The following is a 115,343-nucleotide window of genomic DNA, read 5'->3' on the forward strand; positions in this document are numbered from 1 at the left end:
GCCCCGGCGGCGACAAGCCGGTCGAAGAGGCGGAGCCCACCTCCCGAGTCCCGGGCACGATCAAGGTCGGCTCCATCGCCGGCAGCGACGTCCTGGTGACGCCGTCCTGGTTCCTGATCGCCGCGGTGATCGCCTGGGTGATGGCGCCCCAGATCGATGCCGTGGAGCCGGGCCTGGGCTGGTTGACGTACGTCGCCGGCTTCGCGTTCGCGATCGTCCTCTACGGCGCGGTGCTGCTGCACGAGGCGGCCCACGCGATCGTCGCCAAGCGGCTCGGCTACCCCGTGGGCGTGATCATGCTCCACTTCCTCGGCGGCGCGACCGCCGTGGAGAAAGAGGCGAAACGCCCCCGCGACGAGTTCTGGATCGCTGTCGTGGGCCCGCTGGCCTCGCTGGCCGTCGCCGCCGCTGCCTTCGGTGTCTCCTTCCTCACCTCCGGCGGCCTGGTCGGGCTGTTCGTCACCGGCCTGTGGTTCACCAACCTGTTCGTCGGCGTGCTCAACCTCGTCCCCGGCCTGCCCCTCGACGGCGGCAGGTTGCTCAAGGCGGGCGTGTGGGCCGCGACCGGCAGCATCAACCGCGGCAGCATCGTCGCCGGCTGGGCCGGCCGGGTCCTCGCGGTGATCGTGCTGCTGTGGCCCTTCATCCAGGGGCAGATCCTCGGCAACGAGCCGCAGCTCAGGCACTACGTCTTCGCTGTCATCATCGGCGTCTTCCTCTGGAGCGGTGCCTCCGCGGCGATCATGTCGGGGCGGGCGCGCATGCGGCTCCCGCTGCTCGTCGCCCGTGACCTCGCCCGCCGCACCCTGGCCGTACCCGCCGATCTCCCGCTCGCCGAGGCCGTACGCCGCGCGCAGGAGGCCGAGGCCGGCAGCATCGTCACCGTGAGCAGCGGCGGCGAGCCGATCGGTCTCGTCCACGAGGGCGCGCTGCTGGCGACCCCGGAGGACCGTCGTCCCTGGATGGCCACCTCGACGGTCACCCGTCAGCTCGAGGACGGCCTCACCCTCCCGGCCGACATCGACGGGGAGTCCCTGATCCAGGCGATCTCGAAGACTCCGGCACCCGAATACCTCCTGGTCGAGCCCGACGGCTCGATCTACGGCGTACTGGTCACCTCCGACGTCGACGCGGCCTTCCGCGCGGGAGCGTGAGCCGCGGTTTGCCGGGTTGGCCAGGGAAACGGGTAGCCTCGGCGGGTGTCAAGCGCTGATATTCCAGACATCCCGGCCGAGGCCCGAGCGGGCGTGCACCGCGGGCCGCTTCGCGAGGGCGAATGGGTGCGGCTGACCGACACCAAGGGTCGCCGCCACAACTTCGAGCTCGTCGCCGGCAAGCGCTTCTTCTCCAACAAGGGCCACATCGACCACGACGAGCTGATCGGCCGCGAGGAGGGCTTCACCGTCACCGCCTCCACGGGCGGTGAGTACCTGGTCTTCCGCCCGCTCCTGTCGGAGTTCGTCGTCTCGATGCCGCGCGGCGCCGCCGTGGTCTACCCCAAGGACGCCGCCCAGATCGTCGCCATGGCCGACATCTTCCCGGGTGCCTCGGTCGTGGAGGCCGGGGTCGGCTCCGGTGCCCTGACCTGCTCGCTCCTGCGCGCGGTGGGCCCGTTCGGCAAGGTCACCTCCTTCGAGCGCCGCGAGGAGTTCGCCGAGGTCGCGCGCAAGAACGTCGACCAGTTCTTCGGCACCCCGGCGGGGGAGTCCCACCCGAGCTGGTCGCTCAACCTGGGCGACCTCCAGGAAGAGCTGCCGCGCCAGCAGATCCGCTGCGACCGGCTGATCCTCGACATGCTCGCGCCGTGGGAGTGCGTCGACGCGGCGGCCGAGGCGCTCTACCCCGGCGGCATGGTCTGCGCCTACGTCGCGACCACCACGCAGCTGTCCCGCTTCGTCGAGACGGTCCGCGCCCACGGCGGGTTCACCGAGCCGCAGGCGTGGGAGTCGCTCGTTCGCGACTGGCACGTCGAGGGTCTCGCGGTCCGGCCGGGTCACAAGATGATCGGCCACACCGCGTTCCTGGTGACGGCGCGAAGGCTGGCGCCGGGCGAACGCGCGCCGCGCAAGACGCGCCGACCTGCCCCCGGGGCGTACGGATCTGATTACACCGGCCCGCGCCCGGCCGACATGCCGGCTCCCGAGCCCGTCGTGGAGGTCCTGCCCGAGACTCTGCCTGATGCTGGCTTCGAAGTGGACTGAGTCCGCTCTGCAGAACGTGTGCCACGGGTTGACACGAACTTGGCCGTTGTCGACGAATAGTGTCCAACACCGGTAAATCCTTCTCCGCTCCTGCCCCTCACCCTTGTAGGGTCGAGGGAGTAGAGGAGGTGTGCTGATGTCGACATCCGATGGATTCCATTCCGAGGGGCGCAGCCCCGAGGAGCTTGAGAGTCATGTCCGTTTCCTCGAAGCTGAGGTGACCGACCTGCGGCACAGACTGACCGAGATGCCCGGATCTTCGCGTGGCCTGGAGGCGCGGCTCGCTGACGCGCAGCGCTCCCTGGCCGCCGTGACGTCGCAGAACGAGCGACTCAGCGTGACGCTTCGGGATGCCCGTGACCAGATCATCAAGCTCAAGGAGGAGGTCGACCGGCTGGCACAGCCGCCAGCAGGCTTCGGCACCTTCATCGAGCGCAACGAGGACGACTCGATCGATGTCTTCACCGGTGGGCGCAAGCTCCGGGTGACCGCATCGCCCAACGTCGACCTCGACGAGCTGCGCTATGGCCAGGAGGTCATGCTCAACGAGGCGCTGAACGTCGTGGCCGCGATGGAGTTCGAGAAGGTCGGCGAGGTGGTGATGTTCAAGGAGCTGCTCGCCGACGGTGAGCGCGCCCTGGTGATCGCCAATGCCGACGAGGAACGGGTCGTACGTCTCGCTGAGCCGCTCCTGCAGGACGCGATCCGCGCGGGTGACTCGTTGCTGCTCGAACCACGATCGGGCTATGTCTACGAGAAGGTGCCGAAGTCCGAGGTCGAGGAGCTCGTCCTGGAGGAGGTGCCCGACATCTCCTACGAGTCGATCGGTGGCCTCGCCGGCCAGATCGAGCAGATCCAGGACGCGGTCGAGCTGCCGTACCTCTACCCCGACCTCTTCATCGAGCACCAGCTCAAGCCGCCCAAGGGTGTGCTGCTCTACGGTCCTCCGGGCTGTGGCAAGACCCTGATCGCGAAGGCTGTCGCCAACAGCCTCGCGAAGAAGGTCGCCGCGAAGACGGGAGCGGACGGCAAGTCCTACTTCCTCAACATCAAGGGCCCCGAGCTCCTCAACAAGTACGTCGGTGAGACCGAGCGCCACATCCGCCTGGTCTTCCAGCGGGCTCGTGAGAAGGCCGCGGCCGGCACCCCGGTGATCGTCTTCTTCGACGAGATGGACTCGCTGTTCCGTACGCGTGGCACCGGTGTCTCCTCCGACGTGGAGAACACCATCGTCCCGCAGCTCCTCTCCGAGATCGACGGTGTCGAGGCTCTGGAGAACGTGCTGGTCATCGGTGCCTCCAACCGTGAGGACATGATCGACCCGGCGATCCTGCGCCCGGGCCGTCTGGACGTGAAGATCAAGATCGAGCGTCCCGATGCCGAAGGTGCTCGTGACATCTTCTCGAAGTACCTGGTCCCCGACCTGCCGCTGCACCCGACCGACGTGGGCGAGTTCAGCGGCGACAAGCAGGCCACCGTCGACGAGCTGATCCGCACGGTCGTCGAGCGGATGTACACGGAGTCCGAGGAGAACCGCTTCCTGGAGGTCACCTATGCCAACGGTGACAAGGAGATCCTCTACTTCAAGGACTTCAACTCCGGCGCGATGATCCAGAACATCGTCGACCGGGCCAAGAAGATGGCCATCAAGTCGTTCCTGGACTCCGGCGAGGACTCCGGCCAGAAGGGCCTGCGGGTGCAGCACCTGCTCCAGGCCTGCGTGGACGAGTTCAAGGAGAACGAGGACCTCCCCAACACCACCAACCCCGACGACTGGGCCCGCATCTCCGGCAAGAAGGGCGAGCGGATCGTCTTCATCCGCACGCTCATCACCGGCAAGCAGGGCACCGAGCCCGGCCGTTCGATCGAGCAGGTCTCCAACACGGGTCAGTATCTGTAATCTGTGTCGACCGCACAATCGGCCCGCCACCTGCGAAAAGGGTGGCGGGCCGATTGCTGTCTGCAGGTGATTTCGGTTGGGCTCGACAAGTTCTCGTCGTCCGTGCCGCACCTCCTTGACCGTGAGGCCCTGACTTCCCGTGCCAGCACCGTGTCAACACAGCCTCTTGCGGGCCCGGACCGTGCCCGCAAGAGGCTGGAAGATTGTGTTGACGGAGGAGGGGCGCCGACGCAATCTCACGGGTGATGAACTTTTCGCCACGTGGCTCGAGGCGATGGACCTGGGACGCATCACCGTCGAACTCACCCAGCAGACAGTTCGGCATTACCAGTTGAACTACGAGAACGACATCTGCGGCTTCCTCGGCCCCCGCGACTGTGGGCTGGTCGATCGCGACGACATCGAATCGACTACACAATCGATATTGTCAGACTAATGCCTGGATGCCAAGGTAATCATCGAGTCGTCTGGCCCGACCCTCAGGCAGGGCCGCTTCCGGCAGCGTACGCTGGCAGCTCGGCGCCCCAGGAAGCGAGCAGCTTGAGGCGGTCGGCCGAGGGTGAGCCGGGCTCGGCGGTGTAGACCATCAGGACCTGCCCGTGCTCGGCAGTAACGGCCAGCTCCTCATAAGCCAGGGTGACCTCGCCGACCTCGGGGTGGTGGAAGCGCTTGGTGCCGGCACCGTGCTGGCGTACGTCGTGGGCACCCCACAGGCGGCGGAAGGTGTCGCTGCAGGTGGAGAGCTCGCCGACGAGGTCCTGGAAGACGCGGTCGTGGGGGTCGCGGGCGGCCTCGGTCCGCATGATCGCGACGCACATCTCGGCGAACAGATCCCAGTCGGGGTAGAAGTCGCGCGATGCGGGGTCAAGGAACTGGAACCTGGCCAGGTTGGGGGTGCGACCGCCGTCGCCGATCATCGGTGTGTAGAAGGCTCGTCCGAGGGGGTTGGTGGCGAGCAGGTTCTGGTGGCTGTCGCGGACGAACGCGACGCCTTCGGTGATCGAGTCGAGTGCCCACTGGAGCGAGGGTCGCGGGGGCGCGGGCTTCGACGGTCGGCGCCGGGCTCGTGCTGAGGTGGGGATGCCGTCGGCGGCGCGGGCGAGGTCGAGCAGGTGGGCTCGTTCGGTGTCGTTGAGCTGGAGTGCGTTGGAGATGGCGTCGAGCACGGATGCGGAGGCGCCGCCGATCGCGCCGCGCTCGAGGCGGGCGTAGTACTCCACGCTGACGCCGGCGAGCAGTGCCACCTCGGAGCGGCGCAGTCCGGGCACCCGTCGGTTGGGGCCGGGTGGGAGCCCGGCGTCCTGCGGAGTCACCTTGGCCCGACGGGTGATGAGGAACTCGCGTACCTCTGCTCGGTTATCCATTCTCCCAGGATAAACGGCACTTTGCCGGCGAGGGGTGCCCTCCTGGTGCACCCCATGACAGTGCCTCTCGTGTTTGGCTGAAGTGACGTTGACTGATGGTCGTGGGGGAGACCCCACGACGAACTTTGACGGAGGAGCAGCATGCGTGGAGTAGTGATGCACGGGCCCGGCGACGTACGCGTCGAGGACCGCGAAGACCCGAAGATCGAGGCACCGACCGACGCGGTCATCCGGGTGACCGCGGCGTGTGTCTGCGGTTCGGACCTGTGGCCCTACCGCGGCCAGGAGCCCGCCGAGGGACTGCTGATGGGGCACGAGTACGTCGGTGTGGTCGAGGAGGTCGGCGCCGAGGTCACCACGTTGAAGCCGGGCGACTTCGTCGTCGGGTCGTTCGTGATCTCGGACAACACCTGCGAGATCTGCCAGGCCGGCTACCAGTCGCGTTGCGTGCACGCCGAGTTCGTTCACGGCGGCATCGGCACCCAGGCCGAGAAGGCGCGCATCCCGCTGGCCGACGGAACCCTCGTGGTCGTTCCCGGCGAGCCGACCGAAGAGCAGGCGAAGAGTTTGCTGGCCGCCTCGGACGTGCTGGGCACCGGCTGGTTCGCCGCCGTCGCCGCCGAGGCGGGCCCGGGCAAGACCGTCGCCGTGGTGGGCGAAGGCGCCGTGGGTCTCCTCGGTGTGCTGGCCGCCAGGCGGCTCGGTGCCGAGCGGGTCATCGCGATGAGCCGGCACGCCGACCGCCAGGCCCTTGCCCGGAAGTTCGGTGCGACCGACATCGTCGAGGAGCGCGGCGACGCCGGCGTGGAGAGGATCAAGGAGCTCACCGGTGGGCTCGGGGCACACTCGGTGATCGAGGCCGTCGGCACCCAGGAGTCGATGAACCAGGCGATCCGTGCCACCCGTCCCGGTGGCCACGTCGGCTATGTCGGTGTCTCCCACGACGTCTCGCTCGACGGTCTGGAGCTGTTCTTCTCCGGCATCCACCTGCACGGCGGCCCGGCGCCGGTACGCCGTTTCCTGCCCGATCTGGTCGAGCTGATCATGAGCGATCAGATCAATCCGGGCGAGGTCTTCGACCTGACCCTCCCGCTCGAGTCGGCGGCCGAGGCGTACGCCGCCATGGACAAGCGCCAGGCCACCAAGGTCCTGCTCACCACCGGCGCCTGAGAACGGGAGGAGTCAACCATGCAGATCACCCGAAGCTCGATCGACACCTTCAAAGGTCCCACCGACTGGTTCACCGGCGACGTCTACGTCGACCAGGTCGCCGCCGCGCCGGCACCTTCACGGCTCACTGCCAACCTGGTGCACTTCATGCCGGGCGCGCGGACCCACTGGCACCGGCACCCGTTGAGCCAGACCGTCTTCGTCACCGAGGGTGTGGGCCTGTGCCAGCGCCGCGGCGGTCCGATCGAGGTCATCCGGCCCGGTGACCGGGTGCTGTTCGAGGCCGATGAGGAGCACTGGCACGGCGCGTCTCCCAACCGGCTGATGGTGCACGTCGCTATCAACGAGGGCGACGAAGACCACCCGGTCGTGCACTGGATGACGCCGGTGACCGACGAGGAGTACGCCGCCGCACCAACCGTCTGATCCCGTCCGTTTCGGCTGGCTTTCGCGGCCCGCCGCCACAGTGATCACCCCTTGCCCGAAACTCGTGAAGGAGCATGCATGTCGACAGAACCCACCGCCGAAGAGCAAGCAGGTCAAGGAGGTCTGTCGCGGCGTACGTTCATCGCGGCCTCGGGCGCCACGACCGCGGGTGCGGTAGCGGTCTCCGCGGGGGTGTCCGTCGCGGCGGGCCCGGCGGCGGCCGACGGACCGAGCAGCACCGTGACGCTGCGGGTCAACGGCCGGCGGCATGTCGTCGACGTCGACAACCGCACCTCCTTGCTGGATCTGCTGCGTGAACACCTGGACCAGCCCGGTACGAAGAAGGGCTGCGACGCAGGCGCGTGCGGCGCGTGCACCGTCTTGGTGGGCGGGCGACGGGTCAACGCCTGCCTGACGCTCGCGGTGCGCATGGACGGTGCCGAGGTCACCACGATCGAGGGGCTGGCCGACGGCGACCAGCTGCACCCGCTCCAGCAGGCGTTCATCGACAACGACGCCCTGCAGTGCGGCTTCTGCACGCCGGGCCAGATCATGTCGGGCGTCGGGTGCATCCGGGAGGGCCACACCGGCTCCGAGAACGAGATCCGGGAGTGGATGAGCGGCAACATCTGCCGCTGCGGCTGCTACGTGAAGATCGTCGACGCGGTGCAGCAGGCCGCAGCCAAGGGGGCGTGAACCGATGTATCCGTTCGAGTATCTGCGGGCCGGAAGCCCTCGTGCGGCCATCGCGGCCGCCCAGAACGGTGGCCGGTTCATCGCCGGCGGCACCACCTTGGTCGACCTGATGCGCGAGGAGGTCGAGCGGCCCAGGGCACTGGTCGACATCTCCGACCTGCCTCTGCGGCGGATCAGGCAGACGCCTGGCGGCGGTCTGATGATCGGCGCGCTGGTGACCATGTCGGAGGCCGCGGCCGACCGCCGTGTCCGCAACGAGATCCCGGTCGTCTCCGAGGCCCTGGAGCTGAGCGCCTCGGCGCAGCTGCGCAACATGGCCACCATCGGTGGCAACATCATGCAGCGAACCCGCTGCACCTACTTCCGCGATGTCTCCGCGGCCTGTAACAAGCGTGATCCGGGTTCGGGATGTGCGGCGCTCGAGGGTTACAACCGCACTCACGCCATCTTGGGAGGGTCGTCCTCGTGCGTGGCCACGCATCCTTCGGATCTCGCGGTCGCCCTGGTTGCGCTGGATGCCGTCGTGCACCTGCAGGGTTCACGCGGGCGTCGGATCGTGACGCTGGAGGACTTCCTGCTCCGCCCTGGTCGCCACCCCGAGCGGGAGCACGATCTCGGCGAGGACGAGCTCATCACCGGCGTCGAGATCCCGGCCCAGCCGAAGCCGCTGCGCTCGGGCTATCTGAAGGTCCGCGACCGGCAGAGCTATGAGTTCGCGCTGACCTCGGCGGCGGTCGCCCTGAGCGTACGCGGCGGGGTGATCGAGTCTGCGAAGGTCGCCGCCGGGGGAGTAGGGACGGTGCCCTGGCGGCTCCGCGGTGTCGAGAAGGCGCTCGTCGGACGCCGTCCGAGCGATGAGCTGTGGCGTACGGCGGCGGCACATGCCGCCGAGGGCGCAGAGCCGCTCTCTGACAACGAGTTCAAGGTCGACCTGCTCCAGCGCACGGTCGAGCGTCAGTTGCGAGTGGTAGGAGGACGCCGATGAGCAGCCAGCCCGAGGTAGTCGTCGGCGAGCCGAAGGTCCGCATCGACGGGCGCCTGAAGGTCACCGGCAAGGCACCATACGCAGCCGACCACGGCCACGAGCACGGCATCGAGAACATGGCGTACGCCGCGATCGTGGACGCCACCATCGGTCGCGGCCGCATCACCGGGATCGACACCTCAACTGCCGAAGCACATGAGGGCGTTCTGGGAGTGGTCAGCCACGAGAACGCGCCGAAGCTGCCCTACCGGGAGAACGCGGGCTCCAACAACCTTCCCGGTGAGCGGATCCGCGTCTTCCAGAACGACCGGGTGCTCTTCTTCGGCCACCCGATCGCCGTCGTCGTCGCCGAGACCCTCGAGGCCGCACAGCACGGTGCCCGCCTCGTGGAGGTGACCTACGACGAGGAGTCGCCGACCACCGAGCTGGAGGACGGCACCCCCGACGAGCCGACCAACTACTCGCGTGGTGACGTGGAGGCCGCGCTGGCCGACGCTCCGGTCCGGCTCGACCTGACCTACAACCTCTCGCGCAACCACCACAACCCGATGGAGCCGCATGCCACCATCGCCCGCTGGGAGGACGACAAGCTCACCGTGTGGGACAAGACCCAGTGGGTCGGCGACGGCACCCAGGTCGAGCTGGCCGCGGTCTTCGGCCTGGCTCAGGACGACGTCCGCGTGCTGTCGCCCTATGTCGGTGGGGCCTTCGGGAGCGGGCTGCGCACCTGGCCGAACACGGTCATCGCCGCGGTGGCGGCCCGCGAGGTGGGTCGCCCGGTCAAGCTGGTGCTGGCCCGGCGACAGATGTATTTCAACACCGGCTTCCGGCCCGCCTACCGCTACCAACTGACGGTGGGCGCGGATCGCGACGGTCGCCTGCTCGCGACCGACCACGTCGTGCGCGCGGAGACGTCGAGCTATGAGACCTTCTCCGAGGCGGTGCTCTCGGCAGGGCAGATGAAGTACAGCACGCCGAACGTGCGGCAGGACTACCGCACCGTGCCGCTGGACGTGAACACTCCGATCTGGATGCGTGGCCCCGGGGCGGCGACCGGTGACCATGTGATCGAGACCGCGATGGACGAGCTCGCCTACGAGGTGGGCATCGATCCGATCGAGCTGCGCCGCCGCAACGAGCCGACCGAGGACGAGTCGTCTGGTCTGCCGTTCTCGACCCGTCGGCTGCTGGAGTGCTACGACGTCGGTGCGCGTGAGTTCGGCTGGTCGCGACGCAACCCCGAGCCGGCCTCGACCCGTGACGGCGACTGGCAGGTCGGCATCGGCATGGCCAGTGCCCTCTACCACACCGCGGCCGCACCGGCCCGCGCGCGCGTCAGGCTGCGGATCGACGGCACCGCACTCGTCGAGTCGGCGACCAGCGACATGGGGCCGGGGACGTACACCTCGATGACCCAGGTTGCGGCCGACGCCCTCGGCCTGACGCTCGACGACGTCGACTTCCGGCTCGGTGACTCCGCCATGCCCGCCACCCCGCCACACGGCGGTTCGATGACCATGGCCAGTGTCGGCTCGGCTGTCCAGAACGGCGCCGACAAGGTACGCCGCGAGGCCATCAACCTCGCGGTCAACGACGCGGCCTCACCGCTGCACGGCGCAGACGCGGACGACATCGTCGTACGTCGGGGGCGGCTGCACGTGCGTAACGATGCCAGCCGTGGCGAGACCTACCGTGCGCTCATGGCGCGTAACGGCCGGACCCGGATCCAGGCCACCGGCCTCTTCTCCCCGCGCGAGGAGGCGACGAAGTCGGCCTGGGCCTACGGTGCCGTCTTCGCCGAGGTCGGCGTCGATGCCCAGCTCGGCCTGGTGCGGGTGCGCCGCATGCTCGGTGTCTACGACGCCGCGCGCATCATCAACCCGCGGCTGGCCGAGAGCCAGGCGCTCGGTGGCATGGTCGGGGGCATCGGCAAGGCGCTGCTCGAGCACACGGTCACCGACCACCGCGACGGCCGCATCGTCAACGCGAACATGGCCGACTACCTGGTGCCCGTCAACGCGGACGTGCCGGACCTGAAGGCGATCTATCTCGGTGGCCGCGACGACTACCCCGACCCGATCGGCGTCAAGGGACTCGGTGAGGTCGTCATCTGCGGAGTTGCGCCGGCCATCGCCAACGCTGTCTTCCATGCCACCGGGCGCCGGGTGCGGGATCTGCCGATCACCATCGACAGCCTCCTGTGAGCCACACATAAGGCGGGCGGGGCCAGCGGCCCTGCCCGCCGGGGAGCGAGGTCGGTGATCGGGCCATGCGTGCTCGTCGACATCCAGGTGAAACATCTCCGGCGTACGGTCCCCGTGTGTCGACAAGCAACAACCCGTCGAGGTCGTCCACATCAGGGCGGCCGCGCCCTTCGTTGCGGTTCCGGGACAGTTCGGTGTTCGACGGGGTGGCCCGCCGTCAGGTCAGTGGTCTTGACCTGACGGCCCACTCTGTCGCAGTCCTTGTGCCGTCGCTGACTGCTCTGGGTTCGGGATTGGCCTTCCCCTCGATGATCGGGCCAGGGTTCTGGGTCAGCACGCTGCTGGGGTTCGCCATCGTGGGACTGTTCGTCCTGGTCTTCAATCAGTTCGCAACACGGTTCAGGTCTGCCGGAGGGCTGTACACGTTCGTTGCCAAGGGACTGGGACCGTTGCCGGCCCTGGTCGTCGCTGGTGGTCTCGTGATCGGGTACTCGGGGATGATCGGGTTCGGTCTTTCGGATGCTGCGGGCCGGACCGATGCCGCGTTGAGCTCTGCCGGGATCGGCGTGCTCGGCGGTCCGGGACGTGAGCTGATTCTGCTGGGAATCGGTGCCGTCATGTGCCTGTACGCGATCGGTCGCGGAATCCATTGGTCGACGCGCGCCGCGCTGCTCGCGGAGATCGTGAGCTTCGTGATGCTGGGTGTCGTGCTGTGTACCTGGACCGCGCGCTACGGGTTCCCGTCGTCGGCGGAGTTCTCGCTCGAGGGGGCCTCAGTCACCCGAATTCTGATGGGAGCAGGCTTCATCGTGGTGCTCACCTTGGCGTTCGAGAGCTCGGCTTCGCTCGGGTTGGAGTCGAAGCGCCCGTTCATCGAGGTGCCCTTTGCGTTGCGCTCGGGTCTGGGACTCGCTGCGGTGCTGTTCGGATTGGCCAATGTGGTGGCATCGGCCCGACCTGCCGACGCGCCATCGGTGTGGACCTGGCGCTGGTTCGCGCCTGGTGAGGATCGCTCTGTGATCGATGCGCTGGTTCTGCTCGTGCTCGCCTGGTCTCTGGTCGCACTGGCGTTGTGTATGTGGTGCGCCCTTGCCCGACTTCTGTTCTCTCTCGCCCGCGAAGGTGTCCTTCCCGCAGTGCTCGGACGGGTCAATGCTCGCGGGATTCCGATGGTGGCGGCTCTGACGGTGACACCGCTCGCGGTCCTTCCGTCGATCGCCGCAGTGCTCGTCGGCGATGGAGTCGGAGCGTTCTCCTGGGATCTGAAGGAAGCCACCGGCGTGGTCATCTGCACCGCGTACGCACTGACCGCAGTGTCCTTGGTTGCCTTTCTCAAGGCGATCGACGAGGTCTCCGCGCTCCCTGTCATCGCCGCTGTCGTGGCTGGTACAGCCGCTGCTGCCGTCGCTGTCAACGAGTTGCTGACGGAGATGCGTCAGGGTGCCTACCTCGGGGTGGGGATGCTGGTCGTCGCCTCCGTCGTCGGTTTGATGCTGAAGTGGGGCAGCAGCCGGGGTGCAGGTCGCGGTGACGATGGCCGTTACGTCGGAATGCACGACGAAGCGCTCGCGTCCACCGTGCGACTGCCACCCGACGCGCGGGGCTGCGAGCATGCCGAGGTCTGATTCCCACGGCTTCCTGGCGCGTCAACCCGGCGCGGTCGACAGCGCGTTCACGGTGCTCGAGGCGGTGGATCGGATCGGGCCGGGGGTGACGGCTCGTCAGCTGGTCGAAGCGCTGCCGATGTCCCAGGCGAGTGTCTATCGGATCATCAAGCACCTGGTCGCCAACGAGTATCTGGTGCGTACCCCAGACCTTCGCGGGTTCGTGATCGGAGAGCGGGTGCGCGTGCTGGGGACATCGCGGCCCCGCCCGGGTCAGGCTTCAGGTGTGAACCTTCCTGCCGAGGCGTAGGCACTGGCCTCGGCGGTGCCGGCCCGATGGTCCTGTTCTCATTTGGAACCACGTGGACTCAACCTCCGTGCAACGGCTTGGTGACTCGCGCTCGATCTACTGATCGCGGCAACCCGACCGGGTTGCCGCGAACACGTGGACGGTCGGACGTGGGCTCAACGTTCATGAGCGCACTCGGAGCGCTGCCGACGCCCGCACACGGAAGGGCAGTGACACTCCATGAAGAAAAGTCGAAGGGGTCGGTTCCACAGGCGACTCGTGGCCCCAACACTGGCGGCGGTCGTCGTCGCCGGCACGCTGTTGACCACCCCTGCTGCGCAGAGCCTCACCTCTGTCCCGACCACGAGCGGCGACAGCTGGAACGTCCACGACTCCGCCATTCCGGGGCTCGACACCGGCAGCGTACGGAACACGGCCGCCAATGCCCTTCAGGGTTTCGGCGGTCTGCGGGTGCGAGTCCGCGGAGGGAAGAGCCCGCTGAACGGCATCCTCCTGCGCGGGTTCGGGATCACAGGCGATGGACGTGACACCTTTACCACCACCCGCGGCGTCGAGGTCGACGGCGTGGTCGTGCAGCGTGAGCTGGCGCTCAACGGCTCGGAGAGCTACGGCCGTTTCTTCGACTCGTTCACCAACACCAGGCGTACGCCGGTCAAGATCGAAGTCGCCTTCGGCGGTCAGCTCGGATACGGCACCGGTGTCAACAGGGCCGTCCTCGCCGGTACGTCGTCGGGAGATGACGCCATCACCGACGCCGACTCCTGGGCGTCATGGTATTCCCCGTCAGCCGGTGCCGGCTCCGCCAGCCAGAACGGTCCCTCGGCCACAGTGGTAGGCACGCCCGGCCGGACCGAAGCATTCAAGACGCTCGGCAACTTCCTACGCGACCCGTTCCGCAACGCGCTGCCGACGACCGGCGACGAGGCCAACCACCCAGGGCTCGTGAGCCAGCTGGTGATCAAGCCGGGTGAGACCGCCTCGCTGGCTCACTTCGTGGTCATCGGACGCTCTGAGGTGCGTGCCCTCGCAGGTAACCCCATCCCTGCGGCCGGCACGGAGGTCGCCGCGGTGCAGGCCACAGCGGCCGACCTGGCAGCCGACCCGGATCTCGCCGGTCTCAGCACTGGTGAAGTCTGCTCGGTGGTCAACTTCGACGCCCGAGCTCTCGGCGTACGTCCGAAGACCTGCGCTCGGACGACGCACAACGCGATCCGCATCCCTGTCGCCGGAGCGACGCCGGCCAAGGCATTGGTGACGACGTCGCCGTACGACGTCGTCGGCAAGAGCATCGCGCAGCTCACCGCTGACATGGAGGCGGGCGCCACCGACGCCCAGCAGATCACCCGCGCCTACCTCGACCGCATCGCCGCCTACGACCGCGGCCCGTTCGGTCTCCATGCCGTCCTGGCGGTCGCCCCCGACGCGATGAGGCAGGCAAAGGCTGCTGACGCCGCTCGAAAGCGTGGCGACGAACGTCCACTTCTCGGCATCCCGATCCTGGTCAAGGACATCATCGACACCAAGGACATGCCGACCACCGGCGGCTCGTTGCTGTTCGACGGTTGGACCCCACAGAACGACGCGTGGCAGGTCCAGAAGCTGCGCGATTCAGGCGCGATCATCCTGGGCAAGGCCAACCTGTCGAAGTTCGCGAACAGTGGTCACTTCAGCGAGAGTGACTACGGCCAGGTCTGGAACGCCTTCGACAACTCCCGCAGCTCTATCGGCTCCAGCGGTGGCTCAGCAGTCGCGCTGGCCTCGAGCTTCGCAGCCGCCGTCATGGGCACCCAGTCCGGTGACTCGTTGTGGGGTCCGGCCGGTGCGGCGAGCCTGTACTCGCTGCGCGGCACCGACGGCATGCAGTCCAGCGCCGGCACCATGCCACTGGCGCTCATCCAGGACTACGTCGGTTTCATGGGTCAGTCCGTCGGCGACCTGGCCTCCCTGCTCGACGTCGCTGCGGTCGACAACCCCGAGGACGTGCTGGACGACGTGGCCAACGGCCACCGCCCGGCTGACTGGTCAGCGGAGCTGTCCGATGACGCGCTGCGCGGCAAGGTCATCGGCGTCCCCGCGCACGCGTTCGACGACCCGTTCGGCTCCCACGAGACCAGTGACGCGCTACGTGCGAAGTTCGCCGTGTTCGAGAAGGCCGGTGCCACGATCAAGGACATTCCCGCTGCCCCCGCCGCGCCCTCGATGGGTGATCTCGGGAGCGTCTGGTCGGAGGGGAACTATGAAGGCTGGAAGCAATGGCTCGAGGCCCATCCTGACTCTCCGGTCGGCCTCGACCAGCTGACCAGTGCCAGCTCTGGTTGGACCGAAGAGGAGCAGCGGGCGGTCGAGGCTGTGCGGGTCGACTACCGCAACCGACTCGCCGCCTGGATGGACGACAACGGCGTCGATGTGGTGCTCTACCCGACCGAGCTGAGCGACGTGCACCTCAACGACAGCTCCGGGAACAGCTTCGGACGTCGAGACCCGCAGTCCTCTGATGCGGGCGTTCCGACGATGATCTTCCCCGCGGGGGTGAACTCTCACGACCAGGTCGTCGGGTTCCAGCTGCAGGGCAAGGCATTCCAGGACGCCGAGCTGCTCGGGTTCGCCTACGCCTACGAGGCGGTGGACAACGGTCGGGTGCTCCCGTCCATCGCCCCGGCCCTGAAGTACGACAGGCACGCCAATCCCCGCGCGATCACCCCGATGGATCCGTTGGCGGACCGCCGTACCGCCGTCCGCGATCGAACTCTCGAAGGGCGAGTGTCGTGACCCATACCAGCGACCGTGCCGTCAGCCCATCGATCAACAGCAACAGCAACAGCCAAGGAGAAGACATGTCACGCCTACAGAAGCGGCGACCGTTCGTCACCGCCCTTGCCGCCACCACGGCGCTCGTCGCACTCATGGCGCCGCTCTCGGCGGCAGCCAAGACCGCGCCGTCGGCCACCGGACCCTCGGCGGCCAGCATCGTTGCCCGGTACCAGGTGCCCGACTTCCCGGAGACGCCGATCGGGCCGAAGCGCGACCCGAAGAAGCCGGACATCGTCGTGATCGACGCCGGCGGGACCTTGACGTCTCGAGCGCGCGACCGGATCAGCTACCTGCACTACCAGGGGTCGGTCGATGGTGGTGTGCAGACGATCCTGGAAGACATGTATCCGGAGCTGGCCCAGGTCGCCAACCTCACCGTGGTGCGCACGTCGTCCCTGGGGTCCTCGGGTGCCGTCAGCAACAAGACCCTGTACGACGTCTCGCGCACCGTGGACGAGCAGCTCCGCAAGAGCCGGGTCGATGGTGTGGTGGTGACAGCGGGGACCAACGTGTTGGAGGAGGACGCCTACTTCTTCGACCTGACGGTCCAGTCGAGCAAGCCTGTCGTGGTCACCGGGTCGATGCATCAGTACGGGACGTTCACCTACGACGCGTACACCAACCTGTTCAGCTCGATCCGCCTGGCGGCGAGTGGCAAGACGACATGTTTCGGCACGGTCGCCCTGCTGAACGACCAGTTCTTCGCGGCCCGCGACGTCACCAAGACCGACGGGTACCGGATGGACACCTTCGAGTCACGTGCCTACGGCGCTCTGGGTGTGGTGAACGAAGACAACATCCGCACGATGCGGGCCCCAGCCCGAGTCATGGACTGCGGGACCAAGGCATGGCGGACGCCGTTCGACCTGCGTGAGACCACGCCCGACGACTTGGCCCGCGTAGACATCGTGGGTGGGTACGTCGAGGCCTCGGCCGCGACGATCGCCGGTCCTGTGGCAGACGGTGCGCAGGGCATCGTCACCGCTGGGCACGGCCCGGGGAACATCTCCTACGCCCAGTCGCCCGCCCAACGGGCCGCCATCGCCGACGGTGTCCTCTTCGTCTCCGCGACCCGCACCGGCGGCGAGGGAACCTATGACACCGGCACTGCCGGAGTCATCGGCGCCGGCGACCTCCTGCCGCAGAAGGCACGGATGCTGCTGCAGCTCGGCCTCACCTTCGGCGACGACCAGGAGCAGGTTCGGGACTGGTTCACCACGATCGGCAACCCGGAGTTCGATTTGAGCACCTACCGGGACTGAGGCTGGTTCTGGGCCAACGGACCGAGCCGTCCAGTTCTGCCGCCGAGCTCTCGCTCGGCGGCAGAACGGTCAGCCGATCATTGGGAGCTGTAGAGGCGTATCGAATCGGCGGAGCTTGGCGCTAAGAATTCGCACAACGAGAGTCAATCTTGGCGCCACTGGTGGAATAGCGATGGGCTGGTCATCGAGGCGACCGACCACATCGGGGTCACTGCGGTACAAGTAGGAACTGGTGCCGGGCCCTAACCGGGAGGCGTCGACGAGGTCCGGCCGCCAGGACGAGCGCCACCCCTGCCCGCACCAGCCAGTACGACCACTGCGGCGATGATCGCGAGGCCGGCGTACCCGAGCGCGATCGTCTCTAACGTCAGTCCCTCCGCGGCGAGGCGTCCGGAGATCAGGCTCGGCACTGCGGCACCGCAATAGGAGAACAGGTAGACGGTCGCCATGAGCCCGGCGCGCTCGGCGGGGCCGATGCGCTGTAGGAGGCTCCGCATGGATCCGGTGAACGCCGCGCCTTGAGCGGCGCCTGCGACGATGCCGCACAGGATGACGGTGACGATCTCGCCGTTGCGCAGACCGATGACGACGCCCACCACCGAGAAGGCGAACACGACCATGCCGGCGCGCTGCGCTCGGACCGGTGAGAGGGCGCCGGCGAGCGGACCACCGACGACGTAGGGCGCCATGAAGGACGCGAAGACGACGCCGGCGATCAACGTGTTCGTGGTTCCGAGGCTCTGGGCGGAGATCGTCGGGCTGAAGGCCTGATAGAAGCCGCCGAAGGCCCAGGTTCCGCAGAATACGGCAATCGCGGCGGGCAGCAGGGGGCGGATCCTGTGTGGCAGATGTACGTGCGGGCGTAGCGACGACAACGCGCCTGGACGGCGCGCAACTGCTTCGGGAGAGACCATCAAGAGCACGGCGCAGGCGGCGAGCAGGGCTGTCACCGTCAGGTACGGCGTCTGCTCCGGCGAGGGGGCGTACTCGGCCAGCGCACCTGAGCCGATCGCCCCGACGGTCAGCCCGATCAGCGGGGCGCCTGAAACCAGAGTCGCGGCCAGCCATCGGGGTTTGGCCGGGGCGAGGTCGACGATGTAAGCGGCGACGGCCGATGAGCCCAGCCCGCAGGCCAGTCCATGGAGGGCCCGCCCGGCCATCAGCACCGGCAGTCCGGTGACGTCCAGCAGCGCGAGCGACCCCGCGGCGGCCAGGCTCACCGCGGTGACAGCGAGGGCCTTGCGCCCGACGTGGTCGGAGAGGCGACCGAGCACGACGAGGGCAATCATCACCGCGACGAAGTAGGTCACGGCGGCGATCGAGAGATCACCAGTGTCCAGACCGTCGGCGACCCGGTAGCGCTCGTAGAGCGGGATCGGGGCGCCTGAGGCAACGAACACAGCCACCAAGGACGCGGTCGCGCCAACGAAGCCTAGCCGGCGTCCCATGGGCTTGGCGGGCTGCTGGATGGTGCTTTCGATGCTGGACGTGGCCGTCTCCTCAACGCACTGTGCTTCTGGTTCGCTCCCATGTAACCGCTGATGTCTCCCGGGAGGGTTACCCACTTAGTGCAGGTATTGCGAGAACCCCTTTGCGATCGGCCTGGACGGAGTCGCACGATTCGCTCCCATACATGATGCGGTGTTCTTTGTCGGCGGGCAGCCCCCGCTGATGGACGTACTCACAGGGTCTCCCTCAGGCGCCACCCGAACGCCTAGCGTTGACGGCGTGAAGATCACCGGGACCCGGGATCTCATGACGAAAGGAACACGATGACCACAGTCGCCATCATCGGCGCCGGCGCCGGGCTCGGGCAGGCTGCTGCGCGCCGCTTCGGTCGCGAGGGGTTCTCCATCGCGCTGATCTCCCGGACACAGTCCAATGTCGACCAGTTGGCCGCCGAGCTGACCTACGACGGCGTCACCGCGCGCGGATACGCGGCGAACGTCCGCGATGCGCAGGGGCTGCGCGAAGCCCTCGACGCCGCGGCTACGGACCTCGGCCCGATCGAGGTCCTGCAGTACAGCCCTGTCCCTGCGCGCGAGTTCATGAAGCCGGTGCTCGAGACGACGGCGGAGGATCTTGTCGGACCCGTCGAACAGTCGGTGTACGGACCGGTCACCGCGGTGCAGCACGTGCTGCCGGGACTGCGGGAGCTTGGCCGCGGGACGATCCTGTTCATCAACGGCGGCAGTGCTGTCCGTCCGAGCGGGGGCGTGGCCGGCACCTCGGTCGCCTTCGCCGGAGAGAGCGCCTACGGCCAGATGCTGCACGAGGCCCTCGCGCCCGAGGGAATCCATGTCGCGCAGCTGATCATCCCCCACGGCATCGGCGGCGGCGAGCCCGACCACGAACCCGACGCTCTAGCCGACCGCATCTGGTCCCTCCACCGTGACCGCGGCGCGTTCCGATCCTTCGTCGGCGAATGGACGGCATGAGGATCCCGCCCGTCGTCGCATGTGGCCTGCCCGCGCTGCTGGTACCGGTCCTCGCCGCAGCGGTGCTGGCCGGCTGCGCGGCCTCGACGGATCAGGCGCCTTCGACGGATCCGAGTCAGACGCCTACAACGGCGCTGCCGGGTGGTACGGCGTCATCCAGCGGGAATGTCGACACCGTTGCGTCGGGCCTCGACGTTCCGTGGTCTATCGCCTTCCACGGCAACGCCCCGTTGCTCAGCGAGCGCGACTCCGGCAGGATCCTCGAGTTGGCCAGCGACGGAACGTCCCGTGAGGTCGGCGTGATCGACGGTGCGACGCCAATGGGGGAGGGAGGCCTGCTCGGCATCGCGGTGCACGAGCAGCACCTGTATGCCTACTTCACCTCGGGCGACGAGAACCGCCTCGAACGGTACGAGCTGCGCGGTGCGCCCGGGTCGCTCGGCCTTGGCGAGCCCGAAGTGCTCCTCGACGGGTTGGACGCGGCGTCCTACCACAACGGCGGGCGGATCGCCTTTGGCCCCGATGGGATGCTTTACGTCACCGTCGGGGACGCCGGGAACGCCCAGGCCGCGCAGGACCGCGACTCGCTGTCGGGCAAGATCCTGCGCCTGACGCCCGAGGGGGATGTGCCGCGCGACAACCCCTTCGACGACTCTCTGGTCTACAGCTACGGGCACCGCAACCCGCAAGGCCTGGCCTGGAGCGAGGACGGGACGATGTACGCCAGCGAGTTCGGCCAGGACACCTGGGACGAGCTCAACGTCATCGAGGCCGGCGGCAATTACGGCTGGCCCGAGGTCGAGGGCATCGCTGAGGACAGCCGGTTCATCGACCCGGTGCAACAGTGGGCTCCGGCGGACGCGAGTCCCAGCGGAATCGCGATCGCGGATGGGTCGATCTGGATCGCGAACCTGCGCGGAGAGCGGCTCCGAGAGGTCCCGCTGGATGACTTGGCGTCGTCGACGGAGCATCTCGTCGGCGAGTACGGACGCCTCCGCGACGTCGCTCTCGCCCCCGACGGGTCGGTTCGGATGCTCACCAGCAATACCGACGGTCGCGGCGACCCCGGGTCCGACGACGACCGCGTCCTGCGGTTCGACCCCGCCGCGTAGACGGTAAGTGAGACCCCCCGTCGCGCATCCTGATCACCGGCGCGGAGGCGCCGAGCGCACCGGCTCGATCTGCCGCGCGACTCACCTCTGGTCCTGATAGTTCACAACAAGGAAAGGCCGGTTCGATGACACCATCCCCGCGCTCGGGCACGGTCATCCGCTTTGCCACCGCCTCCGGCGGCTCGATCGACGTGCACGTCGATGAGGACAACCCCGCCGTCCGTGACCTGCTGACGATGCTGCCGCTGACGCTCTCGTTCGAGGACTTCAAGGGAGTGGAGAAGATCGCCTATCCGCCGCGGGAGATCCGAACCGCCGGGTCTCCGCCTTCGAGCGCCGGGGCCGGCGACTTGGCCATCTACGTCCCCTGGGGCGACATCGCGTTCTTCTACAGGGGCGAGCGTGGTGCGCCATCTGCCAACATCGTCCGTTTGGGCGTCTATGACGCGTCTCGCAAGCAGCTCGAGGCACTCGAGGACGGCGAGGTCACCGTCACGATCCTGGACCGAGGTCTCACAGCACGCAACGACTCTTGAGGACTGATGATCACTATCACCGCACGCCGAATTCTGGCGGCGTCCGCCATTACGCTCATGGCGACTCTCGCCGTGGGATGCACCGGCGCCGACGAGTCGGTTCCGTACGTTGACCGGGGTTATCCAGCCGCACCCGCCCAGGACTTGGCCGACGCCGCTCGCGCGGGCACCGGTCTCAGCGGGAGACCGATAGCCAGCCTCCCGGATCCCGCCTGGGTGTCTCGTACGGCTCAACGCACCGGGATCCCCGAACGCGTGCTCGCAGCATATGGCGGGGCTTCGCTGAGGCTCTCGGTGGACCGCCCCGGCTGCGGCATCGGGTGGAACACGCTCGCCGGGATCGGCACCGTCGAGTCGCTCCATGGCAGCTACAACGGCGCCACCGTCGGCTCGGCTGGCACGGTGACGCCACCGATCACCGGGGTGCCGCTCAACGGCAGCGATGGTGTGATGGCGATCCCAGACACCGATGAGGGAGCACTCGACGGCGATGCGGAGTGGGACCGCGCGGTCGGCCCCATGCAGTTCATTCCGACGACCTGGCTGCGATACGCCCAGGACGGCAACGCTGACGGCGAGACCGACCCGCACCAGATCGACGACGCCGTCCTCACCGCGGCGACCTACCTCTGCGTTCGAGGTGAGGACCTCGCCACCGATGACGGTTGGAACGCAGCGATCGCCGCGTACAACCGTTCCCTTCCCTACGCACGCGACGTCGCTGACCACGCGGCCGCGTTGACGCAGCCATCGACTACCGGCGCCTGACAAGTTCCGACCGACCGAGAAGACCCACAACCAGCAGATTGCAGGAGAACCATGAAGACCGTCCCATTCGGAGCCAACGGCACCACGGTGCCCAACGTCGTCACGGGCATGATGCGCATCGCCGGCAACACCGACGAGGAGATCCGTGCGCTGTACACCGCCTCGCGCCACGTGGGCATCGATTTCTTCGACCACGCTGACCTGTACGGGTTCAATCATCCCGGCGGTGGCCCCCACCTGTGCGAGCGCCGGTTCGCCGAGGCGCTGCAGCTCAGCAGTTCCGAGCGCGAGCAGATCAGGCTGCAGACGAAGACGAGCATCATCGATGACCCGTGGGGCTACGACCAGTCCTACGAGCACATCGTCACCTCCGCAGAGCGATCGCTGAAAGCGCTGGGCACCGATTACCTCGACGTCCTGCTGCTGCACCGCCCGGATGCGTTGGTGGAGCCCGAGGAGGTCGCCCGAGCGTTCGACCACCTCGAGTCCAGCGGCAAGGTTCGCGCGTTCGGCGTCTCGAACCACACGCCGCGCCAGATCGACCTGCTCAAGACCGCTGTGACCCAGCCGATCCTCGCCAACCAGGTGCAACTGTCCATCACGCACTCGACGATCGTCGCCCAGGGACTGTCGTCGAACATGGCGGGTCAGGAGGACTCGATCACCCGCGACGGCGGCGGCATCGTCGACTATGCCCGGATCAACGGGATTACATTGCAGGCGTGGAGCCCGTTCCAGAAGGGCTTCCAAGACGGTGTCTTCCTGGGTTCGCCCGACTACCCGGAGCTGAATGCCGAGCTCGAGCGTCTGGCGACGAAGTACGACGTCACGCCCACCGGGATCGCGGTCGCGTGGATCACGCGGCACCCCGCGGGCATCCAGGTCGTGCTCGGCACCACGAGGCCGGGCCGCGTCGCTGACGCCGCTGCCGGCTCGGACATCCCTCTCACTCGCAGCGAGTGGTACGGCCTCATCCGTGCCGCCGGCCACAACGTTCCCTGACCCCCGCCCGGGGTGCTCCCTGGCGATGCCGCGCGTGAGGGACACCCTGCGAGTACACCCATCAGGCGGGACTCTCGCGGGCGCCGGAATGGTGGTGTCGTAGTGGCGTACGAGAAGACGACGTCAATCCCAGGAAGGCTCCTGTGCAATCCACACCCTCCGACCGTCCCGCCACCCGCAGGGTCGGTCTTGTGCTCGCCACGCTGCTCATGCTGCTCACCGTGTTCGGGCCGATCTCAATGGACCTCTACCTCCCGGTCCTTCCGGCGCTCACCGACGACCTCGGTGCTGCCACATCCGCCGCCCAATTCACCCTGACCGCCTGCCTGGTCGGCCTCGCCGTCGGACAGCTGATCGCGGGGCCGCTCTCCGACCGGTTCGGACGTCGACTTCCGCTGCTGGCCGGGATCACCGCGTACGTGGTCGCCTCGGCCCTGTGCGCGTTCAGCCCCACCATCGAGACCCTCGTCCTTGCTCGCCTGGTGCAGGGCCTTGCCGGAGCCGTGGGCATCGTCATCGCCCAAGCCGCGGGACGCGATGTGTACGAGGGTGGCGCGCTGATTCGCTTCTACGGACGGCTCACTGTCATCGGCGGTTTCGCGGCCATCGTCGGGCCCGTTGTCGGTGGTCAGCTGGCCAACTTCACCGACTGGCGTGGGCTCTTCCTCTTCCTCGCCGCGATCGGCGTCGTTCTCCTCGTCGCTGCCGCCGCGTTGTTCGGCGAGACTCTTCCTGTCGCGCAGCGCACCACCGGTGGGCTGCGTCAGACCGGTCGTGACTTTCGTACGCTGCTCTCGGACCGGTTGTTCGTCGGATCCGTGCTGATCTGCGGCCTGACCTACGCCGCTCTGTTCGCCTACCTCAGTGGTGCGACGTACATCCTTCAGGGCACCTACGGTCTCTCCCCGCAGGGTTACTCGATCGCGTTCGGCGCCAACTCCCTGGGCTTCATGGTCTTCGGCTGGCTCGGCGGCCGTGCGGCCGAGCGCTGGTCCGAGCGTGGAACGCTTGTCGTCGGCATCGTCATGTCTGCCGGCGGCTCTCTCGGTCTTCTCGCCACCGGCCTGTTCGACCTTGCCCTGCCTGTTGTCCTCGTCTCTCTGTTCGTCCTGGCTTCCGGCACTGCCGTCGCGGCGCCGCCGACGACTTCACTGGCCCTTGCTGACTATCCCGAGCTCGCCGGAACCGCATCCTCCGTGCTCGGCATGGCGCGCTTCGGTTTCGGCGGCATCTCCGCGCCACTGGTTGGTCTCGGGGGCGCGGAGGCTGTCCTGCCGCTGGGCATCGTGACTGTGGCATCGGTCGCGCTCGCCGCGGTCGCCCACGTAGCGCTGGTCCGGCGCACCACCACAGCCAGTGAGAACAATGCGGGCCACGTCGATCCGACCGGTGCCCTGGCCCCGGCGGCGGAGCGTGAGCCGGCCGGCCTTCCTGTCTGCTAGTGACCCAGGAGTCGTAGTTTCGGCGGTGGACTCCGCAGTCTCGCTGTACGACAGAAGTCCCGACGGCAGTAGCCGTCGGGACTTCTCACCTGGGCGAGATCAGGACTCGGTCGTCGGGCGGTCACGACTCCACTGTCGAACGTAGGCAAGGTGGTCACGCATGGCTTCGGCTGACGCCAACTCGTCGCCGGCCTCCACGGCCTTGATGATGTGGGCGTGCTGGAGGATGGTCTCGTGCCCCACCTCGGGAGTGAGGTTGAGGTAGGTCACGGGCGCCGTGCAGGCGTGGAGGGCGCCGACGAAGGCGACCAGCAGCCGGTTGCCCGACGCCTCGGCGATGATCCGGTGGAACTGCTGGTCCAGCTCAGAGACCTGCGGTGAACTCAGATCGATCCGCTTCTGTTGCGACACGATGTCGCGGGCGGCGTCGATCTGCGCCTGATCGGCATGACGCGCCGCCAGCCGTGCGCAGGGGACTTCGAGGACCTCGCGGGCCTGGCTGACCTCATCGATCTCGACCGACCCCAGCTGGAGGACGTGGCTCAGCGAGTCCTTCAGCATCCGCCCGAGCGCGTTCGTGTCGACCTCACGTACAAACGAGCCGCCGCTGGCGCCTGGGATCTTGCGTACGAGGCCGGCGGTGGCCAGCGCGCCTAGCGCCTCGCGGACGGTCGGCCGGCTGACACCGAACATGTCTGCGAGAGCATTCTCGGACGGCAGCTTCTCGCCCTGGGCGAATGTGCCGTCGTAGATGGCGGCCTTGATCTGCGCCTGGACCTGCTCACGTGGACGCATCACCTGCTGAACCACAAAGCCTTGGGAAGCTGACGCTGCCATGTCTTGCTCCAGATCGTTGGGAAAGGAAATTCTAACAGGCACTCCATTGCCAGACTGTTTCCTGCGCATCTCGTACTCGGCGGGAGAGGCGCGGAATGTCGACTCGTGATTAAATGTCGGACACTTGTCGCGATGTCAGGTCTGTGGTCTTCTGTGGTGAGGCCCACGCGGGCACGAGGCCACGCTGGCCCGGCCCGCCTCGCCTCCCACCGCATCACCGATTCCCGGGTTCTCTGAGAAAGAAGGGCGCCATGTCCCACTCCAGCACCACCACCGCTGACGTCAGGAGGGTCGGACTCGCAAGCTTGATGGGCACGACCATCGAGTACTACGACTTCTTCATCTACGGGACGGCAGCCGCGCTCGTCTTCGGCGAAGTGTTCTTTCCCAACTCCGATCCGTTGACCGGGTCCCTGTTGTCCTTCGCCACCTTCGGCGTGGCATTCGTCGCCCGGCCCCTCGGGGGCGTCGTCTTCGGACACTTCGGCGACCGCGTGGGCAGGAAGGTCGCTCTGGTGACGACGCTGTTGACCATGGGCACGGCAACGGTGGGGATCGGCCTCGTGCCTTCGTACGACGCCATCGGAGTCGCGGCCCCGACTCTGTTGGTGGTCCTGCGGTTCGCGCAAGGCATCGCGCTCGGTGGCGAGTACGGCGGCGCTGTGCTCATGACGGTCGAGCACAGTCCTGCGGGCAAGAGGGGGTTCTACGGCTCGTGGGTCCAGACGGGCGCCCAGTTCGGCCTCATCGTCGCCAATGTCGTGTACCTGATCGTCGGCTCCAGCATGGGAGACGAAGCATTCAGATCGTGGGGTTGGCGCGTGCCGTTCTGGATCAGCGTCGTGCTCGTCGTACTCGGGCTGGCGATCCGGCTACGCCTCGAGGAGAGCCCTGAGTTCACCGCTCTGAAGAAGTCGAACGACATCCAGCCCGCGCCCGTGATCGAGGTGCTGCGCCGCCACAAGACCGAAGTGCTTCTCATCGCGGGTGCGGCCGTCGGCAACTCGGTGACCTTCTATGTCGCGGCCGTGTTCGGTCTCTCCTACGGTGCGGGGCAGGGCTTCAGTCGCAACCAGATGCTGGTCGTCATCATCGCTGCCGCGATCTGGGTAATCGTCGCGAGCATCGCCGTCGGTGCGATCAGCGACCGAGGCGGGCGCAAGGCGATCTTCATCGCTGGAAACCTCGCGATCGCGGCCACCATCTACCCGTGGGCTGCGGCGATCGAATCCGGGAGTCTTGGCCTGGTCATGGTCGCCTACATCGTGATGCTGACCGGCTACTCCATGACCTGGGGAACGATCGGCGTGTTCTTCGCCGAGGCGTTCACCGGGGCCGTGCGCTACACCGGTCTGTCGGTCGGCTTCACGATCGGCGTGATCGTGGGCGGGGCCGTGACCCCGCTCGCCCTCACGAAGCTGGTGGACAGCTACTCCTCGGCCATCCCGGTCGTCCTGTGGGTCGCCGGGGCGACCGTGGTCTCAGCGTTGTGCGGGATCCCGCTGCGACGCGCGGACCGGGCTGACAAGGTCGGCCCGGCCATAGATTCGCTCGCGGTCTGACGAGCCTGGTGCCGCGGCCGTCCGGCCGCGGCATCGGGGGCTTAGAGAATTCCTTTGGTCTGCGCCGGCTCAGAGGCCTGCGCGATGCCAGGGAGCGCGATGGCGGCTACCTCGTCGGGAGTGAGGTCCGGGAGCCGGCTCACGAGCGACAGGAAACGCTGCTGGACATCGTCGGCGATCGCACCATCAGCCAGCCCGGCGAACTTGGCCACGTACTCATCACGACCGAAGGGACGCGCCCCAGCCGGGTGAGCATCTGCCACAGCGATCTCCTCGACGAGCACCGACCCGTCGGCCATGGTGATCTCGGCACGACCACCGAACTGGCGTTTGGCCGGATCTGGTTCGTGGTAGAGCCGGGTCAGCTCGGGGTCTTCGACCGTGCTGATCTTCTGCCACAGCTCGACGGTATCCGGCCGTGTCGCCCGACTCCGCTCGTAGGAACGGACGTGATGCAAGCCCTGGTCCTGGAGAGCCACGGCAAAGATGTAGGCGAGCGAGTGGTCCAGGGTCTCCCGGCTGGCGTTGGGATCCCACTTGTGCGGGTCTCCGGAGCCAGAGCCGACGAAGTTGTGCGCGTCGCTGTTGACGTGGAGCACGACCCTCTCGATCCTCCCACTATCGCTGACTCGCTGTCCTGCATGCCTGGCCAGGTCGATGAGTGGCTGAATGAGGAACTCCGCCGAGTACTCCTTGGGATAGGTCTCCATGATCGCGCGCTTCGGCTCTCCCGGTCCGGGGAGCGACACCGAGTACGTCGCGTCAGGCCCGTCGAGCATCCAGGCGATCACCGCGTTCTGGCCCTCGTAGATGGGGGTGGGAGAGGTCATACCACGCATGGCGCAGTCGATGGCTTCGATGGCGACCTTCCCGGCGAATCCGGGGGCGAAGGCCTTCCAGGTCGAGATCTGTCCTGTCCGTGCCTGCCAAGTCGTCGTCGTGCAGTGGAGCGCCTGCCCGATCGCGTGGTAGACGGTCTCGTTGTCCAGGTCGAGCATGGCCCCGATCCCGGCCGCCGCGGAGGGTCCGAGGTGGGCGATCTGGTCGATCTTGTGCTGGTGCAGGCCGATGCTCTTGCAGAGGTCCACCTCGACCTCGTAGGCCGCGGCGATCCCGCGCACCAGGTCTGCGCCGGAGAGACGACAGTGCTGCGCTACCGCCAGGAGTGCGGGGATGTTGTCTGCCGGGTGACCGTTGTCCACGGCGTGAACGGTGTCGTGGAGGTCGAGCTCACGCACGGCAACGGCGTTCGCCCACGCAGCCCACTCGGCTGAGACTCGGGTCTGTTCCGAGGCGCCGAAGACCATCGCTCCCGGAGCGGCCGGATGCCTAAGCGCCTGCTCTCGTGCCGCGACCACGGGGCGGCGCGCCAGTGCTCCCGCCGCGCACGCGGCGTTGTCGATCAGCCGGTCGACGGCCATGTCCACGACGTCCGCCGGGACGGCGACCGGGTCGATCGCCATGGCTGCGAGCTTCCAGGCGAGCTGCTCTTCGCGAGGCAGTTTCTCCGACGACGGGCGGGTTCGTACCGTATGGCTGATCATCTGACCTCACTATTTCGTTGGGCTCCGGCCATGGGGACGCCAGGGGCTGGTGCCGACGGAAGGATCTAGGACTTGTAGTCCTTGAGCAGCGAACGGCCGATGATCATCTTCTGGATGTCGCTGGTGCCCTCACCGATCAGCATGAACTTGACCTCGCGCATGATCCGCTCGATCTCGTACTCCTTGGAGTAGCCATAGCCGCCGTGGATGCGGAAGGAGTCCTCCACGACCTCGTTGGCGTACTCCGAGGCGACCATCTTGGCCATCCCGGCCTCCACGTCCATCCGCTTGCCGGTGTCCTTCAACCGCGCGGCGCGGACCATCATGTTGTGGGAGACCTCGACCTTGGTGCCCATCTCGGCAAGACGGAACAAGATGGCCTGGTGCTCGGCGATCTTCTTGCCGAAGGTCTGACGCTGCTGGGAGTAGGCGATACCGAGCTCGAAACCACGGATCGCCAGGCCGCAGGCGCGGGCGGCGACGTTGACCCGGCCGACCTCGACACCGTCCATCATCTGGAAGAAGCCCTTGCCCGGGGTACCACCCAGGATCTGGTCGGCCGAGATCTTGTGACCCTCGAAGATCATCTCGGTCGTGTCGATGCCCTTGTAGCCCATCTTGTCGATCTTGCCCGGCACCGTGATGCCCTGCGCGGTCTCGCCGAAGCCGGGGGTCTTCTCCACCAGGAAGGTGGTCATGTTCTTGTAGACGCTCTCGGCGCCCTCATCGGTCTTGGTCAGCACCGCGACCAGCGTCGAGGAGCCACCGTTGGTCAGCCACATCTTCTGGCCGGTGATCTCATACGAGCCATCAGCCTGCTTGGTCGCCTTGGTCGACACCGCCGACACATCCGAGCCCAGACCGGGCTCGGACATCGAGAACGCGCCACGGACCTCACCGGTGGCCATCTTCGGCAGGTACTTCTGCTTCTGCTCCTCGGTGCCGTGCTGCATCAGCATGTAGGCCACGATGAAGTGAGTATTGATAACACCGCTCACACTCATCCAGCCGCGGGCGATCTCCTCCACGCACAGCGCGTAGGTCAGCAGCGACTCACCCAGCCCGCCGTACTCCTCCGGGATCATCAGACCGAAGATGCCCAGCTCCTTGAGACCCTCCACGATCTCGGTCGGATACTCATCGGCATGCTCCAGCTCCTGGGCCACCGGAATGACCTTCTCGTCCACGAACTGACGGACGGTCTTCAGGATCTCTTCCTGAATATCGGTGAGACCTTCGGTCTCGGCAAGGCGGGCCATCTACGCTCCTCGGTGGGTCAACACTTGACTGCCGTGCATGATGTCAGACATTATTCAGACATGTCCACAGTAGCTGTCGTAACTGGAGCCGGGCGGGGTCTAGGCGAGGCAATCGCCCGCGAACTTGCTGCTGCCGGCACCGCCGTCGCACTTGCCGGCCGGTCCGTCGAGCAGTTGGAGCAGGTGCAGAAGGCGATCGAAGCGGAGGGCGGGAAGGCGTTCGTGCATCCGACCGACGTGACAGACGCAGACGCGGTCGCGGGGTTGTTCCGGGCCGCGGAGGGCGAGCTGGGTGCGGTCGACGTTCTCGTCAACAACGCGGGGATCGCTGCGCTGTCCAACCTGGTCGACCTCGACGAGGGGGAGTGGGACCGCATCTTCGACACCAATGTTCGCGGCATGTTCCTGTGCAGCCGAGAGGCCGGCCGTCGATTCGCCGAACAGGGGCAGGGGCGTGCCGTCAACATCGCCTCGGTGTTCGGTCTGGTGGGGCGTCCCGGATATTCGGCCTACGGCGCATCCAAGGGCGCCGTCATCAACTTCACCCGTGCCGTCGCTGCCGAGTGGGCTAGGTTCGGCGCGCAGATGAACGCGGTCGCGCCGGGCTACTTCGCCACCGACATCAACGCCGAGCTGCGCGCGGACGAGGCAGCTATGGCGAAGGTCCTGCGCCGGATCCCGGCTCATCGCATGGGCGATCCGGATGAGTTGGCCAACGTCGTGCGCTACCTCGCGCTCGAGGCGCCGGACTTTCTGACCGGCCAGACCATCGCGGTCGACGGTGGAGAGTCGAGCGTCTGAGATGGGAGCGAACAACATGACCGAGGCGGTCATCTGCGAGCCGATCCGCACACCCGTCGGTCGGTACGGGGGCATGTTCAAGGACGTGTCAGTCGCGAGCCTGGCCTCTACCGTGGTCAAAGGCCTGGTCGATCGCACCGGCATCACAGCCGACGACATCGATGACGTCATCTTCGGCCAGGGGTACGCCAACGGCGAGGCCGCCGCGATCGGTCGCATCGCGGTGCTCGACGCCGGGCTCGACGTGACGGTGCCGGGGCTCCAACTCGACCGCCGGTGCGGTTCGGGTCTCCAGGCAGTGCTCTACGCCTGCATGCAGGTGGCCACAGGAGGCTCGGACCTGGTCCTGGCCGGCGGTGCGGAGAGCATGAGCCAGGCTGAGTACTACGTGCCGAACATGCGATGGAACGCCGGTGGGGCGCCGCGCATGCTGGACCGGCTGGCCCAGCCGCGCACGAACTCCGGTGGCTGGCGCTTCCCGGTCGAGGGCGGAATGATCGAGACGGCGGAGAACGTCGGCCGCGAGTTCGGTGTCACCCGTCTCGAGCAGGACGAGTGGGCGGTCCGGTCGCACGCTCGCGCGGTGGCGGCCATGGAGGCCGGTCTGTTCGAGGACGAGACCGTTCCGGTGACAGTGCCTCAGCGCAAGGCTGACCCACTCGTCATCACCCGTGACGAGCACCCTCGCCCGGGCACGACGGTCGAGTCCCTCGCCCGGCTGAAGCCGATGCTCGCGGCAGGGCGTCCGGATGCCACGGTCACGGCGGGAAACTCGAGTGGCCAGAACGACGCTGCTGCGGTCGCCATCGTGACCACCCCCGAGAAGGCGGCGTCGCTCGGACTGCGCCCGCTCGCTCGGCTGGTCAGCTGGTCCTTGGCCGGAGTCGAGCCGCGGATGATGGGCATCGGCCCGGTGCCGGCAGCCCAGCGCGCACTCAAGCGGGCCGGCTTGTCGTGGGCCGACATCGATCTGATCGAGCTCAACGAGGCATTTGCCGCCCAAGTCCTGGGCTGCTTCCGTGGATGGGGCCTGACCGACGCCGACCTCGAGCGGGTGAACGTCAACGGGTCTGGTATCTCGCTGGGCCACCCGATCGGTGCGACTGGCGGGCGCATCCTGGCCAATCTCTTGCGGGAGATGGACCGGCGGGAGTCTCGTTATGGCATGGAGACCATGTGCATCGGCGGCGGCCAGGGCATCGCGGCGATCTTCGAGAGGATGCCCTGATGCCGAAGATCCTCTATCTGAGCATGTCGCGCGAGGAGTACTCGCCGAACTACTTCCCGTTCCTGCGGGACTACGTGGACCAGGTGAAGTCACCCGGCACCGAGGTGGACCTGAGGGGCACCCGCGTCGGCCGTATCGACAGCTTCCGCTTCTTCGAGACGCTCGATTGGATCTCGATCCTGGACTCGGTGATCGGCGCGGAGCAGGACGGCTACGACGCGGTCGCGATCGGAAACATCCTCGATCCCGGGCTGCGTGAGGCGCGCTCCATGGTCGACATCCCTGTCCTCGGCCTCGGCGAGACGTCGATGTTGACCTCCTGCATGATGGGCAGCACGTTCTCGCTCGTAGGAGTCAACCCCTACTTCGGCGGACGGTTCGAGGAGAACGTGGCGAAGTACGGCCTCCGTGGCCGGCTGGCGAGCATCGAGTGCATGGGCCTGACCCCGCACGAGCTCGACGCCTGTTTCTCCGACGAGTCCGGTCGCGAGAAGGCGATCGAATCGTTCACCGCAGCGGCGCGCGCGTCGCTCGAGAAGGGCGCCGAGGTCGTCATTCCCGCCGGGGGCCGACTCACAGCCTTCTTGAACGCGGTCGGTCTGCGCGAGATCGACGGAGCACCGTTGCTCGACGGCACGGTGTCGCTCGTCGCAGCGGCCGAGAGCGCGATCCGCATCCGCCAGAAGTCGGGCTCGTTCGTCAGCCGTCGCCGCCTCTACGCGAAGGCGCCCGCGGACTCGATCCGGAAGGCGGCGGGGGAGTACGCCGAGGGCTACAACCTGCCCGCACTCGGACGTCTCGCATCGGATTCCACCGACATCACGAAGGACTGAGCCAGTTGAGCTATGACTACCCGTTGAGCAAACAGGACACGTTCGTATCGAACCTCGACCGGCTGCGGGAGACCGCACCGGACGTGGCTACCGCCTTCCGTGGGCTCCGCGTCGCCGCGGACGCCTTCGGTCCGCTCGATGCCAAGCAGCGGGAGCTGACGCTGCTCACGGGCTTCGCGGCCACGAAGAACGAGGGCGGGTTCCGGGTGCACTGCACCCGCGCCGTCGATGCCGGAGCGACGCTGGCGGAGATCGAGCAGGTGGTCATCCTGCTGTTGGGGACGACCCTCGGACTGGCACCAGCCGTCGAGGCGCTCGGTTGGGCACACGACGAGCTGACCTAGACCAGCGACGCCGGCCCGACCTACACGCACGCATTCGAAGACTCTGGAGGCACGAAGTGAAGCAGTTTCACCATCTCTACATCGACGGCAAGTGGGTTGAGCCATCGGGCGAGGAGACGCGGACGCTGATCGACCCGACGTCCGAGGAACCGTGGGCAACGGTGACCTCCGGGGCCGGTGGAGACGATGTCGATCGCGCGGTCGCGGCGGCGAAGCACGCGTTCCCAAGCTTCTCGACGACCTCGATCGACGAGCGGGTCGCGCTGATCGACCGGATCATCGCGGCGTACGAACGTCGCGAGGCGGAGCTGTCGCAGTTGATCGCGCAAGAGGTCGGTGTGCCTGTCTCGTTCAAGGCGCAGGTGACCGGCCCGGCAGGGCACATGAAGGTCGCCCGCGATCTGATCGCGACCTACGCCTTCGAACAGCAATTGGCAGACACGATCGTCAGGCGCGAGCCCATTGGTGTCTGTGCGCTGATCTCGCCGTGGAACTGGCCCATCCAGACATCGGTGATCAAAGTGATCTACGGCATCGCGGCCGGCTGCACGATGGTGCTCAAGCCTTCGGACGCCTCGCCTGCGTCGGGTGTGGCGCTGGCCGAGGTGATGGACGAAGCGGGCGTCCCGCCCGGAGTCTTCAACTTGGTCATCGGTCGTGGCAGCGTCGTAGGCGAGGCGCTGTCGAGCCATCCGGACGTCGACATGGTGTCGTTCACCGGGTCGACCGTCGCCGGATCCCGGGTGGGACAGTCAGCGGCACAGACCGTCAAGCGGGTCTGTCTGGAGCTCGGTGGCAAGTCGGCCAACATCGTGCTGACCGATGGCGACCTGGAGAAGGCCGCCCGCTGGAACATCCAGCGCGGCTTCTCCAACACCGGCCAGTCGTGCCATTCGCCCAGCCGGCTCCTGGTCCACGAGAGCCAGGTCGAGGACATCCTGCCGTTCCTCGAGGACGAGATCGCGCGGATGCGCGTGGGCGATCCACGCAACCCGGCCACCACACATGGCCCGCTCGTGCATGCCCAGCAGTTCAAGAGCGTGCAGAACCACATCGACGTCGGCCTCGAGGAGGGCGGCCGCCTCGTCGTCGGGGGACCGGGCCGGGTGGACGGGTTCGACCGGGGCTTCTTCTGCCGACCGACGGTACTGGCGGACGTGACCCCCGAGATGACGTTGGCCAAGGAGGAGATCTTCGGTCCTGTCTTGGTGGTCATGCCTTACCAGAGCGAGGCGGAGGCGCTGGACATCGCCAACGACTCGATCTTCGGGTTGGGCGGCTATGTCTTCAGCGAGGACCGCAGACGCGGCTATGAGTTCGCCTGCGGCCTGCGGGCCGGTCGCATCTCCTTCAACGGCGCCAACACGAACTCGCTGACCCCGATGGGCGGCTACAAGCAGTCCGGCATCGGTCGGTCGATGGGCGTGTTCGGCCTCGAGGAGTACCTGGAGGTGAAGTCGATCTACGGCTTCGAGGAGGAAGCACACGCCCTTCCCTCGCTCTAGCGAGGCAGCGGCATCACCAAACGTCGTCAAGGACCCGTTCAACCCGCGCTCCGCGAGCGTCGCAACACAGGAGGACCCTCATGTCAGACAGCAGCGAGACCCATACAGCCCTGGTAGTCGGTGCCGGCTCCGGCATCGGACGCGCAACGGCGCTGAGGCTCGCCGCGTCCGGCATGCAAGTAGTCGCAGCCGACCTCAATGACGAGGCGGTCGCCAAGCTGGCCGCCGAGCACGAGGGCATCGTGGATCTTGGAGAGGCATGGGATGCGACCAGCGCCGAGGAGTGCCGCCGGCTCGTAGCCGCCGTGGTCGCCGAGACCGGCAGGATCGACCATGTCGTCTCGACGGTCGGCTGGACGGCGATCACGCGGTTCCTCGAAGAGACTCCCGACTACTGGCGTCGCATCATCGACGTCAACCTGATGTCTGCGATCCATATCAGCGCCGCGGCCGGAGAGGCCATGCGAGAGATCGGCGGCACCATCGTTCTCACCAGCTCCGAGGCGGGCATGGTCGGCCAGTCGGGGGAGGCGGTCTACTCGGCTGCGAAGGGCGGCGTCGTGGCATTGGCCAAGGCACTGGCCCGGGAGTGGGCACGGTTCGGGATCCGGGTCAATGTGGTCGCTCCGGGTGTCACCGAGACGCCGTTGCTCGAGAGCCAGGGCGGGGAGACCCTCTTGTCCAGCGTCGTACGCGCCATCCCGCTGCGCCGCGCCGGAAAGCCGGAGGAGATCGCGGATGCGATCGCCTACCTGACCTCGGCTGAATCGAGCTACGTCACCGGACAGACCCTCTGCGTGGGCGGCGGGCTCACGATGAGCTCCTAGCGGGCCGTCGCAGCAGGTGCGGGTGGAGATCCATGTCCCGTGCCGCCGTGCACCAGCAAGTACAAGAATCCACCGCATAACAGGACGAGGCGACGAACATGCAGAACAAGACGGTCATCATCACCGGGGGCTCGCGCGGAATGGGCCAACGCCTCGCGCTCAAGCTCGCCGCCGAGGGCGCCAACATCGTGATCAACTACCGTCGCGACGACGAGGCCGCGCAGCAGACGGTCAAGGACGTCGAGGCAGCAGGGGGTGCGGCGCTCGCTGTCCGGGCCGACGTGTCCGACACCGAGGCCGTAGCGGCGATGGTCGAACAGGTCGTCGAGCGGTTCGGCAGCATCGACGTCGTGGTGGCCAACGCCGCGGCGAGCGCGTTCAAGCCGCTGATGCAGATCCACGGGCACCACATCGACAAGACCATGGGCATCACCGTCCAGGGCTTCCTCGACCTGGTGCGCCTGAGCCTTCCGCACATGCCGGCGGGCGGGCGGGTGCTCGCCGTCAGTGGCTGGGACAGCTTCCGGGCGTTGCCGGGTCACGGCCTGCTCGGTGCCGCCAAGGCAGCGATGGAGGCGATCGTGAAGTACCTCGCGATCGAGCTGGCAGGCCAGGGCGTCACCGCTGTGGGCGTATGCCCCGGCCCGATCGACACAGACTCGTTCCGCTACTACGCCGGCGAGGCGTGGGAGGACTACGCCAAGCAGTGGCTGGCCCAGACTCCCTCCGGGGCGTACCCGACGCCGGACGAGGTCGCCGACGTCATGGCCTTCCTGTGCGAGCCGCGCAGCAGCGCGATCAATGGCCAGACGATCGTGGTCGACGGCGGTCTTTCGCTGGCGACCATGCCGATCGGCTTCGGTCAGGACTGAGCGATGGCCGTGAACTCCGCCTCGGTCGCCCAGACCGTCGTCCAGCTGATGAGCCAGGTGGAGCGCAGACCGGCGCAGCACTTGGCCGTGGAAGACGCCGCCGGCGAGCGTCGCTACACGATCGCTCAGCTGAGTGATGCGTCCAACCGCCTCGCCAATGCCTTCATCGGGCTGGGCCTTCGCCCCGGGGACCGGGTGGCGTACGCCGCCCAGAACCACGTCGAGTACGTCGTGCTGGAGTTCGCTCTCCTGAAGGCCGGCCTCGTCAAGGTCCCGCTGAACCACCGCTTCGCACCGCACGAGCTCGCTCGATGCATCGAGCTGGCGGAGGTCCGGCTCGTCGTCGCCGACGATGCCTCGGCTACGGCGCTCGACGAGGTGCTCGTCGACGGCGAGGTGCTCAAGTCGATCATCGGCTCCCGCGACGGCTGGCTCTCGTTCGCCGACTTGGTGGCGGGCGGCTCCGGTGCGCGGGTGCAGGTGGCGACCGGCCCGGACGACCTGTACCACATCCGGTTCAGCTCCGGATCGACCGGCCGCCCCAAGGGCATCCCGATCTCCCACCGTGGCGCGCGGGCGGCCATGCTCGGCAACACCTGGGTGATGTGCTCCAGCGGCCCGGTCGCCGCTCCCCGCACGCTGCAGGTCGCCCCGTTGGTCTATGCGGGAGGCTGGAGCGTACTTCCGACGCTCGTGTGCGGTGGCACCAACGTGATCATGGAGCGCTTCGACGCAGACGAGATGCTCCGCGTCATCGCGGAGCGCGGCATCACCTGGATTTTCGCGGTTCCCACGATGCTCCGCCGGCTGAGCACCTCGCCAGAGCTGCCGAGGCTGCGGGGCTCGGCACTCTCGTGCCTGATGCTCGCCGGTGAGCCGGCTGCCCTCCCCGCACTCGAGGTCGTCAGCGAGCACACCGATGCCATGGTGCAGTGCTGGGGACAGACCGAGGCACCGGCTTCGACCACCCTGCTCTCGAAGCCGGAGATGCGCAGCCGCGAGCTCTGGTCCTCGATCGGCCGGCCCGTGCCGGGCGTGGAGTTCTCCGTCCTCAAGGACGGGGTGGTGCTGGAGCGGCCCGAGCCGGGGGAGGACGGCGAGCTCGTCATCCGTACCCCGAGCGTGGCGCCGACCCTGCTCGGCGGTGAAGCGGAGCATCGCGAGCGCCTTCTGGACGACGGCTGGTGGCGCACCTCGGACCTCGGCCACATCGACGACGCCGGCAGGATCTACATCGTGGGCCGCGCCAGCGAGACCATCATCACCGGAGGTACGAACATCCAGCCGGTGGAGATCGAGCGAGCCTTCGAGTCGCACGACGACGTACGCGAAGCGGTGGTCGTCGGCGTACCCGACCAGCGATGGGGAGAGACGCCCGCCGCGTACGTTCACGTCTCGGCCCTCACGGCGAACACGGCCCAAGAGCTGGATGGCTGGGTCAAGGACCGGGTGGCCGGCTTCAAGCGTCCAGGGCATGTCTACCTGTCGGCGGACCCGATACCTCGAGCCTCCGGCGAGTCGAAGATCGCTCGGGGTGACATCAAGAAGCTCGTGCGCGGATGGGTCGAGGACCCGGCGTGCCTACCGAAGAACGTGACGAAAGTGGTGAGGACGCGTGGATGACATCGTCGTCAGCTCGGCTGATGGGTGTGGCACTGTCAGGATCAACCGTCCCGACCGAGGCAACTCGGTCACGCCCGACGTCGTGCGCCGGATGGGGGAGGCTGTTCAGGAGCTCGCGGATACCGACGGCGTAGGTGCCGTCGTGCTCACCGGGACCGGGCGCGTCTTCTGCGCGGGTGCTGACGTCCGCGAGATGTACGACGTCTACACGGCCGACGGTCCGGACGCGTTGATGGACTATCTCGCCGACATCTGGATGCCGGCGGTCCAGGTGACGGTGCGCCAGCTCTGGAACGCTCCGCTTCCGGTGATCGCTGCCTACAACGGGGCGGCAACCGCGGGCGGTCTGGACTTCGGGCTCGCCTGTGACCTCCGCATTGCGGCGTCCACGGCGAAGTTCGCCGAGAGCTACGTCAACCTCGGGATGGTCCCCGTTGCCGGCGGTGCGTACCTCCTCCCACCTCTGATAGGTCTCGCGCCGGCGTCCCGGATGATCGCCAGCGGCGCCTTCATCACCGCGGACGAGGCGCTCGAGCTCGGAATGGTCAGTGAGGTGTGCTCGGTCGACGACCTCGACCGACGTGCCCGCGAGGTCGCGACCGAGATGATGCACGGCCCGGTCGCGACCTATGCACGGGCCAAGCGGGTCGCGCGCGCCGCGGCGACCGTCGAGCTGGAGGCGGCGCTCCAGGAGAGCCTTGCTGCCAACATCGACCTGATCGCGCGGCCCGAGGTACGCAAGGGCATCCTCGCGGTCATGGAGAGGTACAGCCAGTCTCCAAGTTGAGCCGATGTGCGCTGCTGGCAGCGCGGGGGCCTTCAACCAAATGGCGTGTGGCCTACCTCCACCGGAGGTAGGCCACACGCCATTTGTCATGTCTACATGCCGGCGTCGACCTGGATGTTCTGGCCGGTGATCAGGTCCGACTGGGAGGTCGACAGGAACACCGCGAGGTTGGCGATGTCGACCGGCTCGATGCGCCGCTTGATGCTCTGGTTCTCCAACACCCACTCGTGGTACTCGTCGCGCTTGTCCCCACGCTGGGTGAACTCGGCGTCGGAGAGTACGGCGCCCGGCGAGATGCCGTTGACGTTGATCAGGTGCTCGCCCAGCTCGCGAGCCATGCCCTTGATCAGTCCGTACATCGCGCCCTTCGACGCGATGTACGGGACGTAACCCTCCCAACGCCCGGTCAGTGTCAGTGAGGTGATGTTGACGATCTTGCCGTAGTTCTTGGCCTTCATGTGCTTCGCGCAGGCGCGTGAGAGGACGAATACGGCAGAGGAGTTCACCCGAACCTGATCCTCGTACTCCTGGATGGAGAACTCCTCGTGAGGCTTGAAGATCACCAGGGCTGCGTTGTTGATTAGTACGTCGATCCCGCCGACCTCGTCAGCCAGCTCCGTGGCCGTTTTCTCGAGCTCCTGCAGATCGCCGAGATCGCAGCCCACGAAGCGAACGTCCGGGGCGATGGCGTCCAGGATCTTCTGAGCGTCGGGCGCATCGGGACGGTCGAGCGCGATGATCTTGGCGCCCTCCTCGGCATAGCGGGCGACCAGGGCTTGCCCGATGGTGCCCAGCGCGCCGGTGATGAGGACGGACTTGTTGCTGAGTGCTGGCATGTTGTCTCCTTGTTGAATAGGTGATCGAGGTTGAGTCGACGGTCCGTCAGCGAGTCTTGGTGCGGATCCTCGCCAAGGACGTGTAGGCGGCGATGGCGACGAGCAGGATGAGCCCGTAGAGGATCTGCCGCCAGGCGTCGGGAATGTTGAGCAGTGGGGTCACGTTGTCGAGGGTCGCCAGGAACAGGGCTCCGAGCATGGCGCCGATGAAGGATCCGCGACCGCCGGTGAGCACGGCACCGCCCAAGAAGACGGCGGCGAAGCATGGGAGCGTGTAACCGGCGCCGACGGAGTTGGAGCCCATGCCTGTCTGAGCGGCCAGGAACACGCCTCCGATCACTGCTCCGAGGGTGCAGGTCATCAGTGCGCCGGTCTGGATCCAGGCCACCCGCTCGCCCAGACGGAAGGCGGACTCGCCGTCGTACCCGACTGCCCGCAGCGCCAGCCCGCGCCCTCGCCGGTAGAGCCAGTACTCCATACCGATGGTGAGCGCGACGAGCGCGATGAAGGCGTACGGGATGTAGCCGAGTCCGTGCACGACCCCGGCGACGAACTCAGGAGCGATCACGCCACCGGGTTCGGGCCTGAGCAGGATGGCGATCCCCTGAACGATGCCCATCGACGCGACGGTGGCCACGATCGCGGGAACTTTCAGTACGACGATCAGCAGGCTGTTGAACCCGCCCACCGCGATGACGACGCCGGCCAGCGCCAGGGCAGTTGTGAGGACGGAACCGGACGAGAGGTCGGGCAGTGTCATCGACACGATGACGACGGTCAGGCTCATCACCGACCCGATCGAGAGATCGAAGAGTCTGGAGAGCATGTTGAACTGCTGTCCCAGCGCGACGAAGGCGAGCGGCAGTGAGAGGAGGAGAAGGTTGGAGAGGTTGAACGTGGTCCAGAAGAACTCCGACCGGCTCTGGGCGTAGAAAGCGAGGATGGTGATCAGCAGCAGCAGAACCGGTGTGGAGACGTGCGCGATGCCCCGCTCCAGGAGGCGACGCCACCTGCTGCCACGCGCCGTGTCGGTGGCACCCCGTGCCTCTGCCGCGTCCGTGGCGCTGACGAAGCTGTGTACGATCTCGCTCTCGGTGGTGGGCTGGCTCAGCTCCGTGACCACGGAGCCACGCGACATCACATAGACGCGGTCACACAGACCTTCGAGCTCGGCGGAGTCGGAGGAGTTGATGAGCACTCCGATCCCGTCGTCGGCCGCGGCGCTCAGGACTCGGTAGATGTCCAGGCGGGCCCGCGCGTCGACGCCTTGGGTCGGTTCATCGACGATCAGCACCTTCGGGTTCTTCAACGACGGGCGTGCCAGGACGGTCTTCTGCTGGTTTCCCCCGGACAGGGAGCTGATCGGCTGGAACGGGGATGCGGACACGATGCCGAGGTCCCGACTGGCCTTCGCGAAGGCCGGACGCCGCCGCCCCAGCAGAGAGGTTCCCGCCGGTCCAGCCTCTGGCCCCAGCTGAGCGGTTGCGTTGTCCATGACACTCACCGGGGCGAAGATCGACTCGGCGGCCCGGTCGCCGCTCTGAAGGCTGATCCCGGCGGCCAGTGCAGTTCCGGGTGTGACCCGATGCAGGCTTCTTCCGTTGACCGCGACGGTGCCGCCTTGCCGATCGATGCCGATGATCCCGCGGAGCAGCGCCCGTTGCCCGTTGCCCTCGGCGCCTGCAACTCCGACGATCTCGCCGGCACGCACCTGGAGGGACACCGGCCCGAACTCGTGGCCGCGAAGCTCACGTACCTCCAACCGTAGGTCGGTGCTGGTGGGCGTCGCACGCTTGGGGAACTCGAGCTCGGTCGGGGCACCGACCATCAGTTCGACGATGTCGGCCACCTCCCAGTCCTTGGAGCTGAAGGTGCCTTGGCGTACGCCGTCGCGAATCACCGTGAGCCGGTCCGCCAGACGACGAACCTCGGCCAGACGGTGACTGACGAAGACCACTGCGGTGCCCGCGTCACACGCCCGCTTGACCAACTCCTCGAGATGAGCAGCCAGACGCATGTCGAGGGCGGCCGTGGGCTCGTCCAGCATGAGCACGCCCGGCTCGGTGACCATGGCTCGTGCGACCTCGAGCAGCTGGCGTGCCCCAGGGCCGAGGCGTGATACCAGATCGGTCTGCTTGAACGGGAGGTCGAACCGGGCCAAGGTCGCGTCCAGGTCGGCCGGCTTCCTCATGCCGATGGCATTCAGCGAGAGACTGATGTTGTCCGCGACGCTCAGGTCCGCGATGAGCGCGGTGTCCTGGTAGGCCGTTGCCAGACCCAGCTGACGGGAGCGTTTGACGCCGCCGCCGGTGAACCGCTGGCCACCGATCGTGACGGTTCCGCTGTCGGGCGTGAGGACCCCCGAGGCGACCTTGATCAGCGTGGACTTCCCGGACCCGTTCTCGCCCACCAACGCGTGCACCTCACCAGGAGCGCAGTCGAAGTCGACCTCCGAGAGGGCTCGGACGCCGGGAAAGGTCTTGGTGACGCCGCGGAGGCATACGCCTTCATGCGTTGGTGACTCGGGTGGAAGCGCTGTCTCGTGCTCCAAGGAAATGGTGTTGTCCATCAGAAACCTTCCGGATTGGGCCGAGGTCCCGGGCGACGTCTGCCGCCCGGGACCCGCTGCGGGAGTGTCAGGACCCGGCCGCCAGGACCGAGGCCGCCGTCTCGGGGCCGAACAGGGTCGGGACCGGAGCGTTAGCCGGCATCTTCGGGTCGAATGACGGAAGGATCTCGTCGGCATCGACCATCGGGTACGGGATGGAGATGTCATGTCCGACGTCCTCGCCGAGCACCTTCATGATGCCGGCGGTCAGCCCTGCCCGGCCGTACCAGACCCTGCTGTTCGCGATCATCGCCTTGGCGTCGATGCCGTCAGCCTGCGCGTCACGCAGCTGCCCCAGGTAGGAGTAGTTGATGGCGTCGGAGATCATCAGCGGAGGCGTCTCGCCGGCCTTGAGGAACGGGGCGGAGAAGTACTCCATCGTGTAGTCGTACGCCACCGCTGCCGGCTTGGTCCCCGATGCGTGCAGCGCGTTGCCCTCCTGGGTCATGCCCTGGGGGGTCCACTGGGTGAAGCCCTCGTTGACCTTCTTCCAGTCGGCCGACTCGAGACCCTTGACGAGACAGGGCTGCCACTCGGCGGCGCTCGCATTGCCGGGGATTCCCGTGTAGAGGCCGTATCCCGAGGGCTCGGGAATGAGGTCAGTCACCTGCTTCGCACCGTCGGTGTAGGCGGCGCAGAGGTCGGAGGTGGCCTGGACGTCGACGAGCTCGGCGACCTCCTTGGGAAGGTTCGTCTCCGCTTGAACCACGGTGATCCCGGCCGCCTTCGCCTGTCTCACCGCAGGGGCGATGGCAGCGCCGAAGATCGAGTCCATCACGATCACGTCAGGTTGCTGGGCCACCAGGCTCTTGAAGTTGGCGAGCCAGCTCGCGGTGTCGGTGCCGAGGCTGTAGATGATCTTGGCCACGTCGGGGGAGGCGATGGCCTGGGCAGTGAGCTCGGCACGGAACGTCTGTCGCCATGGGTTGATGTTGTCGTTCGGGAAGGCGACCGTCAGGGAGCCGCGTCCGGTCTCGCACACGTTCTTCGACAGACACTCCTGGAGCTGCTTCTCCATGTCGGGAGTCCACTCCTGAGCAGCGACCTTCATGGTCTCCTGGATTGCCGGATCGAGGTCGTCCAGCGGGATGTCCTGAAGGAAGGCGCGCTGGATGACAGAGGTGACTGCCTCATCGCTCACCTCCACTACGGCCATCTCGGCACGTGGCTCGTTACTGCCGCCCCCGGTCGAGCTGGGACCACAGGCCGCGAGGGTCCCGGCCAGCGTGGTGGCGAGTGCGACGACGCCGAGTCTCGTCCATCTCCGTCGGAGGCGCATACCGCCTCGCCTAGTCGTTGTCATTTCTGTCTCCATTCAGGGATGAGGTCGAGATTGCTTGCTCGTCCGCCCGAGCGCGGGGGAGTGGATCGTGGTGGTCCGAGGCAGGATTCGAGGATCGACGGCCGCCGAGACGTAGGCCTCGGCTGAGACCGGATGCGCTGTACTGCCCCATCGTGATGGCGCCCACGGCGAGGACCAGTACGAAGCCTTGAACCATGACGCGTGAGCCGGCGCCCAGGCCGAGTAGCGCCAAGAACTGGTCGAGCAGCTGAAGGAACACGGCGGCGCTGACGACGCTGGCGACGTTGGCAGGGCCGCCACCGAACATCGCACCCGCGATTCCCACGACGGTGATCGTGGCCAGTTGATAGACGGCGCCGGACTGCACGTCAGGTGTCCCGAGGTACCCGGCGAGGAGGACGCCGGCGATGCCGTAGAGCAGGCCGGCCAGCGCGAAGGTTCCGAGCTCGGTCCGCACGACCGAGATGCCCAGCACGCGCGCGGCGCGTCGGTTCGACCCGACGAACGCGATGCGCTGGCCGAATCGGGTCTTGCCCAACATCAAGGTGAGCAGCACCGCGATGACGAGCGCATAGACAAAGATCGCACTGACCATGCCGAGGGCGGGTTGGGCGAATGAGGTCAAAGCCTCGGGCGCGCGGCCGGTCACCGACAGTGAGACGCCGGTCCAGAGCCGGATGGCCCCGGTGATGATCCCGAACGTGGCCAGGGTCACGATCAGCGGGTTGAGTCGCAACACGCTGATCAGGACACCGTTCAGCAGACTCAGCAGCACCGGTACGAGGACGGCGGCGGCGATGACCAACGGGATGTTGGCGTTCTCGCCGCCGTAGTGGACGACCACTCCCGCTGCCACCGACACGATCGCTCCGACCGAGAGATCGAGCGCGCCGACCATGATGACGAGCATCTGGCCCAGGGCGGCGACGACGAGTACGCCGGCCAAGGCCGTGACTAGCTCGACGGAAGGGCCGCTCAACGCCCGCGGCGTGACCGGCACGATGACGACCAGCAGCACGACCAGGGCGGCCCAGCTCGCGCGGTATCGCGCCGGCCAACGGTACTTGAGATCGGTGATACGGCTGGCGTTACGCCCTTGCCTGTCCACCCCTGATGACTGTGTCGTGGCGCTCATCACGCGCCCCGTACCTCATGCATAGCAACCCTGCTCTCCAGCCGAAGGTCCCGACGCCTGCGCCAATTGTTTGACTTTATGACGAGTGTCACATCACATTCCTACTAGTGAAACATTAAGCAGTCAAGGGATTGATGTGACTTACTTCATACGAGGTAGTCCGCCGAGGCCTGTGCCAGACGATGCTCAGGGAGGGCACCTGTTCGGGGGCGAAGGGTTGGCCGTCGCTTGCAGCAGGTCGCCTGGTGGGTTGCGATGCGAGGTGTCGTGGTGTTCGAGGGGTCGTCTGAAATGCGAGAAGGGTCGGACCCGCTCCGGCAACTACCAGAGTGGGTCCGACCCGCGATTCCTGGACGCTGTCAGGAGGTCGCGGCACTCCGTAGCAGGCGGTTCGCCCGGTAGCGGGTGTCGTGATAGGTCGACCACAGCTGGTCGAGCAGCTCGAGGACCGTGCTCGGTCCCCAGTCCCGCGTCCAGGCGAACGGGCCGACCGGATAGTTGGTCCCAAGTTCCATGGCGACATCGATGTCGTCCGGCGTCGCGACCCCGTGGAGCGCGGTCTCCCAGGCCTCGTTGGCGATGACCGCGAGCGTGCGGGCCACGACGAGGCCCGGCACGTCGTCGACCTCGTAGACGTCGACCCCTGCTGCCGCGAGGAGACCCGCGACGCCGGTGAGAGTCTCCGGGTGGGACGTGGCGGCTGCGATCGAGGTTGCGGCTCCGGCGTCGATGCACCGGTCGATGACGACGACGGGTGCTCCGTCACGAGCCGCGGATTCCTGGTGGGCGGTCAGCCCGCGGGTCACGACGACCACGATCCCATCGTTCGGAAGGGTCGCCGATGGACTGGCGCCGTCGGAGTCGCTGATGTGATCGACGTCGACCGCGCTGCGCGAGAGCAATGTCGAGAGTTGCGCGCAGTCGCCGGTGAGTATGACCTTGTCGGGGGTCCCGCTCGCAGGCACGGCCACGGGCTTGCCCGGCTGGGTGTCATCGACGTAAGAGTAGAAACCGTGGCCGCGCTTGCGGCCGTAGTGGCCGGCGGCCACGAGCTCGTCCTGGATGCGGGATGGCTCGAATCGCGGATCGAAGTTGAAGGCCGTCCAGACCGATCGAGTCACCGCGGCGTTCACGTCGTTGCCGATGAGGTCCATCAGTTCGAACGGCCCCATGCGGAAACCGGCGCCACGCATGACCTCATCGACGGTTGCTGGAGACGACACCTGCTCCTCGACGAGTCGCAGCGCCTCGCCGTAGAAGCCACGAGCGACTCGGTTGACGATGAACCCCGGGGCGGACTTCACGCGCGCGACCTGCTTCCCCCAGGAAGTGGCGAGGTCCGCGATCTGGTCGGCAATCGCCGGATCGGTCTGGACTCCGGACACGACCTCGACCAGCTTCATCACCGGCACGGGATTGAAGAAGTGCATGCCGACCACGCGCTCCGGTACCGGGGTGCCGGCGGCGATGGCGGTGACCGAGAGCGACGATGTGTTGGTCGCGAGGATGCAACCGTGGCCGAAGTGCGCCGCTGCATCCTGGAATACGGCGGTCTTGACGTCCAGTGACTCCAGCACTGCCTCGATCACCAGCGTGTCCGAGTCTGGAGGGGTGGCGTCGATGGAGGTGAAGGTTCCGAGGTGCTCGCCCAATGCGGCGGCAAGTTCGGGCCGGCGTCGCGCCAGTCGTTTCGAGATCTCATGTCGTGCTGCGTGGAGTTGATCCTCCTGGGGGTCGACCAAGCTGACGCGATGCCCGGCAGCCAGGGCGACCTGGGCGATTCCACGCCCCATCGTTCCGGCACCGACCACGCAGATCGGGATGGTTGTCGTCATGCTCTCGCTCCTCGCCGTGGCGCTCGCTGATCTCCGGTTGAGCTCTGCTCGGGTGCTTGCCCGTATGTGTAAGACAATGTACGTTGTTGTCAACTAATTGCCAATCGGAATGGTTCGCCACGACGGTCGGCCCGAGTGTTGATGGAGAGCGGATGAACTACGAAGACATCGTCGTCACTGTCGAGGACGGAGTGGCGACGATCGTGATCAACCGGCCCGAGAACGCGAACAAGCTCCGGTTCCAGACGGCGCGTGAGCTTCTTGATGCGTTCCGCATGGTCCGGGAGACGCCAACGATCGATGTCGCCGTCCTGACTGGCGCAGGGGAGAAGTTCTTCTGCATCGGCGGGGAGCACGAGGAGCTGGAGTCGCTCGACTACTCCAGCGTCATGCCGGTGATCGATCTCTACGAGTTCATCGACACCATGCCGAAGCCGGTGATCGCCGCGGTCAACGGGTTTGCGGTCGGCGGCGGCAACGTCCTGCACGTCGTCTGCGACCTGACAGTCGCAGCACCGCACGCGGTGTTCCGGCAGGTTGGCCCGATGGTCGGCAGCTTCGACGCCGGCTACGGCACGTGGTATCTCGAGGAGACGATCGGCCGGCGCCGAGCGAAGGAGATGTGGTACCTCAACCGCAAATACTCCGCTGATCAGGCTCTCACCATGGGCCTGGTGAACGATATCGCCGACGACCCGGTCGCCCATGCGCTGGAGCTCGCGCAGACGCTGCGCCTTCGTGGGCCGTTCGCGTTGAGCGCGCTGAAGACGGCGTTCTCCGGGCGTCACACGGGAGTGGCGGGCCAGGCTCGCCTCGCCCACGACCTGCTGCTCACGGCGTACCGGAGCACCCAGGAGGCCGATGAGATGTCGAAGTCGTTCGAGGAGCGTCGCGAGCCCGACCGGTCGAGGTTCAACCAGTGAGCTCGTCCAGCAGTGAACTCGACAGCTTCCTGGACGTCGTCGCGAAGGTGGCTGCCTCGGTGGCCGACGCGCCGGGTCCGCTTGCCGACTCCCGCAACGCGCTGGCCGGTGCCGGCCTGCTGGACCTCGGACGCGACACAGCTGATGAGCCCGATGCCCTTCACTGGCTGACTCACACCGTCCGAGTCGCCGCCGAGTCGTCGCCGTCACTGGCGTACGTTCTGGCCGCCCGCTACGCCGCTGATCTGGTTCACGGCTCAGCCGGCGAGGCATCTGAACCCGCGTTCGCACTGGCAGTGGCGACGTCAGCGCCGGTCGTTCCCACGGCGCTCGGGCCGCGGCATGTGGTGGTGCTCGACGCCGATGCCGGAGAGGCCAGAACGATGGCCTGGGAGGACGTGGCCGACTCTGCCGACGCATCGCCGCGAACCGGCCTACGACTCGCTGGGCTGGTCACGTTGAATGTTCCCGAAGCCGCCGCTGGGGAACCACTGGCCGCCCCGGAGGCACTGGGGCACTGGGACCTGCTCACCAGCGCAGTCCTCATCGGGACTGCCCACCGAGCGGTTCGCGAAGCCGAGACCTACGTCATGGAACGGCACCAGTTCGGTGTGCCGATCGGTTCGTTCGCGGGCCTACGTGCCCTCGTTGCCGACATGGATCTCAAGGTCAAGGGCGCCAGGGCCCTCTTGGACGCCGCCCTCGACCGCGGATCGACCGAGACCGTGTCGGCTACGGCGGGTCGGGCAGCGGTCGAGACCTGCGTCGCGGCCATCCAGGCACATGGAGGTTACGGCTACATCGATGAGTATCCGCTCGCCGAACTTCTGCGCGACGCGATCAGCGTCCAGGCACGGGCGGGCGGGCGCCGGCTGCACATCGCTCGCGTCGCCGCGCGCGCCTTGGGCCCTCGCGACGGGTCGCCGTCATGACCGCGGGCCATCAGTGGCCTCACCTCGAGCACGCGTGGCGCTGCTCGACCGAGAACCGAAGGACGGACAAGACATGAACACAGGCACGGGACCACTCGACGGGGTGCGTGTCGTCGACATCGCCTCCTCGTACGCAGCGCCGACCATGTCCATGTACCTCGGTGACATGGGGGCCGACGTCGTCAAGATCGAGCCGCCGCGAGGCGATGACGCGCGCGGCTGGGGACCGCCGTTCCTCAACGGGGAGGCGGCATGGTTCCTGTCCGTCAACCGGAACAAACGCAGTCTGTGCGTCGACATCCGCGATGAAGAGGGTCGCGAGGTGCTGTTCAAGCTCCTCGAGACCGCGGACGTGTTCGTGGAGAACCTCAACCCGGCAAAGCTCGAGAAGCACGGTCTCGGCCTCGACGAGCTTCGACGTCGCTTCCCCCATCTGGTGATCTGCGCGTTCTCAGGCTTCGGACTGGACGGTCCGGACGCCGCGCTCCCTGGATATGACCTGATCGCCCAGGCTCGCTCCGGACTCATGAGCGTGACCGGCGTGGACGGCGTCCCGCAGCGAGTCAGCACGGCGCTCTCCGACGTAGCAGCCGGCACTGTCGCGGCCTTCGCCGTGGCCGCCGCTCTGGTGCGCCAGCAGCGGACCGGAGTCGGCGAGATCGTCGATGTCTCGTTGCTGGAAGCAGACCTCGCCTTCATGTCTCCGCGCGTGGCGAGCTTCCTCGCCGGCGACCCCGAGCCGAGCCCGTGTGCCGGCACCGACTCAGTCGTGGCGATCTACCAGTCCATGCGCACCGCGGACCGCCCGATCGTCGTCGCGATCGGCAATGACCGTCACTGGCAACGATCGTGTGCCGCGCTCGGCCTCGCCCACCTCGCGGAGCGCGAGGATCTGGCCACGAATGCGGGACGACGGGCCAAGCGGGAGGAAGTGGTCGGTGCGTTCCAGGAGCGTTTCGAGACGATGCCCTCAGACGAGGCGTTGAAGGTCCTCCAAGACGTGGGCGTGCCATGTGCCCCGATCAAGTCCCTCTCGGAGGTGGTCTCCGATCCGCAGGTGCAGGCGCGTCGGTCGATCGTCGACTACGAGCACCCCGTGGCAGGTGTGTTCCGAGGCGTCGGGGCGCCGTGGCGGCTCTCCACCGATCCCGAGGATCGTCAAGCTCGACTCCCTGCCCCGATGCGCGGTGAGCACGGTCGCGACATTCTGAATGACATCGGCCTCGCGAGCGAGGACATCGCACGGTTGAAGGAGAGCCAGGTCGTATGGGTGCCCTGATCGACATCACACAGGACGGACGAGTGCTCACGCTCGAGCTCAACCGTCCGAAGCAGATGAATGCCCTCAACTCGGAGGTGCTGCGGCTCCTCCTCGGCGCGTTCGAGGACATCCAGGACGACTCCTCGGTGGGGTGCGTCGTGATCCGCGGGGCGGGAGAGCGTGCCTTCAGTGCCGGGGCTGATCTCGAGGAGATCCGGGGCCTCCGCGTAGAGGACGCGCAAGCATTCATCCAGACAGGTCATCGAACGATGTCAGCGATCGCGTCGTCCTCCGTCCCGGTGATCGCGGAGGTCGACGGATTCGCACTGGGCGGCGGATTCGAGATGATGCTTGCGTGCCACCTCGTGATCGCTTCGGACCGTAGCCGGTTCGGACTCCCCGAGGCGCGGATCGGCTGCATTCCTGGCTTCGGGGGCACCCAGCGTCTGGTTGCCTCGGTCGGAAAGCCGGCCGCCATGCATCTCATGCTGAGTGGAGAGCCCATCGAGGCGGACCGCGCCTGGCAGATCGGGCTGCTTTCGCTGCCTCCTCTCGACCCGGCCGAACTGCCGCAGGAGACAGGACGTCTGGCGTCTCTGATCGCTTCCGGCAGCCGGACCGGTCTTGCCAACATCCTCGAAGCGGCACGGCCTGCCTTCGCCCCGGCCGCATTGGCGCAGGAGGCTGCCCTGGCTGCGATCTCCATCGCGTCTCGTGACGGACAGGAAGGCATCACGTCCTTCGCTGAGCGCCGCGACCCCGACTTCCACAAGGAGAAGCCATGAACACGCCATGGGCCACGGTTGACGCAGAGGTGATCGAGCGCGTCGACGAGGTGATCGCGCGAACGATCCGTCCTATGGCCGCTGAGGTCGACGGTGCTTCGGTCTTCCCTGCCGACGCTGTGGCTGATCTGGCGGCTTCGGGGCTGGGCGTGATGCTCATGCCGGCTGAGCTGGGCGGCACCGCCACGAGCAGCGCGACCTACGCCGAGGCGATGATGCGCATCGCCGCCGAATGCGGCGCGACATCGACGGTCTACATGACCCAGATGCACTGCGCGCATCCGATCCATCTGCAGGGCAGCAAACCGCAGATCGAGAGCTGGCTGCCGCGGATCTGCGATGGGTCGGCGGTCGGCGCCATCGCGCTGACGGAGCCCAGCGCGGGGTCCGACGTCGGAGCGATGAGAACGGTTGCTCGACGGGACGGCGACGCGTACGTGGTCAATGGGGAGAAGACATTCATCTCCAACGGAGACCGGGCCGATGTCATCGTGCTGTTCGCGACGGTGGACCCGGCCCAGGGCAAGCGCGGCGTGACGGCATTCCTCCTGGAGACGGCGGGCCTCGAGGGGTTCGAGGCCGGGCCGCCGATGAAGAAGCTCGGACAGAAGGGTGCATCGACGGTCACGCTGGCCTTTCAGGACTGCCGCATCCCGGCGAGTGCACGAATGGGCGCCGAGGGGGAGGGCTACCCACTTCTGCTCCGATCCGTGGTCAGATCACGGATCAGCGCTGCGGCGCAGGGAGTCGGGTTCGCCACCGGTGCCTTCGATGCCACCGTCGCCTGGGCGGCCGAGCGCGACATGCTCTCGTCTCGCACCGCCGCGGCCCAGGACCTTCAGTTCGAGCTTGCGAGGCTACGCGGTGAGATCACCGCGGCGAGGGCCATGCTGCTCTCCGTCTGCGACCTGGTCGACGCCAGGGGCGACGACGAGCCGGTGGCCGAGGTCTCGCTGGTCAAGCTGCACTGCACGGCTCTCGGAACGACGGTGGCGGCCGCGTGTGTCGAGCTGCTCGGTCCCGACGGCGACCTGGTCGCAGCCGGTGCTGAGCGGAGGCTGCGCGACGCCAAGATCGCCGAGATCTATGACGGGACCAACCAGATCCAGAGCATGCTGGTCGCTCGGGACATCAGACAGTCCGTGACCGCCACCGCGGCCCCAAGGGCGACGTGACGGGAACGAGCGCGGCGCCGTTGAGGGGCGTACGGGTCGTCGAGGCCGCCACCTTCGTAGCAGGTCCCTTCGCCGGCATGGTGATGAGCCAGCTGGGGGCGGACGTCATTCGTGTCGATCCGCCGGGCGGCGGCAGCGACTTCGGGCGGTGGCCGCTGGCCGCAACCGGTGCCAGCCTGTTCTGGGCGAACCTGAACCGGGCCAAGCGGTCCGTCACGATCGATCATCGCCAACCCGAGGGACGTGAGCTGCTCCTCGAGCTCATCTGTGCCCCGGGCCCGGCCGGAGGCGTGTTCGTCGACAACATGGTCGGCGGCCGGAGAATCAAGCACGAGGACCTCGCCGCCCGCCGCTCCGACGTCATCCACGTCCACATCGAGGGACGCCGTGACGGCAAGCCCGCAGTCGACTACTCGATCAACGCCGAGGTCGGCGTGCCGCTGATGACCGGCCCGAGCGACGCCGCCGTCCCGATCAACCATGTGCTGCCGGCGTGGGACCTGGTGACCGGGATGCTGGCGACCACGGCGGTGTCGGCCGCGTTGCTCCAGCGAGATCGCACCGGAGAGGGATCCTACGTCGAAGTGGCCCTTGCCGACGTAGCGCTCGCTGGCGTCGCCGGGATGGGCTGGGTGGCAGAGGCCGGGGAGAGTGGATCGGCCCGGGATCGCATGGGCAACCACATGTTCGGCTCCTTCGGGGTCGACTTCGAGACCTCCGACAGACGCCGGGTCATGGTGGTCGCGCTGACGGAGGGGCAGTGGAAGTCGCTGCGGAAGGTGACCGGTACCGAGGCGGTCTTCGAGGCGCTGGAGAACACGGTTGGTGCCGACCTGGACAACGAGGGTGACCGGTTCCGGCTCCGCGAGACGATCGCGTCGATCCTGCGCCCGTGGTTCGCCTCGCGTGACTACGCGACCGTCAAGGGGCTGCTCGACGAGGCCAAGGTGCTGTGGAGTCCCTATCGCGACATGGCCGAGGTGGTCGAGACAGAGCTCAGCGATCCCGCGTCGATCATCGAGGAGATCGAGCAACCCGGGGTTGGTCCGATGCTCAGTGCAGCGTCTCCCTGGCGCTGGGGTGGCGAGCAGACGAGGCCGACCCCTGCGCCTTCGATGTCGGCCGATACGGACGACGTCCTGAGCGAGTTGCTGGGGCTGTCTCAGCGCGACCTGGGCCGACTGCGCGACGCACGGATCATCGGCTGACTACTTCGAGAAGACAGGGGACTGATCCCGCAGTGAGGGTCGAGACGACGAGAACGCCGGTATGAGCGGCTGGTTTCCACGGCTGCTGGTGGTGACGGCGACCACCATGATCGTCGTCTTCATGCTGCGCCCCCTGCTCACCTACCAGGCGCTAGCGGTCGGAGCCTCGACCGCGCAGCTGGGACTGGTGGTCGCGTCGTTCTCCGTCGTCTCGCTGGCGGCATCGATCCCGATCGGACGGGGCATCGACCGGCGGGGCGAGCGCGGCTATCTCCTTGTGGGCGCCGCTCTCATCGCACTGACCGTGCTGTTGCTGGCCGCTGCCTCCGACCTGTGGGTCATCGTCGTCGGTAGCGCCGCGCTCGGTCTCGGCCAGCTCCTGGCGATGATCGCCTGCCAGACGATCATCGCCAACGGCCGCGACGAGGTGAGGCGGGACGCTCGCTTCGCCACCTTCACCCTCGTCACCTCCTCGACCCAGTTCGCCGCGCCGGCCATCGCCGGCTTCCTGATCGCTGACAGCGTCGGACGCGAAAGTGGCTCGGGGATGAACCTGACCGGGGTCTATCTCCTGATCGCCACCGTTGCGTTCGTCGGAGTGGTGGCTGCGGGCACACTCTTGTGGCGTCCTGGCGCGTTGTCGGTTCGGCCCCAGCACTTCGGCAAGGCGGCTCCCGGAGCAATCCGTGAGGTGGTCGGCGAGCGAAGCGTCGTCGTTGCGCTCATCGTGGGCTTCGCGGTGCTCTCAGCCGCGGATCTACTCGTCGCGTTCATGCCTGCCTACGGCGAGGAACACGGCGTGGCACCGGAGATCGTGGGCATGCTGATCGCAGCCCACGGTCTCGCCTCCGTGGTCGTGCGCATCTTCCTGATGCCGTTGCTACGTCGACACACCAGGCGCGCGCTGCTCACAGTGTGCTTGGTCGTGGCCGCGCTCAGCCTCGCGTGGGTACCGTTTGTCACGTGGATGCCTGGGTTGTTCCTGCTCATGCTCCTGAGCGGAGCAGGGATCGGCCTCTGCCAACCGATCGCGATCGGCTGGGTGGCGGGTGCGGTGAGGCCGGAGGTGCGCGGCACCGCGATGAGCGTGCGGATGGCCGGCAACCGCCTGGGGCAGACCCTGGTCCCGCTCGGGGTGGCCGCGCTGGCCGGCGCCGCAGGTGTGGCCGCAGCGTTCGTCGGGCCGGCCGTGCTTCTCCTCGGGGCTGGTGGGCTGGTCTTCTGGGCCCGCGCCGAGGAGAACCAGAACTTCGTGTCTGACGAACCCGCGGCGCCCCCTGATGAGCGACGAGACGGATAGGACCGCCGATGTCGGGTGCTCAGTGAGGCAACGAGTACTGAAGTACGAAGTCGAGGTGCTCACGCATGGCCTCACCGCTGCGTTCGGGATCGCCCGACTCGATGGCGGCGACGATCTCGATGTGCTGCCGCACCGTCTTCTGAGCGACCTCAGGGGTCACGTCGAGGAACTGCGCCGGGTGGGTGGCATCGTGGACGGAGGCGATGAACGCGGCCAGCAAGCGGTTGCCGGATGCGTAGCCGATTGCGGTGTGGAATCGGAGGTCGTACTCGGGGATGTCGGGGTCGTCGATCGTGGTGGACTTCTGCTGCGCGACCACGGCCTTCATCGCGGCCAGGTCGGCATCGCTTCGGTTCTTGGCAGCCTGCTCGGCAGCCGGGATCTCCAGGACGCGACGCACCTGAGTGATCTCCGCGATGTCGAGGGCTCCTATCCGGACGATGGTGTCCATCGACTCGCTCAACATCTGACTCAGCGAGTCGGGGGTGACCGTGTTGACGAAGCTCCCGCCGGCGACGCCCGGGATCTTGCGGATCAGGCCAGAGCTGACGAGCGCACCGAGTGCTTCACGAACCGTCGGTCGACTCACCCCGAACTGTGAAGCCAGCTCGGTCTCAGGCGGGAGCTTCGCCCCCTGGGCAAAGTGCCCGTCGAGGATCGCATCGCGAAGCTGCTGCTCGACCTGGTCCCGTGGCCGCATGACCTGTCGTGCCTTGAATTCCTTGCTGTTCGCTGATGCCATCCCGTTCCCCTGTCCCTCGACAACTTGCCTCTGCGGCCTGTCTGCCGCCGAGACAATTGTCCTACATTCTGTCCTCGTCAGTCCTGTGTGGGGCTGTGTCGAGGTCCATATCTCGGAGATTCCCCCGATTAGGTGAATATTACTGCACCATTGGAACAGTCTGACAATGTTCAACGTGGTCGAGGAGGAGCCTAGTGCGCGAAATACGCCGGACGACGGCGAGGAGCCCGTACTTCGACGAGCTGGAGGTCGGCCAAGAGTTCGTGACGGCACCGCCGGTCACGTTGACTTCGGGTCTCCAGGCGACGCATGGCGCCATCGTCGGGAATCGGGTCCGAGTGGCCTCGGACCACCACTGGGCCACCGAAGTCGCTGGAGCGCCTGTCGCGGGTCCGGCACTCGTGTGGGACGTGTCGATCGGTCAGTCGACGGTGGCCACACAGCACGTCCGAGCCAATCTCTTCTACCGCGGCCTGTGGTTCTCGAGGCAGCCTCGGATCGGCGAGACACTGCACACGACGACCACGGTTGAGGCCCTGCGAGAGAACTCACGCCGACAGGACCGTGAGCCTACCGGCCTCGCGGTCCTCCGGATCACGACCGTCGACCAGCTTCAGCGGACCATCCTGGACTATCGGCGGTGCGCGATGCTGTTGTTGTCGCCTGGGGCTGGGCCGACCGGTCGCGACGACGAGATCGCAGTCCCTCAGTCCCGTCCCGACGCCGCCGGTCTCTTCGAGTCCGTCGCCGACTGGGACCTCGGTGCACTCACTGGAATGCCCAGTACGTCCGTACACGCTGGCCAGCGCTTCGACGTGCTGGGAGGGGACGTGGTCTCGAGCGCCCCGGAGCTCGCCCGGCTCACCGGAAACCTGGCCCGGGTCCACCACGACGCCGGTGCCGCCGGCGGAGCCCGCCTGGTATACGGCGGCCACACGATCGGTCTCGCCTTCCATCATGTCTGTCAGGCACTGCCCGACATCGTCACCGTCGCCGGGTGGCACGCCTGCGACCACCTCGCTCCAGTGCATGAAGGTGATGTCCTCACCTCGTCGCTGACAGTCGAAACGGTCGATTCCCACCCATCGGGCATCTCCGCCCTGGGCCTCCAGGTCACGACGTCGCGGATGGCAGCCGGTGGAGAAGAGGAAGCGGTCCTCTCCTGGAGTCCGGTGGTGATCGTCGCATGAATGCCCAGCCCCTCATCGAGTCGGCACGGACCTTCCTGTTCGTCCCGGCGACGCGGCCCGAACGTTTCGTCCGCGCTCACGAGTCCGGTGCCGACGTCGTGATCCTCGACCTCGAGGACGCGGTTGCGCCGGACGAGAAGCAGGCGGCGCTGGACGCGGCACTGCGCTGGCTCACCGGCGTCGATCAGCGGCCGACGACCATGGTCCGAATCAACGGGTCGGACACCGCGTGGCACGGCGCCGAGGTGGCGGCACTGGCCGGCACCGGTGCGCCGCTGCTGCTGCCGAAGGCGGAGTCGGCCGAGCAGGTCGAGGATCTACATGCCCGAGCGGGCCGCGCACCGGTGGTCCCGCTCATCGAGACCCCGGGAGGCGTGGTCGAGGCGACGTCGGTCGCCGGTGCGGCCGGAGTGGTGCGTCTGGCACTCGGCCACCTGGACCTGGCGGCGGTGCTGGGAGTCGATCCCGACTCCTATGAGGCATTCCGATGTACGCGGTCACAGCTCGTGCTGGCCAGTGCGTATGCGGGGCTTCCTGCGCCGGTGGACGGAGTCACCACTGCGCTCGACGATGAGGAGCGGCTCACTCGCGACGTACAACATGCGGTGACGCTGGGTTTCGGCGGCAAGCTCTGCATCCACCCGCGGCAGGTGGGCGTCGTGCACGACGCGCTCCGTCCGGCGGACGACGAGGTCGCCTGGGCCAGGCGAGTGGTCGGTGCCGCGGCGGGCGGGGGAGCGGTCAGCCTCGATGGTCGGATGGTCGACCCGCCGGTGGTCGCGCGGGCGCACAGAGTTCTCCTGCGGGCGCGTGTCGACCCGGACACTGGTGTTGGGTCCGGTTGCTGACTATGCGAGTGGGCTCTGCTGGTTGATCACGAGCTGCGACAGCCGTGACAGGCCCGCCGATGAAGCCGAGCCGGGCTCGGCGGCGTAGGTCACCATGGTGAGCCCGGGGTCGGCTGCGATGTTCATTGCCTCGAGGGCGAGCAACAGCGTGCCGACGTCGGGGTGTTCGATGAGCGTGGTCTCGGCAGGGGATTCTCGGACATTGTGTGCCGCCCAGAGTCTCCGGAACGTATCGCTACCTTCGGCGAGCCGATCGATGAGTTGGTTGACACCCTCGTCGTCGGGGTTGCGGCCGAGCTCTGCTCGCAACAGCGCCATCATTCCTTGCGCCACTGCGGACCATTCTGGAAAGAACACTGGCGCCCGCTCGTCCAGGAAGCAGAAGACCGCCAGGTTCGGCGGCTCGTCGGCGCGGTCGAATGCCGGCGCGTACAAGACGCGGCCCATGGCGTTCGAGACCAGAACGTCCAACTTGGCGTTGCGTACGTAGGCGGGACACGGGCTCATCGCGTCGAGCATCCAGGTGAGCGCCGGCCGTACGACGACGCTCTCTGCGTGTGACTGTCGATCTGCTGTCTCTCCCCTGGCGGCGCGGGCCAGGTCGTGGAGATGGGCGCGCTCTGCCGGGTCGAGCTGGAGTGCTCGTGCGATCGCGTCGAGAACCGGTGCGGAGGCCGTCTTGAGGCGCCCCTTCTCGAGTCGTGTGTAGTAGTCGACGCTGATTCCGGCGAGGAGCGCCACCTCCTCGCGTCGGAGTCCGGACACCCTTCGACGGGTGCTCGTGGCGTTCAGGCCGCTGCTCTGCAGACTCAATCGGGCACGCCGGCTCTGCAGGAACTCTCTGGCTTCGGTCCGCAGGTCCACCTGCTAAGAGTAAGGCCTTTTCCTTCGGGTTACAGCGGGGTTACGGCATACCCTGGAAAAGTTTGACCTTTCGCAAGTAGCCAAAGCGAACGAGACTTCCGTCACACGCAGTCGAGAGAACGGTTGAAGACATGGGAAGTCTCCAGGGCAGGTCGATCATCGTGACCGGCGCAAGCAGCGGGATGGGCGCGGCCACGGTCAAGCGAGCGTTCGCCGAGGGCGCGTCGATCGTCGCAGCCGACCTCAACAAGGCGGGCCTCGACATCCTCGCGGAAGAGCTTGGCGACCCGTCGCGGGTGCTGACGGTGCCGACGGACGTGACTGATCCAGAGCAGACCGAGGCGCTGGCCGATGCTGCGGTGGAGCGCTTCGGCACTCCGTACGGCCTGGTCAACTCCGCGGGCATCACGTGCGTCGGATCGGTGCTCGATGTCGACCCCGACGACTGGCGGCGTGTCATGGCCGTCAATGTCGACGGGACGTTGAACACGACCCGCGCGGTCGCGCGACGGATGGTCGACGCCGGGGTACGCGGAGCGATCGTCAACTTCTCCTCAGGCGCAGGCGTCCGTGGCGTCGCCAACCGGGTCGGCTACGTCGCATCGAAGTTCGCGGTCACAGGCATGACGTACACGATGGCACTCGATCTGGCGCCGTTCGGAGTTCGAGTGAATGCCGTCGCGCCGGGGATGGTCCGGACCCCGTTCACCGCCTACATGCTCGACGACGAGGAGAACGCCCGCCGGATCAACGCGGCACAGCCGATCGGCCGGGTCGGCGAACCGCACGAGATCGCGAACGCCGTGGTGTTCCTCCTGACCGACGAGGCCAGCTTTGCCGTCGGGTCCGTGGTGTCGATCGACGGTGGACAGACGGCCGGCATCTGAGGCTTCCGGGAGCCAGCTCATTCGATAGGGCCGCAGCTCGGACGGCGAGTTCATGAGAGAGGACGAACATGAGGTCACTTCGTAGAAACACCGCGACGATCGCGGTCGCCGCCGGCGCGCTGGTCTTCACCGCTTGTGGAACCGGCTCGACGGGGGCGTCGTCGGGCGAGGCTCTGAACGACGCCGAGCTCGCCTCGCACCAGAAGGTCGTTGACCAGGCGACGGCGCCGGTGACGGAGTGGAACGGCCCGACTTCGGCGCCGGCTCCGGTCAAGGACAAGGAGATCGCCGTCATCGAGTGCGCGGCAGTCGTCTCGGGCTGCGTACGCCAGGCGGAGGGCATCAAGCAGGCGGGCGAGCTGCTCGGCTGGAGCGTCTCGGTCTACGACGGCAAGGGCGACCCCGTCGAGTGGAACAGGGCCGCAACCCAGGCGATCAACAGTGGTGTCGACGCGATCATCCTGGCCGCGGCCGACCCGGTGCCGATGAAATCGGCTCTGGACCTCGCGGCGGAGAAGGGAATTCCCGTCGGCACCACCGGGGTCGGGATCGCCGCGGGAGGCGGCGTCGCGTTCGACGTCGGCGCCGACTACGGCTACTGGGGCGAGGCCCTGGGCAGCTGGATCGTGGCCGACTCGCGGGGTTCGGCGAAGGTTCTCCAGACGGTGGACAAGGAGTTCGCGAGCCAGGGCGACATCCAGACCGAGATGAACCGCGTCATCGACTCGTGTGCCGGGTGCGAGGTTGTGGCAACGGAGCAGTTCGTGGTGACGGATATCGGCAACGGCCTGGGCCAACGGATCGCGAACACCTTGCAGCGGAACCCCGACATCACGTACGTGAACGGTGCCTTCGACTCCGCGGCTGCCGACATGATCCCCGCCATGAAGGCGATCGGGCTCGGCGACCGGGTGAAGGTCGTCGCGAGCGTGGGCGCCACCCAGAATCTCGGGTTCGTCGCGAGTGGCGACATGCAGAAGGTGGACGTCGTCCAGGACGACCTCTACCTCGGGTTCGCCGCGGTGGACCAGCTCAACCGACTCCTAGCCGGTCAGCCCCTGTGGAAAACGCCCGGCGAGACCAACGAGAAGCTCCTCTACGCGCAGGGAGCGCCGAGCAAGCTCCTGACCGAGGAGAACGTCGGCGATCCCGAGAAGCCGTGGGTGGCGGAGAACGACTATGTCGCCCATTACATGAAGATCTGGGGCGTGTGATGGTGGCGGGGACCCGGTTGGCGGTGCGTGATCTCACCGTGTCGTACGGGGCGCATCAGGTCGTACGCCAGATCTCGTTCGATGTCGCGGCCGGCTCCACATCGGCGCTTCTGGGCGCCAACGGGTCGGGAAAATCCACGACCGTCAAGGCGCTGACTGGGATCAACAGAGCGGGCGAAGGCTCCTGTGTCAGCTTGAACGGCGACACGATCAAGGCACGGGACCTCGCTCCGCGCGAAACGCGCCGAAGGGGGATCCGGGTCGTCCATCAAGAGGCTCCGCTCATCGCGAACCTGACGGTCGCGGAGATGATGGCACACCACACCGGGTTTCCTGTGACGGCGGGGATCGTCAAACGGCGTGAGCTGATCCGGGACGCTGCGGAGACCCTTGGGGAGTTCGACGTCCACGTCGATCCGAACCGATTGTGTGGCGAGCTCGACGCTGGCGACCGGGCACTCGTGTCGCTTGCCATCTCCATGGCCGGCATCCCGGTCGACTCGGCACTGCTGATACTCGACGAAGCCACGGCCTCCCTCAGCTCCGCCGACGCCGATCGGCTGTTGCGCCGTGTGCACGATGCGACGCAGCGCGGTCTCTCCGTGCTGATGGTGACGCACCGGCTCTCTGAGGTGTCCTCCTACGCCGACGAGACACTGGTCCTGCGCGACGGCCACATCGCCCGCACCTTCGTCCGCGAGGACTTCTCGGAGGACGAGGCGATCGCCGCGATGGTCGGGGTCAAGCACATCGAGGGCGAGGTCGACCGCCGCGGCGCACATGAGGCCACGAGCATGCCGGCAGACGCCGACCTTCGGGTGGAAGGCCTCTCTGGACGCCAGGTGTGCGGGGCGACATTCGGCTGCGCGGCCGGAGAGATCCTGGGTGTCACCGGTCGCAACGGGGCAGGCGCCTCCGAGCTGCTTCGCCTCGTGGGGGGCGTCGCGCGTGCGACGGCTGGTCGCGTCACGATCGGCGGCGCCGATCTCGAGCCCGGTTCCCCGCGCAGCGCCATCTTGGAAGGCGTCTACTTCCTGTCCTCGGACCGGATCAACGAGGGTGGGGTTCCGCTGATGACAGTCGGCGAGAACATGCTCCTCCCGCGGGTGGAGCGTTATGGACTGGGTCGGCGCCAGGCACGGGCCGATGTCGACCGGCTCATGGACGAGCTGGCGGTGAGTCCCGGCGACCCGACGGTGCCCTTCGGCAGCCTGAGTGGTGGAAACCAGCAGAAGGTCCTGCTCTCACGCTGGTTGCTGATGTCGCCCCGCGTGATGCTCCTGGACGACCCCACCGCAGGCGTGGATCCGAAGACCCGAGAGGTCATCTTCGGCCAGCTCAGGGCGCTCGCGGACCAAGGAATCTGCATCGTCATCCGCTCGAGCGAACCCGAGCACCTCGCCCGACTGTGCGACCGCGTCCTGGTGATCCGGGACGGACACATCGCAATGCAGCTCGACGGAGACGATCTGACGTTGGAGGAAGTAACTCATGCAACTTTCGCGTGAATCATCGAGCCCCGTGGGGGCCACCACGACCGCAGCCGGGATCCCCGACGCGACGGCGGTGCCTACACAGGGTGCCGGGTCCAGGACGAAGCTTCTTTCCGGCCTGCTTCAGCGTCACAGCATCCTGCTGCTCATCGTCGTCCTGATCATCGTCTTCTCCGTCCTCGCCCCAGATACGTTTCCGACGGTCGCCAACTTCCAAGGACTGGCGCTGCAGAATTCGGTCGCCACTCTGCTCGCCCTGTCCGTGTTGATGGTGGTCGTGATCGGTGAGTTCGACCTTTCGGTCGGCTACACCTTGGGACTCGCGGCGGTTCTCGCGGCCAAGCTCTCGAGCGAGCTCGGGATGAGTGTCGGGATGACGCTCCTCATCACCATCGGGGTGGGCACACTCGTGGGCCTGGCCTCGGGGCTCCTGGTCGCCCGGCTCAAGGTGGTGTCCCTGATCGCGACCTTGGGCGTGGGTCTCGCGGTGAGCGGGATCACGGTGGGGGTGAGCGGGGGACAGACGATCTCGATGAACATCCCGCCGTTCTTCTCGGATCTGGTTCAGACCAGGATCCTGGGCGTGGCGTCGGCCGTCTGGATCGTCATGGCAGTCGCAGCAGTCATCTACATCGCACTGACGAGAACCCCGGCCGGCAGCAAGATCTACGCGACCGGAGGCTCCGAGCGCGTCGCAGAGATGGTGGGTATCCGGGTCCCGCTGCTCAAATGTGTGATGTTCGCCCTCGCCGGCGCGACAGCGGCACTCGCCGGGATCCTGCAGCTGGGCCTTGCCGGAGCGGCGAACCCATCGTTCGGTGCCAACCTCCTGCTGCCGGCGTTCGCTGCCGTCTTCCTCGGTTCCACCACCGTTCGCCCGGGCATCTTCAACGTCGTGGGAACGCTCTTGGCGGTGACGCTGCTGGCCGTGGGCTTCTCCGGGCTGAGCCTTCTCGGTGCGCCGTTCTGGCTGCAGCCGGTGTTCAACGGCGGTGCGCTCATCGTGGGAGTGATCCTGTCGAAGCTGGTCACGTCGGCGCACGGCCAACGCAGTCCCCAGCGCTAGTCCCGCACGGACGTATTCAAGGAAGGAGAGCAACCGCATGATGACCACGTTCGAAGTCCACGCTCTTCGGTTGGGCACGATCCGAGCCGACAAGAGCGGGACGGTCTATGGACATCCGGAGGGGACCGTTCTCGCTGTCCCGATATGGGCCGCCGCGATCGAGGGTGGCGGCCGCAGGATCCTGGTCGACACCGGGATCCGCGACGCCGACAAGTGGTCGCGGATCCAGCCCCACACGATCGCTCCGGAGGAAACGATCGACGCGGCGTTGGCAACGCTCGGCTGGCGCCGGCGCGACGTCGACATCGTCATCAACTCGCATCTGCACTACGACCATGCCGAGAACAACCTGGCCTTTCCACAGGCGCAGTTCTATGTGTCCGACGAGGAGTGGCGATGGGCGTCGGACCCGAGCAGCGAGCAGGCGTGGGCCTACGACATCGAGTGGACCGGCGACGACGTCACCTTCATGAACTACTGCCTCGTCCAGCGCGACCACTACGACGTCCTGCCGGGGCTGCGGATCATCCAGACGCCGGGGCATACGCCCGGGCACCAGTCCATCCTGGTCAACACCGAGGAAGGCCTTCTCTGCGTGACGGGTGACGCGGCCTGCATGATGGACAACTTCACGCTACCGGCCCCGCCCGGAACGCATGTCGGCTCGGCCGCCTCGCTGGCGTCGCTGAAGAAGATCTCGAATCTTTCCGACCGCGTGCTCATGAATCACGACCCCGAGCTGTCCAGTTATCAGAGCTCCGGGTTTCCGGTCGCTCCCGAGATGGGCGCCCAGACGCCCATCGGCGAGACAACACACCACTGAAACACAAGCCCCGAGGCGGGATCACCCGATCTCGGGGGAGGAGGAAGATCATGACAAACATCGACGGTCGACACCGTGTTGGCTACATCTCCGCGCGAGGCAACATCGTCCCGGACAAGGGGGAGTACCTGCCTCTCGAGAACCCGGCGACGGGCGAACAGATCGGGGAGGCGCTCGAGGTGGATGCGGGGACGCTCGGCGAGATCATCGCCGATGCGCGGGCGACGTACGAGAAGTCTTGGCGCAGGGTCGCTCCCGACGTACGCGGCGCGATGATGTTCCGATGGGCCAATCTGATCGAGCAGCGCCGTGACGAGCTCGCCGAGCTCGAGATCACCGACGTCGGTCACCTGCGGAAGGAAGCACTGGGTGACATCGACACCAGCGTGCGCCTGATCCGCTACTACGCCGGGATGGCCGACAAGATCCAGGGCAACACCTTCTCCCAGTTCCCCGACCGGATCGCCTACGGAGTGCCGGAGCCATACGGCGTCGTTGGCGCCATCACGCCCTTCAATGCGAACGCGGTCATGGTGGGCCTCAAGGCGGCTCCGGCGATGGTGGCCGGCAACTGCATGGTGCTCAAGGCTCCCGAGACCTCGCCGTTGCTGATGTTCAAGCTGATCGAGCTGGCTGTCGAGGCGGGGATCCCGCCGGGCGTCCTCAGTGTCGTCACGGGCCGCGGCCACGTCGTGGGGCCGATGCTGATGGACAACCGCGGCATCGCAATGATCTCGTTCACCGGCAGCGTGGGCGCGGGGCGATCTGTCATCAAGCAGTCGGCCGAGAACATCATGCCGGTCGTCCTGGAGCTCGGTGGCAAGAGCCCGGTCATCCTGCTGGACGACGCCAACCTCGACTTCGCCGTCCCGTCGGCCGTCCACTCGAACTTCGTGAAGAGCGGTCAGAGCTGCGTGGCCGGCTCGCGCATCCTGGTGCACAGCTCGATCTATGACGAGGTGTGCGCCCGGGTCGCGAAGTTCGCGAGTGAGATCCGCGTCGGTCTGCCCACCGACCCCGAGTCCCAGATGAGCACGCTCATCAGCAAGCCCCAGCGCGACCACGTCGACGCCCTGGTGTCATCGGCGGTATCCGCCGGCGCCACTCGACTGGCCGGTGGCGCCCCCGCCGACTGGGCGCCGCTCGACGGCGGGGCCTTCTACCAGCCGACGGTGCTCGCCGACGTGGAGGACGACAACCCGGCAGCCATGCAGGAGGCGTTCGGTCCGATGGCGAGCCTGCTCAGGTTCGACACGGTCGACGAAGCGCTCGCCCGCGCGAACGCGTCCGACTTCGGGCTCAGCGCCCAGGTGTGGGGCAACGACGCGATGGCCTTGCAGCACCTGGTCCAGAACATCGAGGCCGGGGCTGTCTGGGTGAACACCTACCGTGCCGCACACCCGACGTTGCCGCTGGGCGGGATGAAGCACAGCGGCTACGGGGTCGAGTACGGCTTCGAAGCCGTACTCGCCTACACGAGGCCGAAGTCCGTCATGTGGGACCTCACGACCGAGCGCACGCTTCCGTACGCCTGAAGTCCTGCCCCATCCCATCGCGTTCAGAGAGAATCGCCATGACCAACCAGACGAACAACAAGCCGGGAACGCCCCCAATCGGGGGAAGCCCGGGTGACGGCGCCGGGGTCACCTCGGACGTCCCCATGATCAGGGTCGCGGTTGCGAGCCTGATGGGGACCGTCATCGAGTTCTACGACTTCCTGATCTTCGCCGCCGCGGCGGCCCTGGTCTTCGGCCACGTCTTCTTTCCGGCTCTTGGCGAAGCCGCCGGAACTGCTGCCGCCTTCGGCACCCTGGGCGTCGCCTTCATCGCACGTCCCATCGGTGCGGTCCTGTTCGGTCACGTCGGTGATCGCCTGGGCCGCAAGCGAACCCTGATCGTCACCATGCTCGTCATGGGGTTCGCCACCGTGGCGATCGGACTGTTGCCGACCCCGGCCACCATCGGCGCGGCCGCGCCGATCCTGCTCGTGACCCTCCGTCTCTGCCAGGGCCTCGCGGCTGGAGGCGAGTGGGCAGGGGCGGTTCTCTTCACCTCTGAGCACGCTCCGGCGGGCAAGCGCGGCTTCTGGTCCATGTTCACCAACCTCGGCGGCGCCATCGCGAGCCTCCTTGCGCTCGGCACGTTCTTCATCGCGGACCTCGCCATGAGCGATGCCGACTTCCGGTCGTACGGGTGGCGCATTCCGTTCCTGCTCAGCGCCCTGCTTCTCCTCTTCGGGCTCTGGATCCGGCTGAAGACGAGCGAGACGCCCGTCTTCGAGCAGGATCGTGCTCGCCGCGAGAAGACGGAGCTCCCTGTCATCGAGGCCATCCGGCGTCAGTGGCGCGAGATCCTGCTCGGCGGTGGAGCTCTGCTCATGCCCTTCGCGCTGTACTACATGGGTGCGTCCTACCTGGTGAACTACGGTACGTCGGCCCTCGACCTCGGCTCGTCGTCGGTGCTGGGCGCCGCCGTGGTCGGCGGGCTCACCCTGGCTGCCGGGGTGGTCGCCGGCGGTGCGTTGTCCGACCGCATCGGTCGACGCCGGGTGATCCTCACGGCCAGCTGTGTCGCTGTCGGCTGGTGCCTGGTGCTGTTCCCCCTACTCGACACGCGGTCGCTCCTCATCTTCTGGGTGGGACTCTGTATCAGCACGCTGATCTCAGGATTCGCCTACGGAGTGGCGGGGTCGTACCTCTCGGAGCTCTACGAGACGCGATATCGGTACACGGCCGCGGCGATCGCCTACAGCTTGGCAGCGATCTTCGGGGGAGCGCTGCCTCCGCTTGTGGCGGCTCCGGTCACCTCGACGGAGGCCCTCGGCAGCTACGGGATGTCGCTCCTGCTCGCTCTCCTGTGCCTGGTGAGTGCCACCTGCACGTTCGTGGTCAAGGACACCAGCAAGCGCGATCTCACCGACATCGCCGCGGTGTTGGTCGCCGGGAGCCGCCCATGACGAACGCCCCGACCCCGGGGCACGCCGCCGTTAAATCCTGGTTACCTATTGACGTCGGCACGGAAGGATCAATAGTTTGACAAATAGCATTGGTGTTCATTGGGTGACAATTAGTGAAGCGCTCGCCGAGGCCGGCAGCAGCGAGCTTCGTCGCCGCCAGCATGAACCGATGACCGTCCATGGACGCCATGTCGGGCTTGTTGATGCCACGCCGAGCAGATTGAGGAAAACGATGAACGCTCCCGCACGCACGGTCATGCCGGACCTGACCTTCACAGAGGGGGCGCGGTGGCGTGACGGCCGTCTGTGGTTCTCGGATCTGTACACGTACCAGGTGCTGTCGTGCCTCGGGGACGGCAGCGACCTTCGGGTCGAGGCGACTGTTCCGCATCAGCCGTCCGGACTGGGGTGGCTTGCCGACGGGCGTCTGCTGGTGGTCTCGATGATGGATCGCACATTGATGCGCCGCGAGCACGACGGGACGATGGTGGTCCATGCCGACCTCGCGCAGCACGCCGCGGGATATCTCGGTGATCTCGTCGCCGATGACCATGGCCGTGCGTACCTCGGCAACTTCGGGTTCGACATCTACGCCGATGAGCCCATGGCTCCGACGTCGATTCATCGGGTGGACCCCGACGGCACCATCACCGAGGTGGCCAGGGACGTGTGGTTCCCCAATGGGTGCGCGATCACTCCGGAGGGCTCCCTGCTGGTCAACGAGACGTTCGGGAACCGGATCACGGCCTTCGACCTCACCGAGGGTGGTGATCTGGTCAACCGTCGGGTGTGGGCGCAGTTTGGTCCGCTGCCCACCTCGACCCGGCCCGACGAGGCTCTGAAGGAGGTCGCTGTCGCTCCCGACGGCTGCTGCCTCGACGCCGAGGGCGGTCTGTGGATCGCTGACATCAGGAACAACCGAGCGGTACGTGTCGTGGAGGGCGGTGCCATCACGGACGAGGTGCGACCCGGCGAGAACACGAATGTCTTCGCCGTCGCCCTGGGTGGCGAAGACGGTCGCACACTCTTCCTCTGCACGGCCCCTGACTTCGACGTGGAGACTCGCCAGAGCACTCGTGCCGCGAGCGTCATGGCGGTACGCGTCAGAGTGTCCGCCTGGCCCGACCTCCACGTTGCGCCGTAGGGCGAGGGGCTCGGCACCAGTCGTCGCCCCGTCGCCGACCGGACGCGTGATCGCCGGCGCAGCAGTCGGTCGCGCCCGTCGTAGTTCGGTCAGATAATTGTCCACTTGTCATTGTTCGTTTAACGTCGTATAGATGCTCGGGGTCACATCAGTGACGGCATGACGCCTCAGACGATGCCGGTCTGACGCACCGAGTTCGGTGCGGCACCGCCATTCCGAGGAGAATGTGATGACGACAGGTTCACCCCCGCACAGCCGTTCGCAGTCGAGCGGGAAAGGATCATCACAACAGATCAAGGCCGTCGCGAGCGGGTCTCTGGGCAACGCGCTCGAGTACTTCGACTTCGCCATCTACGGTGCGCTCGCTGCGACGATCTTCCCGAAGCTCTTCTTCGGTGGGATGGGTGAGACCGGCGCTCTGCTGGCTTCGTTCGCGACGTTCGGAGTGGGTTTCGTGGCGCGCCCTGTGGGCGCACTGGTTCTCGGGCACCTCGGCGACAAGTTCGGTCGCAGGCCGATCCTCTTCGCCACCCTGGTCATGATGGGCGGAGCATCGATACTTATCGGTCTTCTGCCCACGGATCAGGGGATCAGTATCGCTGTCGTGTTGGTGCTGTTGCGCGCGATCCAAGGCTTCTCGCTGGGTGGTGAGGTCACCGGGAACAAGCTCATCGTGATGGAGCACTGCGATGCGACGCGTCGCGGCTTCTTCGGATCCATCATGACCATCGGCTCGCCCATCAGTCAGGTCCTCGCCAACCTGACGATCGTGGTGCTGAGCGCAACCCTGACCGACACCCAGTTCGAGAGCTGGGGATGGCGCCTGCCGTTCCTCGGCAGCATCGTCATCGTGGCCGTCGCGTTCTTCATCAGGCTGCGGGTCTCGGAGACGCCCGCCTTCGAAGCGAGTGCGAAGGAGGGTCGCTCCGCGCCGGATGCCGAGTCAAAGGGGTGGCGAGTGCTCCTGACTCATCCGCGCCAGGTCGCGCTGCTCACCATGGCTTGGGCAGGAACCACGCTCAGCTTCTACCTCGTCGCCGTCTACGGTCTGAGCTACCTGACGTCATCGACCATCGGGATGTCGTCTCAGACTGCGTTCCTGATCCTCATGATCGCCCACGCCGTCTCTGTCGTCGCGGCCCTGCTCGGAGGCCTCACCTGCGACCGGATCGGGCGAAAGCGGGTCTGGTATCTAGGGCTGACCGGCTGTTTCGTCGGCGTCGCACTGTTCTTCGGCGTCGCAAGCTCGAGCCCGATCACCATGGGACTGATAGTGACGCTCATCCTGTCGTCCATCCAGTTTCTCAGCGGGGCTGAGCCGGCTCTGTTCGCAGAGCAGTTCCCGACGAACGTCAGGTTCTCCGGGGCGGCGCTCTCTTACACGATCACGAACCTTCTCTTCTCCTCGCCGGCGCCGTTCATCGCCGCAGCGCTTGCGGCCGTCGGTGGCACGTCACTGGTCGCGTTCGCGAGCTTGATCGTGATCGTGGTCTCGGCGGTCGCCGTATCCAAGCTCGAAGAGGGAGGCGGGCGCGACCTCGCCGCCTTAGGCCATCCGGGCAAGGAATCAGCCGTGCTGGAGGGGGCGGATGCCGAGAGATGGTGAGTGGTCGTAGCGAGACAGAACCCAGAGATCAGATCGTAGATGGGAATCAGATGACGAAGTACCGCCTGATGGTCGACGGAGCGTGGGACGAGCCCGAGGGTGGCGAGTGGCTTGCCTCGATTGACCCGTACAGCGGGGAGGAGTGGGCGCAGATTCCTCGAGGCAGTGTCGGTGACGTCGATCGTGCCGTCGCCGCCGCGAAGCGGTCGATGACAACCGGCCCCTGGGCGAGTCTCAGTGCGTCCGGACGTGGCCGCGTACTCAGGAACATCGGTGACGCCATCGCGGCGAACAAAGACCGGCTGGCCGACATCGAGGTGCGCGACAACGGCAAGCTCCTCGCAGAGGTCCAGGGGCAGCTGACCGCCGTCGCTGAGGCCTGGTACTACTACGCGGGCCTCGCCGACAAGATCCAGGGGACCACGATCCCGCTGGAGAAGCCTGACTCCTTCGCGTTCACTACGCGGGAACCGGTCGGCGTCGTCGCGGCGCTCACCGCCTGGAACTCGCCGCTCTGGTTCACCACCGTGAAGTCCGCTCCCGCTATGGCTGCAGGGTGCGCCGTTGTGGTGAAGCCGTCGGAGTACGCCTCGATCAGCACACTGGCGCTCGCCGAGATCATGGTGGAAGCAGGTCTGCCGGCTGGGGTCTTCAACGTCGTGACCGGCCTCGGGCCGGAGGCTGGCTCCGCTCTGGTGGATCATCCCGACGTCTCCAAGATCGCCTTCACCGGCTCGGAGGGAACCGGGCTCGCGATATACGCGCAGGCGGCCCGGACTGGAAAGCGCGTGGCGTTGGAACTGGGAGGCAAGTCGCCGAACATCGTGTTCGAGGACGCTGACCTGGACCTCGCGGCCACCGGGGTGATCTCAGGAATCTTCGGCGCCGCGGGACAGATGTGCGCCGCTGGTTCGCGGCTGCTCGTACAGCGCTCGGTCAAGGAGGCGTTCCTGGCCAAGTTGGTCGAACTGGCCGGCGACATTCGACTCGGAGACCCGCGGGACCCGAGCACGAACGTCGGGCCGATCGCTACCGCGCCCCAGTATCAGAAGGTGTTGAGCTATCTCGACGTGGCGCGGGCCGACGGTGCTCGTTGTCTCCTGGGGGGCGGTCCCGCGACTGCCAGTGGCCTGTCCGGCGGCCAGTTCGTCGAGCCGACGATCTTCGTTGACGTGACCAACGATATGAGGATCGCGCGCGAAGAGGTCTTCGGTCCGATCCTGTCGGTCATGGACTTCGAGGAGGAGACCGACGCCGTGCAGCTGGCGAACGACAGCGAGTACGGGCTGGTGGCCGGGGTGTGGACGACCAATGTCGGTCGCGCCATGCGCATGTCGAAGGCCCTGCGGGTCGGCACCGTGTGGGTCAACACCTATCGGACGTACAGCTACATGGTCCCGTTCGGTGGGATGAAGCGCTCGGGCATCGGGCGCGAGCACGGTCTCGACGGGATCGAGGAGTTCCTCGAGACCAAGAGCACGGTGATCGCCACCAACGAGACGGCGCCCTCCAACCCCTTCGTGATGCGATGACGGCGGCGAGACGAGGCATGGGAGGTCGGCGGATCCTGGTCACCGGCGCTGCGGCCGGGATCGGGCGGTGCACGGCGAAGCTCCTCGCCGAGGACGGGGCAACGCTAGGGCTCCTCGATCGCGACGAGGAAGCGCTGGAGGAGGTGGCGCGTGACACCGGCGGCGCTGCGCTCGAGGTCGACATCACGGACGAGGACGCTGTCCGACGGCGCGTCCAGGATTTCGGGGCGTCCGGTGGTATCGACGGCCTCGTCAACGCCGCCGGGATCATGTTCCGGGGCGCTGCGGCCGACGTGCCGGCGGCGGAATGGCGTCGCGTGCTCGACGTCAACCTGACTGGAACCTACATCGTCGCGCGAAGCTCTCTTCCCTGGCTCTCGCGAGAGGGTGGCGCTTCGATCGTGAACATCGCCTCGGCACAGGGACTGCTTCCGAACGCGCCCGGCTACTCCGCGTACGCAGCATCGAAGGGTGGCGTCATCGCGCTGTCGAAGGCACTGGCCGCGGAGCTCGCGCCAGCGGTTCGAGTAAACGTGATCTGCCCCGGGATGGTGGACACCGCCATGGCTGACGGGCAGCGCGGCAATGTCGAGAACTACGCGTTGAAGAGGCTTGCTGACCCGATCGAGATCGCGCACACCATCCGCTTCCTGCTGTCCTCGGACTCCTCCTACGTCACCGGCGCGGCATTGGCGACCGACGGCGGCCGGTCATTCCACTGATCTTCCATGGATGACGGTCCGAGAGGGCCGCGCACGACTTCGGTTGTACGGAAAACTCTTCAATGCTATCGGTCAGACAGTTGCCACCTTGAATAATCGGGGGTACGTTGTAACCACTGTGCTCGGGGTCACATTCGACTGTTTAGGAGACACCAATGGCTTGGAAGAGTCGTGCACGACGAAGGGCAGGGCGACCGACATTGGTATGTGCGGTGATCGCCAGTCTCAGTGTCATGACCGCAGGCTGCGCCGGGTTCGGTGGCGGCGGAGGTGGTGAGGTCAGCGCAGACGTATCGAACACGCAGAAGGCTCTCTATGAAGATGCGGTGGACGCCGGTGGTGAGCTCAGTGTCTTCGTCGGCACCTCGAGCAACTCCGAGCTCGACCAGCTGGTCGAGCTCTTCAACGAGGAGTTCCCTGGCATCAACGTCAGTTACGTCTCGGGCACAGGGGACGAGGTCTCCGAGCGTGTACTGACTGAGAAGCGATCGGGCCTGTCGAACGCCGACGTCCTGATGCTCGCAGGGATGTCCGCTTTCGAGCGGATCAACGATGAGGGTTACATCGAGACGTTCACGCCCGAGGACATCGAGCTTTTCACTCAGGAGGAGTCGACCTACATTCCTGACGCGGTCTACTCCTTCAGCGACCTGGTCAGCGGCGCGTGCTACAACCCGGACAACGTCTCCAAGGAGGAGGCGGCTCTGCTCAAGACCTATGAGGGCTGGACCGATCCGACTTGGAAGGGTCGCGCGGCGGTCGTTAACGTCGACGGCTTCGGCTATCGCTTCGCCATGACGGAATGGGTCTACGGTGACAAGTCCATGGGGAAGCCCTGGCTCGAGGACCTCGCGGCGCTTGACCCCACCGTCTACAACAGCGGGAATGTTGCCGTGCCGCAGACGATCGCCGGCGAGTACGACGTCGTATACAACGTGATCACGGGCTACGGCGCCCGCGCCCACACCGGTGGGGAGCCGCTTGAGTGTGTCACTGCGGAGTTCGCGCCCTATTACACCTTCGGCTCGGCGCTGGTGACAGATGCACCGAACTCGGCTGCAGGAAAGGTCTTCATCAACTGGCTCTACTCCGAGTCGGGTCAGGCGGCGGTCCAGGAGACCTTGGCGTGGTCGGCTCGGCGTGAAGGGTTCGACACTCCGGTGAGCGATGCCCCGTGGTGGCAGGAGCCGAAGGATCCGCGCCTCGTACAGGAAGACGTCGTTGAGAAGAACTACGACGATCTCTACGAGACCTTCAACAACGTCATGGGTGCCGCTGAGGAGAAGTGAGCCGGTCGGTGGTGCCAGGGCAACCGCCCTGGCATCACCGACAGCCAACCTCCCATTCGCGAAGGAATGAGATGTCTGCATCAACGCCCACACTCATCGACAGGGTCCGCGGAAAGTCGGACGTCACTCTGTCGACTCCCGTTTACATCGTCACGCTCGCCCTGATCGTGCTTCCACTCGGCTACTTGGTCTATGCAGCGCTCCAGACCGACTCGCCGGGGTCGCCCACGTCGGAGTTCACCTGGGACAACATCACGACGGTGGCGACCACCGCGTCGTACTGGACCGCTCTGCGCAACTCGCTCTGGCTCGGGTTCCTCGTCAGCCTCTTCTCCGTGATCCTGGGCGTCTCGTTCGCCTGGATCCTGGGGCGAACCGACGTTCCGTTCCGCGGCCCGCTCTCGGTGCTCGTCTCGCTCCCCATCTTCCTCTCGCCCTTCGCAGGTGGCGTGGCCTGGGTTCTGCTGGGGTCGAAGAAGTCTGGCCTCATCAACGGATTCCTGACCAAGTGGTTCGGTGAAGGCGCCGGCATCGTGAACATCATGAGCTTTCCGGGCCTGGTCTTTGTGATGGTGCTTGCGTTCGCGCCTCTTGCGTACCTGTTCACCCTCGGGCCGATGCTCAACATGGACGGCAGCCTCGAAGAGGCCTCGCGCGTCGGTGGGGCCTCGGTGTTCCACACGATGCGCAAGATCACGCTTCCTGTGGTCCTTCCGGGAATCCTGTCCGCGGCCCTGATGGTGTTCGTCCTGGCGGCGGAGATGTTCAGCATCCCCGGCCTCATCGGAACCGCGGCCGGCTACCGGACGCTGCCGTTCTTCATCTATCAGAACACGACGGCCGCGCCCCCGAACTGGGGCGGCGCGGCAGCCGCGGGACTCGCGCTTCTGCTCATCATGCTGGTCGGTACGCTGCTGCAGGCGCGGGCGACGAAGACCAGTTCGCGGTTCGTCACCATCAGCGGCAAGGGGGCGCGCCCCGTCACCCTCAAGCTGGGGCGTTGGCGGTGGGTGGCGTTCCTGATCCCCGTCTTGTACGTCCTCGTCGGGGTCGTCCTCCCAGCGGCAGCGCTGCTGTTGACCACGTTTTTGCAGTACTACACTCCGAATCTTTCCTGGGACCTTTTCACCCTGCAGAACTGGGAGACCACGCTGGCGTCGCCGCGGTTCCAGATCGCGGTCCAGAACACCATCTTCGTCGGCTCGGCGACCCCCACCATCGCGGTGGTGATCGCGTTCGCGCTGTCCTACATCCGGAACCGGACCCACGCGCCGTTCCGGGCCACGATGGAGGCAGTCGGCATGCTGCCCGTTGCCATCCCCGGCATCGTCTTCGGGGTAGGGGTCCTGTGGGCGTACGTCGGGAGCCCGGTGTACGGCACGGTATGGCTGCTGCTGATCGCGTACTGCGCCAGGTTCCTGCCCCACGCCCTGCGCGTCATCTCCTCAGGCATCGTCCAGGTCGACAAGGGGCTCGAGGAGGCATCTCGCGTGGCCGGCGCCGGCGTCACGAAGACGATGCGCTCAATCACGATCCCACTCCTCAAGCCGACCGTCCTGTCGGGGTGGTTGCTCCTCCTCATCTACTGCACCCGCGAGCTGAACGTCGCGATCATGACCTACACCAGCAAGTCGGTCGTCGTACCGGTCCTGATGTGGAACGAGATGAGCGCCGGGGCGTACCAGAAGGCTGCGGCCCTCGCGATCATCGAGTCCACTCTCATCCTCGCGGCGGTGACCATCGCGGCGCTGGTCTTCCGAGTCAACCTGTTCCCGCGTGGCAAGTAACGTGCTCGCCGCTTCTGAGAGGCAAAGCTGATGTCCAAAATAATCATTGATGACGTTGTCAAGGACTACGGCACCTTCGTAGCGCTGCGCGGCATCTCGCTTCAGGTCGAGGAAGGCGAGTTCGTCTCCCTTCTCGGGCCCAGCGGATGCGGCAAGACCAGCCTGCTCCGGTCCCTCGCCGGCCTTGAAGACATCCAGGGTGGAAGTATCACCGTCGGTGAGAAGGTGCTGTCCCGTGAGGGCTACACGGTGCCGCCCGAGCGCCGCAACGTGGGTCTGATCTTCCAGTCCTACGCGCTATGGCCGCACATGACCGTGTTCAAGAACATCGCGTACGGCCTGAGCCTGCGCAAGTGGGACAAGAAGCGCATCAAGGCGCGTGTCTCCGAGGTCCTGGGCGTGGTCGGTCTGGAGGGTCTCGAGGACCGGTTGCCCGCCCAGCTTAGCGGTGGCCAGATGCAGCGTGTGGCGGTGGCCCGCAGCTTGGCGGCGGCACCTGGGGTCCTGCTGTTCGACGAACCGCTCAGCAACCTGGACGCCAAGCTTCGCGAGACCATGCGTTTCGAGCTGCGACGGATCCAGAAGAGCGTAGGAACGACGGCTGTCTACGTCACCCACGACCAGGCTGAGGCCATGGTCATCTCGGACCGCATCGTCTTGATGAACGGTGGTGAGATCGTTCAGCAGGGCACCGCTCGGGAACTGTACGAGACTCCAGCGTCGGAGTTCGCCGCCAAGTTCGTCGGATTCAGCAACCTGCTCCCGGCACGTGCCGAGACGGTGGGAGTTTCAGGAGGGGTCTCGACCTACCGGCTCGATTCCAAGAGTGCCCAGCTCGTCGCGGGCAGGGTCCGGCCAGGGATCGCGACCGGTGAATCGGTCATGCTCTCGGTCCGGCCCGAGTGCATCCGAATCAAGCGGCTATCCGAGGTCGACTCCAACGACTCGGTCGTTGCGCTGCCGTCCAGGATTCGCGACATCGTGTACGCCGGAAACCTGTGTGACGTCTTCTTGACGGTCGGTGAGTTCAAGGCTCGTGCCCAGGTCCTCCCCACCGAGATCGAGGGCTTCTCCCCGGGAGAGGAAGTCTGTGCCGTCTTCGACAGCCGCAGCGTGTGGCCGGTGCCCCGCGACGTGTCCGCCGGGGATCTGGACGACACCCCGCCTGCGCCGGCGGCCGCCGTTGCCGGCGCCGAGGCGGCCAGTCCGGCGCCGGGTATGGAGACGACCGTGCTTGGACAGAAGTGATCGCGGTGGTGTTCTCGAACCTCACACGCAGACAACGCATCAGAGAGAAGGAAGCATGGATTGGCAAGGCCGTTCGGATCTGTTCATCGATGGGGCCTGGGTCACAGGTTCGGGGGAGGCGCTGGATGTCGTCTCTCCAGCGACGGAGGGGGTGCTCGCCCGTTTCAAGGCCGGGTCGCCAGCCGACATCGATGCGGCGGTGACCGCGGCCCGGCGTGCGTTCGATGAGGGCCCGTGGGCGCGAACATCGCTCGAGGAGCGCGTCGCCCTGATCGTCGATCTGCGTAGGCTGCTCCAGGAAGAGCAGGAATCGAGTGCGCAGCTCATGACCGACGAGATGGGCTGCCCGATCACACAGTCGCGCGCCATCCTGGCAGGCGCACCCCTCGACATCATCGATGCCTATCTCGACGTCGCTCGCGACTTCCCGTTCCAGGAGATCCGCAGCGCTCGCACGGGCAGGGCGCTGGTGTCCCATGAGCCCGTCGGCGTGGTTGCAGCGATCGTCCCCTGGAACTCGCCACTGGGGATCAGCGTCCAGAAGGTGGTGCCGGCGCTCTTGGCCGGATGCACCGTGGTGCTCAAGCCCGCACCCCAGACGGCGCTCACCGGTTTCCTCTTCGCGGAGCTCATCGAGCGTGCGGGCTTTCCGCCCGGGGTGGTCAACGTCGTGCCGGCCGATCGTGAGGCGAGCGAGGCCCTGGTCGTGCACCCCGGCGTCGACAAGGTCACCTTCACCGGTTCGACGGCCGCAGGCCGTCGCATCGCCTCGCTGTGTGGGCATGACCTGCGCAGGGTGAGTCTCGAGCTCGGCGGCAAGTCAGCGGCGCTCGTGCTCGACGACGCGGGCCTGGACCAGACTGTCGAGGCCCTACGGATGGGTGCGTTCCGCAACAGCGGACAGGTGTGCACCCTCAAGACTCGCGTCCTGGTTCCCGAGCGTCATCGAGACGAGCTCGTTGGCCGGCTCGAGGCGATGGTGGGATCCCTGTCGGTCGGGGATCCGCACGACGAGGCCACGCAGATCGGGCCCATGGTCACCCAGGCTCAGTTGCGTCGAGTCGAGGGCTATATCGCCGCTGGAAGCGAGCAAGGGGCGAAGCTCGTCACCGGTGGTGGACGCCCTGCCGGACAGCCGCGGGGCTGGTTCGTCGAGCCGACCCTCTTCAGCGATGTCGATCCCAACATGTCGATCGCCCGGGAGGAGATCTTCGGGCCGGTCCTCTCCGTGCTCACCTACGCCGACGAGCGCGAGGCCGTCGCCATCGCCAACGACACCTCCTACGGTCTGAGCGGCGCCGTTTTCTGCACCGACGTCGAGCGCGGGCTCACCATCGCCCGGCAGTTGCGTACCGGCGCGGTGGAGCTGAACGGCTCCGCGATCGGGCTCGGTGCTCCGTTCGGCGGCTTCAAGGAGAGCGGTCTCGGTCGGGAGAACGGTCCGGAGGGGCTCTCGGCCTACACCGAGATGCGCTCCATCGGGCTGGCGCCCGATGTGGAGATCGCTCTGTGAGCCAGCGGCCCCGCGGTGCACGCGCCCCACAGCGAGCGCCCTACCACCTCCGTGCATGCCGGTTCCACTCCGGCCGAGCGAAAGAAGACACTTGATGACCGTCACCCATCCACTCAGGGAGATCGCCGACTCGGTGGTCCGAGATTTCACCTCGTTCGTCACTCAAGTGAGCTACGCAGATGTGCCTGAGACTGCTCGCGCGGCGGCGAAGCGCTGTCTCCTCGATGCGGTCGGATGCGGTATCGCAGGAGCGCAGACCGACGTCGTCCGAGCGCTGCGAACCGTTGCGGCGACGGCGACGAGCACACGTCCGGCCACGCTGTTCGGTACGTCGATCCAGACGACCCCCGAGATGGCGGCATTCGTGAACGGCTCGGCCATCCGATGCCTCGACTTCAACGACGACTACTTCGGGACGGACGAGTCGAACGCCCATGGGGACACGGGCCCGCACCCGAGCGACAACATCGGGGGAGTGCTGGCCGCCGCTCAGATCGCCGGCGCCACTGGTGCAGAGACGATCCTTGGCCTCGTGATCGCCTACGAGGTCTGCGGCCAGCTGGTCGACGAGGTCGTGATCCGGGGCAACGGCTGGGACCACCCGACATTCCACAGCATCGCCACCGCGGCCGCGGCCTCCAGGCTCCTCGGGCTCTCGTCCGAGCAGGTGGCCAACGCCCTGCGCCTGGCCGTCGTACCCAACATCTGTCTCTACCAGTCTCGGGTCGGTTCGATCTCGAACTGGAAGGGCTTGGCCGGCCCCAACGGAAGTCGCAACGGCCTCTTCGCCGCTCTGCTGGCAGAGGCGGGGATCACCGGACCGGAGATGGCCTTCGAGGGCTCCCGTGGCTTCATGCGTCAGCTTGATCACCAGTTCTCCCTTGGCCCGTTCGGTGGACCGGATCACCAGTTCCGGATCGAGAACACCTACTTCAAGCACCTACCACTGCGCTACGAGATGCAGCTGCCGGTGCAGATGGCCATCGAGGTGAGAGAGACGATCGACCCACTCGAGATCGCGTCGATGAAGGTCTACATGGAGAGCAAGTCGGTCGTCACCCGCGACTCGGAGCCGGCGATCTGGAAGCCGACGAACCGCGAGACCGCTGATCACAGCGGTCCGTACCTGATCGCCGCGTCTCTGCTTGATGGCAACATCACGCACGAGACGTTCGAGCCCACGCGATTTCAGGCCGAGGACGTGCTGGGAGTGACCGACACGATCGAGCTCATCGAGGACCCGGACTACACCGCCAGCTTCCCGTGGAAGATGGCCTGCCGTTTCGAGATCCAGCTGAAGGACGGCAAAGAGGTGGTTCTCGAGGGAGTGAACCCCAAAGGTCATCCTCTGACGCCGATGAGTGAGGAGGAGTTCACGGTCAAGTTCCTCGGTCAGACGCAGTCGCTGTTGGGACAGCAGCAGGCGGACGAGCTGTTGCGTGCCATCGGCTGTCTCGAGGCCGAGTCCTCCGTGGACCGGATCTTCGCGCTCACCGTGCCGCGCATGTCCTAGGCCGAGCCCAACGGATCCTCGGCGAAATCAGAAGCGGTCCGAGTCGTCCCGCCAGGGATGACTCGGACCGCTCCGTCGTTCAGATCACTTCTGCGCGCGATACCACTCGATGACAGCGCGAAGCCCCTCGTCATGTGTGGTCTCGGGGGTGAAGCCCAGCACGTCCCGCATGCGGTCCTGGCTCACCCGCTGATACCGGGTGCGCTCACCGCGCCAATCGATCTGCGACGGGTCGTGCCCGTAGAGCTCGATCAGCCGGCGACAGAACTCCTCGGTCGTCACCGGTGCTCCGACCACGTTGACCGCCAGATTGGCCTGCTCGGCGGAAAGCGACGCAAGGATCGCCTTGGCCACGTCGTCGACGTACACGAAGGAATGGATCGAGTCAGGGGTCCAGGCCAGTGACGGCCGCTCGCCGGCGTCGAGGGCCTGGAGGATGTCGATCGACATCGATCCGTTCGAGCCGGGACTCACCCGCGGGCCGTAGATCGGGCCGATCCGCAATGCGAGGTACGACGGCCCTCCGAGCCCGGTGAATGCCTCCAGATAGGCCTCGCTCGCCAGTTTCGTTGCGGCGTACATGTTGATGCCGCGACACACCCACGGTTGATCTTCGCTGAACGGGGCGGCATCGGCGTCGGCGTAGGGGCCGTAGAGCGTGTTGGTGGATCCGAAGACGAACCGCGAGTGCCCGTGCCGGGTCGCGAGTGTGAGCAGGTCGTAGGTCGTGCCCACGTTCACGTCGTGCGCGTCCTTGGGCCGGGCTGCGGCCGCCTGGGTGCGTACGGCCGCCAGGTGGACGATCGCATCGGCCTCGCCGACGATCGGATCGAGGGCTTCGACGTCTCGCAGATCCGCGGCACGGAACTCGACGTTCGGGAGTCGAGAGATCTCCTCGGACCGGGCGTTCTGAGCTACGTCGAGCGCGATGACTCGGTGGTCGGTCCTCTCCGAGAGGAGTTCTACGACCCTTGAGCCGACGAAGCCTGCGCCGCCGGTGACCAGGACGGTCAGCGGGCGGGCATCGGACGCCGTGTCAGGGGATGGGGCGGGTGACATTCTGGATCCCTTCATAGGTGGCGAGGTCAGGTGCGGCTTGCACGCCTTCGTTGCGGTTTGAGTGACAGAGGGGCCTGTCGGCTAGACGCGGCGAACTATCGCGGCGACGTCTGGGACCGACTCGAGGTCCCGGACGAGGTCGATCACGGACTCCACGTTCGCGGGGGTGGGTGGGTGTGCGGCGACCGCCGCGCACTCTCGGAACTTCTGGGCCAGCTGGTCCCAGCTGGTCGGTGCCTGCTGGCTGCCCGGATAGTCCGAGCCTTCCCGTTGGAACTTGCGGCCGTCGTTGGTGACGACCTCCACGCGTCCGGGAGGGAGCTCGAGCTTCCAGTCCAGCGACGCGTCGAGGACCGGCGTGACCTTGGCGGCCAATGAACGGACTCGGGCATCGTGCAGGCCCGCATCGGTGAAGTGCGCCACCCGCACTGATCGGTGAACCGCTGCCAGAGCTACCAAGAAGGGAAGGCTGAACTTCGCGTCGACCAGCGTCTCGGGCGCCCGTCGAGCATCGAGCGGAGTGCACATCACATCGTGATAGTCGCCTACGAAGACACGGATCTCGTCGATGTCCTCAGGCTCGAGATGGTGTTCTGCCAGGAGCTCGATCGTCGCGTGGATATGGCTGTGTGAGGTCCCCACCGATGGCCACAGCTTGTAGAGGGTGCCTGCTCCGCGAAAGTCGGTGCCAAGGTCGGCGAGCATCGCGTCACGGTCGTGGCGACCACCGAAGTAGGTGTTGAACACGCCGTACGGTCCCTCGAACAGCATCTCCACTCCAGTGAGACCCCGTTGGGCCAAGAGCGCCGCGGTGACCGCGCCGCGGGCGGAGAAGCCGGCGTACACGCACCGCAGGTCACTGCCCGTGCCGGTGATCACCTCCGCAATGCCTGCTGACTGCTGGCTGGCGATCCCGAGGGCGTGATGCAAAGTGGTGCTAGGCAGATCGAGCACTCGACCCGCGGCCGCGGCCGCGGCATAGACGCCGGCGACGCTGGACAGGTTCCAGTCCTTGCGCCAGCCGACGTGACAGCGGAGGCGGGCGAAGATGTCCTGACCGGCCGCCACGGCGGCGATCAGATCAGCTCCGCGGACGGTTCCGACGCGCTCAGCAACTGCCAGGGCCGCGGGTACGACTGAACTGGAGGCATGCTGGCCCCAGGGGGTCTGGTCGTCGAAGTCGAGGCAGTGTGCCATCGCCCCGTTGGCGAACGCGGCGTTGGTTGCAGGCACTCGAATGCCACGACCCCAGACGGTGGACTCCGCTCGTCCGCCGTCCTCGCCGACAAGATCGACGAGGCCCTGCACCGCGGGTTCGACACCGCTAGCCGCCAGGGCCACGCCGAGAGTGTCGAGGATGCTCATCTTGGCCGCCTCGAGCGCCGGTCCGCTCAGCGCGTCGAGCGTGACGGTTGCTGCCATCTCCGCCATGGAGCGGGAGACGTCTCGTGCATCTGCGGCCATGCCTTGCCTCGATCCTGTCTGGTACGTCACTTCACAATGTGACTATAGTCTGACAGTATACGAGATGTGACGACAACCACTGCTTCGGGGAAAGATGCCGGACATACCGTTCGTGACAGGGCTGCCTGAGCACTTCTTCTTAGCTGTGGGCCACGTGCTGCTCGTCGACCGCAGAGGCGCCGCTTGGGTCCGGCCAGTTCGGCGATGTCAGACATATAGGAAAGGGACGTAATGGGCATGGACACGATTGGGTTCATCGGCGTGGGCGCGATGGGCGCCGCGATCGCCAGCCGGTTGCTCAAGCACGAGCTCCTGGTCAACGATCGCAACCCGGATGCTGCCGCGGAACTGGTGGTGGCAGGTGCCCGGTTCGCGGACACGGATGAGATCGCCGAGAAGTGCCGGACGATCTTCATCTGCCTTCCGGGTCCACCGCAGGTGACCGACCTGCTGCTCGGCCCTGATGGACTCGCCGCGCGGCTTGCTCCTGGCACCACCATCATCGACAACACCAGCGGAACGCCGACGACAGATGTCGAGCTCGTCGCGGCGTTGGGGGAGCGTGGCGTCACCTACGTCGACTGCCCCATCGCCGGTGGCGTGCCGCGCGCGTACGAGGGCACGGCTCTGCTCATGGTCGGGGCGGATCACGACGTCTTCGCCCGCGTGGAGCCCCTGTTGAAGGAAGTGACCGACGAGGTCGTTCACGTGGGGCCTGTCGGAGCCGGACATGCAATGAAGCTCGTCAACAACCTGCTCAACGCGTGCAACCGGTTCGCCGCATTGGAGACGATCCGTCTGGGAGTCGCGGCCGGTGTGGCGCAGGAGGTCGTCGTCGACGTCATCAACAAGGGCAGCGGCCGCAACTATGCGACAGAGGTCACCTATCCTCGGCTGCTGCTCTCCGGCGAGGGGTACAAGCCCCAGAACTTCACGCTCGAGCTCATGCTCAAGGACGTACGCCTGGCCACCGAGCTGGCGGAGTCACTGGGACACGAGATGCCGGTCGGGAACCTCGTCCGCAGGTCGACCGAGCTGGCAGTAGAGCGATTCGGGCCGAAGGCCGACCAGAGCCAGCTGATGGCCGAGTGGTACGTCGAGAGCGCGGACGACCAGACGAACAGCTAGGCACGCGAACTCATGGAGAGGTAGGAAACGCTGTGGATCTGAATCTGAGTGGTAAGACCGCGCTGATCTCAGGCGCGAGTGCCGGCATCGGCCGGGTGACGGCGAAGACGTTGGCGCGCGAGGGCGTGCAGACGATCGTGGTGGCCCGCAAGGCCTCCGCCCTCGAGGAGCTGGCTGAGGAGATCAGTGCGGACGGTCACCGGCCGCCGTTGGTGATCGTCGACGATCTTCTCGACGGAGACTCCTTCGATCGGGTCACGGAGAAGGTCATGGGCGAGTTCGGCGGTGTCGACATCGTCGTCAACAACCTCGGGCAGGCCAGGCCCTTCGATCTCGATACGACGGAGGAGGAGTGGAGCGAGGCCTTCAGGCTGAACTTCGACACCCCTCGACGGCTGACGACGCCCTTCATCGCCGGGATGCAGGAGCGGGGCTTCGGACGGGTGATCTGTCTTACCGCCACCTCCGAGCCCTCGCACGTCAGCGGGTCGCTGACCTCCAAGGGTGCCGTTCTGATGTGGGCGAAGGGGCTTGCGCGCATGGTGATGAAGGACGGGATCACCGTCAACTGCGTATCGCCTGGCTACCTGATGACCGAACAGATCCGGAACAACTTCATTCCTCAGTTCGTCCCCACGGCGGAGGACCAGCAGGCGTGGCTCGAGCGAGAGATTCCTGCGCAGCGCTTCGGGGATCCGGCCGACGCGGCGAATCTGATCACCTACCTGGCCTCGCCGCTCGCTGGCTACGTCACAGGTCAGCGGGTCTACGTCGATGGCGGCTGGAACCGGCACGTCTGATCAGTCCCCGGCCACGCAGGAATGCGCCTGGTCGGTATGCAACGAAGACAGGTATCGAAGGAGTATCACGTGAACGTGAAAGTTGTCAGTGACCGTCGGAAGCTGATGGGAGGTGCTGTCGGCAACTTCGGCGAGCAGTTCGACTACACGGCGTACGCTCTCCTGGCGCCGACGCTGGCCGTCCACTTCTTCCCCCAAGCCGATCCCGTCGCGGCGATGCTCAGCACCTTCGCTGTCTATGCGCTCTCGTTCGTCGCCCGTCCGTTCGGCGGAATGATCTTCGGCTATGTCGGGGACCGGTTCGGCCGGCTCTCGGTGCTGCAGTGGACCGTCGTCCTGATGGGTGGCGGGACGATGCTGATGGGCTTTCTCCCGACCTATGCCAGCATCGGCCTCGTTGCGCCGGCGCTACTGGTGTGCTGTCGGCTCCTCCAAGGGCTTTCGATCGGCGGGGAGACGACTGGTGTCGAGAGTTTCATCACCGAGTCTGCGCCCGACGGACGGCGTGCGACGTGGATGACCAGGGTCATGGCGTGGGCGTACTGGCCGGCCGCGATCGTAGCGGTGGTCATCCTCGGTATCCGACTGATCCTCGGCGACCAGGCCTTCGAGGAGTGGGGCTGGCGCATCCCATTCCTTGCTGGTGGCCTTGTGGCGGGTATCGGCTATTACCTACGACGCACGCTGGAGGACCCTGAGGAGTTCGTCGAGGCGATGGCCGAGGCTCGGTCCAAGGACTCTGCTGGGTCCGACCAAGCGAGTCAGGGGCTCGGCGCCGCGGTTCAGGTCCGGCGCTCGGTATTGCTCGTGACCCTGCTGCAGCCGCCCATGGCGGTCGGGGCCTACCTGCTCACTGGGTACATGTATACGTTCGTGGCGGTCGAGGGTGGCCTGTCTCCGACGCGGGCCCTGCTGTCGAACGCGGCCGCTGTGGCCACCTTGGCAATCCTCCTGCCGTTGATGGGACGGCTCAGCGACCGGTTCGGGCGACGCGCGATGTTCGCTGCCGGGGCTGGTTGGCTCTTCGTGATGGCCGTGCCCGCCTTCCTGCTCGCGGATGCGGGCAGTCTGGTGACCGCGTTCCTCGGTCAGGCGCTTCTCGCGATCGGTGTCGCTATGTACGGTTCGGCCGCCTTCGTCGGCTGGGTCGAGCTCTTCCCAACCGCGATGCGATGCCGCGGCCACGGCATCGCCTACAACGTGTCGGTCGCCCTGTTCGGCGGTACGACGCCACTGATCGCGACCGCACTCATCGGTCTCACCGGAAGCCCTGTGGCTCCAGCGATCTACGCGATGGCACTCATTGGGACGTTTGGTCTGGCTGGTGTGCTCCTCGTCCCGGAGACGAAGCATCTGAACCTTCGGTCCTCGATCTACGACGATTCCGCCTCGCGAGGAGCTGCTGAACAAGCGGCTGTGGCCAAGGGCTGAACCAAAAGCGGGAAATGAGAGGGAATGATGAAGGGCATACTGTTTCACGGCGAGCGAAAGATCGAAGTTGCGGAGTTCCCCGACCCCGTACCTGGGGACGGCGAGGTCGTCATCGCGATGCGGGCCTCCGGCATGTGCGGATCGGACCTGCACACATACCGCGGTCCTCGACGTGAGCAACCACTGATCGGCGGCCACGAGCCGGCTGGCGTCGTCGCCAGCGTGGGCAGGGGTGTCCCGGACGAGTGGATCGGCCGCGCTGTGATGGTGCACCACTACTTCGGATGCGGTCGTTGCGACCAGTGCCGGTCCGGATGGACTCAGATGTGTCGTGACGGCGCGACGGCGATGGGCGCGACCGCGCAGGGCTCGCACGCCGACTTCATGACCGTGCCGTTCACCTCGGTTCTCCCCATGCCTGAGGGGCTGTCGTTCCTCGCTGCTGCCGCCATCGGCTGTGGGACGGGCACGGCCTGGGGCGCGCTCCGCCGGCTTCAGCTGAGCGGTGAGGACACCATTGGGATCTTCGGTCAGGGTCCGGTCGGGCTTGCGGCGACGCAGTTGGCCTCGGCCATGGGCGCGCGGGTGATTGCTCTGGACATCGCACCGTCGAGGCTCGAGAGGTCGCGTGACTTCGGCGCCTCCCTGACCATCAATCCTGCCGAGGTCGACTCCGTCGCCGACGCCGTCCGCGACCTCACGGACGGGCGCGGAGTCAGCAAGAGCCTGGAGACCTCGGGGGCGTCGTCCGCGGCCCAGGACGCCCTGCACGTCCTCGACCTCTGGGGCACCGCCTGCTGGGTCGGAGTCGGATCGACGATCCAGTTCGACCTGACCGAGCACCTCTACAAGCAGATCAAAGGCGTGACCTCCTGGACGATGTCGATGGCCTCGATGGAGGACTGTGCGCGATTCGTGGTCCAGCGCGGTATCGATGTGGACGCGCTGTTCACCGAGACGTGGCAGCTCGCCGACGCGGTCGAAGCCTACGAGCTCCTCGACCGCCAGACCTCGGGCAAGGGCGTGTTCGTCCCCTGACCCATGGCACTGGAGAGGATGGAGGACACGATGTTCGACCAGGGTGAGGAAACACAGGTGGTTCAAGCCGACCAGCGCCGTGTCGACACGCTGTTCGGCGCACTCGAACGGTGGGGCGAGCACGCTGAACCGGGCCGACGGACACTCACCGGGCTCCGTAACGGCGAGGAATGGGTCGAGCTGTCGTACGAGGACCTGCTCTCGGACATCGTCCGAGTGAGCGCTCATCTCGCGGACCTGGGACTCGGCAGAGGCGACGTCATCTGTCTTGTCCTCCCGAACTGGACCGAGGCTGTCATCTACACCTACGCAGCGTCCCGGATCGGAGCGGTCGTCTGTCCGGTCACCACCATCTACCGCCGTCGCGAGCTCGGGTTCGTCCTCGAGCGAACACACTGCAAAGTCGTCGTGGTGCCGTCGGTCTACCGCGGCTTCGAATACGCAGCGATGGTGAGCGAGATGGCCGCCGACCTTCCGGACCTGACGACGATTGTGAGCGTCGGGGACAATCAGGAACCCGGGGTGGTGTCGAGCAAGGAGCTGTTGGCGACGACGCCGACCCCGGTGGAACCGGCAGACGTGACGGTCGATGACGTCGCTGTCCTCGCGTTCACGTCTGGGACGACGGGCGAGTCGAAGGGCGTGATGCATTCCCACGCCACCATGCACGCTGTGATCGACGACCTCGTCGAGCACGCCGGGTTCGGCGGCGGGCTCACCTCGCTGGTGATGTCTCCATTCGGCCATCTGACCGGCTTCACCTGGGGCATCCTGATGCCCCTGCGAGGCGGTGGTGACGTTGTTCTGCTCGAGTCGTGGGACCCGGAGAAGGCACTCGATCTGGTTGACCGATACAGGGTGACCTTCACGATGGGGGCGACCCCGTTTCTCAATGACCTGCTCGAGCGTGCGGGCAAGCGGGCGCGTGTGGTGTTCCCCGACGTGTTCGTGTGCGGTGGTGCCCCGATCCCGCCGTCGCTGGTCGAACGTGCCGTTCAGCGCTTCGGGTGCCGGGTCGTGGCAGTGTGGGGGATGAGCGAATACTGCGTCGGCACCGCCACCGCCGTGCAGGATGAGCCGGTGCTCGCCAGCACGAGTGATGGCCGCCCCGTCGGGTCCGCCGACGTCAAGGTCGTGGATCCCGAGGGCAATCCGGTTGCAGTTGGTGAGGAAGGTGACCTGATCATTCGGGGACCGGGCCGTTTCCTCGGTTACTACAAGCGCCCTGACATCGACGCCGGAAGCCTCACCACGGATGGCTATCTGAAGACGGGCGATCGCGCGCGACTCCTCGACGAGCGAGGGCACATCCGCATCTGCGGCCGCACCAAGGACATCATCATCCGAGGCGGTGAGAACATCCCGGTCGTCGAGATCGAGAACATCCTGGTCACCCACCCTGACATCAAGGACGTCGCTCTCGTCCCGCTTCCGCACGAGCGACTCGGCGAGACGGCATGTGCTTGCGTGGTCCTGCAGCCGAACGCTTCAGGCCTGACCGTCGAAGACTTAGGAGCGTTCCTCGGCGCCCACGATGTGGCCAAACAGTTCTGGCCGGAGGCGGTACGGGTGCTGTCCGAGTTCCCTCGCACGCCGAGTGGGAAGATCCAGAAGTTCGCGTTGCGGGAACGAGCGCTCTCCTAAGAGGCTGCAGTGGTCGAGGCGCTCCTCCGTTCTCTTGCCGTACCAGTCACGTGTAGGCCAGGAGCCTGCCTGCGACCGTGACACCTGACCACGATGTGAGGGAGATGACCGCGGCGAAGCGGGCGGCGGCGGGGGTCGGTCGGTCGACATCCCAATCGGTCACGTTGCGGTAGGTGTGTCTGTGAAAGATCAGGATGTTCAGACCGGCCAGCAGGATGAGGCCGAGCTTCCACGGTGCGCTGCCGCGGTCGGCGAGCAGGTTCGCGCCAGGCAGGAACATGGCCACACCGGTGACGGCCGCGATCATGAAGCCGAGGTGTGAGAGGGGGAGGAGGTGTTTGGCCGCGGTCGTCACCCGTAGTGCCTGTCGGCCGAGACCCAGCAGCCGAAGGTCGAACGCGGCCGCTGGGCCGATGAGGAGGGCGATGCCGATGATGTGCACGCTCTCGAGCATCGGATACAGGTAGGCCGTGCCGCGGATCGCCTCAGCGAGCGAGGTCTCCTCCAGCCAGGAGTAGATGCCGTCCATCGCGGACCCCATCATCCTCGGCGCGAGCGCGCGCGCATGTAGACAGCTCCGGCGATGATGACGACGAGAAGTGCGGCACCGAGCGTGGCCCATACAGCAACCGGGGACGTAGCGTCGGACTCCGATGCGGTCGGGACATCCTGGTCGGTGTCGGTCGACGAGGACTCTGCCGGCGCGTCACCCTCCGGGTAGGGGGTCGGCAGCGGGGTTGCGGGGAGCTCGCTGCCGAGCACCTGGTTGACAGGGTTGCCGTCCTCGACCCAGAACACGACCGGACGGAACTCGTCGTCGTGGCTCTCGCCGACGTAGCCGACGGCCTCGACCCGTTCGCCGTCCTCGAGCGGGCGGTCGAGGCCCCACATTCCCGTGAAGCTCGGAGGCGCGATCGTGACCGCCAGCGCGTCATGAGACCCGCTGTATGACGGCGCGGCGTCGATGGGGCCGCTGTCCTCGGGGGCCTGCAGCTGCTCAGGGAGGTCAAGCTCGGGCGTGTCAGCGGGCATGTCGCTGTTGACCGTCACGGTGAAGTAGGAGTGGGGCTCGCCCCAGCGGACATCCGAGACGGTGCCTGAGATGTAGTAGAGGCGGTCGGTGTCGAAGTCGTCGAAGCCGTGATGCGCCTGCGCGGCACCGGGCGTGAGCGTCAGGAGCGCCGTCGCGGTGGCCAAGGATGCAGCCGCCAGTCTGAGGTGGCGGGAGCTGATGGTGATGAAGCGCATGTCGAGTCGTTCCTTCCAAGGTTTGAGATTGGCTCCAGAAAACTGCATCTCGCAGGAGGCGGGGAGTCCCTGTCCTGAGGTGTACTGAGAGGGCAACCTTCTGCGGGAGCCTCGGGTGCAGGGTCACTCGAAACGGTCGACGTCGACCGTGACATCGCCATCCATGCGCGCGAGGCGTTCGGGGGCGTCACCTTCGAACTTGCCGAGGACGACGATGCCGTCGTAGTAGGACTGGTTGCCGTAGTAGAGGACGAGGTCGTTGCCAGGGGCGTAGTAGCCGACGTCTCCTACGTCGGGGTCGGCGCCGGACGACTGTCCGTCCAGGGAGAGCTCTGATGGAAGAGCGCCGGTCTTCTCGACGCCGCCGTGATCGGTCATGTCCAGAGTCAGCGGCAGTTGGGCGATCAGGTCGCGGCTGGCGGCGCTGTCAGTGAGCGTCGCCTGGAAGCGCTCGCCTTCAACGCTGATCTCGATCCTCATGTCAGCCTCCTGGGGAGCCGTCGCAGTTGGCGTAGGGCTCTGATGGTTGGGGGTGGGGCTGTCGGCGGTGGTCGGTGCGCCGGTTGCCGTGCTGGGCCGGCTCTCGGGCGTGTCACTGGTTCCGCAGGCAGTCAGCCATCCGCTGGCGATGGTGACCAGAAGCGCTGCGGTGGTGAAACGGGCTGTCCTCATATTTCTCCGTTCGGGTCCGGGGCCTCACGTCAAACTGACCCCGGTGCGTTGTGCGTACGCGGCGAGCAGGTCGTCCTGCGCCCGTGGGTCGTGAACCGCTGGATGGACCTGGGTCTCTGGTTTCTGATGGAAGAGGAAGTTGCCGGTGATCTGACGCGCCGCTTCGGTGCCTTCTGCCAGCCAGACCTGGGTCATGTAGCCGGCGCGCAGGTCGTCTGGGGCGTAGGGGCCGTTGTGGAATCCCATCTTGGTCGGCACCCAGCCCGGTGCGACGGCATTGACCCGGATGTCGGGCCGGCGGCGAGCGACAGCGATCGCGAGCGTCGCCATGTGGAGCTTGCTGTCGTCATAGGTGATGTGAGCGCCGTCGCCGCGAAGCTCATCGAGCTCGAGGTCACCGCCGAGGTGCAGATCTGAGGTGAGATAAACCAGTGCATCCGCGGGTGAGTTGACCAGGCTTGTCAACAGGTAGGGCGACAGCGAGTTGGCGTTGAGGATCTGGCTGTTCGCGATGCCGTACTCGCCGGCGTTGTGGATGATGACGTCGAACCTTGGCAGCTCGTTGATCTGAGTCGCGAGCGCTCGGGTCTGATCGAGGTTCAGAAGGTCACCGATGACCACGTCCTCGACGGCGGGCAGGTCACGGCGTACGTCGGCCGCTCGCTGCTCATTGCGCGCGTGGGCGACGACGCTGTGCCCGCGGGCGAGGAGGTAGGCGGCGGCGAGCTGACCGATTCCCCCGGTCGAGCCGGTGATCAGAACGCGCTTGGCGTCGGTCCTCGGGCGCGGACGGATGTTCTCCTCGATATAGCGCAGCTCGTCCGCGACTTCCTGGGTGTTGTAGGTCCCGACACCGAACCTGCCACTGCGCGCTGTCGCCTCACCACTGTTGGACGGTTGCGACCTGGTACAGGCCGCCACGGTTCCCACGCCCACCGTGGCGGCGGACATCAGGAGCGTACGTCTGGTCATGCTGTTCATGGCGGTCTTGCGTCCTGTCTTCGTGGCGGAGAGAACGCACGACGCTCAGCCGGCGTGCGTGCGGAGGAACCTCGTGCTGCGGACCATGGAGTCGTCGAAGCGGGGCCCGAAGGAGTGACGCTCGCCTTCGTACCACTCGATCTGCGCGTCGACGCCTGAGGATTGGAGGGCATCGAAGGTCGCGCCCGCCCATGCTTCTGGGCACTGTTCGTCCTCGGTTCCGTGGATCATGAGCACCGGCTCCGTGATCCGGCCGAGCTGGGGACGGGTGGAGATGCCCGTCCAGAACTCGGGGTTCTCCTCGGGCGTTCCGTAGAGGTCGGCGGCTTCGGCGGCGTAGTCGGAACCAGGGCCCGCCCAGCGGCGGTAGTTGTCCGACTCCAGGGATGACTGACCGGAATAGACGATTCCGGCCTGCACCAGGCCGGGGGAGATCTCGAGCGCCTGGAGCACGACGTTGCCTCCCATGCTGCGGCCCATCAACGCCACGCGGGCAGGGTCGATCGGTAATTCACTGCCGCGAAGAGCGTGCACCGCGTTGACGGCGTCGACCGCATAGCCGAGGTACATGTTGCGCACCAGGTCTGGGTCGCGGTCGGAGTCGGCGTGGTTGCGGTAGTCGATATGGAAGGCGATGAACCCCTGGTCGGCGAGGTGGCCGCGTTCGCGTGTCATCCCCTGACCGCTCGTATAGGCGTCTGGCTCGATCCAACCGTGTGCGAGGACCACAGCGGGGAACGGGCCGTCGCCGTTCGGGACGTTGATGACCCCGGAGACGGTCAGATCCTCGCTGCGGTAGGTGGCGTCATAGGAGGTGTAGCCGGTTGTGCGTTCCCTGACGTCGCCGAGGCGGAGGCGTGTGCCGCTGTACTCGCGGTCGAAGTAGTCGCGCAGCGCGACAGGCGTCTCTGTCGGTTCCCCGGACCGGGCCGGCGCCGACGGGCCGGACGGTCCGGTCGACCCGGGCGCCGAGGCGGCAGTCCCGTCGCCCTGGCTTGCGGGGGATGAGTGATCCGTCCCGGGAAGCGAGCAGCCTGCCAGCAGAGCGGCAAGGAGAGCCGTGTGCAGCAGTCTTCCGACCGGTGCGCCTCGGATCAAGGATGTCATCGAAGGTCTCACAGGCGTTCGTACGTCGCGCGCCAGCCCTCAGCGGGGTTCGGCGGCGTCAGAACCAGCGTGTCGCCACTCACGTCATACGACCGGGTCAGGCTCTGCCCGATCAGATCGCGCACCAGGGAGGACTCGATGGTCACCTCGAACGTCCCGGCCGGCTTGTCGACGACGAAGTCCCCGTAGAAGGCCTCGTAGCCGTTTCTCGTATAGGGGGTGTCCGGGGCGCTCGGGTCAGGGTTCATCGCCTGCACCGACATGGTGCCGGCCTTGGAGAAGACGATCTGGCCCGAGTAGGGAACCGGCTCGAGGTTGCCCTCGGTGCCCGTCTCCAACGAGGTCATCCGCCACACGCCCACCAGTGAGCCAGCAAAGGGCGCGGCCGCTGCTTGGCGGTTGTCACCACGCCCTGCTGCGTTTGACCCCGTGAGCGGCACAACAGCCAGTACGAGTGCAATGATCAGTGCCACGCCCAGGACCAGCGGAGCGATCATGGGTTTTCTTGTCATGGTTTCTCATCTCTATCCGTGTGGACTTCCATGGAAACCGTCTTGTCCCGGTCTCGGGAGTCCCCGTCGTAGCGTGTACTGACAGAGCACCCCAGTGGTCCTTCTGCGTACGCGCAGGTTGTCGCTACGTGCCACCGCACCGGGGCCAATGCCCCGGTGCGGTGGCAATCTGAAGCGCTCAAGAGCACCGTGGCGTCCGGCTGCCCCACTGTGGAGCTCACAGACGTCGGCTTGAAGATCGCAGCCGAGTACCTGAGGGGCCTGCCGCAGCGGGGCATACCCCCGACGTACGTCGGAGTCGTTCAGCCCACACGGCTCCAGGCGCCGACCAGCTGGACGAAGTTGCCGCCGATGACGGAGCTGGCCATGCAGGAACCCTCGTTGTAGTCCTCGATGTGAGTGACGTGGTCACCGGACTCGGGCTCGGTCCAGCGCACCACGTAGAGGCCATCGCGGACCTTGACCGTGGTGTAGTCCATTGTCTCGGTGGCGCCCTTGATGGCTCCACCGGTGACGAGGAACGTGACGCTGGTCGGGGAGTTGAAGGTGATCTCGGCGGTGAAGTGGCCCAGCGGTGTGTCGGGGCCGAAGTCCGCCAGCCAGGTTTCGCCGACGCTGGGGAGGGTTGCGTTCTTGTCCACTGCTCTACTTTCGCTTTCGTGAATTGACTGGGTACGGGTCGAGCTGTTCGACCGTTCCTCTTTCACGATGGCACCGTGATCTCGCGTTTGGCAGGGAGAGATGCATCCCTGGTTGGTGCTCGCCCGGTCTGCGGGTGAGACGCGGGTCGACGTGTTGCTTCCTTCGCAGTGGTTAGGTCGGGATCAGTGGTCCAGATCGGCGGATTGCTCCCCGCTGGGCGCCGGGGAGGGAGCGTCCCACGACGCGAGAAGGCGGAGCTTGTCGCTGCTGGACGTGCCGGGCTCCGCAGTCCAGGCGATGATCTGGAGACTTGGGTCAGACGCCCAGGTGAGTGCGCTCCAGTCGAGGTGGAGGTCCCCGACGAGCGGATGGCGCAGGTGCTTGGCGCCAGCATCGCGGTTGGCGACGTTGTGGTGCGCCCACCACTGGCGAAACTCGGCGTACTGGAGCGACAGGTCGCCCACGACGCGGGCGAGCATGCGATCACCAGGGTTGCGGGTGTTGTGCATGCGCATCTGGGCGATGGAGAGCCTGGTGACGCCTTCCCAGTCAGCGTAGAGCTCTCGCATCGCGGGATCGTCGAACAGCAGCCGGATGTAGTAGCGGTCGTTGACAGGGATGCGCGAGAAGTCGGTGATCAGGGCAGCGGCCAGCGAGTTCCAGGCGACGATCTCTGTTCTTGGCCCGATCACGAACGCCGGGGTGTGTGCCATGTTGTCGAGCAGCCGCTGGAGCTGCGGCTGTGGCCTGCGGCGCGGTCTGCGGGATGGTGGCCTGAAGTCGTCTCGAGAGGCGAGGTCGTAGAAGTACGCCCGTTGGTCCTCATCGAGCTGTAGCACTCGCGCCAGCGACTCGACAACCGAGGGTGACGCCTGTATGCGGCCCTGCTCGAGACGGGTGTAGTAGTCGGTGCTGATAGCGGCCAGCACGGCGACCTCTTCGCGCCTCAGGCCCTTGACCCGCCGTCGCTCTCCTTCCGGGAGACCGACCTGTTGGGGTGAGAGCTCGGAACGTCGTGCTCGGAGGAATGTCCCGAGTGCTTTGGCGGCGTCCGAGTTCCGTTCGTCGTTCATGCGCGGTCTCTCCGTTCGCCGGGCCGCTTCCGGGGGCTCATCATTGCGCGCCGTCGGCAAGTTGGTGATGTCCACGTTGCCATGCGAGATGAGCCCATGGGAGGGAGCGAACAGTCCCTTGTTGGGGATCGTGATCCCGAAGAGCCTGATGGCAGGTCATCTGTGGCAAGGAAAAGTCTGACAAGAAGGGGAACTTCATGAAGATCGCTGTCCTGGGGACAGGCATGGTCGGTCGCGCTCTCGCCGGACGGCTGTCCGGCCTGGGTCACGAGGTCGTCATCGGCACTCGCGACGTCGAGGCCACGCTCGGGCGCACTGGGACTGATGCGATGGGTACGCCGCCGTACGCACAATGGCAGTCCCAGCATCCCGATGTGCACCTGGTGCCGTTGGACGCCGCAGGGGATCATGGAGATCTCGTGGTCAACGCGACCTCTGGTGTCGCGTCGCTCGAAGCCATCGACGCGGTCGGCCCGCAGCGGCTGGACGGCAAGGTCCTGCTCGATCTGGCTGTGCCGTTCGACTTCTCGCGTGGCATGCCGCCCACTCCGACGATCCCCAACACCGACAGCATCGCCGAGCGGATCCAGCGCGCGGTGCCAAGGGCACGAGTGGTCAAGTCTCTCAACACGGTGTTCTGCGACGTCATGGTCGATCCCAAGCGGGTTCCTGGCGCCCACACCCTCTTCGTCTCCGGCGACGACGCGGCCGCGAAGGCCACCGTGACTGCGCTACTAGGAGAGTTCGGCTGGTCAGCTGACTCGGTCCTCGATCTCGGTGGCATCCAGACCGCCCGCAACGTCGAGATGTACATGCTTCTCTACTTCAACCTCGCCGGAGTGCTGCAGACCTTCGACTTCAATATCGCTGTGGTTCGCGGCTGACGAATAGGCCGGGCGCCGCACCGACCACACGTCTTCTGCCCGCGACGTGGAGAGCGTGGGGAGTCTCCACCGATAGGACCGTCGCCAGCAGGGGAATGGGTCCAAGACCCTGCACCACCCTTCGGGCGTATCGAGCCGCCGGAAACGACTGGAGCGAGGGGAGACTACGCGGCCGCCCTGATTCTGGATCTTCAGCCGTGGGGGCGCCGCGTCATGCCTTGCCCGGCCCTGACACGAGAGATAGAGAGAAAAGCATCATGCGCGCCACCATAATCCACGCCCCCGGTGACATCCGGGTGGAGGACGTGCCCGAACCCAAGATCATCGAATCGACCGATGCGGTCATCCGTACCGTCGTTACCTGTGTCTGCGGGTCCGACCTGTGGGCCTACCGTGGCCTTGAGCCTGTCGGCCAGCCGCACCCGATGGGTCACGAGTACGTCGGGATCGTCGAGGCGGTCGGGAGCGACGTCAGGTCCGTCAGGCCCGGCCAGTTCGTCATCGGCTCGTTCGCCACATCGGACAACACGTGCCCGAACTGCCTGGCGGGCTACCCGTCCAACTGTGTGCACCGGGAGTTCATGAGCACATGCCAGGCCGAGCACATCCGCATCCCCAACGCCGAGGGCACCCTCGTGGCCACTGACGAGCACCCGGCCGACGAGCTCTTGCCCAGCCTGCTGACACTGTCCGACGTCATGGGCACCGGCTGGTACGCCGCCAAGGCCGCCGAGGTCAGGGCTGGTTCCACCGCCGTCGTCGTCGGCGACGGCGCGGTCGGCCTGTGCGGCATCATCGCCGCCAAGGAGCTTGGCGCCGAGCGCATCATCGCCATGAGCCGGCACGACGACCGGCAGAGGCTCGCCCTGGACTTCGGCGCCACTGACATCGTCACCGAGCGTGGCGCAGAAGGCATCGCCCGCATCAAGGAACTGACCAACGGCGTTGGCGCCGACAGCGTCCTGGAGTGCGTCGGCACCCCAACGAGTCGATGCATCAGGCGCTGCACTCCACACGCCCGGGCGGCAACGTCGGCTTCGTCGGACTACCGCACGGCGTCGCGATCGACGGCCAGGAGCTGTTCTTCTCCCACGCCGGTCTGCGCGGCGGCCCGGCTCCCGTGCGCGCCTACCTGCCCGACCTCATCCAGCGGATCTTCGACGGCCGGATCAACCCTGGCAAGGTCTTCGATCTCACTCTGCCCCTTGAACAGGTCGCCGAAGGTTACCAGGCCATGGACGAGCGCCGCGCCATCAAGACGCTTCTGAAGCCTTGACCAAGTTCTGCTCGCACTGATCCATTCTCTTTGGGGGAACTCACCTTGCTCGGTTTGGAACTCGTCGTGCTCCTGGGCGTGGCCGTGCTGGTCGGCAACGCCGTGGGGCAGCGCTTCGGCATTGCCCCACCCATCATCCTGCTCGCGTCGGGCGTCCTCCTCGGAGTCATCCCGGCGGTGCGCGAGGCGGAGTTGCCGCCTGAGGTCGTGCTGCTCCTCTTCCTGCCGGTGCTGCTGTACTGGGAGAGCCTGACCACCTCCCTGCGGGAGATCCGCACCAACCTGCGCGGCATCGTGCTGCTGAGCACCGTCCTCGTCATCCTCACTGCCTGGGCCGTCGCCGCCGCCGGGCACGCCCTCGGACTGCCGTGGGGACCGGCCTGGGTACTCGGCGCGGCCGTGGCACCCACGGACGCGACAGCAGTCGCCGTCCTGGCCCGCGCCCTGCCGCGCCGCCAGGTCACTGTCCTACGCGCGGAGAGCCTGATCAACGACGGCACCGCCCTGGTTATCTTCGGTCTCGCTGTCGGCATCACGGTCGGCGAAGAACACCTGAGCGTCCAGCACGTCGGCGGGCTATTCCTGCTCGCCTACGGCGGCGGAGCCGCGGTCGGGGTGGCGGTCGCGTGGGTCAACATGAACCTGCGGCGCCGTCTGACCGACCCCCTGCTGGGCAACCTCGTCATGATCCTGGCACCCTTCACCGCCTACCTGCTCGCCGAGCTGATCGAAGCCTCCGGCGTACTCGCGGTGGTCGTCAGCGGCCTGATCATGAGCCAGGTCGCCCCTCGCATCATCCGTGCCGAACACCGCACGCAAGCGATGGCGTTCTGGCCGCTCGCCACGTTCCTCATAAGCGGGACCATGTTCGTGCTGGTGGGGGTGGAACTGCAATCGGCCGTCCGCACCCTCAGCCGTGCCGACCTCGAGGACGCACTGATCGCCGTAGGCGCCGTCTGCGGGCTGCTCATCGCCGTGCGCTTCGCGTTTCTATTCGTCTCGACCTACGTGGTCCGCATGCTCGACCGCAGACCCCAGCAGCGCCTGCTCCGGATCAGTCACCAGGCACGTGTGGTCAGCGGGCTGGCTGGATTCCGGGGCGCGATCTCACTCGCGGTCGCGCTCTCGGTGCCACAGGCGCTCGACTCCGGTGAACCGTTCCCCGACCGCGACTTCATCGTCTTCGTCACCTCCGGCGTCATCCTCGTGACACTGGTGACGCAAGGACTCCTGCTGCCCGCGGCGGTGCGCTGGGCGAGGCTGCCGCCCGACACGTCGGTCGACGAGGAACATCACCTCGCCGAGACCACCGCCGTAGAACAAGCACTCCAGGCCATGCCCGAACTCGCCAACGACTTGGGCTCCGAGACGAAGATCGTCGAGTGGTTGCGCCATGAGTACGAAGCTCACCTGGCGACCGCACGGGCTAGGGTCGGGGGCGCCGCCGACGACCCGGTGCTGGTCCAGCACCGGGACTACGTCGCGCTGCGTCTTGCTCTCATCGACCACAAACGCACGACCATCGTCCGTCTCCGCGACGAACGCCGAATCGACGACACCGTCTTGCGCCGCCTGCAGGCCGACCTCGACAACGAAGAGGTCAGCCTATCCGGAAGTGCGACGGTGGAGTGACCCCTCCCTGTAGAGGACGCCGACCGCGGTGAGGACCTTCTCGTCGTCGTGGATATCGGCGTAATCAACGCGGGAGTGGTCGTTGATCACGGTGTGCCGAAGCATTTCCGGTGGTTCGGCTCATAGCGCTTGGTTTCGCTCCGGTGCGATCGAGGGTTGCTTGTCGGTTCGCCCGGCATTGCTCGGTGCTGACGATCCGCCACCGCCACCGTCGGGGATGTTGCCGAACCTGGTGACATCGACGTGGATCAGTTCGCCGGGCCGTTCGTAGCGGCGTGCAGGTTCGCCGGTGACTCGGTCGAATGTAGGGCAACCGGTTGAGTCGGCACCGGGCCAAACCGCATGCACGGCCTTCCGGGCCGAGATCCGGGAGCGTGCGGCGCGACCCGGTCGCGACCCGGAAGGCATCAGGGTCCTGCCGGGGCTGCTCCCCAGCGACCTCCTTCGCGTGTGAGCACCCTCGCTGCCAGGTTTCACGCTGACTTCTGGGAGTTCGGCTGGCCTCGCCGAATCGGTATACGACGTTCACTGGGCCACATGCAGAGCCACGCAACTCTGGACTGGGCGTGAGGTCGCGGCCCGGGCATCGGGCGACGCCAAGCAGTGCAAATTCGCGGCGGCGCGCATTGACGAAGTCTCATAATGCTGGATATCGTCAACCCACTGCACTGGTTTGTGGTGCTCATCACAGGTAAGTGCGGTCACTTCGCGGCAGCCTGTTGGGGACGAGTCGGGTGTGCCTACCTGACGATTCGCAGCCAGCCGGCAGTGCTCCTTAGTCAAATCTGCGTTCGCTTCGTACGGGATCGAGTACCAAGCAAAGGGTGGTATCCGGCATGACCAGACATCTTCGAACGAACCCACGCGAGGCTCGTGTGCCGATCTGGGCCGACCCCAATCGCGGCATGTGGGGCGCGGCATCGACCCCGGCCTCCGGGGGCAACTTCTACGCGACCGACGCCTGGTGCACATCGAGGGCGACCCGATCAGGGGGTGTGGACAAATGAGCGCGCGCGTGAATGCGAGCCAACGGCTCGACAACCTCCCGATCGGCAAGTTCCACCGACGCCTAGTAGTGCTGGTCGGCCTCGGAATGTTCTTCGACTCGTTCGACAACACGCTCTCGTCGGCGGTGCTGGCGTCGATGCTCCCCATTGGCTTCTCGACCCTCGAACTGAACTCGCTCTTCCTGTCGGTCACCTTCGCCGGGCTCGCGGTCGGAGCGGCGTTCGCTGGCTGGCTCAGCGACCGGGTCGGGCGTGGCTTCGCGTTCCAGTTCAACCTCGCACTCTTCGGTGTCCTCGCGCTGCTCGCGGCAATGGCGCCTTCGATGGAGATACTCATCGTCCTACGAGGAATCATGAGTATCGGTATGGGCGCCGAGTACGTCATCTGCTACGGCATGATCACCGAGTTCATCCCACGAGGACACCGCGGCCGATACCTGGGCGTGCTCGGCATCTTCGCCGGACTGGGGGTGTCGATGTCGTCCTTGCTGGGCTGGGTCGTCATCCCCGAGTTCACCTGGCGCGGGATGTTCGTCATCGGGGGCGTTGGAGCTCTGGTCGCCTGGTGGCTGCGCCGAGGAATGCCGGAGTCGCCGAGCTGGCTGGAGTCCCGGGGTCGGTACGAGGAGGCGGAGACTGCAATCCAGCGGATCGAGAGGGAAGCCGGCGTCCTGACTCCGGCGGGTAACCCGACATCGGTTGACCAGCACGTCCAGCCCGAGGATGAGAAGGCCGAGTGGGTCCCGATCACGGTGCTGTTCTCCCGGCCGGTCATCCGACGCACGTTGATGGCTCTGATCCTGACGGTCACGTGCCTGTTCGGCTCGTACTCGATCACTGGCTGGATGCCGACGTTCTTCGTCGAGCAGGGGATGACGGTGTCGAAGTCTCTGGGCTTCAACGCGGCCATCATGTCTGGATACGTCGCCGGGCCGCTGTTGTGTGCGTTCATCGTCGACGGCGTCGGTCGTCGCCGCAGCATCGTCATGTTCGGAACGTTGGCCGCGTTGTTCGCCGCCATCTACCCCTTCATGAGCGACCCCAGGCTGGTGATCGGCGTCGGATTCGTCCTGGTCGCCATGGTCGCGTCGTTCCTCACGCTGGGCCTGGGAACGTGCCCGGAATACTTCCCCACCGCGTTCCGCTTCCGCGGCGGCGGCCTCGCTCAGGTGGTCGGGCGGGTCGGTTTGATCGTGTCCCCGTTCATCGTGCTGGGACTTTTCTCCAACTTCGGGGTCGTTGGTGTGATCCTGGCGGTCTCCGGGATGTACCTCGCCGTGACCGCGCTCAATGCCTTCGCGGGAGTCGACACCTCGGCCGAGGCACTCGAGGAGATCGCTCCCGGCGAGGATGCTGGTCAGTCCGAGGTTCGCGGAGCGACCTCATGACCGCACCCAACAGCCGCCCAGCCGACCTCGAGACCATCAAGGAGCAGTGACAATGAAGGCAGTAGTTTTCCTGGGCGAGGGCAAGCTCGACATCCGCGAGGATCCCGACCCGGTCCCCGGCCCGGATGAGGTGGTCCTTCGGATGAAGGCTTCCGGCATGTGCGGCAGCGACCTCAATCATCTGCATGGCCCTCTGCGTACCGGTGATCAGTTGGTGATCGAGGGCCACGAACCCTGTGGTGTCGTGGAGGCTGTCGGCGATGCCGTACGACCCAGCGAGGCCAAGGTCGGGGATAGGGTCATGGTTCACCACTACGACGGGTGCCGTACCTGTCGCTACTGTCGCTCCGGCTGGACGCAGTACTGCCCGAATGCGCGCAAGGTGTTCGGCGGGCTGGACGGCGACGGTGGGCACGCGGACTTCATGAAGGTCCCCGCACACACACTGATCGCCCTGCCCGATTCGCTCTCGTTCAAGACTGGTGCGGCGATCTCGTGTGGCACCGGGACGGCATACGGCGCGATCAAGCGGGTCGGGCTGACGGCTGATGAGACCGTTGCGATCTTCGGGCAGGGGCCGGTCGGTCTGAGCTGCACGATGTTGGCCAAGGCGTTCGGTGCCAAGGTTATCGCGCTCGATGTGGAGCCGTCTCGGTTGGCCATGGCAGAGAAGTTCGGCGCCGACCACGTCGTCAACTCACAAGAGATGGACCCCGTCGCCGCTGTTCGTGCCCTGACCCATGATGGCGATGGCGCGGACAAGTCCATCGAGTGCAGCGCCAACGCCGCCGTTCGTCGCCAGTCGGTGCAGGCACTGCGACGCTGGGGTACCGCATGCATGGTCGGCGTCTTCGGCAAGCTCGAGCTGGACAGCGAGGAGCTGATCCAGATGCAGAAGACGGTCCTCGGCTCGCTCACGTTCAGCAAGAACTTGCAAGAGGAATGCGCCCTGTTCGTCGCCGAGCGAGGCCTGGATGTGGAATCGCTCTTCACCGACGAGTTCAGGCTCGACGAGGCAGAGCGGGCCTACGAGCTGTTCGACCAGCGCCAGATCGGCAAGGGCGTCTTCGTCTTCGGCTGACGGATCATCGACGATCCGGTGAGAGGAAACCAGTGACTACCACCACCCAGCAGCCCGTCGCGCTGTGCGACCAGGCTCAGCGCTACCTGTTCCAGGAAGCGCACGATCACTTCATCGACGGTCAAGGCGTCCCGTCGGCGTCCGGGCAGACGATTGCCACTGTCAACCCCTCGACCGGCGAGGTTCTGGCGAACCTCGCCGCCGGGGACCAGGCCGACGTCGATCGCGCGGTTCAAGCCGCGCGCCGAGCGTTCACGGGAACGTGGAGCGGCTGGACGCCCTATGAGCGTCAGGCGTTGTTGAGGTGCGTCGCGGACGTGCTGGACGCTCGGTTCGAGGAGCTCATCCAGATCGAGGCCATGGATATGGGAGCCCCGGTCTCGAGGCTACGCAACACCAAGCCGGCCATGATGAAGATGCTGTCGTTCTTCGCCTCTCAGGCAACGAACATCTCCGGTGAGACCCTCATGAACGGCATCCCGGGTCCGGTGGCAACGATGACGCTGAAGGCTCCCGTCGGTGTCATCGGTGGGATCATCCCCTGGAACGGCCCTCTGAACAGCCAGTTCTGGATCATCGGTGCTGTCTTGGCCAGCGGATGCACGGCGGTGCTCAAGCCCTCGGAGGATGCATCGCTCTCGGTGCTGCGAGTCGCCCAGATCCTCCACGAGGCAGGGGTGCCCGAAGGGGTCGTCAACGTCGTCACGGGCAGGGGGTCGGAGGCGGGACACGCTTTAGCGGCCCACCCCGACGTCGATCGGATCGCCTTCACCGGTTCGACCCAGACCGGACGCAGCATCATCGAGGCGTCGACGGTGAACATCAAAAAGCTTCAGCTGGAGCTGGGCGGCAAGTCGGCAGACATCGTCTGCGCGGACGCAGATCTGGACAAGGCAGTTCCGGGGGCAGCCATGGGTGTCTTCGCCAACTCCGGCCAGATCTGTTTCGCCGGCACCCGAGTTCTCGTCCAGCGGCCGATCGTCGATGAGTTCACCAGCCGACTGATGACGTTCATGGACACGCTGCGGGTGGGACGGAGCCTCGATGAGGCAGCGACTCTGGGACCTCTCATCTCCGAAGCTCAGCTTGAGAAGGTCCTCTCCTACATCGAGGTCGGACAAGACGCAGGCGCCGAACTGATACGCGGAGGCGAGCGGTTGGGCGGAGACCTCTCGAGCGGATACTTCGTGAAGCCGGCCGTCTTCGGCGGCGTGACCAACCAGATGCGTATCGCTCGCGAAGAGATCTTCGGTCCAGTTCTGTCGATTCTGCCGTTCGATGATGTCGACGAGGCCGTCGCGATCGCCAACGACAGCGAGTACGGCCTAGGGGGCGCGGTGTGGGCGCAGAACTTGTCCACCGCGCTCCGGGCTGTTCGAGGCGTACACACCGGCACGATGTGGGTGAACTGCTATGGCCACATCGACCCCATGATCGGGTTCGGTGGGACGAAGATGAGCGGGTACGGCTCGAAGGGAAGCTCCGCTCACATGGACACCTACCTCTACACCAAGAGCGTCTACATCGAGATCTGATCCGGGCACACATGCCGCGCGAGACAGACGACCGGCGCGGCCACTGCTGCGGATGCGCTTGGCGGCCGATGAATGTGTGGCAGGAGTTCCATATTGCGGGATATCGTTCGGGTGTGACTGAGACGGTGAACGCAGAACCCGAGAGCAGCCTGGGCAAGATGCTCCAGGTCCTTGACCTGTTCAGCGAGTCCGAGCCCGTCTGGTCAACGGCTTCGATCATCGACGCTCTGGAAGCGTCAAGGTCGACAGGCTATCGCTACATCAAGACCCTGCATGACGCGGGACTGCTCAACGCGGTTCGAAACGGCTACTACGCTCTCGGCCCACGGATCATCGAGATGGACCTACAGATGCGCCTGACCGATCCGCTGCTGCTGGCCAGCGAGGGCGTGCTCGATGAACTGGTGGACAAGATCGGGCATTCGGCCCTGCTCTGCACGGCATTCCGCGACTCGGTGCTGTGCGTCGGTGAAAGCCGTGCCCCACTCAGCCCCGAGAACCGCTTCAGCCGGGGGCAACGTCGGCCGCTGTTCCAGGGAGCGGTCTCCAAAGTGATCCTCGCGTACCTTCCGCATCACCGTCTCAAGGCCATCTATCCACAGCAGTGCAAAGAGATCGAGAGCGCCGGCCTGGGGAGCACATGGAGCGAATTTCGTACGTCACTCGGCAGGATCAAGAGAGACGGCTACGCCCTGACCGTGGGTGAGTTCAACCCGGGTGTCTACAGCGTGGCGGCGCCAATTCTCACCGACCAAAGGACTGCCCTTGGCAGTGTCGGGGTCGCGTGGGATGAAAACGAGCGGCGCGATGTCGATGTCGAGCATGCGGTGCTAGCCGTCAGGGGCGCGGCAACGACCATTTCGGAGCGCTTGACCATGCAGTAGGCAGGTTGAGGCGACGCTGGGCGGAGCGGCACCGCGGTGGGTCCGAGTCGCGTCCGTGAGGCAACCCACGAACAGTTCTGGCGCGTCCGATGGCTCCAGCGTCATCGGCAAACAGACCGCCCCTCGCGAACTTGTCGAGACCAACTATCCGGGCCCGGCCGCCAGGGAAGGTTGTGCAGGTACGCCTTGCCGGAGCGTTCTGGGACAGTCTGTTTGATTGGACAGTTTCAACATGGACGCGTGCCCGACTAGGCTGAAATGAGTTGTGGCCCTTCCTGAGGCTCCCAGGTTGGGGCCACAATCCACTGTGCGCGAGGGGACATGAACCCGCCGTGGCGTCCGGAGTCAAGCGATGCCTTCGTCTTCAGGAGCTGTTGACGGTGTCAACGCCGAGGTTGATTTCGGGAGGTCTCCGACGACGTCCCGACGCCTGATGAGCCGCCTGAAGCGCCTTCGCGCAGATCGTCTTCATCCGCGCGCTCATCACCGGAAAGCAGGGCACCGAGCCCGGCCGTTCCATCGAGCAGGTCTCCAACACGGGTCAGTATCTGTAACCTGTGTCGACCGCATAATCGGCCCGCCACCTGCGAAAAGGATGGCGGGCCGATTGCTGTCTGCTGCCATGCGAGGGCCGCCAGGGCGTTGATCCCTAAGGCGGGAACGTTAGGACAATACCTCGAATCGAGGTATTGTTCGGTGGCGTGAGCATCATCGACGTCATGGTCCTCGGCTTCCTGGCCGAAGGACCCCAGCACGGCTACGAGCTGCGCCGGAAGATCGAGCAGCTGTACGGCCACACCCGACGGATCAGCGACGGCACGCTCTATCCCGCGACCGACCGACTCGAACGCAACGGCTACGTGACTAAGGAGTCCGAGCCCGGACGCGGGCGGGCCGGTCGACACACACTCACCCTCACCGACGCAGGACGGACTCATCTGCTCGAGACGATCCGCACCGCCGACGGCCATGACATCACCGACGCGAGCCGGTTCTTCGTCATGCTCACCTTCCTGTCGCTGCTGCCGCACCGTTCCGACCAGCACGCGGTCCTGCGCCGACGACTGGAGTTCCTGGAGACGCCGGCGAGCTTCTTCTACGACGGCGACCGCCCGGTCCGGGCCGAAGAGGTCGCCGACCCCTACCGACGCGGACTACTGCTGACCGCCCGTGCCACCAGCGCCGCCGAGAGGGCCTGGATCAGAGAGGAGATCGACTCGTGAACTCGAGCGAGACCATGCGAGCTGTTGTGCTGGAGGCGCCCGGACCGGTGGAGGCCCTGCAGGTCCGGGACCTGCCCCTCCCGGAGCCCGAACCGGGCTGGGTGCGGATCCGGGTCAAGGCGTTCGGGCTCAACCGCTCGGAGCTGCACACCCGACTGGGGCTCGCCGGGGACTCGGTGACGTACCCGCGGGTGCTGGGCATCGAAGCCACCGGCGTCGTGGATCTTGCGCCGAGTGGTGAGTTCGAGCCCGGGCAGCAGGTGATGACGATGATGGGTGGGATGGGACGTACGTTCGACGGCGGCTACGCCGAGTACACCTGTGTTCCCGCGGGACAGGTCATCCCGTTCCGCTCCGACCTCGACTGGGCGACGTTGGGGGCCGTGCCGGAGATGCTGCAGACGGCCTACGGCTCCCTGACCGTCGGAGTCGGCATCGAGGCCGGTCAGAGTCTTCTCATCCGAGGCGGCACCTCGTCGGTCGGGATGGCGGCAGCGGTGCTCGCCAAGCGGAAGGGCCTTCGCGTTCTCGCCACCACCCGGAGCGCGGCCAAGGCCGGGGCGCTCGAGGCGATCGGGGTCGATGACGTACTGGTCGGCGACGGCGACGTCGCGGCTCAGGTGCGGCGGCTGCTTCCTGAAGGGGTCGACGGCGCGATCGAGCTGATCGGTACGCCGACGCTCCCCGACACGCTACGGTCCACCCGCGTCCACGGCACGGTCTGTTTCACCGGGATGCTCTCGAACGTGTGGACCGTCGAGGAGTTCTACCCGATCGACTATCTCCCCACGGGGGTTCGGCTCACCGCCTACGCCGGTGAGGCCGACGATCTCCCGGCCGACATTCTCCAGGGATTCCTCGACGATGTGGCCGCCGGTCGTGCGGTGGTGCCGATCGACACGACGTACGACCTCGACAGGATCCGTGAGGCTCACCAACGGATGGAGGAGGGCACGGCCAGCGGGAAGCTCGTCGTGGTCCTTTGAAGCCGGTAGCGGAGTCTATTCGGCTGCGGGTGGGCGGCTCGCGGGCTAGTGTTTGAGCGTTCGCGCGCCGGTGAGAATGGGGGAGCCAGATGGCAGCGTGGTTGCTGATCGTTGCCGGAGTAGTGGCACTCGTCGTAGTCGTCGTGGTGGTAGCTGTCGTGGCGCTGATCGCGGCGCTGTCCGGTCGAGCCGAGCGAACCAACATTCAGCACAACGTCGGGGACATCGACCCCGGCATCTGATCCCCTAAGGTTGATCGACGTGGCAGACGAGATGGCGCGCAAAGACATCGAGGCAGGGCTGGAGACCCGCCATGAGCTGGGCGATGCGTTCGACGCCGAACTGGTCGCCGGCTTCGCCGACCGCATCGAGAAGACCGTTCAGGAGCGAGTCGGCGCCACCGCCGCCGCGCGCACCCTCGCCGAGCGCAACGAGTCGCGCACCTCGGTCTTCCAGTTCGTCCTAGGCGCAGGCTCCGCCGTCGCCGGCATCCCGATCAGCATCACCCTCGGCGTCACCGACAATCTCGGCGCCCTGGTGATCTCCTGGGTCGGCCTCGTCGGCGTCAACGTCGCCCACGCGCTGCGTACGCGTAAGCGCTGAGGCGCCGGGGTGTTCCTCCGTCAAGGTATGCAGACGAAGTAGAACATCCCTTGCGGACCTCCGCTGGGGATGTGTGCCTTGACCTGCATACCTTGACGGAGGAACACGACGTACGTCGGTGCCACCTGCCGTCCACCCGGCGGTTCGATCCAGGGTTATCCACAGGGTGGGGGAATTGGGTTTCCTGCCTCGAGCCGCAGCGTGAAGGTTGCGGCTATGGATGCACTTCACTACTTCATCGAGCGAGACGGCTTCTTCACCACCCAGATGGCGCTGGAGGTGGGATACGCGAAGCGGGACATCACTCGTATGGCACGTTCGGGCGAGTGGCACCGGATTCGTCGCGGTGCGTACGCGCCAGGCGCCATGTGGCTCGAGCTCGACCCGGTGGCACAGCATCAGGTCAGGGCTCGAGCGGTGATGCGGTCGCTGGGCGACTCGGTGGCGCTGAGCCACATCTCTGGCGTGGTCGCCCACGGCATCGACGTCTGGAGCCTGCCGCTCGACCGGGTTCACGTCACCCGTCTCGACGGTGGCGCCGGCAGGATCGAAGGTGACGTTGTCCACCATGAAGGCTTCAGTCTGGACCACGAGGTGGTGGAGGCCGACCGGATGAAGGCGATGCTTCCGGAGCGATGCGTGCTCGAAGCGGCGTCTCGCGTCGACACGGAGACCGCGTGGTGCCTGCTTGACGCCGGGCTGCGGAGCGGAACGTTCGATCGAGACCGCCTGGAGGCGGCGTACGAGGTTATGCAGCACTGGCCGTTCATGCACCGAGTGAGAGGTCTGGTTCCGTTCGCAGACGGAAGATCGGGCTCGATCGGAGAGTCGCGCGGCAAGCATCTGTTCCGTTCCTTCGGCCTACCGCAGCCGGAGCTTCAGTACGAGGTGCGTCGAGCCGACGGTTCGATCGCGGGAGTGACCGACTGGGCCTGGCCCGAGTACGGGCTGCTGGGCGAGTTCGACGGACGGATCAAGTACGGCCGCCTGCTCAAGCCGGGCCAGGATCCCGGGGACGTGGTCTTCGCAGAGAAGCGGCGCGAGGACGAGCTGCGCGAGATCACTGGGTTCTCGATGATCCGCTTGATCTGGAGCGACTTCGCCAACGCCGCGATGACCGCCGCACGCGTACGCCGGGCCCTGAGCCTGTCGAAAGGTATGCAGACGAAGTGACACATCCCGTGCGGAACTCCGCCGGGGATGTGGGCATTCACCCGCATACCTTTACGAAGGAACCGCGCGCCCGACCGAGAGATACCCCCACGGGCGCGAGAGGGAGGGCCCGGGGAGGTAGGACTGCTCCAGACGGTCGAGGGTGAAGCCGGCGGCCTCGACGAGCCGCGGGATGTCACGGGTGAGGTGGCAGCCGCCGAAGAGGCGCTGCTGAAGGCCGTCGAGGCGATGCTGCCAGCGGGCGACGCCGGGGTCGGGGGAGAGGCCGTGCTCGGCGAAGCCGATGGTGCCGCCGGGACGCAGGACGCGGCGCAGCTCGGCCAGGGCGCCGGCGACGTCGGGGATGGTGCACAGCGAGAAGGTGACCAGCCCCGTGTCGACCGAGGCGTCGGCGAGCGGGAGCCGGGCGCCGTCGAGCCCGACGCGGCTCACCGGGACCGATGAGCCCGAACGACGCGACGCAGAGAGCTGCCAGGCGACGTCGGAGGGCTCGACGGCGACGATCTCGGTGACCTCGGGCGGGTAGAGGCCGATGTTGCTCCCGCTGCCGAAGCCGATCTCGACGACTTGGCCGCGGAGGCCGTCACAGGCCTGCTCGCGCAGCGGCTCGAGCTGCGCGATGCTGCAGGTGCGGTCCACGATGTGTGGCACCACCCGCGCTTCCCAGAGTCCCATGGGAGCTCACTCTTCCATCTCGCCGGTCCATTGGACACCGAGCAGCATCGAATCCTCGCCCTCGACGAGCGTCGTGAAGCCGATGCGCCGGTAGAACCCGATCGCGCGGGTGTTGCCGGCGGCGACGCCGAGGTGCGCGCCGCGTACGCCGGCGACGTGGAAGGCGCCGAGCATCATCCCGATCAGCTCCTTGCCGACGCCTTGGCCCTGGGCGCGGGGGAGCAGGTTGATGTGCAGGTGTGCCGGGAACTCGCTGAGGATCTCGCCCAGCATCCGCGGCGGGCGGTGGATCTGGGAGCGTAGCCGGGCGTTCCAGTCGCTGCGGTCGTGATCGGGCCCCGGATCGGGGTTGACGACGCGGAGCGCGGGCCACCAGTCCTCCTCGCACTCCTTCTCAAAGGCGCGGGTGAACGGGGTGCCGACGACGTAGCCCACCACGCCCTCGGAGTCGACCGCCACGAACCCGAGCCCGAGACGCAGCACGATGTAGGGAGCGGCGTAGATGTTCCCCGGCAGTCGGGGGTCGTCGTAGAACTCGGTCGCGTCCTCGCCCGATGCCCCCGTGAGCAGGCAGATCGAGAAGATGTCGTCGAGGTCGTCGGCGGTGGCGCGCCGGATCTCAGGAGTTCCCATGGCCCAACCTCACCATGACCCGCTTCCGCCGACGACATACCCCCGGACATCGCGTTTCACTAGCGGTCTCCTCCTGGTGCCGCCCAGCCGAACAACCTCGGGCAAACCTCAGCGTGGCGTATGGATGCTCACGTGCCTTCGTGCACGTGGCCGGTAGCCTTGCAGGCATGAGCGTACGACGGGTGATGGGCACGGAGGTCGAATACGGAATTTCCGTGGCCGGACAGCCCCAGGCCAACCCGATGGTGGCGTCCTCGCAGGTCGTCAATGCGTACGCATCCTCGACATTGAACGCGAGGAGAGCGCGCTGGGACTTCGAGGAGGAGTCGCCGCTGCGCGACGCGCGCGGGTTCGACATGTCGCGGCAGGTGGCCGATCCCAGCCAGCTCACCGACGAGGATCTCGGACTGGCCAACGTCATCCTCACCAACGGCGCCCGGCTCTACGTCGACCACGCCCACCCGGAGTTCTCCTGCCCCGAGGTGACCAACCCGCTGGACGCGGTGCGCTGGGACAAGGCCGGTGAGCAGGTGATGCTCGACGCCTCCCGCGCGGCCGCGCGGCTGCCGGGCAACCCGCAGATCCACCTCTACAAGAACAACACCGACAACAAGGGTGTCTCCTACGGCGCGCACGAGAACTTCCTCATGCGCCGCTCGACCGCGTTCGCCGACATCGTCAAGCATCTGACCCCGTTCTTCGTCTCCCGGCAGGTCTTCGCCGGCGCCGGGCGGGTCGGGATCGGCCAGGAGCGCCCCAAGCACGGTTTCCAGATCTCTCAGCGCGCCGACTTCTTCGAGGTCGAGGTCGGGCTGGAGACCACGCTCAAGCGGCCGATCATCAACACCCGCGACGAGCCCCACGCCGACCCGGAGAAGTACCGCCGCCTCCACGTGATCCTCGGCGACGCCAACCTCGCCGAGATCTCGACGTACCTCAAGCTCGGGAGTACGTCGCTGGTGCTCGCCATGATCGAGGACGGCTACATCACTCGTGATCTCAGCGTCGACGGCCCGGTCTCGGCGTTGCGCGCGGTGTCTCACGACCCATCGCTGAAGACGCTGATCACGCTCAAGGACGGTCGCAAGCTGACCGGTGTCCAGCTGCAGATGGAGTATCTGGACCTGGCCAAGAAGTTCGTCGAGGAGCGCTACGGCTCCGACGCCGACTACCAGACCAAGGACGTCCTGGAGCGCTGGGAGTCGGTGCTCGACCGCCTCGAGCGCGACCCGATGGAGTGCGCGACCGAGCTCGACTGGGTCGCCAAGTACAAGCTCCTCCTCGGCTACCGCGACCGTGACGGTCTGGAGTGGGACGACCCCAAGCTCCACCTGATCGACCTGCAGTACGCAGACATCCGCCCCGAGAAGGGCCTCTACCAGCGTCTCGTCCGCGCCGGGCGGATCCAGCGCCTGCTGACCGACGACCTGGTGGAGAAGGCGATGCACGAGCCGCCGACCGACACCCGGGCGTACTTCCGCGGGCGCTGCCTGGAGAAGTACTCCGAGAACGTCGCCGCGGCCAGCTGGGACTCGGTCATCTTCGACCTGCCCGGGCGCGAGTCGCTGCAGCGGGTGCCGACCATCGACCCGCTGCGCGGCACCAAGAAGCACGTCGGTGGCCTGCTCGACTCCTCCGACACCGCCGTCGACCTCTTCAACCGGCTGACCGGTTCCTGAGCGTCGAACGCGACTCGTGCCACATCTCGGCCCAACGTTCGACTTCTGCTTCCTCCCGTAGCGAAATCGGGCATTGTTTCCTCAGGTTTGTCGGTGCTAGTGGATAGGTTGAAGACATGGCACAGGAGCAGAAGCAGCCGAAGAAGTCCTCCGAGACGGAGGAGTCCGTCGAGACCGCGCCCGAGACCGATGTGAATGAGCGCAAGGAAGCGCTTGACTCCGACGTCGACGACATCCTGGACGAGATCGACGACGTCCTGGAGACCAACGCCGAGGACTTCGTGAAGTCCTTCATCCAGAAGGGCGGGCAGTAGTAGATGTCCGAATCCCGTATCCCGGCTGCCTACATGACGCCGGGCACCTCGTCCTTTGCCGATTTTCTGACGGCCCAGTCCCCGGAGCTGCTCCCGCGACGCGACGCCGTTCCGGGCAATCTGAGCGACATCGCCCCGCACGGCACCACGATCGTCGCGGCCACCTTCCCCGGTGGCGTGATCATCGCCGGTGACCGGCGGGCGACCCAGGGCAACCTGATCGCCGAGCGCGACATGCGCAAGGTCTTCCCGTCCGACGAATACTCCGCGGTCGGCATCGCCGGCTCAGCGGGGCTCGCGGTCGAGCTGGTCAAGCTCTTCCAGACCGAGCTGGAGCACTACGAGAAGATCGAGGGCACCACGCTCTCGATCGAGGGCAAGGCCAGCCGGCTCTCCGCCCTCGTCCGGGGCAACCTCCCGATGGCCATGCAGGGCCTGGTCGTGGTGCCGCTCTTCGTCGGGTTCGACCCCGAGGCCGGCAAGGGAAAGATCTATGGGTACGACCCGACCGGCGGCCGTTACGAGCAGACCGGATACTCCGGTGTCGGGTCGGGCTCGCTGTTCGCCAAGGGGGCCCTCAAGAAGCTCTACCGGGCTGACCTCGACGAGGCCACCCTGGTCGCGGTCCTGGTCCAGGCGCTCTACGACGCGGCCGACGACGACTCGGCCACCGGCGGCCCGGATCTGTCCCGCAAGCTGTTCCCGCTGGTCCACGTGATCACCGCGGACGGTGGGCGCACGCTGCCCGACGCCGAGGTCGCGGCGGTTGCCGAGGCCGTCATCACCGGGAGGCTGCAGCGGCCCGACGGTCCCATCGCCGAGCTGGAGGGTGGCCGATGAGCACTCCGTTCTATGTCTCTCCCGAGCAGCTGATGCGCGACCGCGCGGACTTCGCGCGCAAGGGCATCTCCCGGGGTCGGGCGCTGGTCTCGCTCCAGTACGCCGACGGCATCGTGTTCGCCTCCGAGAACCCCTCGGCGGCGCTGCACAAGGTGAGCGAGATCTATGACCGGATCGCCTTCGCCGCGGTCGGGCGCTACAACGAGTTCGAGAACCTTCGCATCGCCGGGGTGCGGCTGGCCGACATGCGCGGCTACGCCTACGACCGGCGCGACGTCACCGGGCGTGGCCTGGCCAACGCCTACGCCCAGACCCTCGGCACGATCTTCTCCTCGGGCGGGGAGAAGCCCTACGAGGTCGAGCTGTTCGTCGGTGAGATCGGTGACTCCGCGGAGGACGACCAGCTCTACCGGCTCACCTACGACGGCCAGGTCGTCGACGAGCACGGCTTCGCGGCCATCGGTGGTGCGGCCGAGGCAGTCGGTGGCTACCTCAAGGAGCGCTACACCGAAGGCGCCTCGCTCGAGGACGCCATCAAGCTGGCGGTCGCCGCGTTGGGCCACACCGACACCGACGACCGCGAGATCGCCGCCAAGGACCTCGAGGTCGCGGTCCTCGACCGCAACCGCACCCAGCCGCGCAAGTTCCGCAGGATCCGGCCGGCGACGCTGCTCGAGATCCTCGGTTCGGCCGTCGCGGAGGTCGAGGCAGCCAAGCCGGCCGCCGTCGAGCCGCCCGCCGACAAGCCGGCGGAGAAGCCGGTCAGCGACGCGCCCTTGGCCCCGCCGGCCGACGACGATGGCGAGCCGCCGATCGCCCCGCCGCTCGACTGAGCCCAGAGACGTGGGAGTGCTGAGTCACCAGGTGACCTCAGCACTCCCATGTCGCATTTCCAGGTGTCAGCCGACCTGATCCGAGAGCGAGACGACGATGCCCTCGGGCCCGCGGACGTACGCCATCCGCACGATGTCCTCGTAGACGCCGACTCCGCCGACCAGCCCGTAGCCCTTCTCCGCCAACTCCGCGAGGACCGCGTCGAGGTCGTCGACCTGGAAGCAGACGTTGCGCAGTCCCAGCATGTTGGCCATCGCGTCAGGCGTGCCGGGCACGTGGTCGGGACGTACGAACCGGGCGAGCTCGAGGGTGGTGTCGCCACCCGGCGGGCGCAGCATCACGACCTCGCAGCGTGATCCCGGGATCCCGCAGACGGTGTCGATGAACTCGCCCTCGACGAACGTACGTCCCTCGATCTCCAGGCCCAGGCCGACGAAGAACTCCGTGGCCAGATCGATGTCGGCGACGGTGATGCCGATGTGGTCGAACTTCAACAGGTGTGTCATGACTGCCATCCTCGTACTGTGCTCGTCGTTGTGGCGGGTGCTTTCGACGAGGGAACGAGGCCGGCGCGCCGATCTCTACATCGTCGGCGACACGAATTCTCCGCGCCGAGGTCAGTGACCGCTGAGCTGACCGGTCAGCCGCTCGTGCCGGTCGGCGCTGGAAGGGTTCAGGCCGACGATGCGTACGGACTTGTTCTTGGTCGCGTACTTGTGGGTGATCGCGTCGAGCGCCGCGACGGTGGAGGCGTCCCAGATGTGGGAGTCGGAGAGGTCGATGACGACCTCGTCGGGGTCGTCGGCGTACTCGAACTGGGTGTAGAGGTCGTTGCTGGAGGCGAAGAAGAGCTCGCCGGTGACCCGGTAGACGGCCCTCATGCTGCCGTCGGCGTCCTCGACGAGCTCCCGGTGCGTGTGGGTCAGGTGGGCGACGCGGCGCGCGAAGAGGGTCATCGCGACCAGGACCCCGACGATGACGCCGATCGCGAGGTTGCGGGTCGCGACGGTGACCGCGACGGTCGTGAGCATCACCGCGGTCTCCGAGAGCGGCATCCGCCGCAGGGTGGCGGGCCGGACCGAGTGCCAGTCGAAGGCGCTGACCGAGACCATGATCATCACCGCGACCAGGGCGGCCATCGGGATCAGCGCGACGGTGTCGCCGAAGCCGACGACAAGGATGAGCAGGAAGACCCCGGCGAGGAAGGTGGACAGGCGCGTACGGGCGCCGGAGACCTTCACGTTGATCATCGTCTGACCGACCACCGCGCAGCCGCCCATGCCGCCGAAGAAGCCGGTGATCAGGTTCGCGAGACCCTGAGCGCCGGCCTCGCGGGTCTTGTCGGAGTGGGTGTCGGTGATGTCGTCGACGAGCTTGGCGGTCAGCAGCGACTCGAGCAGGCCGACCAGCGCCATGCCGAGGGCGTACGGGGCGATGATCTGCAGCGTGTCGAACGTGAGAGGTACGTCGGGAAGGAACCAGGTCGGCAGGCTGTCGGGCAGCTTGCCCTGGTCGCCGACGTTCGGTACGTCGACCGCGCCGATGACGGTGAAGGCGGTGAGCGCGACGATCGCGACCAGCGGGGCCGGGATGACCTTGTTGATCCGTGGGAACCCGACGATGACGGCGATGCCCACGGCGATCATCGGGTAGACCGCCCAGGGCACGTCGACCATATGGACGATCTGCGCCTCGAGGACGAGGATCGCGAGCGCGTTGACGAAGCCGACCATCACCGAGCGGGGGAGGAAGCGCATCAGCCGGGCCACCCCGGCCAGCGCCAGCCCGATCTGGATCAGGCCGCCCAGGAGCACCGTCGCGATCAGGTAGTCGTAGCCGTGGTCCCGCATCACCGGGGCGATCACCAGCGCGACCGCGCCGGTGGCCGCCGAGATCATCGCAGGCCGTCCGCCGAGGAACGAGATCGCGACGGCCATGGTGAAGGACGCGAACAGCCCGACCCGCGGGTCGACCCCGGCGATGATCGAGAACGAGATCGCCTCGGGGATCAGCGCGAGCGCGACGACGAGACCCGCCAGCACCTCCGTACGCAGCAGCCGCGGCGAACGCAGCGCCGCGAGGACGCCCGGTTCGTTGCTGGCGGAGGAGGAAGGCAGCGGTGAGGGCACGAGCCGCAATCCTACGGCTGGCCGTCCTCGTCGCCGGCTTCGTGAGCGATGTGAGGTTCGACCCTTCCGGCGCCGGGTCGCGGTCGGCGTGCCGGTGGACGGCGCGCCCCGCCGTGTCGTACGTCTGAACGCCTCCGGAGTGACCGTCGACCGTCTAGGGTTTCAGGTATGGACAGGCGCATCTTCGGCATCGAGAACGAGTACGGCGTGACCTGCACGTTCCGCGGCCAGCGGCGGCTGAGCCCGGACGAGGTGGCCCGCTATCTCTTCCGCAAGGTCGTGAGCTGGGGCCGCAGCTCGAACGTGTTCCTCAGGAACGGCGCGAGGCTCTACCTCGACGTCGGCTCCCACCCCGAGTACGCCACGCCCGAGTGCGATGACGTGATCTCGGTCGTCACTCACGACAAGGCGGGGGAGCGGATCCTGGAGGGGCTGCTCCTCGACGCCGAGCAGCGGTTGCACGACGAGGGCATCGCCGGCGACATCTATCTGTTCAAGAACAACACCGACTCGGCCGGCAACTCCTACGGCTGCCACGAGAACTACATGGTCAGCCGCGCCGGGGAGTTCTCCAAGCTCGCCGACGTGCTCATCCCGTTCCTGGTCACCCGCCAGCTCATCGTCGGCGCCGGCAAGGTCACCCACACCCCGCGAGGTGCCGGGTTCGCGGTCTCCCAGCGCGCCGAGCACATCTGGGAGGGCGTCTCGTCGGCGACGACACGGTCCCGGCCGATCATCAACACCCGCGACGAGCCGCACGCGGACGCCGAGAAGTACCGGCGCCTCCACGTCATCGTCGGTGACTCGAACATGTCCGAGACCACCACGATGCTCAAGATCGCCAGCTGCCACCTGGTGCTGCGGATGATCGAGGAGGGCGTCGTCCTGCGCGACATGACGATGGAGAACCCGATCCGCGCCATCCGCGAGATCGCCCACGACCTGACCGGCCGGCGCAAGGTGCGGCTGGCCAACGGCCGCGAGGCCAGTGCCCTGGACATCCAGAACGAATACCTGAGCAAGGCTCGCGAGTTCGTGGATCGCCGCGAGATCACCGACCCGACCATGCTCGCCGCCCTCGACCTGTGGGAGCGCGGCCTGAAGGCGATCGAGTCCGACGACCTCTCCCTCGTCGACCGCGAGATCGACTGGGTGATCAAGTGGAAGCTGATCGATCGCTACCGCGCCAAGCACGGCATTCCGCTGGGCCACGCGCGCGTCGCCCAGCTCGACCTCGCCTACCACGACATCCACCGCAACCGCGGCCTCTACTACCTGCTGGAGAAGAAGGGCGCGGTCAAGCGGGCGACCACCGACCTGAAGATCTTCGAGGCCAAGTCGGTGCCGCCGCAGACGACTCGTGCCCGGCTCCGCGGCGAGTTCATCAAGAAGGCGCAGGAGCGCCGCCGCGACTTCACCGTCGACTGGGTCCACCTCAAGCTCAACGACCAGGCCCAGCGCACCGTGCTGTGCAAGGACCCTCTCAAGGCGTACGACGAGCGCGTCCAGCGGCTGATCGACGGCATGTGACACCCCTGCCGGGGTGGCTTCGCTGCGGGGTAACCACCGGGCGGATATGGTGTGCTCCGCTGTCGTCTGTCTCTATTTCACGTCACGAAGGTTTGCACTGTGCCCACTGCTCCTCGGCCTCGTCTGCGCCACGCGCTGAGCGCGCTGGCCGTCACCCTGCTCATCCCGGCTCTGGTCGCCTGTGGCGGCGAGGAGAAGACGGGGTACGGCGATGAGACCGTCTCCGGCTTCGACGGCGTCACGGTCT

102 protein-coding genes and 2 pseudogenes (2 of these 104 cut by a window edge) are annotated in these 115,343 nt (G+C 66.6%); 77 read left to right on the top strand and 27 right to left on the bottom strand.

Going from position 1 to position 115,343, the window contains the following annotated elements:
• From OH802_RS17510 to OH802_RS17525, 4 genes are all read left to right on the top strand, one after another.
• On the top strand, positions 1-1,154 hold the 3' portion of the coding sequence (locus tag OH802_RS17510) for a site-2 protease family protein (protein ID WP_406020510.1). 19 nt of this gene lie to the left of the window's left edge; only the last 1,154 of its 1,173 coding nucleotides appear in the window; the start codon falls outside the window, past its left edge; its stop codon occupies positions 1,152-1,154.
• 45 nt (positions 1,155-1,199) lie between these two features.
• Entirely contained in the window at positions 1,200-2,201 is a 1,002-nt protein-coding gene (locus OH802_RS17515; protein WP_406020512.1) for a tRNA (adenine-N1)-methyltransferase, read from the top strand.
• 136 nt (positions 2,202-2,337) lie between these two features.
• A complete protein-coding gene (gene arc / locus OH802_RS17520) occupies positions 2,338-4,101 on the top strand; it encodes a proteasome ATPase (protein ID WP_406020514.1) in 1,764 nt (587 codons plus the stop codon).
• A 205-nt stretch (positions 4,102-4,306) separates the two neighbouring features.
• On the top strand, positions 4,307-4,537 hold the full coding sequence (locus OH802_RS17525) for a hypothetical protein (RefSeq protein WP_406020516.1): 231 nt from the start codon (positions 4,307-4,309) through the stop codon (positions 4,535-4,537).
• 43 nt (positions 4,538-4,580) lie between these two features.
• On the opposite strand, the gene OH802_RS17530 is transcribed toward OH802_RS17525, so the two are convergent.
• Complete coding sequence (locus OH802_RS17530) at positions 4,581-5,465, bottom strand: helix-turn-helix domain-containing protein (RefSeq protein ID WP_406020518.1); 885 nt, start codon at positions 5,463-5,465, stop codon at positions 4,581-4,583.
• Between the two features lie 141 nt (positions 5,466-5,606).
• Between OH802_RS17530 and OH802_RS17535 the strand changes: the two genes are divergently transcribed.
• The 9 genes from OH802_RS17535 (at position 5,607) to OH802_RS17575 (ending at position 16,933) form a co-directional block, all read left to right on the top strand.
• Positions 5,607-6,635, top strand: coding sequence for a zinc-dependent alcohol dehydrogenase family protein (locus tag OH802_RS17535; protein WP_406020520.1), 1,029 nt, complete (start codon positions 5,607-5,609; stop codon positions 6,633-6,635).
• A gap of 18 nt (positions 6,636-6,653) precedes the next feature.
• Positions 6,654-7,061 (top strand): cupin domain-containing protein, encoded by a 408-nt coding sequence (locus OH802_RS17540; RefSeq protein WP_406020522.1) that lies wholly within the window; start codon positions 6,654-6,656, stop codon positions 7,059-7,061.
• A 78-nt stretch (positions 7,062-7,139) separates the two neighbouring features.
• Complete coding sequence (locus tag OH802_RS17545; RefSeq protein WP_406020524.1) at positions 7,140-7,757, top strand: (2Fe-2S)-binding protein; 618 nt, start codon at positions 7,140-7,142, stop codon at positions 7,755-7,757.
• Positions 7,758-7,761: 4 nt separating this feature from the next.
• Positions 7,762-8,742 (top strand): FAD binding domain-containing protein, encoded by a 981-nt coding sequence (locus OH802_RS17550; protein WP_406020526.1) that lies wholly within the window; start codon positions 7,762-7,764, stop codon positions 8,740-8,742.
• Positions 8,739-10,946 (top strand): xanthine dehydrogenase family protein molybdopterin-binding subunit, encoded by a 2,208-nt coding sequence (locus OH802_RS17555; RefSeq protein ID WP_406020528.1) that lies wholly within the window; start codon positions 8,739-8,741, stop codon positions 10,944-10,946. The genes OH802_RS17550 and OH802_RS17555 overlap by 4 nt, the downstream gene beginning before the upstream one ends.
• Before the next feature lie 194 nt (positions 10,947-11,140).
• A complete protein-coding gene (locus OH802_RS17560; RefSeq protein ID WP_406020530.1) occupies positions 11,141-12,571 on the top strand; it encodes an APC family permease in 1,431 nt (476 codons plus the stop codon).
• A complete protein-coding gene (locus OH802_RS17565) occupies positions 12,558-12,860 on the top strand; it encodes a MarR family transcriptional regulator (RefSeq protein WP_406020532.1) in 303 nt (100 codons plus the stop codon). Before OH802_RS17560 ends, OH802_RS17565 begins: the two co-directional genes overlap by 14 nt.
• A gap of 258 nt (positions 12,861-13,118) precedes the next feature.
• Positions 13,119-15,629: an amidase gene (locus OH802_RS17570; RefSeq protein WP_406020534.1), complete on the top strand. Its 2,511-nt coding sequence runs from the start codon at positions 13,119-13,121 to the stop codon at positions 15,627-15,629.
• Positions 15,630-15,694: 65 nt separating this feature from the next.
• The gene (locus OH802_RS17575; protein ID WP_406020536.1) at positions 15,695-16,933 is read left to right on the top strand and encodes an asparaginase; all 1,239 of its coding nucleotides are present in this window, start codon (positions 15,695-15,697) and stop codon (positions 16,931-16,933) included.
• Positions 16,934-17,175: 242 nt separating this feature from the next.
• Here OH802_RS17575 and OH802_RS17580 read toward each other — a convergent pair whose 3' ends face one another.
• A complete protein-coding gene (locus OH802_RS17580) occupies positions 17,176-18,339 on the bottom strand; it encodes an MFS transporter (protein WP_406020538.1) in 1,164 nt (387 codons plus the stop codon).
• 366 nt (positions 18,340-18,705) lie between these two features.
• Between OH802_RS17580 and OH802_RS17585 the strand changes: the two genes are divergently transcribed.
• From OH802_RS17585 to OH802_RS17610, 6 genes are all read left to right on the top strand, one after another.
• A complete protein-coding gene (locus OH802_RS17585; RefSeq protein ID WP_406020540.1) occupies positions 18,706-19,371 on the top strand; it encodes an SDR family NAD(P)-dependent oxidoreductase in 666 nt (221 codons plus the stop codon).
• Positions 19,368-20,483, top strand: a complete 1,116-nt coding sequence (locus tag OH802_RS17590; RefSeq protein WP_406020542.1) for a PQQ-dependent sugar dehydrogenase — start codon at positions 19,368-19,370, stop codon at positions 20,481-20,483. Before OH802_RS17585 ends, OH802_RS17590 begins: the two co-directional genes overlap by 4 nt.
• Positions 20,484-20,608: 125 nt before the next feature.
• The gene (locus OH802_RS17595; RefSeq protein WP_406020544.1) at positions 20,609-21,019 is read left to right on the top strand and encodes a cyclophilin-like fold protein; all 411 of its coding nucleotides are present in this window, start codon (positions 20,609-20,611) and stop codon (positions 21,017-21,019) included.
• 255 nt (positions 21,020-21,274) lie between these two features.
• Positions 21,275-21,787, top strand: coding sequence for a lytic transglycosylase domain-containing protein (locus tag OH802_RS17600; RefSeq protein ID WP_406020545.1), 513 nt, complete (start codon positions 21,275-21,277; stop codon positions 21,785-21,787).
• Positions 21,788-21,838: 51 nt separating this feature from the next.
• Entirely contained in the window at positions 21,839-22,789 is a 951-nt protein-coding gene (locus OH802_RS17605) for an aldo/keto reductase family oxidoreductase (protein ID WP_406020547.1), read from the top strand.
• Between the two features lie 143 nt (positions 22,790-22,932).
• Positions 22,933-24,231 (top strand): multidrug effflux MFS transporter, encoded by a 1,299-nt coding sequence (locus OH802_RS17610; protein WP_406020549.1) that lies wholly within the window; start codon positions 22,933-22,935, stop codon positions 24,229-24,231.
• Between the two features lie 99 nt (positions 24,232-24,330).
• On the opposite strand, the gene OH802_RS17615 is transcribed toward OH802_RS17610, so the two are convergent.
• Positions 24,331-25,026, bottom strand: a complete 696-nt coding sequence (locus OH802_RS17615; protein ID WP_406029337.1) for a FadR/GntR family transcriptional regulator — start codon at positions 25,024-25,026, stop codon at positions 24,331-24,333.
• A 293-nt stretch (positions 25,027-25,319) separates the two neighbouring features.
• Between OH802_RS17615 and OH802_RS17620 the strand changes: the two genes are divergently transcribed.
• A complete protein-coding gene (locus OH802_RS17620) occupies positions 25,320-26,630 on the top strand; it encodes an MFS transporter (RefSeq protein ID WP_406020551.1) in 1,311 nt (436 codons plus the stop codon).
• A 41-nt stretch (positions 26,631-26,671) separates the two neighbouring features.
• Here OH802_RS17620 and OH802_RS17625 read toward each other — a convergent pair whose 3' ends face one another.
• Both OH802_RS17625 and OH802_RS17630 read right to left on the bottom strand, forming a co-directional pair.
• Positions 26,672-28,174 (bottom strand): MmgE/PrpD family protein, encoded by a 1,503-nt coding sequence (locus OH802_RS17625; protein WP_406020553.1) that lies wholly within the window; start codon positions 28,172-28,174, stop codon positions 26,672-26,674.
• A gap of 65 nt (positions 28,175-28,239) precedes the next feature.
• Positions 28,240-29,433, bottom strand: coding sequence for an acyl-CoA dehydrogenase family protein (locus OH802_RS17630; protein ID WP_406020555.1), 1,194 nt, complete (start codon positions 29,431-29,433; stop codon positions 28,240-28,242).
• Positions 29,434-29,493: 60 nt separating this feature from the next.
• Between OH802_RS17630 and OH802_RS17635 the strand changes: the two genes are divergently transcribed.
• From OH802_RS17635 to OH802_RS17675, 9 genes are all read left to right on the top strand, one after another.
• Positions 29,494-30,234, top strand: coding sequence for an SDR family NAD(P)-dependent oxidoreductase (locus OH802_RS17635; RefSeq protein ID WP_406020557.1), 741 nt, complete (start codon positions 29,494-29,496; stop codon positions 30,232-30,234).
• Positions 30,235-30,250: 16 nt separating this feature from the next.
• Entirely contained in the window at positions 30,251-31,462 is a 1,212-nt protein-coding gene (locus tag OH802_RS17640) for an acetyl-CoA C-acetyltransferase (RefSeq protein ID WP_406020559.1), read from the top strand.
• Positions 31,462-32,295, top strand: a complete 834-nt coding sequence (locus OH802_RS17645; RefSeq protein WP_406020561.1) for an aspartate/glutamate racemase family protein — start codon at positions 31,462-31,464, stop codon at positions 32,293-32,295. Before OH802_RS17640 ends, OH802_RS17645 begins: the two co-directional genes overlap by 1 nt.
• 5 nt (positions 32,296-32,300) lie before the next feature.
• Positions 32,301-32,639, top strand: coding sequence for a carboxymuconolactone decarboxylase family protein (locus tag OH802_RS17650; RefSeq protein WP_357357408.1), 339 nt, complete (start codon positions 32,301-32,303; stop codon positions 32,637-32,639).
• A 56-nt stretch (positions 32,640-32,695) separates the two neighbouring features.
• A complete protein-coding gene (locus tag OH802_RS17655; protein ID WP_406020563.1) occupies positions 32,696-34,144 on the top strand; it encodes an aldehyde dehydrogenase family protein in 1,449 nt (482 codons plus the stop codon).
• A gap of 80 nt (positions 34,145-34,224) precedes the next feature.
• Positions 34,225-34,971 carry an SDR family NAD(P)-dependent oxidoreductase gene (locus tag OH802_RS17660; RefSeq protein ID WP_406020565.1) on the top strand — a complete coding sequence of 249 codons (747 nt, stop codon included), beginning with the start codon at positions 34,225-34,227 and terminating at the stop codon, positions 34,969-34,971.
• Between the two features lie 98 nt (positions 34,972-35,069).
• On the top strand, positions 35,070-35,843 hold the full coding sequence (locus OH802_RS17665; protein WP_406020567.1) for an SDR family oxidoreductase: 774 nt from the start codon (positions 35,070-35,072) through the stop codon (positions 35,841-35,843).
• 3 nt (positions 35,844-35,846) lie between these two features.
• Entirely contained in the window at positions 35,847-37,466 is a 1,620-nt protein-coding gene (locus tag OH802_RS17670; RefSeq protein ID WP_406020569.1) for a class I adenylate-forming enzyme family protein, read from the top strand.
• The gene (locus OH802_RS17675) at positions 37,459-38,253 is read left to right on the top strand and encodes an enoyl-CoA hydratase/isomerase family protein (RefSeq protein WP_406020571.1); all 795 of its coding nucleotides are present in this window, start codon (positions 37,459-37,461) and stop codon (positions 38,251-38,253) included. Before OH802_RS17670 ends, OH802_RS17675 begins: the two co-directional genes overlap by 8 nt.
• Before the next feature lie 92 nt (positions 38,254-38,345).
• Here OH802_RS17675 and OH802_RS17680 read toward each other — a convergent pair whose 3' ends face one another.
• The 5 genes from OH802_RS17680 to OH802_RS17700 form a co-directional block, all read right to left on the bottom strand.
• Entirely contained in the window at positions 38,346-39,089 is a 744-nt protein-coding gene (locus tag OH802_RS17680) for an SDR family oxidoreductase (RefSeq protein ID WP_406020573.1), read from the bottom strand.
• Between the two features lie 46 nt (positions 39,090-39,135).
• Complete coding sequence (locus OH802_RS17685) at positions 39,136-41,658, bottom strand: ATP-binding cassette domain-containing protein (RefSeq protein WP_406020575.1); 2,523 nt, start codon at positions 41,656-41,658, stop codon at positions 39,136-39,138.
• 67 nt (positions 41,659-41,725) lie between these two features.
• Complete coding sequence (locus OH802_RS17690) at positions 41,726-42,976, bottom strand: substrate-binding domain-containing protein (protein ID WP_406020577.1); 1,251 nt, start codon at positions 42,974-42,976, stop codon at positions 41,726-41,728.
• Positions 42,977-42,986: 10 nt separating this feature from the next.
• Positions 42,987-44,135, bottom strand: a complete 1,149-nt coding sequence (locus OH802_RS17695; RefSeq protein WP_406029339.1) for an ABC transporter permease — start codon at positions 44,133-44,135, stop codon at positions 42,987-42,989.
• A gap of 359 nt (positions 44,136-44,494) precedes the next feature.
• Positions 44,495-45,970: a 3-hydroxyacyl-CoA dehydrogenase gene (locus OH802_RS17700; RefSeq protein WP_406020579.1), complete on the bottom strand. Its 1,476-nt coding sequence runs from the start codon at positions 45,968-45,970 to the stop codon at positions 44,495-44,497.
• A 152-nt stretch (positions 45,971-46,122) separates the two neighbouring features.
• Between OH802_RS17700 and OH802_RS17705 the strand changes: the two genes are divergently transcribed.
• From OH802_RS17705 to OH802_RS17735, 7 genes are all read left to right on the top strand, one after another.
• Positions 46,123-46,893: an enoyl-CoA hydratase-related protein gene (locus OH802_RS17705; protein ID WP_406020581.1), complete on the top strand. Its 771-nt coding sequence runs from the start codon at positions 46,123-46,125 to the stop codon at positions 46,891-46,893.
• The gene (locus OH802_RS17710) at positions 46,890-47,825 is read left to right on the top strand and encodes an acyl-CoA dehydrogenase family protein (protein WP_406020583.1); all 936 of its coding nucleotides are present in this window, start codon (positions 46,890-46,892) and stop codon (positions 47,823-47,825) included. Before OH802_RS17705 ends, OH802_RS17710 begins: the two co-directional genes overlap by 4 nt.
• 73 nt (positions 47,826-47,898) lie before the next feature.
• The gene (locus OH802_RS17715; RefSeq protein WP_406020585.1) at positions 47,899-49,104 is read left to right on the top strand and encodes a CaiB/BaiF CoA transferase family protein; all 1,206 of its coding nucleotides are present in this window, start codon (positions 47,899-47,901) and stop codon (positions 49,102-49,104) included.
• A complete protein-coding gene (locus OH802_RS17720; protein WP_406020587.1) occupies positions 49,092-49,871 on the top strand; it encodes an enoyl-CoA hydratase/isomerase family protein in 780 nt (259 codons plus the stop codon). Before OH802_RS17715 ends, OH802_RS17720 begins: the two co-directional genes overlap by 13 nt.
• On the top strand, positions 49,868-51,046 hold the full coding sequence (locus tag OH802_RS17725) for an acyl-CoA dehydrogenase family protein (RefSeq protein WP_406020588.1): 1,179 nt from the start codon (positions 49,868-49,870) through the stop codon (positions 51,044-51,046). Before OH802_RS17720 ends, OH802_RS17725 begins: the two co-directional genes overlap by 4 nt.
• Positions 51,043-52,254, top strand: coding sequence for a CoA transferase (locus OH802_RS17730; protein WP_406020590.1), 1,212 nt, complete (start codon positions 51,043-51,045; stop codon positions 52,252-52,254). The genes OH802_RS17725 and OH802_RS17730 overlap by 4 nt, the downstream gene beginning before the upstream one ends.
• A 61-nt stretch (positions 52,255-52,315) precedes the next feature.
• On the top strand, positions 52,316-53,554 hold the full coding sequence (locus OH802_RS17735) for an MFS transporter (RefSeq protein WP_406020592.1): 1,239 nt from the start codon (positions 52,316-52,318) through the stop codon (positions 53,552-53,554).
• Between the two features lie 19 nt (positions 53,555-53,573).
• On the opposite strand, the gene OH802_RS17740 is transcribed toward OH802_RS17735, so the two are convergent.
• Positions 53,574-54,296: a FadR/GntR family transcriptional regulator gene (locus tag OH802_RS17740; protein WP_357357375.1), complete on the bottom strand. Its 723-nt coding sequence runs from the start codon at positions 54,294-54,296 to the stop codon at positions 53,574-53,576.
• 410 nt (positions 54,297-54,706) lie between these two features.
• Between OH802_RS17740 and OH802_RS17745 the strand changes: the two genes are divergently transcribed.
• A complete protein-coding gene (locus tag OH802_RS17745; protein ID WP_406020595.1) occupies positions 54,707-55,486 on the top strand; it encodes an acyl dehydratase in 780 nt (259 codons plus the stop codon).
• Positions 55,483-56,334: an HpcH/HpaI aldolase/citrate lyase family protein gene (locus tag OH802_RS17750; protein WP_406020596.1), complete on the top strand. Its 852-nt coding sequence runs from the start codon at positions 55,483-55,485 to the stop codon at positions 56,332-56,334. The genes OH802_RS17745 and OH802_RS17750 overlap by 4 nt, the downstream gene beginning before the upstream one ends.
• On the opposite strand, the gene OH802_RS17755 is transcribed toward OH802_RS17750, so the two are convergent.
• The gene (locus tag OH802_RS17755; protein WP_406020598.1) at positions 56,335-57,099 is read right to left on the bottom strand and encodes a helix-turn-helix transcriptional regulator; all 765 of its coding nucleotides are present in this window, start codon (positions 57,097-57,099) and stop codon (positions 56,335-56,337) included.
• Positions 57,100-57,329: 230 nt separating this feature from the next.
• Here OH802_RS17755 and OH802_RS17760 point away from each other — a divergent pair, with 230 nt between their 5' ends.
• The 16 genes from OH802_RS17760 to OH802_RS17835 all read left to right on the top strand — a co-directional run bounded on the left by OH802_RS17760 (position 57,330) and on the right by OH802_RS17835 (position 77,991).
• Positions 57,330-58,085, top strand: coding sequence for an SDR family NAD(P)-dependent oxidoreductase (locus tag OH802_RS17760; protein ID WP_406020600.1), 756 nt, complete (start codon positions 57,330-57,332; stop codon positions 58,083-58,085).
• A gap of 68 nt (positions 58,086-58,153) precedes the next feature.
• Entirely contained in the window at positions 58,154-59,299 is a 1,146-nt protein-coding gene (locus OH802_RS17765) for a sugar ABC transporter substrate-binding protein (protein ID WP_406020602.1), read from the top strand.
• The gene (locus OH802_RS17770; protein ID WP_406020604.1) at positions 59,245-60,807 is read left to right on the top strand and encodes a sugar ABC transporter ATP-binding protein; all 1,563 of its coding nucleotides are present in this window, start codon (positions 59,245-59,247) and stop codon (positions 60,805-60,807) included. The genes OH802_RS17765 and OH802_RS17770 overlap by 55 nt, the downstream gene beginning before the upstream one ends.
• Positions 60,808-60,820: 13 nt before the next feature.
• Positions 60,821-61,858: an ABC transporter permease gene (locus OH802_RS17775; RefSeq protein ID WP_406020606.1), complete on the top strand. Its 1,038-nt coding sequence runs from the start codon at positions 60,821-60,823 to the stop codon at positions 61,856-61,858.
• 40 nt (positions 61,859-61,898) lie between these two features.
• A complete protein-coding gene (locus OH802_RS17780) occupies positions 61,899-62,681 on the top strand; it encodes an N-acyl homoserine lactonase family protein (RefSeq protein WP_406020608.1) in 783 nt (260 codons plus the stop codon).
• A gap of 50 nt (positions 62,682-62,731) precedes the next feature.
• On the top strand, positions 62,732-64,216 hold the full coding sequence (locus OH802_RS17785) for an aldehyde dehydrogenase family protein (protein ID WP_406020609.1): 1,485 nt from the start codon (positions 62,732-62,734) through the stop codon (positions 64,214-64,216).
• Positions 64,217-64,254: 38 nt separating this feature from the next.
• Positions 64,255-65,637, top strand: a complete 1,383-nt coding sequence (locus tag OH802_RS17790; protein WP_406020611.1) for an MFS transporter — start codon at positions 64,255-64,257, stop codon at positions 65,635-65,637.
• Between the two features lie 76 nt (positions 65,638-65,713).
• The gene (locus tag OH802_RS17795) at positions 65,714-66,781 is read left to right on the top strand and encodes an SMP-30/gluconolactonase/LRE family protein (RefSeq protein WP_406020613.1); all 1,068 of its coding nucleotides are present in this window, start codon (positions 65,714-65,716) and stop codon (positions 66,779-66,781) included.
• A gap of 229 nt (positions 66,782-67,010) precedes the next feature.
• Positions 67,011-68,387 (top strand): MFS transporter, encoded by a 1,377-nt coding sequence (locus tag OH802_RS17800; protein WP_406020615.1) that lies wholly within the window; start codon positions 67,011-67,013, stop codon positions 68,385-68,387.
• A 50-nt stretch (positions 68,388-68,437) separates the two neighbouring features.
• A complete protein-coding gene (locus tag OH802_RS17805) occupies positions 68,438-69,919 on the top strand; it encodes an aldehyde dehydrogenase (RefSeq protein ID WP_406020617.1) in 1,482 nt (493 codons plus the stop codon).
• Between the two features lie 17 nt (positions 69,920-69,936).
• Positions 69,937-70,641, top strand: a complete 705-nt coding sequence (locus OH802_RS17810) for an SDR family NAD(P)-dependent oxidoreductase (protein ID WP_406020619.1) — start codon at positions 69,937-69,939, stop codon at positions 70,639-70,641.
• A gap of 233 nt (positions 70,642-70,874) precedes the next feature.
• Entirely contained in the window at positions 70,875-71,930 is a 1,056-nt protein-coding gene (locus OH802_RS17815) for an ABC transporter substrate-binding protein (RefSeq protein ID WP_406020621.1), read from the top strand.
• Positions 71,931-72,001: 71 nt separating this feature from the next.
• Positions 72,002-73,717 (top strand): ABC transporter permease, encoded by a 1,716-nt coding sequence (locus OH802_RS17820; RefSeq protein ID WP_406020622.1) that lies wholly within the window; start codon positions 72,002-72,004, stop codon positions 73,715-73,717.
• A 30-nt stretch (positions 73,718-73,747) separates the two neighbouring features.
• Positions 73,748-74,965 carry an ABC transporter ATP-binding protein gene (locus tag OH802_RS17825; RefSeq protein WP_406020624.1) on the top strand — a complete coding sequence of 406 codons (1,218 nt, stop codon included), beginning with the start codon at positions 73,748-73,750 and terminating at the stop codon, positions 74,963-74,965.
• 55 nt (positions 74,966-75,020) lie between these two features.
• Positions 75,021-76,478, top strand: a complete 1,458-nt coding sequence (locus OH802_RS17830) for an aldehyde dehydrogenase (RefSeq protein ID WP_406020626.1) — start codon at positions 75,021-75,023, stop codon at positions 76,476-76,478.
• A 94-nt stretch (positions 76,479-76,572) separates the two neighbouring features.
• Positions 76,573-77,991, top strand: coding sequence for an MmgE/PrpD family protein (locus tag OH802_RS17835; RefSeq protein ID WP_406020628.1), 1,419 nt, complete (start codon positions 76,573-76,575; stop codon positions 77,989-77,991).
• 84 nt (positions 77,992-78,075) lie between these two features.
• Here OH802_RS17835 and OH802_RS17840 read toward each other — a convergent pair whose 3' ends face one another.
• Complete coding sequence (locus tag OH802_RS17840) at positions 78,076-79,050, bottom strand: NAD-dependent epimerase/dehydratase family protein (protein WP_406020630.1); 975 nt, start codon at positions 79,048-79,050, stop codon at positions 78,076-78,078.
• An 81-nt stretch (positions 79,051-79,131) separates the two neighbouring features.
• Positions 79,132-80,514 carry an MmgE/PrpD family protein gene (locus OH802_RS17845; RefSeq protein ID WP_406020632.1) on the bottom strand — a complete coding sequence of 461 codons (1,383 nt, stop codon included), beginning with the start codon at positions 80,512-80,514 and terminating at the stop codon, positions 79,132-79,134.
• 237 nt (positions 80,515-80,751) lie between these two features.
• Between OH802_RS17845 and OH802_RS17850 the strand changes: the two genes are divergently transcribed.
• The 5 genes from OH802_RS17850 to OH802_RS17870 are packed head-to-tail and all read left to right on the top strand — an operon-like array spanning position 80,752 to position 86,555.
• Positions 80,752-81,642 (top strand): NAD(P)-dependent oxidoreductase, encoded by an 891-nt coding sequence (locus OH802_RS17850; RefSeq protein WP_406020634.1) that lies wholly within the window; start codon positions 80,752-80,754, stop codon positions 81,640-81,642.
• A 32-nt stretch (positions 81,643-81,674) separates the two neighbouring features.
• On the top strand, positions 81,675-82,442 hold the full coding sequence (locus OH802_RS17855; protein ID WP_406020636.1) for an SDR family NAD(P)-dependent oxidoreductase: 768 nt from the start codon (positions 81,675-81,677) through the stop codon (positions 82,440-82,442).
• Between the two features lie 21 nt (positions 82,443-82,463).
• Entirely contained in the window at positions 82,464-83,873 is a 1,410-nt protein-coding gene (locus OH802_RS17860; RefSeq protein ID WP_406020638.1) for an MFS transporter, read from the top strand.
• 27 nt (positions 83,874-83,900) lie between these two features.
• On the top strand, positions 83,901-84,911 hold the full coding sequence (locus OH802_RS17865; protein ID WP_406020640.1) for an alcohol dehydrogenase catalytic domain-containing protein: 1,011 nt from the start codon (positions 83,901-83,903) through the stop codon (positions 84,909-84,911).
• Positions 84,912-84,968: 57 nt separating this feature from the next.
• Entirely contained in the window at positions 84,969-86,555 is a 1,587-nt protein-coding gene (locus tag OH802_RS17870; protein ID WP_406020642.1) for an AMP-binding protein, read from the top strand.
• Positions 86,556-86,601: 46 nt separating this feature from the next.
• Here the strand turns inward: OH802_RS17870 and OH802_RS17875 are convergent, their stop codons facing one another.
• The 8 genes from OH802_RS17875 to OH802_RS17910 all read right to left on the bottom strand — a co-directional run bounded on the left by OH802_RS17875 (position 86,602) and on the right by OH802_RS17910 (position 92,790).
• Positions 86,602-87,084: a hypothetical protein gene (locus OH802_RS17875; protein ID WP_406020644.1), complete on the bottom strand. Its 483-nt coding sequence runs from the start codon at positions 87,082-87,084 to the stop codon at positions 86,602-86,604.
• Positions 87,085-87,095: 11 nt separating this feature from the next.
• On the bottom strand, positions 87,096-87,803 hold the full coding sequence (locus tag OH802_RS17880) for a DUF6152 family protein (RefSeq protein ID WP_406020646.1): 708 nt from the start codon (positions 87,801-87,803) through the stop codon (positions 87,096-87,098).
• Positions 87,804-87,926: 123 nt separating this feature from the next.
• On the bottom strand, positions 87,927-88,283 hold the full coding sequence (locus OH802_RS17885; RefSeq protein WP_406020648.1) for a cyclophilin-like fold protein: 357 nt from the start codon (positions 88,281-88,283) through the stop codon (positions 87,927-87,929).
• A gap of 216 nt (positions 88,284-88,499) precedes the next feature.
• Positions 88,500-89,456, bottom strand: coding sequence for an SDR family NAD(P)-dependent oxidoreductase (locus OH802_RS17890; RefSeq protein WP_406020650.1), 957 nt, complete (start codon positions 89,454-89,456; stop codon positions 88,500-88,502).
• 45 nt (positions 89,457-89,501) lie between these two features.
• Positions 89,502-90,563: an alpha/beta fold hydrolase gene (locus tag OH802_RS17895; RefSeq protein ID WP_406020652.1), complete on the bottom strand. Its 1,062-nt coding sequence runs from the start codon at positions 90,561-90,563 to the stop codon at positions 89,502-89,504.
• Between the two features lie 8 nt (positions 90,564-90,571).
• Entirely contained in the window at positions 90,572-90,910 is a 339-nt protein-coding gene (locus OH802_RS17900; RefSeq protein ID WP_406020654.1) for a hypothetical protein, read from the bottom strand.
• Between the two features lie 467 nt (positions 90,911-91,377).
• Entirely contained in the window at positions 91,378-91,716 is a 339-nt protein-coding gene (locus OH802_RS17905; RefSeq protein ID WP_406020656.1) for a MoaF-related domain-containing protein, read from the bottom strand.
• 183 nt (positions 91,717-91,899) lie between these two features.
• Positions 91,900-92,790 carry a helix-turn-helix transcriptional regulator gene (locus tag OH802_RS17910; RefSeq protein WP_406020658.1) on the bottom strand — a complete coding sequence of 297 codons (891 nt, stop codon included), beginning with the start codon at positions 92,788-92,790 and terminating at the stop codon, positions 91,900-91,902.
• 197 nt (positions 92,791-92,987) lie between these two features.
• Here OH802_RS17910 and OH802_RS17915 point away from each other — a divergent pair, with 197 nt between their 5' ends.
• The 3 genes and pseudogenes from OH802_RS17915 to OH802_RS17925 all read left to right on the top strand — a co-directional run bounded on the left by OH802_RS17915 (position 92,988) and on the right by OH802_RS17925 (position 96,582).
• Positions 92,988-93,674 carry an NADPH-dependent F420 reductase gene (locus tag OH802_RS17915; protein WP_406020660.1) on the top strand — a complete coding sequence of 229 codons (687 nt, stop codon included), beginning with the start codon at positions 92,988-92,990 and terminating at the stop codon, positions 93,672-93,674.
• 257 nt (positions 93,675-93,931) lie between these two features.
• Positions 93,932-94,950, top strand: a pseudogene (locus OH802_RS17920) (zinc-dependent alcohol dehydrogenase family protein).
• Between the two features lie 45 nt (positions 94,951-94,995).
• Positions 94,996-96,582, top strand: a complete 1,587-nt coding sequence (locus tag OH802_RS17925; protein WP_406020662.1) for a Na+/H+ antiporter — start codon at positions 94,996-94,998, stop codon at positions 96,580-96,582.
• Between the two features lie 6 nt (positions 96,583-96,588).
• Here the strand turns inward: OH802_RS17925 and OH802_RS17930 are convergent.
• Positions 96,589-96,919 (bottom strand): annotated as a pseudogene (locus tag OH802_RS17930) (IS481 family transposase); the annotation flags it as partial.
• 678 nt (positions 96,920-97,597) lie between these two features.
• On the opposite strand from OH802_RS17930, the gene OH802_RS17935 reads away from it, so the two are divergent.
• The 9 genes from OH802_RS17935 to OH802_RS17975 all read left to right on the top strand — a co-directional run bounded on the left by OH802_RS17935 (position 97,598) and on the right by OH802_RS17975 (position 106,462).
• A complete protein-coding gene (locus OH802_RS17935; RefSeq protein ID WP_406020664.1) occupies positions 97,598-98,977 on the top strand; it encodes an MFS transporter in 1,380 nt (459 codons plus the stop codon).
• A gap of 52 nt (positions 98,978-99,029) precedes the next feature.
• Positions 99,030-100,058 carry a zinc-binding dehydrogenase gene (locus OH802_RS17940; protein WP_406020666.1) on the top strand — a complete coding sequence of 343 codons (1,029 nt, stop codon included), beginning with the start codon at positions 99,030-99,032 and terminating at the stop codon, positions 100,056-100,058.
• Positions 100,059-100,090: 32 nt separating this feature from the next.
• Positions 100,091-101,593, top strand: coding sequence for an aldehyde dehydrogenase family protein (locus tag OH802_RS17945; RefSeq protein ID WP_406020668.1), 1,503 nt, complete (start codon positions 100,091-100,093; stop codon positions 101,591-101,593).
• A gap of 113 nt (positions 101,594-101,706) precedes the next feature.
• On the top strand, positions 101,707-102,477 hold the full coding sequence (locus tag OH802_RS17950; RefSeq protein WP_406020670.1) for an IclR family transcriptional regulator: 771 nt from the start codon (positions 101,707-101,709) through the stop codon (positions 102,475-102,477).
• A 701-nt stretch (positions 102,478-103,178) separates the two neighbouring features.
• A complete protein-coding gene (locus tag OH802_RS17955; protein WP_406020672.1) occupies positions 103,179-103,700 on the top strand; it encodes a PadR family transcriptional regulator in 522 nt (173 codons plus the stop codon).
• Positions 103,697-104,686: a zinc-binding alcohol dehydrogenase family protein gene (locus OH802_RS17960; protein ID WP_406020674.1), complete on the top strand. Its 990-nt coding sequence runs from the start codon at positions 103,697-103,699 to the stop codon at positions 104,684-104,686. Before OH802_RS17955 ends, OH802_RS17960 begins: the two co-directional genes overlap by 4 nt.
• Before the next feature lie 89 nt (positions 104,687-104,775).
• Entirely contained in the window at positions 104,776-104,928 is a 153-nt protein-coding gene (locus OH802_RS17965) for a hypothetical protein (protein ID WP_406020676.1), read from the top strand.
• A 19-nt stretch (positions 104,929-104,947) separates the two neighbouring features.
• Positions 104,948-105,289 (top strand): hypothetical protein, encoded by a 342-nt coding sequence (locus tag OH802_RS17970; protein WP_160023009.1) that lies wholly within the window; start codon positions 104,948-104,950, stop codon positions 105,287-105,289.
• 216 nt (positions 105,290-105,505) lie between these two features.
• Entirely contained in the window at positions 105,506-106,462 is a 957-nt protein-coding gene (locus tag OH802_RS17975) for a type IV toxin-antitoxin system AbiEi family antitoxin domain-containing protein (RefSeq protein ID WP_406020678.1), read from the top strand.
• A gap of 51 nt (positions 106,463-106,513) precedes the next feature.
• On the opposite strand, the gene OH802_RS17980 is transcribed toward OH802_RS17975, so the two are convergent.
• Together OH802_RS17980 and OH802_RS17985 are read right to left on the bottom strand one after the other, a co-directional pair.
• Positions 106,514-107,137, bottom strand: coding sequence for a class I SAM-dependent methyltransferase (locus OH802_RS17980; protein ID WP_406020680.1), 624 nt, complete (start codon positions 107,135-107,137; stop codon positions 106,514-106,516).
• A gap of 6 nt (positions 107,138-107,143) precedes the next feature.
• On the bottom strand, positions 107,144-107,770 hold the full coding sequence (locus OH802_RS17985) for a GNAT family N-acetyltransferase (protein ID WP_406020682.1): 627 nt from the start codon (positions 107,768-107,770) through the stop codon (positions 107,144-107,146).
• A 167-nt stretch (positions 107,771-107,937) separates the two neighbouring features.
• Here OH802_RS17985 and dop point away from each other — a divergent pair, with 167 nt between their 5' ends.
• From dop to prcA, 4 genes are all read left to right on the top strand, one after another.
• Positions 107,938-109,449, top strand: a complete 1,512-nt coding sequence (dop, locus tag OH802_RS17990; RefSeq protein WP_406020684.1) for a depupylase/deamidase Dop — start codon at positions 107,938-107,940, stop codon at positions 109,447-109,449.
• A gap of 116 nt (positions 109,450-109,565) precedes the next feature.
• Positions 109,566-109,763, top strand: a complete 198-nt coding sequence (locus OH802_RS17995; protein ID WP_008356645.1) for a ubiquitin-like protein Pup — start codon at positions 109,566-109,568, stop codon at positions 109,761-109,763.
• Positions 109,764-109,766: 3 nt separating this feature from the next.
• A complete protein-coding gene (prcB, locus tag OH802_RS18000) occupies positions 109,767-110,603 on the top strand; it encodes a proteasome subunit beta (RefSeq protein ID WP_406020687.1) in 837 nt (278 codons plus the stop codon).
• Positions 110,600-111,436, top strand: a complete 837-nt coding sequence (gene prcA / locus OH802_RS18005) for a proteasome subunit alpha (RefSeq protein WP_406020689.1) — start codon at positions 110,600-110,602, stop codon at positions 111,434-111,436. Before prcB ends, prcA begins: the two co-directional genes overlap by 4 nt.
• A gap of 66 nt (positions 111,437-111,502) precedes the next feature.
• On the opposite strand, the gene OH802_RS18010 is transcribed toward prcA, so the two are convergent.
• Both OH802_RS18010 and OH802_RS18015 read right to left on the bottom strand, forming a co-directional pair.
• Positions 111,503-111,943, bottom strand: a complete 441-nt coding sequence (locus OH802_RS18010; RefSeq protein WP_406020691.1) for a VOC family protein — start codon at positions 111,941-111,943, stop codon at positions 111,503-111,505.
• 111 nt (positions 111,944-112,054) lie between these two features.
• Complete coding sequence (locus tag OH802_RS18015; protein ID WP_406029341.1) at positions 112,055-113,509, bottom strand: SulP family inorganic anion transporter; 1,455 nt, start codon at positions 113,507-113,509, stop codon at positions 112,055-112,057.
• 225 nt (positions 113,510-113,734) lie between these two features.
• Here OH802_RS18015 and pafA point away from each other — a divergent pair, with 225 nt between their 5' ends.
• Complete coding sequence (pafA, locus tag OH802_RS18020; protein WP_355021337.1) at positions 113,735-115,096, top strand: Pup--protein ligase; 1,362 nt, start codon at positions 113,735-113,737, stop codon at positions 115,094-115,096.
• Positions 115,097-115,195: 99 nt separating this feature from the next.
• A protein-coding gene (locus tag OH802_RS18025; protein WP_406020693.1) for an FKBP-type peptidyl-prolyl cis-trans isomerase crosses the window boundary here: on the top strand, positions 115,196-115,343 show its 5' portion. Its footprint extends 833 nt past the window's final position; only the first 148 of its 981 coding nucleotides appear in the window; its start codon is at positions 115,196-115,198; its stop codon lies off the right edge, out of view.

Origin of the sequence: Nocardioides sp. NBC_00850 (genome assembly GCF_045207335.1) — a bacterium.
Taxonomy (GTDB): Bacteria; Actinomycetota; Actinomycetes; order Propionibacteriales; family Nocardioidaceae; genus Nocardioides.

Excerpts from the sequence above, each read along its gene's own strand:
- OH802_RS17705 (WP_406020581.1), top strand. The coding sequence starts at position 46,123 with ATGAACTACGAAGACATCGTCGTCACTGTCGAGGACGGAGTGGCGACG.
- OH802_RS17575 (WP_406020536.1), top strand. The coding sequence starts at position 15,695 with ATGTCACGCCTACAGAAGCGGCGACCGTTCGTCACCGCCCTTGCCGCC.
- OH802_RS17835 (WP_406020628.1), top strand. The coding sequence starts at position 76,573 with ATGACCGTCACCCATCCACTCAGGGAGATCGCCGACTCGGTGGTCCGA.
- pafA (WP_355021337.1), top strand. The coding sequence starts at position 113,735 with ATGGACAGGCGCATCTTCGGCATCGAGAACGAGTACGGCGTGACCTGC.
- OH802_RS17590 (WP_406020542.1), top strand. The coding sequence starts at position 19,368 with ATGAGGATCCCGCCCGTCGTCGCATGTGGCCTGCCCGCGCTGCTGGTA.
- OH802_RS17805 (WP_406020617.1), top strand. The coding sequence starts at position 68,438 with ATGACGAAGTACCGCCTGATGGTCGACGGAGCGTGGGACGAGCCCGAG.
- OH802_RS17725 (WP_406020588.1), top strand. The coding sequence starts at position 49,868 with ATGAACACGCCATGGGCCACGGTTGACGCAGAGGTGATCGAGCGCGTC.
- OH802_RS18010 (WP_406020691.1), bottom strand. The coding sequence starts at position 111,943 with ATGACACACCTGTTGAAGTTCGACCACATCGGCATCACCGTCGCCGAC.
- OH802_RS17695 (WP_406029339.1), bottom strand. The coding sequence starts at position 44,135 with ATGAGCGCCACGACACAGTCATCAGGGGTGGACAGGCAAGGGCGTAAC.
- OH802_RS17915 (WP_406020660.1), top strand. The coding sequence starts at position 92,988 with ATGAAGATCGCTGTCCTGGGGACAGGCATGGTCGGTCGCGCTCTCGCC.
- OH802_RS17555 (WP_406020528.1), top strand. The coding sequence starts at position 8,739 with ATGAGCAGCCAGCCCGAGGTAGTCGTCGGCGAGCCGAAGGTCCGCATC.
- OH802_RS17635 (WP_406020557.1), top strand. The coding sequence starts at position 29,494 with ATGTCCACAGTAGCTGTCGTAACTGGAGCCGGGCGGGGTCTAGGCGAG.
- OH802_RS17895 (WP_406020652.1), bottom strand. The coding sequence starts at position 90,563 with ATGACATCCTTGATCCGAGGCGCACCGGTCGGAAGACTGCTGCACACG.
- OH802_RS17845 (WP_406020632.1), bottom strand. The coding sequence starts at position 80,514 with ATGGCCGCAGATGCACGAGACGTCTCCCGCTCCATGGCGGAGATGGCA.
- OH802_RS17780 (WP_406020608.1), top strand. The coding sequence starts at position 61,899 with ATGACCACGTTCGAAGTCCACGCTCTTCGGTTGGGCACGATCCGAGCC.
- OH802_RS17645 (WP_406020561.1), top strand. The coding sequence starts at position 31,462 with ATGCCGAAGATCCTCTATCTGAGCATGTCGCGCGAGGAGTACTCGCCG.
- OH802_RS17985 (WP_406020682.1), bottom strand. The coding sequence starts at position 107,770 with ATGGGAACTCCTGAGATCCGGCGCGCCACCGCCGACGACCTCGACGAC.
- arc (WP_406020514.1), top strand. The coding sequence starts at position 2,338 with ATGTCGACATCCGATGGATTCCATTCCGAGGGGCGCAGCCCCGAGGAG.
- OH802_RS17535 (WP_406020520.1), top strand. The coding sequence starts at position 5,607 with ATGCGTGGAGTAGTGATGCACGGGCCCGGCGACGTACGCGTCGAGGAC.
- OH802_RS17630 (WP_406020555.1), bottom strand. The coding sequence starts at position 29,433 with ATGGCCCGCCTTGCCGAGACCGAAGGTCTCACCGATATTCAGGAAGAG.
- OH802_RS17640 (WP_406020559.1), top strand. The coding sequence starts at position 30,251 with ATGACCGAGGCGGTCATCTGCGAGCCGATCCGCACACCCGTCGGTCGG.
- OH802_RS17615 (WP_406029337.1), bottom strand. The coding sequence starts at position 25,026 with ATGCGTCCACGTGAGCAGGTCCAGGCGCAGATCAAGGCCGCCATCTAC.
- OH802_RS17830 (WP_406020626.1), top strand. The coding sequence starts at position 75,021 with ATGGATTGGCAAGGCCGTTCGGATCTGTTCATCGATGGGGCCTGGGTC.
- OH802_RS17865 (WP_406020640.1), top strand. The coding sequence starts at position 83,901 with ATGAAGGGCATACTGTTTCACGGCGAGCGAAAGATCGAAGTTGCGGAG.
- OH802_RS17860 (WP_406020638.1), top strand. The coding sequence starts at position 82,464 with ATGCGCCTGGTCGGTATGCAACGAAGACAGGTATCGAAGGAGTATCAC.
- OH802_RS17765 (WP_406020602.1), top strand. The coding sequence starts at position 58,154 with ATGAGGTCACTTCGTAGAAACACCGCGACGATCGCGGTCGCCGCCGGC.
- OH802_RS17595 (WP_406020544.1), top strand. The coding sequence starts at position 20,609 with ATGACACCATCCCCGCGCTCGGGCACGGTCATCCGCTTTGCCACCGCC.
- OH802_RS17620 (WP_406020551.1), top strand. The coding sequence starts at position 25,320 with ATGTCCCACTCCAGCACCACCACCGCTGACGTCAGGAGGGTCGGACTC.
- OH802_RS17975 (WP_406020678.1), top strand. The coding sequence starts at position 105,506 with ATGGATGCACTTCACTACTTCATCGAGCGAGACGGCTTCTTCACCACC.
- OH802_RS17890 (WP_406020650.1), bottom strand. The coding sequence starts at position 89,456 with ATGAACAGCATGACCAGACGTACGCTCCTGATGTCCGCCGCCACGGTG.
- OH802_RS17550 (WP_406020526.1), top strand. The coding sequence starts at position 7,762 with ATGTATCCGTTCGAGTATCTGCGGGCCGGAAGCCCTCGTGCGGCCATC.
- OH802_RS17585 (WP_406020540.1), top strand. The coding sequence starts at position 18,706 with ATGACCACAGTCGCCATCATCGGCGCCGGCGCCGGGCTCGGGCAGGCT.
- OH802_RS17760 (WP_406020600.1), top strand. The coding sequence starts at position 57,330 with ATGGGAAGTCTCCAGGGCAGGTCGATCATCGTGACCGGCGCAAGCAGC.
- OH802_RS17810 (WP_406020619.1), top strand. The coding sequence starts at position 69,937 with ATGGGAGGTCGGCGGATCCTGGTCACCGGCGCTGCGGCCGGGATCGGG.
- OH802_RS17820 (WP_406020622.1), top strand. The coding sequence starts at position 72,002 with ATGTCTGCATCAACGCCCACACTCATCGACAGGGTCCGCGGAAAGTCG.
- OH802_RS17735 (WP_406020592.1), top strand. The coding sequence starts at position 52,316 with ATGAGCGGCTGGTTTCCACGGCTGCTGGTGGTGACGGCGACCACCATG.
- OH802_RS17785 (WP_406020609.1), top strand. The coding sequence starts at position 62,732 with ATGACAAACATCGACGGTCGACACCGTGTTGGCTACATCTCCGCGCGA.
- OH802_RS17545 (WP_406020524.1), top strand. The coding sequence starts at position 7,140 with ATGTCGACAGAACCCACCGCCGAAGAGCAAGCAGGTCAAGGAGGTCTG.
- OH802_RS17720 (WP_406020587.1), top strand. The coding sequence starts at position 49,092 with ATGGGTGCCCTGATCGACATCACACAGGACGGACGAGTGCTCACGCTC.
- OH802_RS17565 (WP_406020532.1), top strand. The coding sequence starts at position 12,558 with ATGCCGAGGTCTGATTCCCACGGCTTCCTGGCGCGTCAACCCGGCGCG.
- OH802_RS17690 (WP_406020577.1), bottom strand. The coding sequence starts at position 42,976 with ATGCGCCTCCGACGGAGATGGACGAGACTCGGCGTCGTCGCACTCGCC.
- OH802_RS17800 (WP_406020615.1), top strand. The coding sequence starts at position 67,011 with ATGACGACAGGTTCACCCCCGCACAGCCGTTCGCAGTCGAGCGGGAAA.
- OH802_RS17965 (WP_406020676.1), top strand. The coding sequence starts at position 104,776 with ATGGCAGCGTGGTTGCTGATCGTTGCCGGAGTAGTGGCACTCGTCGTA.
- OH802_RS17910 (WP_406020658.1), bottom strand. The coding sequence starts at position 92,790 with ATGAACGACGAACGGAACTCGGACGCCGCCAAAGCACTCGGGACATTC.
- OH802_RS17900 (WP_406020654.1), bottom strand. The coding sequence starts at position 90,910 with ATGACCTCGTTGGAGACGGGCACCGAGGGCAACCTCGAGCCGGTTCCC.
- OH802_RS17980 (WP_406020680.1), bottom strand. The coding sequence starts at position 107,137 with ATGGGACTCTGGGAAGCGCGGGTGGTGCCACACATCGTGGACCGCACC.
- OH802_RS17680 (WP_406020573.1), bottom strand. The coding sequence starts at position 39,089 with ATGCCAGCACTCAGCAACAAGTCCGTCCTCATCACCGGCGCGCTGGGC.
- OH802_RS17530 (WP_406020518.1), bottom strand. The coding sequence starts at position 5,465 with ATGGATAACCGAGCAGAGGTACGCGAGTTCCTCATCACCCGTCGGGCC.
- OH802_RS17940 (WP_406020666.1), top strand. The coding sequence starts at position 99,030 with ATGAAGGCAGTAGTTTTCCTGGGCGAGGGCAAGCTCGACATCCGCGAG.
- OH802_RS17850 (WP_406020634.1), top strand. The coding sequence starts at position 80,752 with ATGGACACGATTGGGTTCATCGGCGTGGGCGCGATGGGCGCCGCGATC.
- OH802_RS17715 (WP_406020585.1), top strand. The coding sequence starts at position 47,899 with ATGAACACAGGCACGGGACCACTCGACGGGGTGCGTGTCGTCGACATC.
- OH802_RS17790 (WP_406020611.1), top strand. The coding sequence starts at position 64,255 with ATGACCAACCAGACGAACAACAAGCCGGGAACGCCCCCAATCGGGGGA.
- OH802_RS17880 (WP_406020646.1), bottom strand. The coding sequence starts at position 87,803 with ATGCGCTTCATCACCATCAGCTCCCGCCACCTCAGACTGGCGGCTGCA.
- OH802_RS17685 (WP_406020575.1), bottom strand. The coding sequence starts at position 41,658 with ATGGACAACACCATTTCCTTGGAGCACGAGACAGCGCTTCCACCCGAG.
- OH802_RS17815 (WP_406020621.1), top strand. The coding sequence starts at position 70,875 with ATGACCGCAGGCTGCGCCGGGTTCGGTGGCGGCGGAGGTGGTGAGGTC.
- OH802_RS17670 (WP_406020569.1), top strand. The coding sequence starts at position 35,847 with ATGGCCGTGAACTCCGCCTCGGTCGCCCAGACCGTCGTCCAGCTGATG.
- OH802_RS17540 (WP_406020522.1), top strand. The coding sequence starts at position 6,654 with ATGCAGATCACCCGAAGCTCGATCGACACCTTCAAAGGTCCCACCGAC.
- OH802_RS17665 (WP_406020567.1), top strand. The coding sequence starts at position 35,070 with ATGCAGAACAAGACGGTCATCATCACCGGGGGCTCGCGCGGAATGGGC.
- OH802_RS17875 (WP_406020644.1), bottom strand. The coding sequence starts at position 87,084 with ATGGACGGCATCTACTCCTGGCTGGAGGAGACCTCGCTCGCTGAGGCG.
- OH802_RS17625 (WP_406020553.1), bottom strand. The coding sequence starts at position 28,174 with ATGATCAGCCATACGGTACGAACCCGCCCGTCGTCGGAGAAACTGCCT.
- OH802_RS17885 (WP_406020648.1), bottom strand. The coding sequence starts at position 88,283 with ATGAGGATCGAGATCAGCGTTGAAGGCGAGCGCTTCCAGGCGACGCTC.
- OH802_RS17825 (WP_406020624.1), top strand. The coding sequence starts at position 73,748 with ATGTCCAAAATAATCATTGATGACGTTGTCAAGGACTACGGCACCTTC.
- OH802_RS17740 (WP_357357375.1), bottom strand. The coding sequence starts at position 54,296 with ATGGCATCAGCGAACAGCAAGGAATTCAAGGCACGACAGGTCATGCGG.
- prcB (WP_406020687.1), top strand. The coding sequence starts at position 109,767 with ATGTCCGAATCCCGTATCCCGGCTGCCTACATGACGCCGGGCACCTCG.
- OH802_RS17605 (WP_406020547.1), top strand. The coding sequence starts at position 21,839 with ATGAAGACCGTCCCATTCGGAGCCAACGGCACCACGGTGCCCAACGTC.
- OH802_RS17660 (WP_406020565.1), top strand. The coding sequence starts at position 34,225 with ATGTCAGACAGCAGCGAGACCCATACAGCCCTGGTAGTCGGTGCCGGC.
- prcA (WP_406020689.1), top strand. The coding sequence starts at position 110,600 with ATGAGCACTCCGTTCTATGTCTCTCCCGAGCAGCTGATGCGCGACCGC.
- OH802_RS17840 (WP_406020630.1), bottom strand. The coding sequence starts at position 79,050 with ATGTCACCCGCCCCATCCCCTGACACGGCGTCCGATGCCCGCCCGCTG.
- dop (WP_406020684.1), top strand. The coding sequence starts at position 107,938 with ATGAGCGTACGACGGGTGATGGGCACGGAGGTCGAATACGGAATTTCC.
- OH802_RS17700 (WP_406020579.1), bottom strand. The coding sequence starts at position 45,970 with ATGACGACAACCATCCCGATCTGCGTGGTCGGTGCCGGAACGATGGGG.
- OH802_RS17995 (WP_008356645.1), top strand. The coding sequence starts at position 109,566 with ATGGCACAGGAGCAGAAGCAGCCGAAGAAGTCCTCCGAGACGGAGGAG.
- OH802_RS17750 (WP_406020596.1), top strand. The coding sequence starts at position 55,483 with ATGAATGCCCAGCCCCTCATCGAGTCGGCACGGACCTTCCTGTTCGTC.